108 protein-coding genes and 1 tRNA gene (1 of these 109 running past the window's edge) are annotated in these 113,669 nt (G+C 61.8%); 65 read left to right on the top strand and 44 right to left on the bottom strand.

Annotated elements, in window-relative coordinates; translation table 11 throughout:
- A protein-coding gene (locus F506_RS16205; RefSeq protein WP_053199098.1) for a putative bifunctional diguanylate cyclase/phosphodiesterase crosses the window boundary here: on the top strand, nt 1-1,749 show its 3' portion. It extends 294 nt beyond the left edge of the window; only the last 1,749 of its 2,043 coding nucleotides appear in the window; its start codon lies beyond the left edge, outside the window; it ends in the stop codon at nt 1,747-1,749.
- Nucleotides 1,750-1,783: 34 nt separating this feature from the next.
- On the opposite strand, the gene F506_RS16200 is transcribed toward F506_RS16205, so the two are convergent.
- Nucleotides 1,784-2,482, bottom strand: a complete 699-nt coding sequence (locus F506_RS16200) for a GntR family transcriptional regulator (RefSeq protein ID WP_053199097.1) — start codon at nt 2,480-2,482, stop codon at nt 1,784-1,786.
- A gap of 254 nt (nt 2,483-2,736) precedes the next feature.
- On the opposite strand from F506_RS16200, the gene F506_RS16190 reads away from it, so the two are divergent.
- Nucleotides 2,737-4,056, top strand: coding sequence for an MFS transporter (locus F506_RS16190; protein ID WP_053199093.1), 1,320 nt, complete (start codon nt 2,737-2,739; stop codon nt 4,054-4,056).
- A gap of 26 nt (nt 4,057-4,082) precedes the next feature.
- Nucleotides 4,083-5,357: a glucarate dehydratase family protein gene (locus F506_RS16185; RefSeq protein ID WP_053199091.1), complete on the top strand. Its 1,275-nt coding sequence runs from the start codon at nt 4,083-4,085 to the stop codon at nt 5,355-5,357.
- A 64-nt stretch (nt 5,358-5,421) separates the two neighbouring features.
- On the opposite strand, the gene F506_RS16180 is transcribed toward F506_RS16185, so the two are convergent.
- Nucleotides 5,422-6,426, bottom strand: a complete 1,005-nt coding sequence (locus F506_RS16180; protein WP_053199089.1) for a 5'-methylthioadenosine/S-adenosylhomocysteine nucleosidase — start codon at nt 6,424-6,426, stop codon at nt 5,422-5,424.
- On the opposite strand from F506_RS16180, the gene F506_RS23205 reads away from it, so the two are divergent.
- On the top strand, nt 6,425-6,604 hold the full coding sequence (locus F506_RS23205) for a hypothetical protein (protein ID WP_144424073.1): 180 nt from the start codon (nt 6,425-6,427) through the stop codon (nt 6,602-6,604). The two genes, F506_RS16180 and F506_RS23205, sit on opposite strands and share 2 nt — an antisense overlap.
- Nucleotides 6,605-6,628: 24 nt before the next feature.
- Nucleotides 6,629-6,832: a hypothetical protein gene (locus F506_RS16175; RefSeq protein ID WP_053199088.1), complete on the top strand. Its 204-nt coding sequence runs from the start codon at nt 6,629-6,631 to the stop codon at nt 6,830-6,832.
- A gap of 54 nt (nt 6,833-6,886) precedes the next feature.
- On the opposite strand, the gene F506_RS16170 is transcribed toward F506_RS16175, so the two are convergent.
- The 5 genes from F506_RS16170 to F506_RS16150 are packed head-to-tail and all read right to left on the bottom strand — an operon-like array spanning nt 6,887 to nt 15,262.
- Nucleotides 6,887-9,628 (bottom strand): nitrate reductase, encoded by a 2,742-nt coding sequence (locus F506_RS16170; protein ID WP_053199086.1) that lies wholly within the window; start codon nt 9,626-9,628, stop codon nt 6,887-6,889.
- Between the two features lie 13 nt (nt 9,629-9,641).
- Nucleotides 9,642-10,940 carry an NAD(P)/FAD-dependent oxidoreductase gene (locus F506_RS16165; protein ID WP_053199084.1) on the bottom strand — a complete coding sequence of 433 codons (1,299 nt, stop codon included), beginning with the start codon at nt 10,938-10,940 and terminating at the stop codon, nt 9,642-9,644.
- On the bottom strand, nt 10,937-11,302 hold the full coding sequence (nirD, locus tag F506_RS16160) for a nitrite reductase small subunit NirD (protein WP_053201719.1): 366 nt from the start codon (nt 11,300-11,302) through the stop codon (nt 10,937-10,939). The genes F506_RS16165 and nirD overlap by 4 nt, the downstream gene beginning before the upstream one ends.
- A 20-nt stretch (nt 11,303-11,322) precedes the next feature.
- Nucleotides 11,323-13,896: a nitrite reductase large subunit NirB gene (gene nirB / locus F506_RS16155; RefSeq protein ID WP_053199082.1), complete on the bottom strand. Its 2,574-nt coding sequence runs from the start codon at nt 13,894-13,896 to the stop codon at nt 11,323-11,325.
- A gap of 13 nt (nt 13,897-13,909) precedes the next feature.
- Entirely contained in the window at nt 13,910-15,262 is a 1,353-nt protein-coding gene (locus tag F506_RS16150; RefSeq protein ID WP_053199081.1) for an MFS transporter, read from the bottom strand.
- A gap of 477 nt (nt 15,263-15,739) precedes the next feature.
- Between F506_RS16150 and F506_RS16145 the strand changes: the two genes are divergently transcribed.
- Together F506_RS16145 and F506_RS16140 are read left to right on the top strand one after the other, a co-directional pair.
- Entirely contained in the window at nt 15,740-17,188 is a 1,449-nt protein-coding gene (locus F506_RS16145) for an aldehyde dehydrogenase family protein (protein WP_053199079.1), read from the top strand.
- On the top strand, nt 17,169-18,116 hold the full coding sequence (locus F506_RS16140) for an AraC family transcriptional regulator (RefSeq protein ID WP_053199077.1): 948 nt from the start codon (nt 17,169-17,171) through the stop codon (nt 18,114-18,116). The genes F506_RS16145 and F506_RS16140 overlap by 20 nt, the downstream gene beginning before the upstream one ends.
- 34 nt (nt 18,117-18,150) lie before the next feature.
- On the opposite strand, the gene F506_RS16135 is transcribed toward F506_RS16140, so the two are convergent.
- Nucleotides 18,151-18,792, bottom strand: a complete 642-nt coding sequence (locus tag F506_RS16135) for a DUF1109 domain-containing protein (RefSeq protein WP_053199075.1) — start codon at nt 18,790-18,792, stop codon at nt 18,151-18,153.
- Nucleotides 18,789-19,373, bottom strand: coding sequence for a sigma-70 family RNA polymerase sigma factor (locus F506_RS16130; protein WP_053199072.1), 585 nt, complete (start codon nt 19,371-19,373; stop codon nt 18,789-18,791). The genes F506_RS16135 and F506_RS16130 overlap by 4 nt, the downstream gene beginning before the upstream one ends.
- Nucleotides 19,374-19,522: 149 nt before the next feature.
- On the opposite strand from F506_RS16130, the gene F506_RS16125 reads away from it, so the two are divergent.
- Nucleotides 19,523-20,107 (top strand): TetR/AcrR family transcriptional regulator, encoded by a 585-nt coding sequence (locus F506_RS16125; RefSeq protein WP_053199070.1) that lies wholly within the window; start codon nt 19,523-19,525, stop codon nt 20,105-20,107.
- 29 nt (nt 20,108-20,136) lie between these two features.
- On the opposite strand, the gene F506_RS16120 is transcribed toward F506_RS16125, so the two are convergent.
- Nucleotides 20,137-20,781, bottom strand: coding sequence for a DUF1109 domain-containing protein (locus tag F506_RS16120; protein ID WP_053199068.1), 645 nt, complete (start codon nt 20,779-20,781; stop codon nt 20,137-20,139).
- Nucleotides 20,782-21,038: 257 nt separating this feature from the next.
- On the opposite strand from F506_RS16120, the gene F506_RS16115 reads away from it, so the two are divergent.
- Genes F506_RS16115 through F506_RS16095 form a run of 5 tightly spaced genes read left to right on the top strand, consistent with a single transcriptional unit; the run spans nt 21,039 to nt 25,150 of the window.
- Nucleotides 21,039-21,317: a BufA1 family periplasmic bufferin-type metallophore gene (locus F506_RS16115; protein ID WP_053199066.1), complete on the top strand. Its 279-nt coding sequence runs from the start codon at nt 21,039-21,041 to the stop codon at nt 21,315-21,317.
- A 19-nt stretch (nt 21,318-21,336) separates the two neighbouring features.
- Nucleotides 21,337-22,179, top strand: a complete 843-nt coding sequence (bufB, locus tag F506_RS16110) for an MNIO family bufferin maturase (protein WP_053199064.1) — start codon at nt 21,337-21,339, stop codon at nt 22,177-22,179.
- Nucleotides 22,176-22,964 (top strand): HvfC/BufC N-terminal domain-containing protein, encoded by a 789-nt coding sequence (locus F506_RS16105; RefSeq protein WP_053199062.1) that lies wholly within the window; start codon nt 22,176-22,178, stop codon nt 22,962-22,964. Before bufB ends, F506_RS16105 begins: the two co-directional genes overlap by 4 nt.
- 19 nt (nt 22,965-22,983) lie before the next feature.
- Nucleotides 22,984-23,460 (top strand): DoxX family protein, encoded by a 477-nt coding sequence (locus tag F506_RS16100; protein ID WP_053199059.1) that lies wholly within the window; start codon nt 22,984-22,986, stop codon nt 23,458-23,460.
- A 25-nt stretch (nt 23,461-23,485) separates the two neighbouring features.
- Nucleotides 23,486-25,150, top strand: coding sequence for a methyl-accepting chemotaxis protein (locus F506_RS16095; RefSeq protein WP_083457960.1), 1,665 nt, complete (start codon nt 23,486-23,488; stop codon nt 25,148-25,150).
- Between the two features lie 5 nt (nt 25,151-25,155).
- Here the strand turns inward: F506_RS16095 and F506_RS16090 are convergent, their stop codons facing one another.
- Complete coding sequence (locus F506_RS16090) at nt 25,156-26,208, bottom strand: winged helix-turn-helix domain-containing protein (RefSeq protein ID WP_235471181.1); 1,053 nt, start codon at nt 26,206-26,208, stop codon at nt 25,156-25,158.
- A gap of 280 nt (nt 26,209-26,488) precedes the next feature.
- Here F506_RS16090 and F506_RS16085 point away from each other — a divergent pair, with 280 nt between their 5' ends.
- Nucleotides 26,489-26,983: a DoxX family protein gene (locus tag F506_RS16085; RefSeq protein WP_083457958.1), complete on the top strand. Its 495-nt coding sequence runs from the start codon at nt 26,489-26,491 to the stop codon at nt 26,981-26,983.
- A 33-nt stretch (nt 26,984-27,016) separates the two neighbouring features.
- Nucleotides 27,017-27,307 carry a YciI family protein gene (locus tag F506_RS16080; protein ID WP_053199058.1) on the top strand — a complete coding sequence of 97 codons (291 nt, stop codon included), beginning with the start codon at nt 27,017-27,019 and terminating at the stop codon, nt 27,305-27,307.
- 75 nt (nt 27,308-27,382) lie between these two features.
- On the opposite strand, the gene F506_RS16075 is transcribed toward F506_RS16080, so the two are convergent.
- Nucleotides 27,383-27,952, bottom strand: coding sequence for a TetR/AcrR family transcriptional regulator (locus F506_RS16075; RefSeq protein ID WP_053199057.1), 570 nt, complete (start codon nt 27,950-27,952; stop codon nt 27,383-27,385).
- 175 nt (nt 27,953-28,127) lie between these two features.
- Here F506_RS16075 and F506_RS16070 point away from each other — a divergent pair, with 175 nt between their 5' ends.
- The 4 genes from F506_RS16070 to F506_RS16055 all read left to right on the top strand — a co-directional run bounded on the left by F506_RS16070 (nt 28,128) and on the right by F506_RS16055 (nt 31,631).
- Complete coding sequence (locus F506_RS16070) at nt 28,128-28,814, top strand: glutathione S-transferase family protein (RefSeq protein ID WP_053199055.1); 687 nt, start codon at nt 28,128-28,130, stop codon at nt 28,812-28,814.
- Nucleotides 28,815-29,122: 308 nt separating this feature from the next.
- Nucleotides 29,123-29,968: an alpha/beta fold hydrolase gene (locus F506_RS16065; protein WP_407638245.1), complete on the top strand. Its 846-nt coding sequence runs from the start codon at nt 29,123-29,125 to the stop codon at nt 29,966-29,968.
- A gap of 241 nt (nt 29,969-30,209) precedes the next feature.
- A complete protein-coding gene (locus tag F506_RS16060; RefSeq protein ID WP_235471179.1) occupies nt 30,210-31,196 on the top strand; it encodes an SDR family oxidoreductase in 987 nt (328 codons plus the stop codon).
- A gap of 42 nt (nt 31,197-31,238) precedes the next feature.
- Entirely contained in the window at nt 31,239-31,631 is a 393-nt protein-coding gene (locus F506_RS16055; protein ID WP_053199049.1) for a VOC family protein, read from the top strand.
- A 298-nt stretch (nt 31,632-31,929) separates the two neighbouring features.
- Here the strand turns inward: F506_RS16055 and F506_RS16050 are convergent, their stop codons facing one another.
- The 3 genes from F506_RS16050 to F506_RS16040 all read right to left on the bottom strand — a co-directional run bounded on the left by F506_RS16050 (nt 31,930) and on the right by F506_RS16040 (nt 34,209).
- On the bottom strand, nt 31,930-32,610 hold the full coding sequence (locus tag F506_RS16050) for a haloacid dehalogenase type II (RefSeq protein WP_144424188.1): 681 nt from the start codon (nt 32,608-32,610) through the stop codon (nt 31,930-31,932).
- A 75-nt stretch (nt 32,611-32,685) separates the two neighbouring features.
- Nucleotides 32,686-33,492 carry an SDR family NAD(P)-dependent oxidoreductase gene (locus tag F506_RS16045; RefSeq protein ID WP_053199045.1) on the bottom strand — a complete coding sequence of 269 codons (807 nt, stop codon included), beginning with the start codon at nt 33,490-33,492 and terminating at the stop codon, nt 32,686-32,688.
- A gap of 15 nt (nt 33,493-33,507) precedes the next feature.
- Nucleotides 33,508-34,209, bottom strand: coding sequence for a glutathione S-transferase family protein (locus tag F506_RS16040; RefSeq protein WP_053199043.1), 702 nt, complete (start codon nt 34,207-34,209; stop codon nt 33,508-33,510).
- 275 nt (nt 34,210-34,484) lie between these two features.
- On the opposite strand from F506_RS16040, the gene F506_RS16035 reads away from it, so the two are divergent.
- Nucleotides 34,485-35,111, top strand: coding sequence for a TetR/AcrR family transcriptional regulator (locus tag F506_RS16035; protein ID WP_053199041.1), 627 nt, complete (start codon nt 34,485-34,487; stop codon nt 35,109-35,111).
- A 129-nt stretch (nt 35,112-35,240) separates the two neighbouring features.
- Here the strand turns inward: F506_RS16035 and F506_RS16030 are convergent.
- Both F506_RS16030 and F506_RS16025 read right to left on the bottom strand, forming a co-directional pair.
- Nucleotides 35,241-35,330 (bottom strand) — tRNA-Ser (locus F506_RS16030).
- Between the two features lie 54 nt (nt 35,331-35,384).
- Nucleotides 35,385-36,188: an SDR family oxidoreductase gene (locus F506_RS16025; protein ID WP_053199039.1), complete on the bottom strand. Its 804-nt coding sequence runs from the start codon at nt 36,186-36,188 to the stop codon at nt 35,385-35,387.
- A 371-nt stretch (nt 36,189-36,559) separates the two neighbouring features.
- On the opposite strand from F506_RS16025, the gene F506_RS16020 reads away from it, so the two are divergent.
- Nucleotides 36,560-37,324 carry a sulfite exporter TauE/SafE family protein gene (locus F506_RS16020; protein ID WP_029363411.1) on the top strand — a complete coding sequence of 255 codons (765 nt, stop codon included), beginning with the start codon at nt 36,560-36,562 and terminating at the stop codon, nt 37,322-37,324.
- Between the two features lie 18 nt (nt 37,325-37,342).
- Here F506_RS16020 and F506_RS16015 read toward each other — a convergent pair whose 3' ends face one another.
- From F506_RS16015 to F506_RS16005, 3 genes are all read right to left on the bottom strand, one after another.
- Nucleotides 37,343-38,269 carry a LysR family transcriptional regulator gene (locus F506_RS16015; RefSeq protein ID WP_016834099.1) on the bottom strand — a complete coding sequence of 309 codons (927 nt, stop codon included), beginning with the start codon at nt 38,267-38,269 and terminating at the stop codon, nt 37,343-37,345.
- Between the two features lie 99 nt (nt 38,270-38,368).
- Nucleotides 38,369-39,835, bottom strand: coding sequence for a sensor domain-containing diguanylate cyclase (locus F506_RS16010; RefSeq protein WP_053199038.1), 1,467 nt, complete (start codon nt 39,833-39,835; stop codon nt 38,369-38,371).
- A 142-nt stretch (nt 39,836-39,977) separates the two neighbouring features.
- On the bottom strand, nt 39,978-41,216 hold the full coding sequence (locus tag F506_RS16005) for a glutamate carboxypeptidase (RefSeq protein ID WP_053199036.1): 1,239 nt from the start codon (nt 41,214-41,216) through the stop codon (nt 39,978-39,980).
- Nucleotides 41,217-41,518: 302 nt separating this feature from the next.
- Between F506_RS16005 and F506_RS16000 the strand changes: the two genes are divergently transcribed.
- The 7 genes from F506_RS16000 to F506_RS15970 all read left to right on the top strand — a co-directional run bounded on the left by F506_RS16000 (nt 41,519) and on the right by F506_RS15970 (nt 49,356).
- Nucleotides 41,519-42,379: an FAS1-like dehydratase domain-containing protein gene (locus F506_RS16000; protein ID WP_053199034.1), complete on the top strand. Its 861-nt coding sequence runs from the start codon at nt 41,519-41,521 to the stop codon at nt 42,377-42,379.
- 61 nt (nt 42,380-42,440) lie between these two features.
- The gene (locus tag F506_RS15995; RefSeq protein ID WP_053199031.1) at nt 42,441-43,601 is read left to right on the top strand and encodes an acyl-CoA dehydrogenase family protein; all 1,161 of its coding nucleotides are present in this window, start codon (nt 42,441-42,443) and stop codon (nt 43,599-43,601) included.
- 10 nt (nt 43,602-43,611) lie between these two features.
- Nucleotides 43,612-44,985 carry an MmgE/PrpD family protein gene (locus F506_RS15990; protein WP_053199029.1) on the top strand — a complete coding sequence of 458 codons (1,374 nt, stop codon included), beginning with the start codon at nt 43,612-43,614 and terminating at the stop codon, nt 44,983-44,985.
- A gap of 3 nt (nt 44,986-44,988) precedes the next feature.
- A complete protein-coding gene (locus F506_RS15985) occupies nt 44,989-46,179 on the top strand; it encodes a CaiB/BaiF CoA transferase family protein (protein WP_053199027.1) in 1,191 nt (396 codons plus the stop codon).
- Complete coding sequence (locus tag F506_RS15980) at nt 46,179-47,021, top strand: HpcH/HpaI aldolase/citrate lyase family protein (RefSeq protein ID WP_053199024.1); 843 nt, start codon at nt 46,179-46,181, stop codon at nt 47,019-47,021. The genes F506_RS15985 and F506_RS15980 overlap by 1 nt, the downstream gene beginning before the upstream one ends.
- Before the next feature lie 157 nt (nt 47,022-47,178).
- A complete protein-coding gene (locus F506_RS15975; RefSeq protein ID WP_053199023.1) occupies nt 47,179-48,303 on the top strand; it encodes a zinc-dependent alcohol dehydrogenase family protein in 1,125 nt (374 codons plus the stop codon).
- Nucleotides 48,304-48,339: 36 nt separating this feature from the next.
- Nucleotides 48,340-49,356, top strand: coding sequence for a TRAP transporter substrate-binding protein (locus F506_RS15970; RefSeq protein ID WP_083457956.1), 1,017 nt, complete (start codon nt 48,340-48,342; stop codon nt 49,354-49,356).
- A 72-nt stretch (nt 49,357-49,428) separates the two neighbouring features.
- On the opposite strand, the gene F506_RS15965 is transcribed toward F506_RS15970, so the two are convergent.
- On the bottom strand, nt 49,429-50,478 hold the full coding sequence (locus tag F506_RS15965) for an NADP(H)-dependent aldo-keto reductase (protein ID WP_053199021.1): 1,050 nt from the start codon (nt 50,476-50,478) through the stop codon (nt 49,429-49,431).
- A gap of 147 nt (nt 50,479-50,625) precedes the next feature.
- Here F506_RS15965 and F506_RS15960 point away from each other — a divergent pair, with 147 nt between their 5' ends.
- Nucleotides 50,626-51,867 carry an MFS transporter gene (locus tag F506_RS15960; protein ID WP_053199019.1) on the top strand — a complete coding sequence of 414 codons (1,242 nt, stop codon included), beginning with the start codon at nt 50,626-50,628 and terminating at the stop codon, nt 51,865-51,867.
- A gap of 1 nt (nt 51,868) precedes the next feature.
- On the opposite strand, the gene F506_RS15955 is transcribed toward F506_RS15960, so the two are convergent.
- The 3 genes from F506_RS15955 to F506_RS15945 form a co-directional block, all read right to left on the bottom strand.
- Entirely contained in the window at nt 51,869-52,429 is a 561-nt protein-coding gene (locus F506_RS15955; protein WP_053199017.1) for a DUF7482 domain-containing protein, read from the bottom strand.
- A gap of 147 nt (nt 52,430-52,576) precedes the next feature.
- Complete coding sequence (locus tag F506_RS15950) at nt 52,577-54,166, bottom strand: ABC transporter substrate-binding protein (protein WP_053201713.1); 1,590 nt, start codon at nt 54,164-54,166, stop codon at nt 52,577-52,579.
- A gap of 167 nt (nt 54,167-54,333) precedes the next feature.
- Complete coding sequence (locus tag F506_RS15945; RefSeq protein WP_053199015.1) at nt 54,334-57,489, bottom strand: EAL domain-containing protein; 3,156 nt, start codon at nt 57,487-57,489, stop codon at nt 54,334-54,336.
- 440 nt (nt 57,490-57,929) lie between these two features.
- Here F506_RS15945 and F506_RS15940 point away from each other — a divergent pair, with 440 nt between their 5' ends.
- The gene (locus F506_RS15940) at nt 57,930-59,036 is read left to right on the top strand and encodes an S-(hydroxymethyl)glutathione dehydrogenase/class III alcohol dehydrogenase (RefSeq protein WP_029363022.1); all 1,107 of its coding nucleotides are present in this window, start codon (nt 57,930-57,932) and stop codon (nt 59,034-59,036) included.
- Nucleotide 59,037: 1 nt separating this feature from the next.
- Nucleotides 59,038-59,886, top strand: coding sequence for an S-formylglutathione hydrolase (gene fghA / locus F506_RS15935; RefSeq protein WP_053199013.1), 849 nt, complete (start codon nt 59,038-59,040; stop codon nt 59,884-59,886).
- Nucleotides 59,887-59,898: 12 nt separating this feature from the next.
- Here the strand turns inward: fghA and xylB are convergent, their stop codons facing one another.
- The 10 genes from xylB to F506_RS15880 all read right to left on the bottom strand — a co-directional run bounded on the left by xylB (nt 59,899) and on the right by F506_RS15880 (nt 72,577).
- Nucleotides 59,899-61,359, bottom strand: coding sequence for a xylulokinase (gene xylB, locus F506_RS15930; protein ID WP_053199010.1), 1,461 nt, complete (start codon nt 61,357-61,359; stop codon nt 59,899-59,901).
- Nucleotides 61,360-61,372: 13 nt separating this feature from the next.
- Complete coding sequence (locus F506_RS15925; RefSeq protein WP_053199008.1) at nt 61,373-62,263, bottom strand: AraC family transcriptional regulator; 891 nt, start codon at nt 62,261-62,263, stop codon at nt 61,373-61,375.
- A 37-nt stretch (nt 62,264-62,300) separates the two neighbouring features.
- Nucleotides 62,301-63,392, bottom strand: coding sequence for an ABC transporter ATP-binding protein (locus F506_RS15920; protein ID WP_053199007.1), 1,092 nt, complete (start codon nt 63,390-63,392; stop codon nt 62,301-62,303).
- A 5-nt stretch (nt 63,393-63,397) separates the two neighbouring features.
- A complete protein-coding gene (locus tag F506_RS15915) occupies nt 63,398-64,432 on the bottom strand; it encodes an NAD(P)-dependent alcohol dehydrogenase (RefSeq protein WP_053199004.1) in 1,035 nt (344 codons plus the stop codon).
- Nucleotides 64,433-64,526: 94 nt separating this feature from the next.
- On the bottom strand, nt 64,527-65,294 hold the full coding sequence (locus tag F506_RS15910) for a carbohydrate ABC transporter permease (RefSeq protein WP_053199002.1): 768 nt from the start codon (nt 65,292-65,294) through the stop codon (nt 64,527-64,529).
- A 113-nt stretch (nt 65,295-65,407) separates the two neighbouring features.
- Nucleotides 65,408-66,286 carry a carbohydrate ABC transporter permease gene (locus tag F506_RS15905; protein WP_053199000.1) on the bottom strand — a complete coding sequence of 293 codons (879 nt, stop codon included), beginning with the start codon at nt 66,284-66,286 and terminating at the stop codon, nt 65,408-65,410.
- A 66-nt stretch (nt 66,287-66,352) separates the two neighbouring features.
- Complete coding sequence (locus tag F506_RS15900) at nt 66,353-67,627, bottom strand: ABC transporter substrate-binding protein (protein ID WP_053198998.1); 1,275 nt, start codon at nt 67,625-67,627, stop codon at nt 66,353-66,355.
- 555 nt (nt 67,628-68,182) lie between these two features.
- Nucleotides 68,183-69,748 carry a DHA2 family efflux MFS transporter permease subunit gene (locus F506_RS15890; RefSeq protein WP_053198995.1) on the bottom strand — a complete coding sequence of 522 codons (1,566 nt, stop codon included), beginning with the start codon at nt 69,746-69,748 and terminating at the stop codon, nt 68,183-68,185.
- Nucleotides 69,749-69,763: 15 nt separating this feature from the next.
- A complete protein-coding gene (locus F506_RS15885) occupies nt 69,764-70,990 on the bottom strand; it encodes an HlyD family secretion protein (protein WP_053198993.1) in 1,227 nt (408 codons plus the stop codon).
- Nucleotides 70,991-71,077: 87 nt separating this feature from the next.
- Nucleotides 71,078-72,577: an efflux transporter outer membrane subunit gene (locus F506_RS15880; protein WP_053198991.1), complete on the bottom strand. Its 1,500-nt coding sequence runs from the start codon at nt 72,575-72,577 to the stop codon at nt 71,078-71,080.
- Nucleotides 72,578-72,822: 245 nt separating this feature from the next.
- On the opposite strand from F506_RS15880, the gene F506_RS15875 reads away from it, so the two are divergent.
- From F506_RS15875 to F506_RS15840, 8 genes are all read left to right on the top strand, one after another.
- A complete protein-coding gene (locus F506_RS15875; protein ID WP_053198989.1) occupies nt 72,823-73,440 on the top strand; it encodes a TetR/AcrR family transcriptional regulator in 618 nt (205 codons plus the stop codon).
- 154 nt (nt 73,441-73,594) lie between these two features.
- The gene (locus F506_RS15870) at nt 73,595-74,203 is read left to right on the top strand and encodes a methylamine utilization protein (protein WP_053198987.1); all 609 of its coding nucleotides are present in this window, start codon (nt 73,595-73,597) and stop codon (nt 74,201-74,203) included.
- A gap of 37 nt (nt 74,204-74,240) precedes the next feature.
- Complete coding sequence (locus tag F506_RS15865) at nt 74,241-76,625, top strand: putative bifunctional diguanylate cyclase/phosphodiesterase (RefSeq protein WP_053198984.1); 2,385 nt, start codon at nt 74,241-74,243, stop codon at nt 76,623-76,625.
- A 120-nt stretch (nt 76,626-76,745) separates the two neighbouring features.
- Nucleotides 76,746-77,603 carry a DUF3034 family protein gene (locus F506_RS15860; protein WP_235471558.1) on the top strand — a complete coding sequence of 286 codons (858 nt, stop codon included), beginning with the start codon at nt 76,746-76,748 and terminating at the stop codon, nt 77,601-77,603.
- Nucleotides 77,603-78,073 (top strand): group I truncated hemoglobin, encoded by a 471-nt coding sequence (locus F506_RS15855; protein WP_053198981.1) that lies wholly within the window; start codon nt 77,603-77,605, stop codon nt 78,071-78,073. The genes F506_RS15860 and F506_RS15855 overlap by 1 nt, the downstream gene beginning before the upstream one ends.
- Nucleotides 78,074-78,191: 118 nt before the next feature.
- On the top strand, nt 78,192-78,560 hold the full coding sequence (locus F506_RS15850; protein WP_053198979.1) for a COG4315 family predicted lipoprotein: 369 nt from the start codon (nt 78,192-78,194) through the stop codon (nt 78,558-78,560).
- A 21-nt stretch (nt 78,561-78,581) separates the two neighbouring features.
- Nucleotides 78,582-79,082 (top strand): RNA polymerase sigma factor, encoded by a 501-nt coding sequence (locus tag F506_RS15845; RefSeq protein WP_053198976.1) that lies wholly within the window; start codon nt 78,582-78,584, stop codon nt 79,080-79,082.
- On the top strand, nt 79,079-79,885 hold the full coding sequence (locus F506_RS15840) for an anti-sigma factor family protein (RefSeq protein ID WP_053198974.1): 807 nt from the start codon (nt 79,079-79,081) through the stop codon (nt 79,883-79,885). Before F506_RS15845 ends, F506_RS15840 begins: the two co-directional genes overlap by 4 nt.
- Before the next feature lie 3 nt (nt 79,886-79,888).
- Here the strand turns inward: F506_RS15840 and F506_RS15835 are convergent, their stop codons facing one another.
- Complete coding sequence (locus tag F506_RS15835; protein WP_053201711.1) at nt 79,889-81,973, bottom strand: site-specific recombinase; 2,085 nt, start codon at nt 81,971-81,973, stop codon at nt 79,889-79,891.
- A gap of 142 nt (nt 81,974-82,115) precedes the next feature.
- On the opposite strand from F506_RS15835, the gene F506_RS15830 reads away from it, so the two are divergent.
- The 5 genes from F506_RS15830 (at nt 82,116) to F506_RS15810 (ending at nt 85,442) form a co-directional block, all read left to right on the top strand.
- Nucleotides 82,116-82,298 carry a hypothetical protein gene (locus tag F506_RS15830; protein WP_053198973.1) on the top strand — a complete coding sequence of 61 codons (183 nt, stop codon included), beginning with the start codon at nt 82,116-82,118 and terminating at the stop codon, nt 82,296-82,298.
- A gap of 222 nt (nt 82,299-82,520) precedes the next feature.
- Complete coding sequence (locus F506_RS15825; protein WP_053198971.1) at nt 82,521-82,706, top strand: YjfB family protein; 186 nt, start codon at nt 82,521-82,523, stop codon at nt 82,704-82,706.
- A 195-nt stretch (nt 82,707-82,901) separates the two neighbouring features.
- On the top strand, nt 82,902-83,198 hold the full coding sequence (locus F506_RS15820) for a helix-turn-helix transcriptional regulator (RefSeq protein WP_053197512.1): 297 nt from the start codon (nt 82,902-82,904) through the stop codon (nt 83,196-83,198).
- Nucleotides 83,195-84,520 (top strand): type II toxin-antitoxin system HipA family toxin, encoded by a 1,326-nt coding sequence (locus F506_RS15815; protein ID WP_053197514.1) that lies wholly within the window; start codon nt 83,195-83,197, stop codon nt 84,518-84,520. Before F506_RS15820 ends, F506_RS15815 begins: the two co-directional genes overlap by 4 nt.
- A 19-nt stretch (nt 84,521-84,539) precedes the next feature.
- Nucleotides 84,540-85,442 carry a pseudouridine synthase gene (locus F506_RS15810; protein WP_053198969.1) on the top strand — a complete coding sequence of 301 codons (903 nt, stop codon included), beginning with the start codon at nt 84,540-84,542 and terminating at the stop codon, nt 85,440-85,442.
- On the opposite strand, the gene argC is transcribed toward F506_RS15810, so the two are convergent.
- Nucleotides 85,429-86,361: an N-acetyl-gamma-glutamyl-phosphate reductase gene (gene argC / locus F506_RS15805; RefSeq protein ID WP_053198967.1), complete on the bottom strand. Its 933-nt coding sequence runs from the start codon at nt 86,359-86,361 to the stop codon at nt 85,429-85,431. The genes F506_RS15810 and argC overlap by 14 nt on opposite strands.
- A 132-nt stretch (nt 86,362-86,493) precedes the next feature.
- On the opposite strand from argC, the gene F506_RS15800 reads away from it, so the two are divergent.
- Nucleotides 86,494-87,378: a LysR family transcriptional regulator gene (locus F506_RS15800; RefSeq protein WP_053198965.1), complete on the top strand. Its 885-nt coding sequence runs from the start codon at nt 86,494-86,496 to the stop codon at nt 87,376-87,378.
- 17 nt (nt 87,379-87,395) lie between these two features.
- Here the strand turns inward: F506_RS15800 and F506_RS15795 are convergent, their stop codons facing one another.
- Entirely contained in the window at nt 87,396-88,100 is a 705-nt protein-coding gene (locus tag F506_RS15795; protein ID WP_053198964.1) for a GntR family transcriptional regulator, read from the bottom strand.
- A gap of 243 nt (nt 88,101-88,343) precedes the next feature.
- Between F506_RS15795 and dctP the strand changes: the two genes are divergently transcribed.
- The 13 genes from dctP to F506_RS15730 all read left to right on the top strand — a co-directional run bounded on the left by dctP (nt 88,344) and on the right by F506_RS15730 (nt 101,977).
- Entirely contained in the window at nt 88,344-89,372 is a 1,029-nt protein-coding gene (dctP, locus tag F506_RS15790) for a TRAP transporter substrate-binding protein DctP (RefSeq protein WP_053198962.1), read from the top strand.
- Nucleotides 89,369-89,941: a TRAP transporter small permease gene (locus F506_RS15785; protein WP_053198956.1), complete on the top strand. Its 573-nt coding sequence runs from the start codon at nt 89,369-89,371 to the stop codon at nt 89,939-89,941. The genes dctP and F506_RS15785 overlap by 4 nt, the downstream gene beginning before the upstream one ends.
- 2 nt (nt 89,942-89,943) lie before the next feature.
- Nucleotides 89,944-91,293: a TRAP transporter large permease gene (locus tag F506_RS15780; RefSeq protein WP_053201709.1), complete on the top strand. Its 1,350-nt coding sequence runs from the start codon at nt 89,944-89,946 to the stop codon at nt 91,291-91,293.
- Entirely contained in the window at nt 91,294-92,961 is a 1,668-nt protein-coding gene (gene mdcA / locus F506_RS15775) for a malonate decarboxylase subunit alpha (RefSeq protein WP_053198954.1), read from the top strand.
- A 1-nt stretch (nt 92,962) separates the two neighbouring features.
- On the top strand, nt 92,963-93,274 hold the full coding sequence (mdcC, locus tag F506_RS15770) for a malonate decarboxylase acyl carrier protein (protein ID WP_053198952.1): 312 nt from the start codon (nt 92,963-92,965) through the stop codon (nt 93,272-93,274).
- Nucleotides 93,271-94,173, top strand: coding sequence for a biotin-independent malonate decarboxylase subunit beta (locus F506_RS15765; RefSeq protein ID WP_053198950.1), 903 nt, complete (start codon nt 93,271-93,273; stop codon nt 94,171-94,173). Before mdcC ends, F506_RS15765 begins: the two co-directional genes overlap by 4 nt.
- Nucleotides 94,170-94,886: a biotin-independent malonate decarboxylase subunit gamma gene (gene mdcE, locus F506_RS15760; protein WP_053198948.1), complete on the top strand. Its 717-nt coding sequence runs from the start codon at nt 94,170-94,172 to the stop codon at nt 94,884-94,886. The genes F506_RS15765 and mdcE overlap by 4 nt, the downstream gene beginning before the upstream one ends.
- Nucleotides 94,870-95,562 carry a malonate decarboxylase holo-[acyl-carrier-protein] synthase gene (gene mdcG / locus F506_RS15755; protein WP_053198947.1) on the top strand — a complete coding sequence of 231 codons (693 nt, stop codon included), beginning with the start codon at nt 94,870-94,872 and terminating at the stop codon, nt 95,560-95,562. The genes mdcE and mdcG overlap by 17 nt, the downstream gene beginning before the upstream one ends.
- A 41-nt stretch (nt 95,563-95,603) precedes the next feature.
- Nucleotides 95,604-96,491 carry a triphosphoribosyl-dephospho-CoA synthase MdcB gene (gene mdcB / locus F506_RS15750; protein ID WP_235471557.1) on the top strand — a complete coding sequence of 296 codons (888 nt, stop codon included), beginning with the start codon at nt 95,604-95,606 and terminating at the stop codon, nt 96,489-96,491.
- Nucleotides 96,488-97,420, top strand: a complete 933-nt coding sequence (locus tag F506_RS15745; protein ID WP_053198946.1) for an ACP S-malonyltransferase — start codon at nt 96,488-96,490, stop codon at nt 97,418-97,420. The genes mdcB and F506_RS15745 overlap by 4 nt, the downstream gene beginning before the upstream one ends.
- A 324-nt stretch (nt 97,421-97,744) precedes the next feature.
- Nucleotides 97,745-99,094 carry an ATP-binding protein gene (locus F506_RS15740; protein WP_053198943.1) on the top strand — a complete coding sequence of 450 codons (1,350 nt, stop codon included), beginning with the start codon at nt 97,745-97,747 and terminating at the stop codon, nt 99,092-99,094.
- Nucleotides 99,095-99,216: 122 nt separating this feature from the next.
- A complete protein-coding gene (locus F506_RS15735; protein WP_053198941.1) occupies nt 99,217-101,319 on the top strand; it encodes a putative bifunctional diguanylate cyclase/phosphodiesterase in 2,103 nt (700 codons plus the stop codon).
- Between the two features lie 67 nt (nt 101,320-101,386).
- Nucleotides 101,387-101,977 (top strand): nucleotidyltransferase family protein, encoded by a 591-nt coding sequence (locus F506_RS15730; RefSeq protein WP_235471175.1) that lies wholly within the window; start codon nt 101,387-101,389, stop codon nt 101,975-101,977.
- A gap of 12 nt (nt 101,978-101,989) precedes the next feature.
- On the opposite strand, the gene F506_RS15725 is transcribed toward F506_RS15730, so the two are convergent.
- From F506_RS15725 to F506_RS15710, 4 genes are all read right to left on the bottom strand, one after another.
- On the bottom strand, nt 101,990-103,030 hold the full coding sequence (locus F506_RS15725; protein WP_053198937.1) for an XdhC family protein: 1,041 nt from the start codon (nt 103,028-103,030) through the stop codon (nt 101,990-101,992).
- Nucleotides 103,031-103,055: 25 nt separating this feature from the next.
- A complete protein-coding gene (locus F506_RS15720) occupies nt 103,056-105,347 on the bottom strand; it encodes a xanthine dehydrogenase family protein molybdopterin-binding subunit (RefSeq protein WP_053198935.1) in 2,292 nt (763 codons plus the stop codon).
- Entirely contained in the window at nt 105,344-105,811 is a 468-nt protein-coding gene (locus tag F506_RS15715) for a (2Fe-2S)-binding protein (RefSeq protein WP_053198934.1), read from the bottom strand. Before F506_RS15715 ends, F506_RS15720 begins: the two co-directional genes overlap by 4 nt.
- A 159-nt stretch (nt 105,812-105,970) precedes the next feature.
- Entirely contained in the window at nt 105,971-106,855 is an 885-nt protein-coding gene (locus F506_RS15710; protein WP_235471174.1) for a LysR family transcriptional regulator, read from the bottom strand.
- Here F506_RS15710 and F506_RS23470 point away from each other — a divergent pair.
- The 3 genes from F506_RS23470 (at nt 106,854) to F506_RS15700 (ending at nt 107,744) form a co-directional block, all read left to right on the top strand.
- Nucleotides 106,854-107,081 carry a hypothetical protein gene (locus F506_RS23470; protein WP_162490552.1) on the top strand — a complete coding sequence of 76 codons (228 nt, stop codon included), beginning with the start codon at nt 106,854-106,856 and terminating at the stop codon, nt 107,079-107,081. The two genes, F506_RS15710 and F506_RS23470, sit on opposite strands and share 2 nt — an antisense overlap.
- A 138-nt stretch (nt 107,082-107,219) precedes the next feature.
- Nucleotides 107,220-107,459, top strand: coding sequence for a DUF6139 family protein (locus F506_RS15705; protein WP_235471173.1), 240 nt, complete (start codon nt 107,220-107,222; stop codon nt 107,457-107,459).
- Between the two features lie 51 nt (nt 107,460-107,510).
- Complete coding sequence (locus F506_RS15700; protein ID WP_053198928.1) at nt 107,511-107,744, top strand: hypothetical protein; 234 nt, start codon at nt 107,511-107,513, stop codon at nt 107,742-107,744.
- Between the two features lie 65 nt (nt 107,745-107,809).
- Here F506_RS15700 and F506_RS15695 read toward each other — a convergent pair whose 3' ends face one another.
- Nucleotides 107,810-109,405, bottom strand: a complete 1,596-nt coding sequence (locus F506_RS15695) for a sensor domain-containing diguanylate cyclase (protein WP_053198927.1) — start codon at nt 109,403-109,405, stop codon at nt 107,810-107,812.
- Between the two features lie 221 nt (nt 109,406-109,626).
- The gene (locus F506_RS15690) at nt 109,627-109,986 is read right to left on the bottom strand and encodes a hypothetical protein (RefSeq protein ID WP_053198925.1); all 360 of its coding nucleotides are present in this window, start codon (nt 109,984-109,986) and stop codon (nt 109,627-109,629) included.
- A 155-nt stretch (nt 109,987-110,141) separates the two neighbouring features.
- Here F506_RS15690 and F506_RS15685 point away from each other — a divergent pair, with 155 nt between their 5' ends.
- From F506_RS15685 to F506_RS15670, 4 genes are all read left to right on the top strand, one after another.
- Entirely contained in the window at nt 110,142-111,059 is a 918-nt protein-coding gene (locus F506_RS15685; protein ID WP_053198923.1) for a 2-hydroxyacid dehydrogenase, read from the top strand.
- A gap of 203 nt (nt 111,060-111,262) precedes the next feature.
- Entirely contained in the window at nt 111,263-111,742 is a 480-nt protein-coding gene (locus tag F506_RS15680; protein ID WP_053198921.1) for an acyl-CoA thioesterase, read from the top strand.
- A gap of 30 nt (nt 111,743-111,772) precedes the next feature.
- On the top strand, nt 111,773-112,159 hold the full coding sequence (locus F506_RS15675) for a CidA/LrgA family protein (protein ID WP_053198919.1): 387 nt from the start codon (nt 111,773-111,775) through the stop codon (nt 112,157-112,159).
- On the top strand, nt 112,152-112,892 hold the full coding sequence (locus F506_RS15670) for an LrgB family protein (RefSeq protein WP_053198917.1): 741 nt from the start codon (nt 112,152-112,154) through the stop codon (nt 112,890-112,892). Before F506_RS15675 ends, F506_RS15670 begins: the two co-directional genes overlap by 8 nt.
- A gap of 1 nt (nt 112,893) precedes the next feature.
- On the opposite strand, the gene F506_RS15665 is transcribed toward F506_RS15670, so the two are convergent.
- On the bottom strand, nt 112,894-113,652 hold the full coding sequence (locus tag F506_RS15665; RefSeq protein WP_053198914.1) for a sulfite exporter TauE/SafE family protein: 759 nt from the start codon (nt 113,650-113,652) through the stop codon (nt 112,894-112,896).
- Nucleotides 113,653-113,669: the final 17 nt, after the last annotated feature.

Raw genomic sequence — 113,669 nt, 5'->3', positions numbered from 1 at the left:
GGCCGCCTGCTGCAAAATCGCGCCGACACCGAAAAGCGCAGCCGCGCCCTCGACCAGATCGAATCCAAGCTCGAGCAGCAGGCGCAGATCCTCAATCAGATGCACGAGTCGGTGATCACGATGGACCAGGCCGGTTTCATCACCAGCTGGAATCGCGGCGCCGAGCAATTATTCGGCTATACCGCGATCGAGGCGATCGGCCGCAACGTGTTGTTCCTGTATGAGAACGAAGACGAGGATGACACCTCGCTCAACGACGTGTTCCTGGCACAGGGCGGGCGCGAGATGGAAGTGCGCCGCCGCAAGAAGTCGGGCGAAGCCTTCTGGGCCAGCTTGTCGCTGTCGGTCATGCGCGACCAGCACGGCCAGCCGATCGGCATGATCGGCTACCTCAACGACATCACCGAACGCAAGAACGCAGAAAAGCTGATCCATCACCTGGCGTATTACGACTCGCTGACCGGCCTGCCCAACCGCACGCTGCTCACGCGCACGGTCGATCAGGCGCTGCTGGCCGCGCAGCAGGACAATATCTACGGCTGCATCATGTTCATCGACCTGAACCGCTTCAAGCCGATCAACGACACGCTCGGCCATGTCGCCGGCGACATGCTGCTGGTCGAAGTCGCCATCCGCCTGCGCAAGGCCTTGCGCGATGAAGATGTGGTGGCGCGCCTGGGCGCCGATGAATTCGCCATCGCGCTGTTCGACATCGACAAGGATTACCACGCCGGCTTCGTCGCACAAAAACTGATCGCGCTGTTCGACGAACCGTTCTTCATCGACGGCCATGAACTGCGCGTCGGCGCCAGCATCGGCATCAGCATGTATCCGCAAGACGCCGCCGACACCGAAACCCTGCTGCGCCTGGCCGACATCGCCATGTACCGCGCCAAGCAAGGTGGTGAAAACAATGAAGGCGGCTACGCGTACTACAGCGAAGAGATGAACCGCAACACGCTGGATTTGCTGCGCATCGAAACCGGCTTGCTGCACGCCTTCGAGTACAACGAATTGCTGCTGTACTACCAGCCCAAGATCGACTTCGCCCAAGGCCACATCACCGGCGCCGAAGCGCTGGTGCGCTGGCAGCATCCCGAGCGCGGCCTGCTGGCGCCGGGCGACTTCATCCCGATTGCGGAAGAGACCGGCCTTATCGTCCAGCTCAGCGACTGGGTGCTCGAAGCCGCGTGCGCGCAGGCACGCCAGTGGAAGGAAGCCGGCCTGGAGCCGATCCGCATCGCCATCAACGTGACGGCGCGCGAATTCACGCGGTCGTTGCCGGACCGCGTCAGGGCGGCGCTGAGCCGCCATCAGTTGACCGGCGAATGGCTGGAGCTGGAGATCACCGAAAGCATGCTGATGCACAGCACCGATCGCGTGATTTCAATCATGGAGAAAGTCTGCCTGCTCGGCGTGACGATTTCGCTCGACGATTTCGGCACCGGCTATTCGAGCCTGTCCTACCTCAAGCGTTTTCCGATCAACACGCTCAAGATCGACCGTTCATTCACCACCGGCATCCCCGGCGACACCAACGATTGCGCCATCGCCAGCGCCATCATCGGCATCGCCAAGCAGTTGCGCCACAAGGTCATCGCCGAAGGCGTGGAGAACATGGCGCAGTTCAATTTCCTCAAGGAGGCCGGCTGCAACGAATTGCAAGGCTACCTGTTCTCGCGTCCGGTCCCGGCTGCGGATTTCCATCTCATGCTGACGGAGGGCCGCAAGTTCTCCGCCGTCGTGTAACGCAGCTCATCTCCCGCAGTAAAACTCTTCGGTCTCAATCTTTCAGGTAATGCGGAAAGCGCTCCCGGATATCGTCCAGATGCGACAGGGTATTGGACAGATGCGCGCGCAAGGCCTCCTGCGCGGCAACCGGATCGCCTGCCGCGATAGCCTCGACGATCGCGGCGTGATCGCGCAGCACCGCGCGCGCCTTGCCGGGAATCGGCACGTGCAGCGCGCGCAGCCGGTCCAGGTGGCCGCTGTGCCGGCGTACCATGGTCCACAGATCGGGGATGTTCGCGGCTTCGTACATCTGGCGATGGAAGGCCTGATCGGCTTCGACGAATTCGCTGTAATCCTCGCTGTCGGCCAGCAGCGTTTGCTTCGCGATGCTGGCCCGCAGCCGGGCAATCAGGGCCGGGTTGGGCGCGGCCGCCAGGGTATGGACGATTTCCAGTTCAATCGAACGGCGCAGGAAATGCGCCTGCCGCGCCATCGCAATATCCACCGCGCGCACCACGGTCGCATGCTGCGGAAAAATATCCACCAGGCCTTCTTCACCCAGCTTCATCAGGGCGTCGCGTATCGGCGTCTGGCTCAGGCCGAACTGCAAGGCCAGCTCGGCGCGCGAGAGGACGGTGCCGGGCGTTAGCTGCATCGTGATGATGGCTTCGCGCAGGCGTTCGAATACCTGCGGCGCGGCATGGCGCGAGCGGTCGAGCTGATGTTGCGGCACTGGCGAAAGGCTATTCATGGCAATCGGAATCCGGTACGTCGAAAACAATAAGTGGAAAGAAATCGGAGCGCTACGCATGTCGATCAACGGGGAGATATCCGGACCGATGGCGACAAGCATGCAAAAGATAAGGCACGATAGCCGCGCAATCTCCTTTGTTATCGGCATGATAAAGCAATTGGATCGCATTGACACACTAATATATTAGTGTTTTAATGTTTTGATTGAAAGGGAAACGCTCTTTCTTCGATAAAAACCGCAGGAGACAAGCAGTGACTACAGCGCAGGCAGCAGGGCGGGCATTGTCGCCGCTCGACAGGGCGGTATCCAGGATCAAGCAGCGTGTGTTGCCGCTGTTCGTGATCATGTTCATCGTCAATTACATCGACCGCGTCAACATCGGCTTCGTGCGCACGCACCTGGCCGCCGACATCGGAATCGGCACCGCCGCGTACGGTCTGGGCGCGGGCTTGTTCTTCGTCGGCTACGCCATCTTTGAAGTGCCGTCCAACATGCTGCTGCAAAAGTACGGCGCCAAAGCCTGGCTCACGCGCATCATGCTGACCTGGGGTATCGCCGCCACCGCAATGGCCTTCGTGCAGGGCGAGACGTCGTTCTACGTGCTGCGCTTCCTGCTCGGCGTGGCGGAAGCCGGCTTCTTCCCCGGCGTGATCTATTACTTCACGCAATGGCTGCCCAACGGCGAGCGCGGCAAGGCGATGGCGATCTTCCTGAGCGGCTCCGCGCTGGCGTCGATCCTGTCGGGACCGATTTCCGGTGCGCTGCTGCAGATCGAAGGCGGCGGCCTGCACGGCTGGCAATGGATGTTCATCATTGAAGGCCTGGCGTCGGTGGCGCTGTGCGGCTTCGTCTGGTTCTGGCTCGACTCGCGACCGGCTGACGCCAAGTGGCTGACGCAGAGCGAACGCGATCTCATCGGCAACGCCATCGCCGCCGAACAGGCCGAGCGCGAGAAGACGAAGCCCGCTCACATCTCCGCCTGGACGCTGCTGCGCGACAGCCAGATCGTGATCTTCTGCTTCATCTATTTTTCGATCTCGCTGACCATCTACGGCGCGACCTTCTGGCTGCCCAGCATCATTCGCAAGATGGGCGCGTATTCGGACTTCCAGGTCGGCCTGTTCAACTCGATCCCGTGGATCATCTCGATCATCGCCATGTACCTGTTCGCCAGCCTGGCGGCGCGCTTCAAGTTCCAGCAAGCCTGGGCCGCGGCGGCGCTGATTATCGCGGCCATCGGCATGTATGTGTCGACCTTCGGCGGACCGGTGTTCGCGTTCGTCTCGATCTGTTTTGCGGCGGTGGGATTCAAGGCGGCTTCCTCGCTGTTCTGGCCGATCCCGCAGTCGTATCTCGACGCGCGCATCGCTGCCGCGGTGATCGCGCTGATCAACTCGCTCGGCAACCTCGGCGGCTTTGTCGCGCCGACGACCTTCGGCTTCCTCGAGCAGAAAACCGGCTCGATCCAGGGCGGCCTGTATGCCCTGGCGGCGACTTCCGTGGTGGCGGCGATTGTGGTGTTCTTTGCCCGCACCACGGCGCACTCCGCAGCGATCGCCGGCAACAAATAACTCATTGCTGATACCCGGAAAAAGACATGAAAATCACCCGCGTCACCGTCACACCGATTGCATTCAAGGATGCACCTCTGCTCAACGCCAGCGGCATCCACGAGCCCTACGCCTTGCGTTCCATCATCGAAGTGGAAACCGACAACGGTCACTTCGGCCTCGGCGAAAGCTACGGCGACGCCGCAGCGCTGGCCGTGCTGGACAAGGTAAAAACGCAACTGATCGGCCTCGATCCGTTCAACCTCAATCGCCTGCGTGCCATCGTCAAATCCACTGTTGCAGGCATGGCGCCGGCAGGAAATAGTGGCGCCGAACTGGCGCCCGGTTCGCATGCCAGTAAAGCCGTGAGTAATGCCTACTCAGCATTCGAAGTCGCCTTGCTCGATGCTCAGGCGCGTTACCTCAACGTGCCGCTGGTCGACTTGCTGGGCGGCGCGGTGCGCACCGAGATTCCGTTCAGCGCCTATCTGTTTTTCAAGTATGCGGAGCACATCGACAGCCCTTATGAGCCGGATAGCTGGGGCGAGGCGCTGAGCGAGGAGCAGATCGTCGCCCAGGCGCGCCGGATGATCGATGAAAACGGTTTCAAGAGCATCAAGCTCAAGGCCGGCGCACTCGATCCGGAACATGAAGTCGCCTGCATCAAGGCGCTGAAAAAAGCCTTCCCCGATGCGCCGCTGCGCATCGACCCCAACGGCAACTGGTCGCTGGAGACGGCGGTGCGCATGGCGGAGCTGCTCGGCGACGATTTGCAGTACTACGAAGATCCGACCCCAGGTCTGGAGGGCATGGCCGAATTGCACCGACGCACCGGCCTGCCGCTGGCAACCAACATGGTGGTGACCGACTTCGACGAATTCCGCCGCAGCGTCGCGCAGAACAGCGTGCAGATCGTGCTGGCCGATCACCATTACTGGGGCGGCTTGCGCGACACGCAGATGCTGGCGCTGATGTGCGACACCTTCGGGCTGGGCGTGTCGATGCATTCGAATTCCCACCTCGGCATCAGCCTGATGGCGATGTCGCATGTGGCCGCAGCGGTGCCGAATCTGTCCTACGCCTGCGACACCCACTATCCGTGGCAGGAGGCCGACGAAGAAGTCATCAAGGGCGGCAAGCTGTCGATCCGCAACGGCTGTGTCGGCATCACGCGCGCGCCCGGCCTCGGCGTGGAGCTCGATCGCGATCAGTTGGCCAAGTTGCACGACCTCTACCTGAGCTGCGGCATCCGGTCACGCGATGACGTGCGGCAGATGCGCAAGTACAAACCGGACTGGAAAACCGTCAAGCCGAGGTTCTGAGCGGAGAAATGTTTCAGTCGGACGGTGTGAGGGGATCACACCTCTGAAGCCGCGGCAAGCAGCCTCAGCGCCGCCGCTTCCACGCCTCCAGAAACACCAGCGTCACCTTCGCCTCGTTGGTCTCGGCCAGGCCGCTGCCGAAGAAGGCGCCGACATCTTTGAAGTCGTTGCCGCCGGCCAGATCGGAGACGCTGCGGAACGCGATGAACGGCACGCCGTTTGCATACGCCACCTGCGCAAAGGCGGCGGTTTCCATATCCACCAGCTGCGCCTGCAGTGTCTCATACAGATAAGTGCGATAGCCGGCATTGGCCAGGAAGGCCGTGCCGGAGATCCCGCGTCCGCCGACTTTCAATGCCGGCTGCGTGCTCACGCACAGCGCCGGATTTTTGGGGCCGCACGTCGCCAACGCGGGTTGGAGGGTGCGGGCCAGCGCGAGCATCTGCGCATCGGCCTGGAACTCGAAACGGAATTCGCCGCCTGGCGCAGTGGCTGCGCTCATCACGAAACTGTCGCGCATGAACATCCCGCTGCTGACTTTGCCGCCGGGCGTATCGAACCGGTAGTCCGGACGCGCCTGGCCATTGTCCGTCGCCAGCTTCAATCCCAGGCAAGCGACGTCGCCGGCGTTGCCGCATGCGGCCGGCAGGCTGCCGTCGCCATTCCAATACACCTCCATCGGCATTGCCCAGGTGGCAGGCGCCACCACGTCCCCAACATGATTTGCGGGATTCACGCCACCGGCAATGCCGCTCATGAGCAGACGCTCCACATGGAAATGATCGAGCATCAGCTGCGTGACCATCGTGGCGTTGACCATGCTCACGCCGCTGAGCACGATGACCACCGGATTGCCGCGCAATACGCCGGTCGTGAAGCGATTGCCGTTGATGCGCCAGTCGCGTTTCCCTTGGGTCTGCTCAAGCAGGATGTCGGCCTCGGCGCCGAATGCAGACACGATGCCGATGCGCGGCTTGCAGTCGCTGAGGCAGCGCTTCCGTTCGGCGTGGGCGGCGCCGGTAGTGAGCAAGGCGGCAAGCGCCAGCAGCGCACAGGCAAGTCTGTTCATGGATATTCCTTTTGCAGGGGGGAGTCTGGTGAGACAGGCAAGCCAGAGCATGCCGAAGAACCCGGAAATTAGCCAGGGTTGTCTGAATGTCAATGTGGGCGCGGCTTGCGGCGGTGCTTGTTCAACCGAAAAATTGCCTGTTGGCTATATTGGGTATATGATTGCCGCAAAGAAATAAGATAAATCCCCCTCGGAGACATTCATGCGGCCGTTCCTGCTTTTGATCCTGTGCACCCTCGCCATCAGCGGCTGCAGCCGCTCACCCGCCGAGCAACTGGCTTACCGCCATGCAGAGGAGCAGTACCAGATCAACATGGAACGCTCTGCGCGCTACCGCCAGTCGCTGGAACAGACCGAGGGCGAAAGCCCGGCGCCGATCGTCGTCACTTCGCGGCCGGCCGGCTGAGCGGCGGAATTTCTTTCTTCGGCGAGAGGACCGTAGCGCTTCTCCTCCCGCAACTCAGGCCGTCTCCTCCGCCCGCGTCTCCACCAGCAACTTCTTGATCTCCGGCACGCAAGAGCCGCAGTTGCCGCCTGCCTTGAGGCAGGCGGTGACTTCCGCAACCGTCTTCAATCCCTGTTCACGCACCGCACTGCAGATCGTGTTGCGGCCCACGCCGAAGCACGAGCACACGGTCGGGCCGGTGTCGGCGCCTTTCTCGATCGGCTGGCCGATCAGCAGGCCGACGCGGTCGGCTTCTTCCAGCTGCTCCTTGTCGAACAGACTCGCCAGCCAGGCGCGCGAGGGCAGGTCGGGGCGTTTGGACAGGAAGATGCACATGTCGATGCGCTCATTCTCGACATGCACCGCGCGATAGACGCCGGCGGTGCGGTCTTCGTATTCGAGCCAGTCGGCCTCGATGTCATGCACGCCGAGCAGCTTGCGCGCCCAGGCGCTGTGGTCGGCGATGGTGCTGCGGCCGGCCAGTTCGTAGCGCGCGAAGTCGCGGCCCTGGATGCGCGTCCAGTGCGTGATTTCATCGAGCGCCAGCGTCTTGCGGCTGAGGATGAAACCATGCCAGGACACGCCGAATTCTTCGATGCTGACCGGCGTGTGCTTGAACTCGGGTTCTCCCGATAGCGGATCGACCACCGGATTGACCAGGGCCCCCACCCGCGCGTCGGAGGCGGTCTGGTTGCTCCAGTGGATAGGCACGAACACGCTGCCGCGCGCGATGCCGCCGCTGTGCTGTACGCGCGCCACCATCGCGCCCCAGCGCGAGCTGATGCGCGCCAGGCTGCCTTCGCGCACGCCGTAACGCAACGCATCTTGCGGATGCATGTCGATGAAGGATTCCGGCACGTGGTCCGCCAGGCGCGCCGATTTGCCGGTGCGCGTCATGGTGTGCCACTGGTCGCGCACGCGGCCCGTGTTGAGCGTCAGCGGGAATTCTTCATCGGGCAGATGCGCCGGACCGCGCGGCGGCGTCGCCACGAAGCGCGCCTTGCCGTCGGCATGTGCATAGCGCTGATTGCCGAACAGGCGCGCAGTGCCGGTGACATCGCCGCTATGTTTGTCGCGCGTCACGGGCCACTGGATCGGCTGCAACTGGTCGAACTGCTGTTTGCTCATGCCGGTCAGGCCGTCGAGATTGAACACGCGCATGCTGTTGCCGGCGATCTGCGGCGGGCCGTTGCGGTAGCTGCTCAGGCGCGCGTGTTCGTCGAAGACGGCATGCACGCCGGCGAAGTCGAAGCCGCGATAGCCCATGCGGATGGCGACGTCGCAGATGATCTGCCAGTCCGGACGCGCTTCGCCCGGCGCCGTCAGGAAGGCGCGCTGGCGCGAGATGCGGCGCTCGGAGTTGGTGACGGTACCGTCTTTCTCGCCCCAGCCCAGCGCGGGCAGCAGCACGTGTGCGAAGGCGTTGGTGTCGGTGCCTTCAACGATGTCGGAGGCGACCACCAGTTCGCACTTCGACAGTGCGCGCTGGACCACGTTGGCGTCGGGCATGCTGACCATGGGATTGGTCGCCATGATCCAGACCGCCTTGATGCGGCCGGCTTCGATCGCGTTGAACAGGTCGACCGCTTTCAGGCCCGGCTTGTCCGCCATGTGCGGTGAGCCCCAGAAGGTCTGCACCGTGTCGCGATGCAGGGCATTGTCCAGATCCATGTGCGCCGCCAGCATGTTGGCCAGGCCGCCGACTTCGCGTCCGCCCATGGCGTTGGGCTGGCCGGTGATCGAGAACGGACCCATGCCGGGCTTGCCGATGCGGCCGCTGATCAGATGGCAGTTGATGATGCTGTTGACCTTGTCGGTGCCGGCGCTTGACTGGTTCACGCCCATCGAAAATCCGGTGATGACTTTCTCGGTATCGGCGAACAACTGGTAGAAGGCCAGCAGGTCGTTGACGTCGACCTTGCAGATGCGCGCGACTTCGTGCGGATCGGCGCAGTCCGCATCGGCAATCGCCAGCGCTTCGCCGAGGCCGCTGGTGTGGGCGTCGACGAAAGCGTTGTCGCGCGCGCCGCGATGCGCAAGGAAACTCATCAGTCCGTTGAACAGCCAGACGTCAGTGCCGGCCTTGACCGGCAAGTGCATGTCGGCCAGCTCGCAGGTGGCCGTGCGGCGCGGATCGATGACGATCAGCTTCATCTCCGGCCGGTTTTCCTTGGCTTTGGCGATGCGCTGGAACAGGATGGGGTGGCACCACGCCGTGTTGGAGCCGACCAGCACCACCATGTCGGCCAATTCCAGATCTTCGTAGCTGACGGGCACCAGGTCTTCGCCGAACGCGCGCTTGTGGCCGGCCACGGCTGACGACATGCACAGGCGCGAATTGGTGTCGATGTTGGCGCTGCCGACGTAGCCCTTCATGAGCTTGTTGGCGATGTAGTAGTCCTCGGTCAGCAGCTGGCCGGAGACATACAGCGCGACCGAATCCGGACCGTGGCGGTCGATGATATCGCGCAAACCGCCGGCGACCTTGTCGAGCGCAGCGTCCCAGCTTACGCGCTGCAATGCGCCGTCGGCGTCGCGCACTTTCGGATGCAGCAGGCGGCCGTCCAGGTCGACCGTTTCCCCCAGCGCCGAACCCTTGACGCACAGGCGGCCCTTGTTGGCCGGATGCAGTTCGTCGCCCGTGACGGCGATGACACCGTCGGCCTGCATGGCGGCGCGCACGCCGCAGCCGACGCCGCAATAGGGGCAGGTAGTCTTGGTGCCGACGGTCGAAAGCGGAGCTTGAGAGAGGTTCACGATAGTTTCCTGGTCAGGCTGCCTGGATGGTTTTCGTCTGACGTTGAGTATCACTCTGAGTCTGGCCGGAGATGGCCTGACCGAACAGCAGTTGATGACGGATGGCGGAAATGTCGCCGCCTTTCTGGATCAGGTCGAAGTACCACGGGCCATCCTTGACGTCACCGTACAGTACCGCACCGATCAGCCGGCTGCCTTGCAGCACCAGCCGCTTGTAAATGCCGCGGCGCGGATCGCGCAGCACCAGGTCTTCGGTGTCTTCGGCGCCGATGAAGTCGCCCGCCGAATACAGATCGACACCGGTGACCTTGAGCTTGGTGGCGGTCGCTTGCTGCACGTAGCGGCGATGTCCGGCGCCGGCCAGATGGGCGCCGCACACGCGCGCCTGGTCCCAGATCGGCGCCACCAGGCCAAAGGTGGCCTTGCGGTGCTGCACGCATTCGCCGACGGCGTAGATGCGCGGGTCGTAAGTCTGCAGCGTATCGTCGACCACGATGGCGCGATCGCAATGCAAGCCGGCATCCTTGGCCAGGCTGATGTTGGGGCGCACGCCGGCAGTCATCACGACCAGGTCCGCCGGAATCTCCGAGCCATCCTTGAAACGCACTGCCGTGACGCGATCTGGTCCGACGATTGCGTCGGTCTGCGCATTGAGCAGGAAGCGCAGGCCCTTCATCTCCAGCGCCTTTTTGAGCAGAGCAGCGGCAGGCTTGTCGAGTTGCTGGTTCATGAGGCTGTCGGTGACATGCACCACGGTCACATCCATGCCTTGGCGGAGCAGGCCGTTGGCCGCCTCCAGGCCGAGCAGGCCGCCGCCGATCACTACCGCATGGCGATGGTTGCGCGCCGCGTCGAGCATCGTCTGGACGTCCTGAATGTCGCGGAAGGCGATCACGCCCGGCAGTTCATGGCCCGGTACCGGGATGATGAACGGCTTGGAGCCGGTCGCCAGCAGCAGGCGGTCGTATTCGATCTCGATGCCGGCTTGCGAGCGCACGATGCGGCGGCGGCGATCGATCCGCTCGACCGGATCGCCGGCATGCAGCGTGATGTTGTTCTGCACGTACCAGTCGCGCGTGTTGAGCATGATGTCGTCGATGCTCTTGTCGCCCGCCAGCACCGGCGACAGCAGGATGCGGTTGTAATTGCCGTGCGGCTCGGCGCCGAAGACGGTGATGTCGTAGAGGTCCGGCGCCAGCTTCAACAGTTCTTCGACCGTGCGCATGCCGGCCATGCCGTTGCCGATCACGACCAGCGACGGCTTCTTTGCAGAAGCGATTGGAAGCTCGGCAGGTGCCGGAACGACCGTCATGCGCCCACCCAGACCTTGCCGTGTTCGACGCGCGCAGGGTAGGCGCTGACCGAATGTTCGGGTGCTTCAATGCACTCGCCTGTCTGCAGATCGAAGTGCTGCTTGTAGATCGGCGAAGCGACCACGATGCGTTCGCCGATGCTGCCGACCAGGCCGCGCGACAGCACCGAGGCTTCCGCATTCGGGTCGTAGTTGCCGATGGCGAACACCCGCGTCTCGTTGTGGGCGCCATCGATGACATGGAACACCGCCACCTGTTCGCTGCCGATCAGCGCGCAGACGCCGGTGTTGGGCACGATGTCGGCGATGTCGCAGACTTCGGTCCAGTGTTCGCAATGATTGAGTTGTCGGTCGCTGTGCATGCTCATGTTCTCCATCAAGGTCAGATTGCTTCCGCCACCACAGGGATATCGATCAGCTTGCGCTCGGCAACCGTGGCCGGGCGAATCTGGCCGCGCTCGTCGACGAACTTGACGTTCTGGTCGGCTTCCTTGCTGTTGACGAAGTGGCGGAAGCGCTTGCGTGTCTCCGGATCGGTGACGGCCTTCTTCCATTCGCATTCGTAAGTGTCGACCACGTGCTGCATGTCGGCTTCCAGTTCGGCGGCGATCGCCAGCTTGTCGTCGATGACCACGCTCTTCAGGTAATCGAGACCGCCTTCGAGGTTGTCGCGCCAGGTGCTGGTGCGTTGCAGGCGGTCGGCGGTGCGCACGTAGAACATCAGGAAGCGGTCGATGTAGCGGATCATGGTCGCCTTGTCGAGATCGGAGGCGATCAGTTCGGCGTGGCGCGGCTTCATGCCGCCGTTGCCGCAGACGTACAGGTTCCAGCCTTTCTCAGTGGCGATGATGCCGACGTCCTTGCCTTGCGCTTCGGCGCATTCGCGGGTGCAGCCGGACACGCCGAACTTGATCTTGTGCGGCGAACGCAGGCCCTTGTAGCGGTTTTCCAGTTCGATTGCCAGGCCGACGCTGTCGTCCACGCCGTAGCGGCACCAGGTCGAACCGACGCAGGATTTCACCGTGCGCAGCGACTTGCCGTAGGCGTGGCCGGTTTCAAAGCCGGCGGCGATCAGTTCTTCCCAGATATCAGGCAATTGCTCGACGCGGGCGCCGAACAGGTCGACGCGCTGGCCGCCCGTGATCTTGGTGTAGAGGCCGTATTTCTTGGCGACCTGTCCGACCGCGATCAGGCCGTCCGGCGTGACTTCGCCGCCGGCCATCCGTGGCACCACCGAGTACGTGCCATCCTTCTGGATGTTGCCGAGGAAGTAGTCGTTAGAATCCTGCAGGCTGGCGTGTTCCTTCTTGAGCACGAAATCATTCCAGCAGGAAGCCAGAATGTTCGCCGCGACCGGCTTGCAGACGTCGCAGCCGAGGCCCTTGCCATGCTGCGCCAGCAAGTCGCCGAAGCTCTTGATCTTGTTCACGCGCACCAGGTGATGCAGCTCCTGGCGCGAGTAAGGGAAGTGTTCGCAGACGTGGTTGTTGACGGCCAGGCCTTGTTTTTTCATCTCGGCCTTCATCACCTGCGTCACCAGCGGCACGCAGCCGCCGCAGGCGGTGCCGGCCTTGGTGCAGCTCTTGAGTTCGCCGATGGTGGTCACGCCCGAGGCCACCGCTGCGCATAGCTGTCCCTTGGAAACGTTGTTGCATGAACAGATCTGTGCGCTGTCGGGCAGGGCGTCGACGCCGAGGCCGACCTTGGCCTTGCCGTCGGCTTGCGGCAGGATCAGGAACTCGGGCGATTCCGGCAGTTCGATGCGGTTGAGCATCATCTGCAGCAGCGTGCCGTATTCGGCGGCGTCGCCGACCATCACCGCGCCGAGCAGGTGCTTGCCCGATTCGGAGACCACGATCTTCTTGTAGATCTGCTTGCGTTCGTCGGTGAACTGATAGGAGCGCGCGCCGGCTTCCTTGCCGTGCGGGTCGCCGATGCTGGCGACGTCCACGCCCATCAGTTTGAGCTTGGTGCTCATGTCGGCGCCGTTGAATTGCTGCACTTCGGCGGCGTCATTCAGGTGTGCCAGCATGTGCTTGGCAGCGGTGCGCGCCATGTCGTAGCCGGGCGCCACCAGGCCGAAGATCTTGCCGTTCCACAGTGCGCATTCGCCGATGGCGTAGACGTCGGGATCGGAGGTGATGCAGCTGTTGTCGATCACGATACCGCCGCGGTCGCCGACCTTCAGGCCTGACTCGCGCGCCAGTTCGTCGCGCGGACGGATGCCGGCCGAGAATACGATCATGTCGGTGTCGAGGTGGGTGCCGTCCTCGAAGTTCATGCGATGCGTGCCGGTCTTGCCGTCGACGATTTCCAGCGTGTTCTTTTGCGTGTGGGCGGTGACGCCGAGATCCTGGATCTTCTGGCGCAGGATGCGGCCGCCGCTCTCGTCGACCTGCACCGCCATGAGGCGCGGGGCGAATTCGACCACATGCGTTTCCAGGTTCATGTCGCGCAGCGCTTTGGCGCATTCCAGGCCGAGCAGGCCGCCGCCGATCACCACGCCGGTCTTGGAACGCTTGCCGCACTCAAGCATGGCTTCGAGGTCTTCGATGGTGCGGTAGACGAAACAATCCTTGCGCTGGTTGCCCGCGACGGTGGGGACAAAAGGATAGGATCCCGTGGCCATGACCAGCTTGTCATAGGCGAGTGTTTCCACGGCGCCGTTGATGTTGACCGTGACGGTCTTGCCGGTGATGTCGATGTTCTGCGCCTTGGCGTTGAGCTTCAGGTCGAAGTCGACGGTGCTCTTGCCGGCGTCGAAGAAGCCCGGTGCAACCAGTGACAAGTCGTCGGCGGATTTGCCGGCGAAGAATTCGGACAGGTGCACGCGGTCGTAGGCCGGACGCGGCTCTTCGCACAGTACGGTGACTTTGAGGTTGGCGGCGCCGCTTTCAGCCAGCGACTCCAGGAATTTGTGACCGACCATGCCGTGGCCAATGACGATGATGTTCATGATCAGGTTCTCCTCAGGCGGGAATATTGTTGGCGCCGACGGCCAGTGCCGGCTCGTCGTTCTTGTCGCTGGCGGTGAAGCGCACGGCGACCGCGCACAGCGCCGAGATCGTCACGAGCACGCCGAGCATGCTCAGGGTCTGCTGGGTGTCGCCCAGTCCCTTCATCAGGAAGCCGGCCAGCACCGCACCGACGTTGCCGCCCGCGCCGATGATGCCGGCCACGCCGCCCAGCGCCTTGCGATCGATGAACGGCACCAGCGCATAGGTCGCGCCGCATGCCATGTGGGTGAACAGGCCGAAGCACAGCATCGCGATCACTGCCAGCGTGACGCTGCCGGCATGGGCAAACCACAGCAGGCCGAGGCCTTCGCCGAGCATCATGACGAACAACAGCGTGGCGCGGCGGTTGAGGCCGCCGCTACCGCCGACCCGGGCAACCTTGTCCGAGATGATGCCGCCCAGCGCGCGTGCAAACAGCGCCAGCAAACCGAAGCTGGCGGCGGCGATGCCGGCGCTCTTCAACGACAGGCCGAAGTGATCGACGTAATAGATGGCGGCGATGTTGTGGATGAAGATTTCCACGCCGAAGCAGGCGCCGTAGGTGATGAACAGCATCCACACGCGGTAGTTGGCGCTGGCGGCGCGAAAACTCGCCCAGCCGCCTTTTTTGCCGCTTTCGATGACGATGCCGGCGGCGCGCAGTTCGTCGAAGTTGCCTTGCGGGCAATCCTGCGTGAAGTGCCAGTAGACTGCCGCCATCGCCAGCATCATAAGGCCCGGCACCAGCAGCGCGACGCGCCAGCCAAGGTTGTCGCCCACGCCCAGCATCAGCATCGCGGCCAGCAGCAGCGGCATCAGGCCTTGCGCCACACCGCCCCCGGCATTGCCCCAGCCGGCGGTCGCCGCATTGGCGGTACCCACCACGTTGGGCGCGAACATCACCGAGGTATGGTATTGGGTGATTACGAAACTGGCGCCGACCGCGCCGATGCACAGGCGGAAGAACAGGAAAGTTTCATAGGTCTGCGCGAAGCCGACACCGATCACCGGCAGCGCACCGATCAGCAGCAGGCCGGTGTAGGCCTTGCGCGGACCGTAGCGGTCGCAGAGCGGGCCGATCACCAGGCGCACCAGGATGGTGACGGCGACGGCGGCGATGTTGATGTTGGCGATCTGCTGCACGGTCAGGCCGAGCTGGCCCTTGATGACCGGCATCAGCGGCGCGCAGGCGAACCAGGCGAAGAAGCAGACGAAGAAGGCCATCCAGGTCAGGTGGAAGGCGCGCATCTGCGGCGAACTGAGGGAAAAGAGCTGAATCTTGCTCGCCTTGCTGGTGCTGTTTTGAGTGTCAGGAGTTGCGGCCATTTTTATCCCGTTAAAAACAAAAAGGCGCCCGCTCAACAAGGCATGAATGCCAAGCTAAGCGGACGCCGTTGTCCTGCAGATCCGTCTTTAGATCGGCATTAAAAATAGTGAAAACCGGTGGATCGTCGTTGATCCATGCGAGGACATATGCAAAGCCTGTGCCAGAAGGTCTGAATCGCCGGCTGGACAAGGATCGCGGGGTGATTCGCGGGCGTCTGCGGGGAGCCGGGACGGGGATACGTTGCAACCATATATGTCATGTTGTGATGTGTCGCGGTGCAGCCTGCCCGTAAATGGTGCGGTGCACCGGGCGTTTTTGGACCGCCCTCTTGGCGGGGGCGCAGACTTGCCGTATTGCAAATGGTCGCACCAAAAATCCTGTGCTTTGCAGGATCAGGCAATCGTGCGGCAGCATTGGTCTACCGTTGCGGATGGCGTGGCTCTTACCATGGCCTCACGTCATTCACAGGAGTCGACATGCAACATATCAACGAGATCTACATCAACGGCCGCTTTGTCCAGCCGCACGGAACCGAGGTGATGGAACTGATCAATCCGTCCGACAAGACCGTCATCGGCGCTGCGCGCCTGGCCGACGAAGAAGACGCGCGCCAGGCCATCGCTGCCGCCAAGGCCGCCTACAAGACCTGGTCGCGCAGCAGCAGGCAGGAGCGCGCCGCCTATCTGCAGGCCATGCACGACGCCGTCCAGCGCCGCGCACCGGAACTGGTCGACGTCATGATCCGCGAGTACGGCGGCACGCGCCGCATGTGCAGCGCCACGGTGGCGCGTTCGGCCAACAGCTTCCTGCTGGCGATCGAATTGCTGGAGACTTTCGACTTCGTGCGCCAGGCCGGTACCGCCCGCGTGACCATGGAGCCGCTCGGCGTGGTCGGCCTGATCACGCCATGGAACGCCAACTACGGCTTCATCTGCAGCAAGCTGGCGACCGCGCTGGTGGCGGGCAGCACCACCGTCATCAAGCCCAGCGAATTGAGCGCCATGCAGACGCGCCTGCTGACGCAATGCCTGCATGAAGCGGGCCTGCCGCCGGGCGTGTTCAATATCGTCACCGGCCGGGGCGACACCGTCGGCGCCGAAATCACGCACCATCCCGACATCGCCAAGATTTCCTTCACCGGTTCCACCGCGGTCGGCAAGCAGATCGCGCGCGGCGCGGTCGATACCATGAAGCGCGTCACGCTGGAACTGGGCGGCAAGTCGCCCAACATCCTGCTCGACGATGCCGATCTGGAGACGGCGATTCCGCAGGCGCTGACCGCTGCGTACTTCAACAACGGACAGGCCTGTCTGGCGGCGACGCGCCTGATCGTGCCGGAACGGCGCCTGGAAGAGGTGAAGATGCTGGTCAGGAAGGCCGTGGCGGCGATAAAGGTCGGCCATCCCGGCGACGAAGACACGATGCTCGGTCCGCTGGTCACGCAAAAGCAATACGAGCGCGTGCAAAGCTACATCCGTCTCGGCATCGAAGAGGGCGCCGAATTGCTGACCGGCGGCGAAGGGCATCCGGAAGGAATGGACCATGGCTATTTCGTCAAGCCAACGGTCTTCGTCAACGTCACCAACGACATGCGCATCGCCCGCGAAGAAATCTTCGGCCCGGTGCTGTCGATCCTGACTTACCGTACCGAAGAAGAAGCGATCGACATTGCCAATGACACGGTGTACGGTTTGCATGGCTATGTCAGCGGCGCCGATAGGGAACGCGCCAATCGCGTCGCCTCGCAGATCGTCGCCGGGCGCGTCTTCATCAACGGCCTGTATGACGAACCGCGTGCGCCGTTCGGCGGCTTCAAGCAATCCGGCATCGGCCGCGAATTCGGTCCTTATGGCCTGGAAGCTTATGTTGAACCGAAAGCCATCATTGGTTACGATGTCCCGGTCCATGAAAACACCCAACGCTGACATCCTCGCCGCGCCATCCACTTCTTCCGATCTGCTGTCGCAGCTGCGGGCGGAGGTGGCTGCGCATTTCGCGAACGTGCCGGTCACGCAGCGCGACGTTGCCACCACGATTCCCTATCTTTCCTTCATCCGCATTTGCCGGCCCACGGATCTGAGCCGCGGCATGCTGCAGCCGTCCATGTGCCTGGTGGTTCAGGGCCGCAAGAAGGTGCTGATCGGCAAGGACGTCAATGACTATGGCAGCGGCAGCTATGTGCTGTCGGCAATCGACTTGCCGGTCTCCGGGCAGATCGTGGAAGCGGATGACGCGGCACCGTACTACGGCGTGCGCATCGATCTCGATCCGAAGGAGATCGCCGCCTTCATCATTGAACTCAACATTCCCGCGCCGCCCAAACGCGGCGTCCGCGTGGGCGCCTACGTGGAGGCATCGGGTGCCGAGCTGCAGGAGGCTTTCTTGCGGCTGATCCGCCTGTTGAACAAGCCGCAGGACATTGCGGCGATGTCGCGCATCCTCAAGTTGGAAATCATGTATCGCCTGATCACGGCGCAGAACGGCGACGTGCTGTACCACACCGTGTTGTCGCACTATCAGGAGCGCGGCGTCAACGACGCCATCCAGTGGATCAAGCAGCACTATGCCGAGCCGATGTCGATCGAGAAGCTCGCCCGGCAGGTGCGCATGAGCGTGTCGGCGCTGCATCACCGCTTCAAGGCGACCACGGTGATGAGCCCGCTGCAGTACCAGAAGCAGACGCGCCTGCTGGAAGCACGCCGCATGCTCATGGCCGGCGGCGTCGAGGCCGCTACGGTGGCGTATCAGGTCGGTTACGAAAGTCCGTCGCAGTTCAGCCGCGAATACCGGCGCCTGTTCGGCGCATCGCCGTTGCAGGACGTCGAATACCTCAGGCAGCACGTGGTGGAATAGGCGGCAAGCAAAGCGGCCGCCAGGCGGACTCGGACTACCAGCGCAGCAACGCCGGTCCCAGCAGCCACCCCGTCACGGCGGGAATCAACATGCCGGCGAGATACCAGATCCCCCAGAACGGCACGCCCATTTCCGGACAGTGGAGGCAATAGGCGACGGTCGCCACCGCTCCCGCCAGCAGGCCAGCCATGGCGCCGGCCGCTCGCAGGCGGGTGGGCGCCAGCTGGCGCACCGCCCAGACGATGGTCGCGCCGCACGGTAATGACAGCAGCGCGATATTGAACGGGCAACGGCGCCAGGTGAAGCCCATGATCAGGTTCAGGCGTTCGCTGTCCGGCGCCGCGGCCAGCACCGCCAGCGCGGCGATCCAGATCACCAGCACCGGCGCAGCCGGCGCCAGCCAGCGCTTGCCCACGCCTGCGCCGGGGCGGCTCAGGCGCGCCAGCAGCCACAGCGAAGCGACCGCCACCGAAAAGGGAAAAGCCATCTTGAACCAGAACAGCGGCGTCACCAGCATCGTAGAGATATCCGGACGGATGCCGAAGCGCAGCACCATCAGGATGAACGCGCCCGTGCCGCCGACGATGATGGCCTGCGCAAAACGCCTGGCCTGCACGTGACGATCCACCGGCTTGACGCCGGTAGCGAGCATGGAAATGAAATCGTCCGTCTTCATGAAAACAATCTTATCTTTGCAGCCAGCGATTTGAGGCCGCGGTGTATGCCTATTTTAACGGCGGATTCGGACAAGCCGGTCAGTTGTGCGGTTTCCGTCACCGACATGCCTTGCAGCTTGACGTGCATGATCGGCAGGCGCTGCTTGTCAGGCAGTTGCTCCAGCAGCACGCCGATGTCGCGCTTGGCATCGTTGGCCGGTTCTTCGTCGGAGCTGGAGAAGATGTCGACATAGTCGTCCAGCGGCTCGTTGAAGGCGTCGTGGCGCGAGCGCATGCGCAGGAAATCCATCAGCTTGTAGCGCGCGATGGCATAGACCCATGCCGTCAGAGGTTCTTCCGCGCGATAGGTGTGGCGCGCGTTGTGCACGGCCAGCAAGGTTTCCTGGACGATATCCTCGACCTCGTCGTGCAGATGAAACAGGCGCTTCCTCACATAGGCGCGCAGGCGGCCGCTGAGTTCGCCGAGAAAGGCGTGATAGGCGGTTTCATCGCCGTCCAGTCCGGCCAGAAGCAGCGTCTTCAGACGCTCTTCGACGGACTTCCCCGGATCGGTTTCTGCTGTTGTCGTCAGTCGCTTCATCCGGCGGCCACTGTATGGGTATGGCGAGGGCAATGGTCGATCGCAGACGTGTTCCGTGCTGCGGCTTGTTTTAGATCAATTGTTTTAAAATGATATACTAGCCGCCTCAACTGAGCAATCACGGCAATCACAGGGCTTTCACACGCTGCATGGCACGACCACGCGAATTCGACGAAGCAGCGGCGCTTGACGCCGCCGTCCAGTGCTTCTGGACCCGCGGCTACGAAGCCACCTCGGTGCGCGAGCTGGCCGACAGCATGGGCATCACCGGCGCCAGTCTCTACAACGCCTTCGGCGACAAGCGCGCCCTGTACCGGCGCGCGCTGGACCGCTATGTCGAACAGAGCTTCCTCGACCGCGTTGGCCGGTTCGAGAACCACATGCCGCCGCGCGCCGCCATCGCCGCCTTCTTCGACGAGATCATCAGGCGTTCGCTGGCCGACAAGGATCGCAAGGGCTGCATGCTGGTCAATTCGGCGCTTGAAGTCGCGCCGCACGATCCCGAATTCCAGCGCGTGGTCGCCGACGTGCTGGTGCAGGTGGAATCCTTCTTTCGCCGTTGCGTCGCCGCTGGCCAGGGCGACGGCAGCATTTCCTCCGCGCAGTCGGCGCACGATATGGGACGCTTCCTGCTGAGCACCTTGCTCGGCATCCGCGTATTGGCGCGCACTCGTCCCGAGCGCGCCTTGCTCGAAGGACTGGTGCGACCGGTCGCCGCCTTGCTCGATCCCTGAGTTCTCCGTCTGCAGCACCTTCGCATCCTCTACCAGCGTAACAGGCGCGGGCCGAGCAGGGCGCCCGCCGCCGTCGGCGCCAGCATGCCGATCACATACCAGACGCCCCAGAACGGCATCGCCATTTCCGTGCAATACAAGGTGTAGACCACCACGCCCTGGGCGCCGGCCACCAGCCCGATGCTGGCCCCGGTCAGCATCAGCCGCGTCGGCGCCAGTCCGCGCATGGCCCAGAACATCGACAGGAAAGTCGGCAGCGACAGCAGCGCGATATTCAATGAGCACACTTGCCAGGTCGATCCCAGCACCAGCGCCAGCCGCAGCGATGGCGGCGCCAGCAGCAGGAAGCCGATGCTGGCCAGCCAGATCGCCAGTACCGGCAGGGCCAGCAGGATCAGTCGCTGCGCCCCGAGCAAGGCGCCCGGACGCGCCAGCCGGGCGGTGACGCCCTGTGCCGACACCAGCACCGCCAGCGGAAACGACACCTTGACCCAGAACCAGGGCGTCGTCAGCAATTCCGGCATGTCGCCGCGTATGCCGTAGGCGGCCACCAGCAGCGCGGAGGCGCCCAGCAGGCCGCTCAGCAGCGCCAGTCCCAGGCGCTTGCTCAATATGTCGGGATCGCTGCGCGTGGTTCCGGTTGCCAGCATGGACACCAGATCAGGTGTTTTCATCAGATTCTCCAGCTTGCGTCTTCTGCCCATGGACCGCCACCGGCCCGGCAAGACGCCTTGCCTATAGGTTCGTCGACGCGGCCGATCCGGTTACAGGGTCTGCAAAATAAATATTTCAAATTTATTTTCGAGCGGCTGTAACCGGATCGCCATTCCTTGCGAATTAACCTTCAGATCATCTGCACAACACGCCGTATCGCAGGTATCTGGATACCACCGACGTTCTACTTTCACTTTCCAATCTGAGGAGCACTTCCATGAACACCATCAAACTCGCTACCGCCGCTTTCACCCTGGCCGCCCTGACATCCGGCATCGCCATGGCGCAAAACGCACCGGCCGCCGCCAAGACCGCAGTTGAGAAATGCTATGGCGTCTCGCTGGCCGGCCAGAACGATTGCAAGGCAGGCGAAGGCACCACCTGCGCCGGCACCGCCAAGATGGACTACCAGGGCAACGCCTGGAAGAATGTCCCGGCCGGCACCTGCACCAGCATCAAGACGCCGAAGGGCATGGGTTCCCTGAACGCGGTCTGATTTAGTCCCGGAGCCTGAAATGAAAGCGACACTGGGTGCGGGCCTGGGCCTGAAGCCGCAGCATTTCGACGAAGCGCTGCAGTGCACGCAAGACGACATGTGGTTTGAAGTCCATCCCGAGAACTACCTGATGGCGGGCGGTCCGCGGCTGGCATGGCTGGAAGCGGTACGCAGCCGCCATCCGCTCTCGCTGCACGGGGTGTCGCTTTCATTTGCGGGCGAAGCGCCGCCCGACGAACGCCATCTCAGCCGCCTGGCTGCATTGATGCGTCGCGTCGAGCCGGCGCTGATTTCCGAACATCTGGCCTGGTCGACGCTGGACGGGCGCTATTATCCCGACCTGTTGCCGGTGCCGCGCACCAGCGCCGTGCTGGCGCGCACGGCCGCCAATATCCGGCGCGCGCAGGATCACTTGCAACATCGCATCGCCATCGAGAATCCGTCGCACTATCTGCGCATGGACAATCACGACTGGAGCGAAACCGATTTCCTCGACGAGCTGGTCCGCCGCAGCGGCTGCGGCTTGCTGGTCGACATCAATAACGTCTGCGTCAGCGCCCACAACATCGGTTACGACGCCCGCACCTATCTCGACAACCTGCCTGCCGAGGCGATCCTGGAGATCCATCTGGCCGGTCACGGCATCGACGCCGATGGCGGCGCCGGTGTTCCTCTGCTGATCGATTCGCACGATGCGCCGGTCGCCGAGGCGGTCTGGACGTTGTATCGGCATCTGATCGACCGCATCGGCGAGCGGCCGACGCTGATCGAGCGCGACGACAAGATTCCCGGTTTTGCCGAACTGCTTGCCGAACGCAATCAGGCGCAGGACATCCTGACGGCGCAAGGAGCGCTGAAATGAACGGCATCGGCGACTTCCAGCGTGACTTCATCCGGGCCATCTATGGTGTCGGCTCGGGCGACGCAGCGTCATCTCTGTCGGCATTGACTTCGCAGCCCGGCTTCAAGGTCTATCGCAACACCGTTCTCAAAGCCAGTGTCGATGCGCTCGCCGCGAACTATCCGACCATCGTGCGATTGGTCGGCGACGAATGGTTTCGCTCGGCCGCGCTCATCCACGCCTGCGCCGAGCCGCCTGAAAGCGTTTGCCTGATCGAATACGGCCAAGGCTTCGCCGGCTTCCTCGATGGATTTGGGCCGGCCGCGGACTTGCCGTATCTCGGAGACGTTGCGCGTCTCGACCGTTGCTGGACCGAATGCCACGTCGCCGCCGACGAAGCGGCACTGGATTCTTCCATGCTTGCCGCATTGAGCGAAGCCGATCTGCTGCGCAGCGCCTTGCACCCGCGCGCAAGCGTGCGCTGGCGCTGGGCGCCGTCACAGCCGGCGTTTTCCATCTGGCAAGCCAACCGCGCACAGCGTGCACTTGCCGGCCAGCTGGACTGGAGCGGCGAGGGCGCCTTGCTCAGCCGCATCGACGGCCAGGTCGCGTGGCAAGCCGCAAGCCGGGGCATGTGCGTCTTTCTCGATGCCTGCGCCGCCGGCGATGACTTGCAGAGCGCCACCGGCCAGGCGGTCGCCGCCGAACCGGAGCTCGACGTCGCGCATCTGCTCGGCACGCTGATCAGCGCGCAGGCGTTTGCTTCTCCCTTTTCAATTACCTCAACCACTTCAGCTACCGACTGATATCCGTACGGAGACCGCCATGTCCACTTCCACATCGACCATCGCCGCATCCAGGCCGAACACGCCGGTCGCTTACTACAACCGTGCCGTCGACCGCCTGGCGCCGCTGATCGGCGAGTCGCTACTGGCATTGGTGGCGCGCATCGCGATGGCCGCCGTGTTCTTCTTGTCGGGCCGCACCAAGGTCAGCGGATTCCTGACCATCAAGGACAGCACCTACACGCTGTTCGAGCAGGAATACAAGCTGCCGCTGCTGCCGCCGGAAATCGCCGCGCACCTGGCCGCCTATGCGGAACATTTCTTCCCGTTGCTGCTGGTGCTGGGCCTGTTCACGCGCTCGGCGGCACTGGGGCTGCTGGGCATGACCGCGGTGATCGAGATCTTCGTCTATCCCGATGCCTGGCCGACGCACCTGACCTGGGCCGGCTTGCTGCTGTTGCTGGTCGCGCGCGGCGGCGGCGCCTGGTCGCTGGATCGCCTGTTCGGCATCAAATAATCCACCCTCACGGAATGAGCCTGCCATGTTCGCCACACTGAAGATCCGCACCAGCCTGCTGTTCGTCCTCGGCATTTTTTCGTTGGCGTTATGGACGGCGGTGTTTATCGCCTGGACCGACGCCCGCCTGTCGGCGCGCGCCATGAATGAGCTGATCGAATTGTCCGATCGGCAGATCCAGCCGCTGCACGAAGTCGAGCGGCTGTTTCAGTCGACCCTGATCAACATGGACAACGCCTACATCAACCTGGTGCGCGGCGATCAGGTCAAGGCCAACGACTACACCCGCAAGGCCTCGACCGCATTGCAGGAAGCCAAGAAAACCTTCGATGCCTATCGCAAGGGCGACAAGTCCGAAGCCGGGCTGGCGGAGCGTTCGCGACAGGTCGGCGGCGCCTACGACGCCTACACCAAGGTGCTGGAAGCGCGCGAGGTAGCCCTGTACGATGTCTCGCTTGACGCCTATGCCGCCGCGACCACCAGCGCCGAAGACGCCGACCGCATGTTCGCCGCCACGCTGCGCAAGGTCATCACCCATGCCGAATCGGTGCGCGACCGGCTGAGCGCCGATTCCGAACGCCGCTATGCCATCGCCGCCTATCTGGCCGGCGGCCTGTTCGTCTTTTCACTGTTGCTGGTCGGCTTGTACTGGATGCTGTTCGCGCGCGTGCTGTTGCGTCCGCTGGCGACCACCGGCAGGCATTTCGACCGGATCGCTGGCGGCGACCTGAGCGCGCCCGTGGAAGGCGCATCCAGCAATGAAATAGGCGTGCTGCTCGGTGCCCTGCAACGGATGCAGCAAGGTCTGGTGGAAACCGTCTCATCGATCCGCAGCGGCACCGAGGACGTCAATCGCAGTGCGGGTGACATCGCCCACGGCAACATCGATCTGGCCGCACGTACCGAACAGCAGGCTTCCTCGCTGGAGGAAACCGCGGCGACGCTCGAACAACTGTCCGCCGCCGTCAAGCAGAACGCCGAGAACACGCTCCACACCAACCGGCTGGCCGCCACTGCCGCCGGCGACGCCGTCAAGGGTGGGGAACTGATGATGCGCATCGTCGGCACCATGGATCAAGTCTCCAGCAGCGCCAGCAAGATTTCGGAGATCGTCAGCGTGATCGATGGCATCGCCTTCCAGACCAATATCCTCGCGCTCAACGCCGCCGTCGAGGCGGCCCGTGCCGGCACTCAGGGGCGCGGATTCGCGGTGGTCGCCACGGAAGTGCGCTCGCTGGCGTTGCGCAGCGCCGAGGCAGCCAAGGAGGTGAAAGTGCTGATCGGGGAATCGGCCGCCTGCATCGATCTGGCCTCGGCGCAGGTGATGGAAACCGGCCGCGCGATGGAACAGATCGTCACCTCCGTCAACACGGTGATGAACACCATGAACGACATCTCCGTCGCCACCCAAGAACAGGCGGAAGGCCTGGAGCAGGTCAGCCGGGTTGTGGTCGAAATGGACAAATCCACGCAAGAAAATGCCGCGCTGGTCGACCATACGGCCGCGGCGGCGAATGCCTTGACGCGCCAGGCTGGCAGTCTGTTGGAATCGGTATCGGTGTTCAGTATCGACACCGCCGAACCGTTGCCGCCGGAGACGCCTTTGCTTGCGCCAGGGCTGTCGCAGCCGGATCGCGAACCAGCAGCGGCGTCAATGCGCGCGTTGGGCTATGACCGCGCTCGCGCCTGAGATGTTCAGGATCGCATCGATTGTTTCTGAAATTGCTCGAATCGGTGCAGTTCTTTCTCGATCGCCGCTGTCAGTGATCTGGATTTTTTCTCGATCCAGGTCCACTTCTGCACCAGCAGTTTGCCGCTCTTGCGATCCATCTTGAGATCGAGCGCCGCGACGATGCGGTCGCCCGCCAGCACCGGCAGCGCGAAGTAGCCGAGCACGCGTTTGTCGGCTGGCACATAGGCTTCGAAGCGGTGTTCGTAATCGAAGAACAGTTCCAGCCGCTTGCGCTGGATCACCAGCGGATCGAAGGGCGAGAGGATGTGCACGCGTTCGCCGGATGCCGGCTCGATGGCGGCATCGAGCAGCGCCGGCTCGATCCAGTGCTGCTGCCTGGGCGCACCTTCGATATGCACCGCGACCAATTTCTTGCGCTTGACGGCAGCGGCGATCAGTTCCTTCACCAGCGGCTTGGCCTGCACGCTGCCGTAGCAAATCGAATCCAGGCTGACCATGCCCTGTGCCTTGAGTGCGCGCCGCAGCAGATATTGCGCGAACTGTTTTTCCTTCACCGGAGCAGGGCGTCGAGACCAGTCGAAATGACGGCCGGCGAGATCGTAGGTCTTGAGCATGCCGGTACGCTTGCTGATCACCAGGTCGCCGATGAAGAAGCCCCATCGCAGCGCGCGCTTCGATGGTTTGCGGCTGCCCCAGGGATGGGTCTTTTCTTCCAGCACGTCGTCGTCGATGTCGCGGATCGACAAGCCGCCTTCCTTGCGGATGCGCCTGAGCAGCGCGGCGTAATCGGCTTCGTCCACGCCGGCGAAAGAGGCGTGCGGGTTGAGGCGCCGCCGTTCCATCTCCGGCAGGAAATGCCGGAACTCCGCGGTCGGCACATAGGCCAGCGCATGCGTCCAGTACTCGAACACCGACTTGTCCACCGACTGCGCCTGCTCCAGATCGCGCAGCCGGTATTCCGGAATGCGCGTGTACAGGATGTGATGGTGGCTGCGTTCGATGACGTTGATGGTGTCGATCTGGACATAACCGAGATGCTCGGTCGCCAACTGCACCGCGGCTGCGCCGCAGCCGTGTCGAGGCGCTGGGCGCGCAGCCAGATGGCGCGCGCCTGGGCGGGAGACAGGGAAAACGAAATTGGACTCATCGGTATGTGTGGGGGTATGCGTACGGTCGTCGGAGATGGATGAGATTGTAGAGAATTTGCTTTCCATGCGCCCGGCGTCTGCATTATTCATACGTCCCGAATAGTCAATTCACTTCCCGGCCATTTATCTGTAACGTCGCAGCCGCGATGATGGCGTCTTGCTTCCATCAGCCGGATACAGGTGCTTCATGCAAAAAAATTCTCCGATTACAACGGCGCCGGCTGCCGGCCGCTTCGTCTTTCCTGCGCTGGCGCGCTGGTATGCGCGGGGCGAAGGCGGCGCCTATGCGCTGCTGCGGTTCGGCTACGGCGCCATCATTTTTACCCACGGTTTGCCCAAGGCATTGGGTGTGTCGCACGGCTCCATGGCCAATCCGATGGCAGGATCGATACGCCTGATCGGCGAAGTCATGGGCCTGCCGTTCGCGCCGCAGCTGGCCTTCCTGGTAATGCTGCTGGAGACCGTGGGCGCGGCGATGCTGGCGCTGGGGTTGCTGACGCGGCCGCTGGCCTTGCTGATGCTCATTGAAATGATCGCCATCAGCTACGCCATGGGCCCGACCTGGCCGTGGATCGACCGCGGCATCGAATACCCGGTGTTGCTGGCGTTGACGGCGCTGTACATGGCAGTGCGCGGCGGCGGCGCCTGGTCGCTCGACAGCCGCTTGAGGCGCGAAATATGAATCCGAATCCTCCTTGATCAAGAAAGAAACACCATGAAATTCGTCAACTATCTCGCCTACACCGATAACCGGAAATTGCTGGCTGAACACGCACCTGCCCACAAACGCTATGTCCAGAGCCTGCTCGATGCAGGCAAGCTGGCCTTCGGCGGGCCGTTTCCCGACGGCAGCGGCGGTCTGCTCGTCTATGAAGTCGCGTCGAAGGAAGAAGCCGAATCCCTGCGCGACCAGGATCCGTTTGCCGTGGCGGGCGTGTTCGTGCGGTCGGAGATCAAGCCCTGGCTGTTGCTGGCGGTGAATTCGGAATTGACAAAGCCGCAGTAAGACCAATCTATCGGATCGGACCCTCATCGGGTCGTCTTTTTTCCTCAGCCGAAGTAATTCCCCCTGAAATTCGGATCAGGGAGTAAAACCGGCATGGCGATAGCTGTCGATGATCTCGTCGTAGACGGTTACGTCGCCATGCCCGCGCGCCATCAGCTGTGCGCCGCCGATCGCTGCGAAGATGCTCATCGCCTGGCGTCGCACGGCCTTCTTCGGCTTGGCTTCAGCGGCGCCCTGCGTGAGCACTTCGGTCAGCCAGTCGACGTTGACGTCATTGAAGCGATTGACTTCGGCACGCACTTCCGGGGGCAGGTCGTGGTGTTCCGCAGACATGATGCCGCACAGGCACATGCGATTGTCGTCCACCAGAGCCGCTCGGAAGATCTCCGTATATTTTTTCACGCGGGTGCGAGCATCCTTGTGCGTCTCCATCAGATTGCTCAGATAGGCGATGCCGTCTTCCGTATAGCGGCGGGCGAGCGCGGCGCCGAGGTCGCCTTTGGTCGGGAAGTGGTAATGCACGCTCGCGCTCTTGATCCCGACTTCCGCCGCCAGGTCGCGAAAACTCAACGCGTTATAGCCGTGCGCCTGCACGGTCTTGCGGGCGGCTGCCATGATTTTCTCGCGGGTATCGATTGCGCTCATGAAGAAATAAACCTCTCTATCGGTAGATAGTTGTTGACAGGAGGGATTGTACTCCCTTATTGTCTATCTACCGATAGATAGATAAATTGATTGGTAAGTAACTTCAACGATATCTCGTGAAGCAACCTGAACGCAGATTGATACAACGACAAACAGTCAGAAAAGGAAAGCAGCAATGAAGATTTACGACCGCCCCGGTTTCCCCAATCCCGCACGCATCCGCATCGTGCTGGCGCAGAAGAATCTCGATTCGAAAGTAACGTTCGAATCAATCGACCTGATCGGCGCCGAGCACAAGCAGGCGGCCTTTCTGGCGAAGAATCCCTCCGGCGTGCTGCCGCTGCTGGAACTCGACGATGACACGCTGATCTCGGAAAGCACCGCCATCACCGAGTACCTGGACAACCTCGACGGCAATCCGGTGCTAACCGGCCGCACGCCGAAGGAAAAGGCAATCATCCACATGATGCAGCGCCGCGCCGAGAGCGGTCTGATTGACGCCGTCGGCATCTATTTCCATCACGCGACACCGGGATTGGGCGACGACCTGCAAAAGTACAAGAGTCCGGAATGGGCGCATCGCAAGGAATGGGGCGAACGCGAACGCGCCAAGGCGCTGCAGGGCATGGCGTATTTCGACGGCATCCTGCGCGACAGCAGTTACGTCGCGGGAGAACAATTCTCGATGGCCGACATCACGGTGTTCGCCGGCCTGGCGTTTGCGGATGCGGCAGGCATTCCCATTGCCGCCGATCTGAGCGCATTGCAGGCCTGGCGCGCAAAGGTGGCGGAGCTGCCGGCAGTGAAAAATCGCAGCGGGCAGATGTTTGTTGAGGAAGATTTGCGCCGCATGGGATTCTGAGCCGTCAACCGGCAGCAGGCAATATCGACTGCAGCAGCGGGAAGCGTCGCCCTTCGTGAGAGGGGCGGCGCTTTTTCATGCGTGCTTCGGAAACGGCGATTGCTTCTCCGATCCTGTCATGAAAAGTTGAGACTTGCATTATGAAATTAAGTGACGTATAAAGCAATCTGGTTTCAATTTAAAACCATTTAATTTCGTTCTGGATTTTCATCATCAATTTTCAGGAGAACAGCTTGATTCCCGCACACGCAGATTTTGACAAGACCTTTCCATTCGCACCGCATTTCGAGACGGTCAATGGATTTCAAATGCACTATGTGGACGAAGGAGATCGTGCACGAGAGGTCGTGTTGTGTCTGCACGGAGAGCCGACCTGGGGCTATCTGTACCGGTCGTTGATCACGGCGCTGTGCGGCGACTATCGCGTGGTGGTCCCCGATCACATGGGCTTCGGCAAGAGCGAGACGCCGCAAGACCGCAGTTATTGGCTGCAGGATCATATCGACAACCTCGAAAAATTCGTCCTTCAGCTGGACCTGAACGACGTCACCCTGGTCATGCACGATTTCGGCGGTCCGGTCGGCATGGGGGTGACCGCACGCCATCCCGGGCGCATCAAACGCATCATTTCAACCAACGGCCCGACGCCGTTCGGACAACCCGACGGACTGGAGCGCCTGCTGAAAAATGCCGGCATCGCGCCCTGGTTCCAGTGGATCGTGAAGGCCAATGAAGACGGCAGTCTGGAACAGGTATTGGGGCAGCTCGGTTTCAACATCCTCAGCGCCATGAAAATCAACGGCTTCGAAAATCACGCCGTGATCAGCGACACGTGGATTGCCGCGTACGGGGGGCACTTCAGCACGCCGCGCGATTGCCTGGGAGCGATAGGTTGGGCGAAGGGCTTCGCGACCGGTGTGCATCGGTTCGAAGAACCTGACGCGGCGGCGATAGCGATGATCCGGAGCAAGCCGGCGTTGGCGATCTGGGGCGACGCCGACAAGACGCTGCACGCCGATATTTTCCTGCCGCTGTTCACGGTGCTATTCCCCGGCGCGGACGTGCATCGGATACCGGGGGCCGGGCACTATTGCTTCGAAGACGCGCCCGATCAGATCGCGGACATCGTCAAGAGATTCCTGCAAAACAGCTAGGAAATCGAGTTGGAAATACTTCAGGCGCGAAGTTGCCCGGACGGTCCGAAGGAGGGAGCGATGCTTGAAGATTGATGGGAATTGTCGCGCATGAGCGCCGCGCGACAGCTTTTTGCGGCGGTGTTGACCGCCGTTCGGATTTTCGGCTAAACTCGGCTCCGCAGTTGATTCACCAACTGCCGTAGGCGTTACCGTCATCCAACGCGTCCCCTTCGAGAGGAGCCCAGCAGGGCAGTTCCCGATGATTCAGGACGCCGTTACGATGACCGCATATTCTGCCCTCCCGGGCATACGCCTATCTGAAATTTTCAGATTACAGATTTGCCAGTTTTCGATATCCGCCGCTTGCGCAAAGGATATCGGCTGGACCGTGTTCGCCTTGTCGATTCTTCTCAAGGCGATCCGGAGGGAGAAGCAGGACCTTGCAGGTCTGGTTGGCGGCTTTATCGCAACCGAACCAAAAGGTAATTCAATGAAACTCACCGGCAATACCATTCTCCTGACCGGCGGCACCAGCGGCATCGGCCGCGCGCTCGCCGAGGCCCTGCATGACCGCGGCAATCGTGTCATCGTCACGGGGCGGCGCCAGGCGCTGCTTGACGAGATGGCGAACACTCGCCCCGGTCTGGTCGGGCTGAAAGTCGACGTGGATGATGCGGCGTCATTGGCGCAGCTGTCCGCTCAGATGCGTGAACGCTTTCCCCAACTCAATGTGCTGATTGCGAATGCGGGAATATCGCGCACTGAGGATATGGTGTTGGATGACTGGACTGCGACCGATGCAGAAGCCATCGTCCAGACCAACATCCTCGGCGTACTGCGCGTTGCAGCGGCGATACTGCCGCTGCTCAAAGGCAAGCCCAACGCCGCATTCCTGGCGACCAGCTCCGCACTGGCCTTCGTGCCGCGCGCGGATTTCCCGACGTACTGCGCCAGCAAGGCATTCCTGCATTCCTGGTTGCAGTCGCTGCGGCATCAGATGCGCGCTTTCCCGATCGAGGTGCTGGAGCTTTCACCTCCCTACGTGCAGACCGGCCTGACCGGCGCGCACCAGCTCGACGACCCGCGTGCAATGCCGCTGCCCGACTATCTGGCGGAGGTGCTGCGCCTGCTGGAAAACGGTGAAACGCCGCGCGGAGAAGTACTGCTCGAGCGTGACCTCCCGCGGCGCTGGGCGGAGCGTGATGGCGGCTATGACGCCATGTTTGCGGTCATGAACCCCGCCTGAAGAACAAGCATCCTCATTCCTGAATTTACGAAAGAATTTTATATGACGACTCAATGCACCGGGCCGCTGAATCATCTCAGCCTGCCCACAAAGAACCCCATCGCTACGGCTGCATTTTTTGAGCAGCATTTCGGCTGCCAGATTGTCGCCGTCGGCAAACATATCCTCTTGAAAAGGGACGGTTTCGACATCGTGCTTGACCACACCAGCGATGACGTCAGCTGGCCTGCGAATTTCCATTTCGGATTCGAGATGGCTACGCTGGCAGAGGTGAAGCAACTTTACCGGACCTTCAAGACGGAGGGCGTGCAGATGGAGACGGAGGTATTCAACAATTCACGCGGTTCCCGTTTCTTTTGCCGCATGCCGGAGGGGATCATGATTGAAGTGAATACGCGGGAGGACCGGGAGGAGGGCTGGAAGAAGCTGTTTTGACCTTCACTCGTCCAAAACAGAAAATACCCGTAAAGGGTAATGCCGCTCAGTGACGTTTTTCAGCACGCGTGCGTCATATTTTCCTGGTCTTTCCTTAACGGCCCGGTCGGATTTTCGATCGGGCCGTTGTTCATTGAAATACAAAAACAGATTAATTCGCGTGCAAATCAACAAGGGGCAGGATGCAGGCCTGCAGATACTCTGCTGATCTGCCATTCGGGCTCTCATCGGAAGGATGTTTTTATTGCTCGACGTATCGGCGAATACTGGCCCGGCTTGCATCGCCGCATGCGGCTATTCAGGCTCCGTTGAGCAGCAGGCCGGGCACCTCGTCCAGTCCCCCGACGACAACGGCAGGACTGATGCCGAGTTCGTCGAAAGTATTGCCGCTACGGTTGATCCAGCAGACCGTGAAGCCGTAATGCGCCGCGCCCGCGGCATCCCACGCATTGGACGAGACAAACAGCATTTCCTCCGGAGCCAGAGAAAACGCCTTGCCTGCCAGGGCGTATACGCGGGAATCAGGCTTGAAGACGCCGACGGCGTCCACACTCAGCAGATGCGAGAAAAATGACTGCAGTCCGCTTCCGCCGACCACCTTGCTGATCGAAAAATCGGAGCCATTAGACAATATCGCCATCGGCAGCTTCATCTCCTGCAGCTTGCGCAAGGCATCCGGCACTTCAGGATAGGGCGACAAATTCAGGTAAGCGTCGCAAAGCGTTTCCATCGCTGCAGTATCCAATTCCAGCTTGAAGTGCGCCGACACGAACGCCAGCGCATCCCTGGTCGCCTGTTCAAACGAGATGGTTTGACCCATCAGGCTGCGCAGCCATGAATATTCCAGCTGCTTCTGGCGCCAGAGCACGCTGACTTCCATGCCGCGTCCCGGTGCAGCCTCATCGCATCGCTGAGCGACGGAATGCACGTTGTACAACGTGCCATACAAATCGAATACCACCGCCTTGATGCCTGCCAGCTTGTTCATGTCTCCTCCGTGATTCTTCGTATCAATCATGTATCTGTCTTGTATCGCGATGCCGTATCCGGCGGGCTATAGCGCCGAGTGGTCTTTCACGGCTTCGGAAAGTTTCGGCTTGAGCGTCAGGAAACGCTCGTCCAGCGAAGCAGGATCGGCGCGATTCTGAGCAATCATGTTGGCGCGGACTTCGCCACCCCTGATCACTTGAAACACGCCGTCTTCGATCCCTTGCACCGCCGCTTGCGCGACCGCCTGCGCTGACTCCCGCACAAAGCCCAGATCGGGCCCTGCTTTGGATGAGGCCATCATCGGCGTTTCCGTGGCGCCCGGATAGACGGTCAACACATGCACGCCTTCGCCCTTCAGCTCCCTGCGCAGTGCTTCGCCGAAATGCGAAATGCCGGCCTTGGCCGCAGCGTAGGTGGCGTAAAAAGGAACGCCGACGAGAGCGATCCCGGATGCGACGTTGACCACCATGCCGTCGCCCGACGCACGCAGGTCCGGCATGACGTCGCGCGTCAGCAAGATCGGTGCGATCAGGTTGACTTCTATCATTTTGACGATGTCGGCGTCCGGAGTCTCCTCAAGCCGTCCGGCACGTACTCCGCCGGCATTGTTGATGAGAATATCGATACCGCCCAGCCACGCGCGCGCCAGGCTGATCATGCGTTCCCGTCCCTGGGCCGTCACGACGTCGGCGTCGATGCCCTCGGCCTGTCCACCTTCGCTTTGCAGCAGGCCGATCGCTTCGCGCACCAGTTGCGCGCGCCGCCCGACGATGAATACGCGCGCACCCTTGCGCACCAGTTCCTGCGCCATCGCCAAACCGATGCCGCTAGAGCCGCCCGTCACCAATACACGTTTTCCTTTTACATTCATGGCGCTCTCTCCGGATCAGACGGCAGGATAGTTAGAAGGAAACAAGGCCCGTTGTGCTTCTTCGTCATTGGTCTTCTTGAAATCGATATCGGCGCCGACCTTCCGGGCTCGCGCAGTCGCCGGCCGGGCGTCCATGGCCTGGAACCAGCGCTTGACATTGGGGTAGTCGCCCAGCGGATCTTCCGGTTTCTTGAAAACGTGTCCGGCCCGGTCCACCCATCCCCACGCCGAAATATCGGCGACGGTGCATTCGTCACCGACGATATAGGTGCGCCCCTCCAGCCGCTGGTTGAGCACCTGATAATGCCGGTCGATTTCACGCCGGTAGCGGTTGACTGCATAATCCAGGCCGGCAGGCGCCGCATGCTGGAAATGGACGGCTTGTCCCGAGAAAGGTCCCAGGCCGGTGGCGATGAACATCAGCCAGGACAAGACTTCGCCGCGGTCCTTAGGCTGGCCGAAAAAGCGGCCGGTCTTTTCCGCCAGATACAGCAGAATGGCGGTGGAATCGAAGACTGTTGCCGGCACGCCTCCCGGTCCGTCCGTATCGACGATGGCCGGCACCTTGCCGTTGGGATTGATCTTGCGGAATTCGGGATCGTGCTGCTGTCCCTTGCGCGTATCGACGGGAATAATCTCGTAGTCGAGGCCGGTCTCTTCAAGAAACAGCGAGACTTTTGCCGGGTTCGGAGTGGGATGGAAATAAAAGCGGATCATTAGCGGATGCTCCTTGTTGGAAGTGGACGTTGACGTTCAGGCGCCGGCACGAAGCTAACGGTGCTGTGAGCCGGTGGCCTGGCCGCCACGGAAACACCGGTGGCGATGACCGCGATGGCCATCATGCCGACAGCGCCAAAAACAGTTCACAGAACGTTTGCACAGAAGTCTCCTTGCTGTCGATTATTTTTATACCAATTGGTCTAATATGATCAGGATCATGCCGGATAACCTGATATCCTGCAAACGGAAAATCACGTCGGAGAAAATATTTCATGGGACGCCCAAGAGAATTTGATGAAGCGCAGGTATTGGATGCGGCGGTGCAATGCTTCTGGAAGCATGGTTACGAAGCCACCTCGATGCATGACCTCGTCGCAAGGACGGGCCTGACCAAAGCCAGCCTCTACAATGCCTTCGACGATAAACGCGGCCTGTACGGCCGGGCGCTGGAGCACTACATCGCCGCCAGCTTCGCCGACCGTGTGCAACGTTTTGAAGGGCAACTGCCGCCGCTTGAAGCGATCAGGGCGTTCTTCGCCGAAATCATTCAGCATTCCGTCAATGACCGCCAGCGGCGCGGCTGCATGCTGATCAACTCGGCCCTGGAAACAGCGCCGCATGATCCGGAGTTTCGTGACATCGTCAACGACGTGCTGAGCCAGATCGAAGGATTCTTTTTCCGCAACGTCCAGGCCGGGCAACGCGACGGTTCGATACAGTCAGCGATCCCGGCCGCCGACCTGGGCCGAATGCTGCTGGGCCTGCATATCGGCGTACGGGTTCTCGCTCGCACCAAGCCCGAAAAGGCGCTGCTGGAAGGAATGATCAGGCCGGCGCTGACGCTGCTTGAACCACCAGCTGCGGCGCCGGCGCGAAGAAAATCTGTGCCGTTAAAATGAGCTGACTGAATATCCGGGCCCACACCAAGACCCCGAGAATATTGCACGCGCGAGTGAATTCGCTTTTTGTGGGTAAATTTGTGGGTAGAAATGAAGAACGGGCCTGTAAGGCCCGTTCTGTATGGTGTCTGGCGGAAGGTGTGAGATTCGAACTCACGAAGGGCTCTCACCCTCGCCAGTTTTCAAGACTGGTGCATTCAACCGCTCTGCCAACCTTCCTGCGCAAGCCGGGCATTATACATGACTCTCCCGGCCGTCGTCCTTTTCAGATTTTTAGAAAATACCCGGGTAAGCGCCGCCGTCCATCAGCACGTTCTGGCCATTGATGTAGCCGGCGTGCTTGCTGCACAGGAACGCGCAGGTGGCGCCGAACTCGTCCGGGTCGCCGAAGCGGCCGGCCGGGGTTTCGGCCATGCGTTGCAGGCGGACTTCGTCGGGCGTTTCGCCGGTGAGCTTGGCGGAGCCGACGAAGCTGCTGCGCAGGCGATCGGTTTCGAAACTGCCGGGCAGCAAGTTGTTGATCGTCACGCCGCTCTTGGCAATGTGGCGCGAGACGCCGGCGACGAAACCGGTCAGGCCGGAACGGGCGCCGTTGGACAGGCCGAGGTCGTAACGCGGGGCCTTGACCGAGCTGCTGGTGATGTTGATGACGCGACCCCAGCCGCGCTTGATCATCTGGTCGACGGTGGCCTTGATCAGCTCGACCGGCGTGAGCATGTTGGCGTCGATGGCCTTGAGCCAGATCTCGCGATCCCAGTCGCGGAAATCGCCCAGCGGCGGACCGCCGGCGTTGTTGACGAGGATGTCGGGACCGTGGCCCGGCTCGCCGGCGATTTCATCGACGGCGGCAAGTGCTTTTGCGCGGCCTTCGGGCGTGGCGATGTCGGTGGCGACGGCGATGACCTTGATGTTGCCGAGCGCGCGCAGCTTTTCGGCGGCCTGGTCGAGCGTGTCCTGGCTGCGGGCGACGATGACGACGTGGGCGCCTTCGCGCGCCAGGTGTTCGGCGCAGGCGTAGCCGAGGCCTTTGCTGGCGCCGCAGACGAGGGCGATTTTTCCTTGAAGTCCTAGATCCATGATTCCTGATTCCTTAATGTTGGGGTGTCACATTCTTGCGTGGTCGATACATTGCTGCGCCGGATTAAAAAATTTCATCGGGCGTTTCTGAGCAGATCGCGCGCTTCGCTTGTGACGGCGAAGGCTGGCTGATAAACTGGCGGACAGCTTGAGGAGGGATGGGCTGCGGTGTTGCGGACGATGATGCGTTTATTTTTTCCGGATCAGGTAAATCGCCAGCGCAATGATGATCACCACGCCCGCTTCAAGTACAACTACCAGAACGCCGCTGCTTCCGTTACTCACGCCTATCTCCTTTTGGGTCGCCAGTTCGGCAAGTCCTCTGTGTTTTTACGACGGGACTTGTCCGGCCAAGTGCGTACTTTACACCTATGATGCATTCTTTGTATTTCACCGTCGTGGTCAACTTCTTCCTCGGCGGCGTGCTCGGCGCCATCGGCGGGCTGTTCGGCATCGGCGGCGGGCTGATCGCGATTCCGGTGCTCGGATTCCTGTACGGCATGGACCAGCAACTGGCGCAGGGGACCGCGCTGGTGATGATCGTGCCCAATGTGGTGATCGGTTTCTGGCGCTACAAGCAGCGCAACAAGATCGAGCTCGGTTCGGCGCTGCAGATGGCGGTGCCGGCGGTGTTCACGACTTACTTCGCGGCGCGCTTTGCAACCTCGATCGAGGCGCGCTCGCTGCATCTGGCGTTCGCCTTGTTCATGGTGGTGCTGGCCTTGTACTACCTGTGGACCTTGCTGCGCAGGCAAAAGGAAATGATCCCGCGCGCGCGCCTGCCGCAGAAATACATCTTCCTTATGGGATTGGCGGCGGGTGCATCGGCGGGATTCTTCAGCGTCGGCGGCGCCATCGTGGCGGTGCCGGGATTGGTCGGCCTGTTCGGCATGACGCAGACTGCGGCGCAGGGCCTGGGCCTGGCGATGGTTACGCCGGGGACGCTGGTGGCGCTATGGACTTACGCCAGCGCTGGCCATGTCGACTGGAGTGTCGGTATTCCGCTGGCGCTGGGCGGTGTGCTCAGCATTTCCTGGGGCGTGGCGCTGGCGCACCATTTGCCGGAGCGGCGGTTGCGCATGCTGTTCTGCGGAGCGCTGATTGCGATTGCCGCCTGGATGATGACGCACGGCTGAGCCTTCTTCAAACAACAATCAGGCGGCTTCCTTCTCCACCGGCACCGGCGGCACCTGCGCCGTTTGCTGGCGGATGAATTCCACCAAATCGCGTGCATACAGGGGCAGGGCGTCGAGGCTTTGCACCACCATGCTGCGCTCGCGCACGCTCCACGGATCACTCAGTTCGACCAGGCTCAGCTGCATGGTCTGCTTGTGGCGCAGCGCAGCCGATTGCGGCACGATGCCGATGCCGACGTTGGTCTCCACCATGCGGCACATCGCTTCGAAACTGCGCACCTGGATCCGCAGCTTGAGGCGCTGGCCGCTTTCCGACACGATGCGGTTGAGGAAGTGATGCAGCGTGCTGCCTTCATGCAGGCCGACGTGTTCGTATTCGAGCGTCTCGGCGAAAGTGACCTTGCCGACGCCGGCCAGCGGATGTTCCAGCGCGGTGGCGAGGATCAGCTTGTCGGTTGAAAAATTCAGGATCTCCAGTCCTTCTCCCTGCACCGGTCCGGCGACGATGCCGATGTCGGCCGTGCCTTCCTGGATGCCGCGCATGATGTCGTGGTTCAGCCGTTCTTCCAGCGCCACGTTGACCTGCGGATGCAGCGTGAGGAATTTGCCGAGGATTTCCGGCATGAACTCCGTCACTGCCGTGGTGTTGGCGAAGATGCGGATATATCCCTTGATGCCGTTGTTGTACTGCTGCATGTCGCCCTTGAGACGCTCGACCTGCTGCATGAATTGCTGCGCGTGTGAGAGAAAGGTCTGTCCCGCCGGCGTCAATTGCACACCTTTGCTTTCACGGTAGAGCAGGCGCATGCCGAAGCGTGCTTCGAGTTCCTTGATGCGGTTGCTGGTCGCCGCCAGCGACAGGTTCATGCGCTCTGCGCTGCGCGTGAGGCTGTTGAGTTCGGCGATCAGGATGAACAGTCGCAGGTCGGTGAGGTCGAATAGCATGATGTCTCTCTGAAGTGAGCGCCAGCATGAGGGGCGCCGGTCTTTTTGTCCGCACTTATATTACGCCTAAAACCTGCATGGTTGTGGCAGGTATCCCGATCACCCGGCCAGCACCACCTGATTGCGTCCTTGCTGCTTGGCCTGGTACAGCGCCGCATCCGCCATCTGCAGCAGGCCTTGCGGCGTATCCGACTTGCCCGGAATGATCACGGCGACGCCGATGCTGGCGGTGACGACATGGAAGGGCGAGGCGGCGTGCGGCAAGTTCAGTTGTTCCAGCGCGCGACGGATGGTTTCGGCAATGCCGAGCGCGCTGTGGCTGTCCGTCATGGGTGCGATGAAGGCAAATTCTTCGCCGCCGTAGCGTGCTGCAAGATCGCCCACGCGGCGCACGTTCTTGCCGAGCAGGTTGGCGATGGCGCGTAGGCAATCGTCGCCGCACTGGTGTCCGTAGGTGTCGTTGTAGGCCTTGAAATAATCCACGTCCAGCATGGCCAGCGCCAGCGATTGGCCGCTGCGTCCGGCCCGGCTCCATTCTGCGGCAAACACTTCATCGAAGCGGCGCCGGTTGGCAATGCCGGTCAGGCCGTCGGTCTGGCTCAGGGTTGCGAGCTTGCTGTTGGAATCTTCCAGTTCGTGGGTGCGTTGCCGTACACGCGCTTCCAGCCCGCGTTCGCGCACGCGCAATTCATCCATCAGGATCGAGAAGCCGATGCCGACGATGCACAGCGTCAGGATGAACTCCTGTGCGTGGATGATTTCCAGATGCACCGAGATATCGCCGAAAGGCCGGTTGCCGCTGGTCAACATGATCGATACGGCGAGCGAAACCAGCGCCACCGTCAAGGCCGTCCAGCGCGTCCCGAAGCGCACGGCGATGTACAGCACCATCGGCAACAGCAGCGTCGGCGTCATCGAGACGCCGTTGATGGCGCCGCCGTAAGTCGAAAAGATCACGCCTGCCAGCACGACGATCACCAGCACCGCCAGGGCATCCGTCTTGTGCAGCCTTACGGGCTCATGGTCGGTCTGTGTCAAAGCCAATAGCAGCGGCGCATATATCATCATGCCGAGTGCATCGCCAAACCACCACAGGCGCGTCAGCGTGAGGTACGGCGTGCCGGTCGCCATCTGCGTCTTGAGCACGGCGGCGGCCATCAGGCTCGCCAGCAGGGTGCCGATCAGCGGACCGGCGATGGTGAATTTGCGCAGGTCTTCCACGCGTTTCAGGTCGGACGATGCGCCGGCGCGGCGCATGAGCAAATAGGTGACGGCGACTTCGATCAGGTTGATGACGCTCAGCTGCACTGCGACGGCCGGCGTGAATACGGCCATGTTGGCGAAGGTGTCGGAGCAGAAGGTCAGTATCGCCATCAGCCATCCGCGCTGTCCGCGAAAGCGCATCAGCGCCGCCAGCAGCACCGCGTTGGGCAGCCAGACGACGACTTCGTTCTCGGGAGTGACGGCACAGAAAAAGGTGAGCTTGACGCTGGCGAAGTGGACCAGCGGCAACAGGATATAAAACCACCATCGTGGGCTTTCCCATGCCCGATTCGTATTGTTCATTGCTTCGTTGTAATTGCGCGTACCGGAACGGCACGCGGCAATTGTAACGTCAGAAAACACAACGGACCATGACGGTCCGATGTGTTTGTGTTGCTATTTTCAGGAAGGTTTCCTGATGGCATTTTCCTGCGTTTCGGGAAGCTTACTTGCCCTTGCCCATCGCTTCCATCATGCGCACCGTCAGGTACAGGCGTGGCACCACGCTGTCGAGGTCGGCCCATTCGTCGGAGGAGTGGATGCGGTCGCCGACGATGCCCATGCCGTCCAGCACGATCGGCTTGCCGGTCTTGGGATTGTAGGCGAAGCCGGCATCGGTGCCGTAGCGCATGGAGACCGGCGTGATCGACTTGCCCAGTTCCTTGTAGATGCTGTCGGCGGTGGCGGCCAGGCGATCGCTGTCGGCGTTCTTGCTGAACGGCGGACGGCGGTTTTCCACCTTGACCTTGACCTCGGTTTCGGGGATCAGCTTTTTCTGGATGATCTTGTCGGCATCGGCCTGCACACGCTGGATTTCACCGACGTCGGACATGCGCATGTCGGCGGTGGCGCTGGCTTTTTCAGGAATGATATTGACGCGATCGCCGGCCTGGATCACGGTCCAGTTGACGGTAGTGCCCTTGGCCTGGCTGCCCAGGTCCTTCAGCTGGATGATCTGGTTGGACAATTCCACTGCGGCGTTGCGGCCTGCTTCCGGCGCCGAACCGGCGTGCGAGGCGCGACCCTTGACGTCGAGGTGGACGTAGGCGATGCCGTTGGTGGCGACGGTCACGACGTCGGCTTCAGGCGGTTCGAACACCAGCACGTAATCCTGGTCGGCCGACAGTTTGGTGATCATGTCGCGCGAACCGAGCGAGCTTTTTTCTTCATCGGGATTGAACAGCACGGTCAGCGTCTTGTAATCCTTGAAGCCCCGTTCGCGCGCGATATCCAGCGCGTACACGATCAGCAGCGCGCCGCCCTTGGCATCCGCCACGCCCGGACCGAAGGCCTTGTTGCCCGTGATCTTGAAGGGGCGCTTGCCCGCTTCGCCGATGCCGAACACGGTGTCGTAGTGGATCATCAGCATGATGTTCTTGCTGCCGTTGCCCTGCAGCTTGCCGATCACCATCTTGCCGGCGGCTGGTGGCGCCGCGACGATTTCCACGCTGGCGCCGACTTCCTTCAGGCGCTGCGCCAGTATCGCTTCAACCTGCGCCAGTCCCTTGGCGTCGTCGGTGCCGGAATCGATATTGACCAGCGTGCCTAGATCCTTGACCAGCACGTCCTTGCGTTTTTGCGCGGCTTGCAACAGCGCGTTGTCGGCATTGACCTGAGCGAAGGAGGCGGCCGAAGCGGTACAGGCGAGGGCAGCGATGAGCGACATCAAATGGTTTTTCTTCATGGATCTCTCGTGGAATGTTGATCGAATAATAAACTTTGGCCGCATGGATGGCGGCGTGTCGCCACTATAGCAGCGGAACGGTGCGGCGCAAATGCTGCGTATTGAGGCCAGCGGCGGCGCTGCATTGGAGGAAATCCGGCGGGGAAAATGATGCGCCCGCACATCGATGACTTCACGCCAGACGATGCCCCCCTTCGGAAAATACAGATTGTTTTGACAACTTGCGGCCTTCAGACTCTGCTCCATTCGTGACCCGGCGCTCATCCGCCGCTCACTTCACTGCGATCCTCTGCGAGTATTTCATGAGCCAGCATGACATCGACCTGACGCTGTTGCGTCAATGGGTCGGCAAGACCGAAAGCCGTAGCGACTTCATCCACCCGGGCTTCGCCGCCGCGCTTGCCGCCACGCTCGACCATCCGCAAGTACCGGCCGCAGGCGACGCCTTGCCGCCGCTGTGGCACTGGATCTATTTCTGGACCGCGTGCCGTCAGTCGGAAGTGGGCGAAGACGGCCATCCGCGCCGCGGCGGTTTCTTGCCGCCGGTGCCGCTGCCGCGCCGCATGTGGGCCGGAGGGCGCCTGCGTTTCACGGCGCCGCTGCCGATCGGCGCCACCGCGGCCAAGACTTCGCGCATCGCCAGCGTCGACGTCAAGAAGGGCAAGACCGGCGAGCTGGCCTTCGTCACCGTGGCGCACGAGATCGCGCACAACGGCAAGGTCGCGATCCATGAAGAACACGACATCGTCTATCGCGGCATGCCGCAGCCCGGGGCGGCTCCCGTGGCGCCCCGGCAGGCACCGAAGGAAGCCGACTGGCGTCGTCACATCGAGCCCGATCCGGTGCTGCTGTTCCGCTACTCGGCGCTGACCTTCAATGGCCATCGCATTCACTACGACCGCAGCTACGTCACCGGCATCGAAGGCTATCCCGGCTTGATCGTGCACGGTCCGTTGATCGCCACGCTGCTGGTCGACCTGCTCGGGCGCAACCTGCCGCTGGCGCGCCTGGTGGAATTCAACTTCCGCGCGGTCGGCAGCCTGTTCGACATCGACGCCTTCGAGATCTGCGGCACATTGTCGGACGACGGCAAGCGCGCCGAACTGTGGGCGCAGAACCTGCGCGGCGAACTGGCGATGCAGGCCGAGGCTGTACTGGCCTGAACATGAAATTACGTCACACATTTCACTCAGTTCCACTCATTCATCAGCAGGAGAACCGTTAATGCTTCCTCAGTCGGACGCCTATCAGGACTTGCGCGACGCCGTGCGCGATCTTTGCAACACCTTTCCGCCGGAGTACTGGCGCAAGGTCGATGAAGCGCGCGGTTATCCGGAAGAGTTCGTCGACGCGCTGACCAAGGCCGGCTGGCTGGCGGCGCTGATTCCGGCAGAATACGGCGGTTCCGGTCTCGGGCTGACCGAGGCCTCCGTGATCATGGAAGAGATCAATCGCACCGGCGGCAACTCCGGCGCCTGCCACGGCCAGATGTACAACATGGGCACCTTGCTGCGCCACGGCTCCGAGCAGCAGAAGCAGCTGTACCTGCCCAAGATTGCCAGCGGCGAACTGCGCCTGCAGTCGATGGGCGTGACCGAGCCGACCACCGGCACCGATACCACCAAGATCAAGACCACCGCGGTCAAGAAGGGCGACCGTTACGTCGTCAACGGCCAGAAGGTCTGGATCTCGCGTATTCAGCATTCCGACCTGATGATTCTGCTGGCGCGCACCACGCCGCTGGATCAGGTCAAGAAGAAGTCGGAAGGCATGTCGATCTTCCTGGTCGACCTCAAGCAGGCGATCGGCAACGGCATGTCGGTGCGTCCGATCCTGAACATGGTCAATCACGAGACCAACGAACTGTTCTTCGACAACCTGGAAATCCCCGTCGAGAATCTGATCGGGGAAGAGGGCAAGGGCTTCAAGTACATCCTCGACGGCCTCAATGCCGAACGCACCCTGATCGCCGCCGAATGCATCGGCGACGGGTACTGGTTCATCGAGAAGGCGGCGCAATACGCCAAGGAGCGTGTGGTGTTCGACCGTCCGATCGGCATGAACCAGGGCGTGCAGTTCCCGATCGCCGACAGCTACATCGAGCTGGAAGCCGCCAACCTGATGCGCTTCAAGGCCTGTGAACTGTTCGACGCCCATCAGCCCTGCGGCGCGCAAGCCAACATGGCCAAATTCCTCGCCGCCAAGGCGTCGTGGGAAGCGGCCAACGTCTGCCTGCAAACGCACGGCGGCTTCGGCTTCGCCTGCGAATACGACGTCGAGCGCAAGTTCCGCGAGACGCGTCTCTACCAGGTCGCGCCGATTTCCACCAACCTGATCTATTCGTATGTGGCCGAGCACATCCTCGGTCTGCCGCGGTCTTTCTGAGGAATCGGACATGAGTTCACATCCTTCACGCGTCCTGAGCGAGTTCCTCGCCGGCCTGCGCTATGACGACATCCCGGCGTCCGTGATTGCGCGTACCGAAGACCTTTACCTCGACTGGTTCGCTTCGGCCCTGGCGGGCAAGGGCGCACGCCAGATCGACATCATGGAACGCTACGTCGAGAAGATGGGACCGTCCAGCGGACCGAGCACCATCCTCGTCAATCGCAAGAATAGTTCGCCGTATTTCGCCGCGCTCGTCAACGGCGCCTCGTCGCATCTGGTGGAGCAGGACGACGTCCACAATGGTTCGGTGTTCCATCCGGCGGCCGTGGTGTTCCCGGCGGCGCTGGCGGCGGCGCAGGATCTCGGCAAGTCGGGCGCAGATCTGCTGGTGGCAGCCGTAGCCGGCTATGAAGCGGGCATCCGTATCGGTGAATTCCTCGGTCGTTCGCATTACCGCATCTTCCACACCACCGGCACGGCCGGCACCTTGGCCGCAGCGGTGGCAGTCGGCAAGCTGATGGGGTTCAACGCCGATCAATTCCTGCATGCGCTCGGTTCGGCCGGTACGCAGGCAGCCGGCCTGTGGGAATTTTTGCGCGACGCTGCCGATTCCAAGCAACTGCATACCGGCAAGGCCGCCGCCGACGGCTTGCTGGCGGCCTACATCACGCGCGACGGTTTCACCGGCGCGCAACGCATCCTCGAAGGTGCGCAAGGGATGGCGGCGGGGATGTCGACCGATGCCGATCCGGCCCGGCTGACCGACCGCCTCGGCGCGCGCTGGGCTACCGCCGAGACCTCTTTCAAATTTCATGCTTCCTGCCGCCATACGCATCCGGCTGCTGACGCGCTGCAGTTGCTGATGCAGCGCGAGGGCTTGCAGCACGATCAGATCGTTGCCGTGAATACGCGCGTGCACCAAGGCGCCATCGACGTGCTCGGTCCGGTGGTCAATCCGCAGACGGTGCATCAGGCCAAGTTCTCGATGGGAACGGTGCTGGGACTGATCGCGGTGCATCAGAGTGCCGGACTGGGCGAGTTCGAACAGCATGCGCTGCAAGACGGCAAGGTCGGCGCATTCCGCGACAAGGTCCGGATGACGCTGGACGAGGAGGTCAACACCGCCTATCCGGCACGCTGGCTCGGACGCGTGGAGGTCGACACCGTTGACGGCCGTCATCTGAGCGCCGCCGTCGACGTGCCGAAGGGCGACCCGGACAATACCTTGTCGCGCGACGAGCTGGAAGACAAGGCGCAGCGCCTGATCCGCTTTTCCCGCGCCGCCACGCCGCAGGAAACCGACCGCATCATTGCTCACGCCTGGCAGCTGCATGCGGCGCCTGCAGTGAACGATGCATTGAACAACTTATTCGCGAGATAAATCATGATGCCGTCCACCCGTCCTCTCGAAGGCATTACCGTCGTCAGTCTGGAACACGCCATCGCCGCGCCGTTCTGCACGCGCCAGCTGGCCGACATGGGCGCCCGCGTGATCAAGGTCGAACGTCCCGGCGTGGGTGACTTCGCGCGCGGCTACGACGAGCGCGTCAACGGATTGTCGTCGCATTTCGTCTGGACCAACCGCTCCAAGGAGAGCCTCACGCTCAACCTCAAGGACGCGGAGGGCAAGGCCATCATCGGCAAGCTGCTGGACCAGGCCGACGTGCTGGTGCAGAACCTCGCGCCCGGCGCGGCGGCCGGACTCGGTCTGTCGGCGGCGGTGCTGCACAAGAAGAATCCGCGCCTGATCGTCTGCGACATCTCCGGCTATGGCGAGAACGGCCCTTACCGCGACAAGAAAGCCTACGACCTGCTGATTCAGAGCGAAGCCGGTTTCCTGTCGGTGACCGGCACCGCCGGCGAACAGGCCAAGGCCGGTTGTTCGATCGCCGACATCGCCGCCGGGATGTACGCCTATTCGCACATCCTGGCGGCGTTGATCAAGCGTGGCCGCGACGGCAGCGGCAGCCACATCGATTTGTCGATGCTGGAGTCGCTGACGGAGTGGATGAGTTTCCCGATGTATTACGCGTATCAAGGTGCATCGGCGCCGGTGCGTTCGGGCGCCGAGCACGCAACGATTTATCCCTACGGTCCTTTCACCGCCGGCGACGGCAAGGTCGTCATGCTGGGCCTGCAGAATGAGCGCGAATGGAAAGTCTTCTGCGAATCCGTCCTGCAGGATCCGGCACTGGCGCACGATGCGCGCTTCTCGACCAACTCGCGCCGTCACGAGAACCGCGCCGAACTGCGCAAGCTGATCCTCGACATGTTCGCGCCGCTGACGGCGCAAGAGGTGGTGGCGCGGCTGGACCAGGCACAGATCGCCAACGCCAGCGTCAACACCATGCAAGACCTGTGGGAGCATCCGCAATTGGCGGCGCGCGAGCGCTGGACCGAAGTCGGTTCGCCGGCCGGAAGCTTGCCTGCCTTGTTGCCGCCGGGCGTGAACAACACCTTCGATTTTCGAATGGATGCCATTCCGGCACTGGGCCAGCACACCGACGCCATTCTCGCCAAACTGGGCTACGCGCAGGGCGAGATCGATACCTTGCGCGCACGCGGAGCCGTCTGATGTCTGCGTTTCCGCTCGCGCGCTCCTACCTGTTCGTTCCCGCCAACCGCCCCGACCGTTACGGCAAGGCGTTGGCAAGCGGTGCGGATGCAGTCATCGTGGATCTGGAAGATGCCGTGGCGCCGGCCGCCAAGGTGCAGGCGCGCGACACGCTGGCCGACTGGCTGGCGCAGCAAGCGGCGCCGCAAGAAAAGCTCTGGGTGCGCATCAACGCCGCCGACACCGGCTGGTACGCCGACGATGTGCGCTGTTTCGCCAATGCGCCAATCGCCGGCATCGTATTGCCGAAGGCCGATGACTGCGACGCGATCCGCAACATTGCCCAACATTTCGTCGGCCCGCGCAGCCGTTCGCGCCTGTTGCCATTGATCGAAACCGCTGTCGGTATTGCGCAGATGCGCGATATCGCCCGGGCGCGGCATGTCGAGCGACTGGTGTTCGGCTCGATCGACCTGCAGGTCGATCTCGGCATCCAGTGCGAACCGCAGGAGAGCGAGTTGACGCATCTGCGGGTCGAGATGGTCATCGCTTCACGACTGGCGAACATCGCGCAACCGGTCGACGGCGTCACGACCACGTTCGACGACGCGCCTTTCCTTGAACACGCGGTCAGCCGGGCGCGCCGCATCGGCTTCGGCGCCAAACTGTGCATTCATCCGCGCCAGGTCGGGATCGTCAATCAGGGATTCCTGCCCAGCGCCGAGGAAGTCGTCTGGGCTTGCGCCGTCATGGCGGCGGTGGAGAGGAGCGATGGCGGCGCGATATCGTTGAACGGAAAAATGATCGATAAGCCGGTCATCATGCAAGCCGAAAAATTCCTGCGGCAGATCCGCGAGGAATAGATGATGAGAAATAAATGATTTGATGCAGCAGCGATCCGATACCGCCAACGTAGCCGTGTTCCTCGCCACCGATGCATCGCATTTCCTGACCGGAATGGAAGTGCCGGTCGACGGTGGCCGTATCATCTGAGGATTCATTCGAACCGGAGAAGACAGCATGAAGATCCAGGCAGCAGTATTGAGAGAAACAACCACCGTCGAACCTTTCGCCACCAGTCGCCCTTTGCGCATCGAAGAGCTCGATCTCGACGCGCCCGGACCAGGCGAAGTGCTGGTCCGCATGCGCGCCGCCGGCCTGTGCCATTCCGACTTGTCGGTGATCACCGGTGTGCGGCCGCGGCCGGTGCCGATGGCGCTGGGCCATGAAGCCTCGGGCGAAGTGGTCGAGGTCGGCGCCGGCGTCACCGACCTGCGGCGCGGCGACCTCGTGGTGCTAGTTTTCGTGCCGAGTTGCGGCCATTGCCTGCCGTGCATGGAAGGCCGTCCGGCGCTGTGCGAGCCGGGCGCCGAAACCAACACCAAGGGACAGCTGCTGTCGGGCGCGTTGCGTCTGCGCGCGCAGAACAAGCCGGTCAATCATCACATGGGCGTCTCGGCCTTTGCCGACCATGCCGTGGTGTCGCGCCGTTCCTGCGTCAAGGTCGACGCCGACATCGATCCGGTCGAAGCCGCCTTGTTCGGCTGCGCGGTGCTGACCGGCGTCGGTGCTGCGGTCAATACCGCCGAGGTCAAGGCCGGCACCACGGCCGCCGTGCTCGGGCTGGGCGGCGTCGGCTTGTGCGCCATGCTGGGCGCGCTGGCTTCGGGCGCGCGCGAAGTGATTGCAGTCGACCTGCACGACAGCAAGCTGGCGCTGGCCAAGTCGCTGGGCGCCACGGCGACGGTCAATGCGCGCGATCCGGACGCAGTGGAAAAGGTCAGGGCGCTGACCAGGGGTGGCGTCGACTACGCCTTCGAAATGGCCGGCTCGGTGCAGGCGATGGAAGCCGCTTACCGGATGACGCGCCGCGGCGGCATGACGGTCACCGCGGGCCTGCCTGCACCCGACCAGAAATGGGCCCTGCAGCAAGTCAGCCTGGTGGCCGAGGAGCGCACGGTCAAGGGCAGCTACATCGGATCCTGCGTACCGCTGCGCGACATTCCCCGTTACATCGGCCTGTACCAAAGCGGCCGCTTGCCGATCGACAAACTGATGGGGCAGCGGCTGGCGCTGTCGGATATCAACAGCGGCTTCGACCGTCTGGCTTCAGGGGAGGGATTGCGCGATCTGATCGTTTTTTGACGGATTTTTCCAATAGCATCATCCAGGAGACAAAGCATGACCAAAAAACTATTCGCTGCGGCAACGACCGCAGTATTGCTGGCCTTCGCACTACCGGCGGCACCGGCGCTGGCGCAGCAGACCATCGTCATCAAGTTCAGCCACGTGGTGGCCAACAATACGCCCAAGGGAAAAGGCGCCGAGCGCTTCAAGCAACTGGCCGAAGAGCGCACCAAGGGCCGCGTGAAGGTCGAGGTGTATCCCAACAGCCAGCTCTACAAGGACAAGGAAGAACTAGAAGCCTTGCAGCTCGGGGCGGTGCAGATGCTGGCGCCTTCGCTGGCGAAGTTCGGCCCGCTGGGCGTGAAGGAATATGAAGTCTTCGATCTGCCGTATATCTTTCCCAATCGCGCAGTGTTGGCGCGCGTCACCGAAGGACCGATCGGCCAGGGCCTGTTCAGGAAACTGGAAACCAAGGGCATCAAAGGCCTGGCCTACTGGGACAACGGCATGAAGGTGATGACGGCCAACAAGCCGCTGCACAAGGTTGACGATTTCCGCGGCATGAAGATGCGCATCCAGTCGTCCAAGGTGCTGGACGAACAGTTCCGGGCGCTCAAGGCCAATCCGCAGGTGCTGGCGTTCTCCGAGGTGTACCAGGCGATGCAGACCGGCGTGGTCGACGGCAGCGAAAACACGCCGTCGAACATCTACTCCCAGAAAGTGCATGAAGTGCAATCGCAGCTGACGGTGTCCGACCATGGCTACATCGGCTACGCAGTGATCGTGAACAAGAAATTCTGGGAAAGTCTGCCGCCGGATGTGCGCGGCCAGTTGGAGTCCGCGATGAAGGATGCAACACGCTACGCCAACGCCATTGCACAGCAGGAGAACGAAGATGCGCTGGCGGCGATCAAGGCTTCCGGCAAGACCAAGGTGTATTACCTGACCGACGCCGAAAAGGCGGAGTGGCGCAAGGCCTTGCTGCCGGTGCACAAGTCGATGGAGTCGCGCGTCGGCAAGGAGCTTATCCAGGAAATCTATAAGGAGACGGCAAATCTCGGCGCAAAGTAAATTTTCGCAGCATTAAAGAAGCCCGCCGGCGCAAACCGGCGGGCTTTTTGTTTTGCAGCGCTGAATTGAAACTCAGGGCGCCGGATTCGGCTGCGTCTTGTGGATCGCGTCGATCTGCTCGATGATTTCCGGCGACAGCTGCAACGACAGGCTGTCGATGTTGCTGCGCAGCTGTTCCAGCGTGGTGGCGCCGATGATGTTCGATGTAACGAACGGGCGGCTGTTGACGTAGGCCAGCGCCAGTTGCGCCGGATCGAGGCCGTGCTTGCGTGCCAGCGCGACGTAGGCGGTGGTGGCGGTTTGCGCCTGCGGGTTGGAATAGCGGGTGAAGCGCTCGAATATGGTCAGGCGGCCTGCGGCGGGGCGGGCGCCGTTCTCATATTTGCCGGACAACATGCCCATGGCCAGCGGCGAATAGGCCAGCAAGCCGACCTGTTCGCGATGGGCGAATTCGGCGAGGTTGATTTCGAAGCTGCGATTCAGCAGGTTGTAAGGATTCTGGATCGAGACCACGCGCTCCAGATCGAATTTTTCGGCCGCGCGCAGGAATTGCCCAACACCCCAGGCGGTCTCGTTGGACAGGCCGATGTGGCGGATCTTGCCGGCCTTGACGAACTCGGACAGGACGCGCAGCGTCTCATCGATGGCCACGGTTTCTTCGTCGGCGACGTGCGCATAGTTGAGCTGGCCGAAGCTGTTGACGCTGCGATCCGGCCAGTGCAACTGGTACAGGTCGACGTGATCGAGCTGCAGGCGTTCCAAGCTGCCATTGAGCGCATCGGTCAGTCCCTTGCGGTCGAGATTGTTGATGCCGCCGCGCACATGGCGCGGGTTGTGCGGCTTGCGTGCGGGGCCGGTGGCCTTGGTGGCGATCAGCAACTGGTCGCGCTTGCCGGATTTCTTCAGCCAGGTGCCGAGGTAGCGTTCGCTCAGGCCCTGGGTTTCCGCCTTGGGCGGCACCGGATACATTTCGGCGACGTCGATCAGGTTGATGCCGCGCTCGACGGCGTAGTCGAGCTGGGAGTGCGCTTCGGCTTCGGTATTCTGTTCGCCCCAGGTCATGGTGCCGAGCGTAATCAGGCTGACGTTGATGTTGGTGCGGCCAAGAGGGCGGTATTGCATGAATGATCCTTTGAGAAAGCGCAGGAGCGCAACAGACGAGACAAGCGCGAAAGACGGCGTGCGGTAAATGAAGTAGTATATCCGCGCGCTGCAATCCTCGCAGCACCCGCTTCCACGCACGATCCCGCACAAGAAGAATCCTCGCCAATGACCTCTGCCATCGCGCCAGAACAGCTGTTGCATCACCGTTCCTTCCGATTGTTCTGGCTCGCCAGCGTAGCCTCCACGATTGCGCTGCAGATGCAGATCGTGGCCGTCGGCTGGCAGGTCTACCAGCTCACGCGCAGCCCCTTCGACCTCGGCATCGTGGGGCTGGTGCAGTTCATTCCTTCTCTGTTTCTCGTCTTCGTGGTCGGCCATGTGGCGGACCGGCATGACCGTCGCCAGGTCGCGCGCTTCAGTATTCTGGTGGAAGCGATTGCCGCCGGTTTGCTGGCGGCGGGCAGTTTGGGCGGCTGGCTGACCAAGGAAGCAATTTTCGCCATCGTATTTGTCATCGGTGCCGGTCGCGCCTTCAGCAAGCCGACCATGTCGGCCATGCTGCCGACGCTGATGCAACCGTCGCTGTTGCCGCGTGCGGTGGCCGGTTCGGCATCGGCGACGCAGGTGGCAATCATCATCGGACCGGCCATCGGCGGCTTCCTGTATGTGGCCGGGCCGTCGACGGTGTACATCACCAGTTGCATCCTGTTCGTGCTGTGCAGCGTGCTGGTGTCGATGATCAAGGTGGAAACGCCGCCGGTCAAGCGCGAGAACGCCACGCTCAAATCGGTGTTCGCCGGCATCGCCTACATCCGCAGCAAGCCGGCAATCTTCGGCGCGATCTCGCTCGATCTGTTTGCGGTGCTGCTGGGCGGCGCGACGGCGCTGTTGCCGGTGTACGCGCACGACATCCTGCACACCAATTCGGTCGGACTCGGACTGTTGCGCTCGGCGCCGGCGGTGGGGGCCTTGTCGGTGGCGATTTTCCTGGCGCGCAATCCGCTCAGGGGCCGCATCGGCCGCACCATGTTCATCGCGGTAGGAATTTTCGGACTGGCGACGATCGTATTCGGGTTGTCGCAGTCTTTCGCCGTGTCCTTGCTGGCGCTGGTGGTGCTGGGGGCCTCGGACATGATCAGCGTGGTGGTGCGTTCGACCTTCGTACAGCTGGAGACGCCGGACGAAATGCGCGGCCGCGTGAGCGCGGTGAATTCGGTCTTCATCGGCACCTCGAACCAGCTTGGCGAATTCGAGTCCGGCCTGACTGCTGCGTGGTTCGGTGCCGTGCCGGCGGTGCTGATCGGCGGCATCGGCACGCTGCTGGTGGTGGCGCTGTGGATCAGGCTGTTCCCGCAGCTGTTCCAGGTCGATCGCCTGGTCGACAACACCAGTAAAAAATCATCCTGAATCAGGGCTCGGGATCCTGGTTGGCGAGATGGATCTTCACGTGCGGCAGCGGCCCGTCCGCCTCTGAAAACACCACCGGGCAATTGACCACCAGGCTGGTCTTTTCTATGCTCACCTGGCCGGCTTCTTCCGCGCTCAGGACTTCTTCTTCCGACTTCAATATGCGCGGCTGCTTTCCTGCCAGCCAGGTGACCTTGTGCACCTGCCATAGCGGCGAATAGTTGAGGTTGGCGTTGGCCGCGCCGATGGGTGAGGGCAGCGACGGCAGCACGCCGCCTTGCTTGAAATTCACGAATGAATAGATGCGCTCGACCGCACCCGGTTGGCCGGGCTGGAGTTGCCTGAGGGCGTTGGCCAGGCGCGGCACGTAGTTGGCGCCCATCTCTGCCGCGGCCTTCTTGTCGGAGACGTCGGTGGTTACGTAGCGCACCACCTTGCCGTCGTACCAGCCGGAGACCAGCGGCAGTTCGACGATGTCGCCGGTGGCTTGGGCGTGCGCCGGCGAGAGGCCGCAACAGGCGGCAACGAAAGCGGGAAGCAGATGCAGGAAATGTCTGGTCATGTTTTACCGATCATGGAAGAAGGCGGAACGCCGCAGGTGAGTCGCGGCGGGCTGGCGAAATATTACAACGACATCCGTCCGTCCCAGGAAAAAAGGCCTGCGGGATAACCGGCAGGCCTTTTGTCATCACTGCTGGCTTGCTTGCGCTTACTGCGGATGGAACTGATGCGCGAAGGTGAATTCGTCGATGCGCGGGGTGTACTTCAGGCCCTTGCGCACGGCCCACGTTGCATACTGGTGATGCAGCGGGATCACGGCGTAGTCGTTCAGCGCCACGGTGGCGGCTTGCTGTGCGAAATCCTGGCGCTGCTTTTCATCGACAGAACTGAGCGAGGACTGCACCAGCTTGTCCACTTGCGGATTGCTGTACTTGCCCCAATTCCACGAGCCCCAGCCGGTGGCGGCGTCGGTGGTGCCGACCAGCGTGCGCAGGCCGAAGTCGCCGGCCAGCGTGCCCCAGCCCAGCAGGGCAACGCTGAAGTCGCCATTACGCGCCTTGCCGAAATAGACCGACAGCGGGAAAGTCTCCACCTTGGTCTGGATGCCGACGCGGCTGAGGAACTGCGCCACGGTCTGCACCACGCGCTCGTCATTGATGTAGCGGTTGTTCGGACCATGCAGCGTCAGCGCGAAACCGTTCGGATAGCCGGCTTCGGCCAGCAGTTTCTTGGCGCCTTCAGGATCGTATTTCTCGACCTTGAGCTTGTCGGCATAACCGAGGATGCCCGGCGCGACGATATTGGAAGCCGGCGTGCCGAGGCCTTCCAGCGTGCGTTCGGTCAGGGCCTGACGATTGATGGCCTTGGAGATCGCCTGGCGGACACGGATGTCCTTCAGCGGATTCTTGTCCAGCGGCTTGCCGGACTTGTCGGTGATGTCAGGCGTCTTGTCGCGCGACTGGTCCAGCGTCCAGAAAATCGTGCGCCACGAGGTGCGCTGCACCAGGCTGAATTTCGGATTGGTCTTCAGCTTCGGCACGTCGGCCGGCGGCACGCTGTCGATGGCGTCGACTTCACCGGCCAGCAATGCCGCCAGGCGGGCGCCGTCCGAAGTCAGGATGCGGAAAGTGACCTTGTCCCAGTCGGCCTTGCCGCCCCAGTAGCTGTCATTGCGGACCAGCTCGATGCTGTCGCCGCGCTCGAAGTTGCCGAACTTGAACGGACCGGTGCCGATCAGCGCCTTGCCGCTGTTGAAGTCTTCGGTGGTGGCGTTTTGCGCGGCCTTTTTGGAGACGATGAAGATGGTGCTGACGTCCAGCGCGAGCGGACCATAAGGCGTCGCGGTCTTCAGGCGCACGGTATAGGGATCGACGATTTCCTTGCCGACGATCTGCTTGGTGTAGCTGGTGAACGGGCCCGGGCTGTTGGTCAGCGTGGCAGGGCGGTCGAGCGAGAACACCACGTCTTCGGCGGTGAAATCGGAACCGTCATGGAACTTGACGCCGCGGCGCAGCTTGAATTCCCAAGTGGTCGGATCGATGGCTTTCCACGATACCGCCAGGCCCGGGATCAGTTTGCCGGTTGCATCGACGTTGACCAGCGCGTCGAACAGGTGCGACGACAGCGAGATGTTCGGGGCGATGTTGTTGAAATGCGGGTCCAGCGTGGACACGTCGGCGAACAGGCCGAGCTTGAGTTCGGCGGCCAGCGATGATTGTGCTGTCAGCGGCAGCACGGCTGCGGCGGCGAGGCCGGTGAACGCCAGGCTGAGCAATTTTTTCTTGAAGGACAATGCCATCACGACTCCCATGAATGATTTGAAACAGGCTTATTTTATGAGGACTTGTTGATGCAGGTGCAACAAAGTTCCTATTTGCTTATGCAGAAAATGCGTGCAAGCGGTGTGACAGCGTCAATGTACATGCATTGGGAATTTCCTGCCGCCGGAACATGCGCGGCAGGGATTCAGCCGGGATGGTGCCGCTGCAGCATCTCCACGAATTTCTCATGCGGGATGGGGCGGCTGAAGAAGTAGCCCTGGTATTCGTCGGAGCCGAATACTTGCAAGGCTTGCAACTGCACTTCGGTTTCCACCCCCTCGGTGACGACTTTGAGTTTGAGCGCGTGCGCCATCGCGATGATGGCCTGGACGATGGCGCTGCCGTTGGCGTCGTGCGGGATGTCGGTGATGAAGGAGCGGTCGATCTTGACGTTGTCGACCGGGAAGCGCTTGAGGTAAGCCAGCGACGAATAACCGGTGCCGAAGTCGTCGATCGAGATCGTGAAGCCGAGCGCGCGGATGCCGTCCATGATGGCGATGGCCTGTTCCCGGTTGTGCATCACCATGCTCTCGGTGATCTCGAATTCCAGGCTGGCGGAGGACACGCCGCGCGCCTGCACGACGCGCTGGATGTCGGCCAGCAGGTTGTCGTCGTTGAACTGGCTGCCGGCCAGGTTGATGGCGATGCGTCCGAACGGCAGGCCGAGCCGGTTGAGTTTGGCGATGTCGGCGCAGGCGCTGTCGAGCACCAGCAAGCCGATCTGGTCGATCAGCCCGGCTTCTTCCGCCAGCCCGATGAATTCGGCCGGAGGCAGCAGGCCGCGCACCGGATGCTGCCAGCGCACCAGTGCTTCGGCGCCGACGATGCGCGAGCTGGTGAGCTCGACCTTGGGCTGGTAATGCACCACGAATTCGCGGCGTTCGATCGCGCGGCGCAGCTCGGTTTCGAGCGCGATGCGTTCGACGGTATGGGTGTTGACTTCGTCCGAGTAGAAGCGGTAGTCGTCCTTGCCGTTGTGCTTGGCGCGGTACATGGCGATGTCGGCGTTCTTGATCAGCGTCTGGGCGTTGGCGCCGTCGGTCGGATAGGTGGCGATGCCGATGCTGGTGCTGAGCTGGCATTCGTGACCGCTGATGTCGAAAGGCTTGCGCGCGACCGACAGCAGTTTCTGGGCGATCTCGCCGAGCTGCAGCGGATCGTCGTAGTCGTCGACGAGGACGATGAACTCATCGCCGCCGACGCGCGCCAGGATGTCCAGCTCGCGCAGGCAGTGTCGGAAGCGCAGCGCGATTTCGCTGAGCAGCGCCTCGCCGGTTTCATGGCCGAAGGTGTCGTTGATGTTCTTGAAGCGATCCAGATCCATCAGGAACACGGCCACCTGGCCGCCACGGTGTTCGGCGTGGGCGATGGCGTTGCTGATGTGCTGCGTGCACAGGAAGCGGTTCGGCAGGCCGGTAAGTTCGTCGTAGTGAGCGAGATGGCGGATGCGTTCTTCGGCCTTGCGGCTTTCGATGGCGACGCTGGCCAGATCGGCCGCAACGCCGGTGAGGTGCAGGTATTCGCTGCTGGGGATGCCGTGCTCCTTGAGCATGGCGGAGAACACGCCGAGGACCTGGCCTTCCCGGCCCATGATCGGCCAGGAGCCGCAGGAAGGGAATTCTTCCAGATTGATGTACTGGCGCGCGTTGTTCATCACCGGGTCGCTCTGGATGTCGCTGACGACGTAGGGCATGCGCGTGATCACGGCTTCGCTGCTGGCGCCGTTGCCGTGCGCGATCGGCATGGTCATGTAGCCGTGCCGCGCGCGGTCGGACAGGCGCGCGGAGATGATCGCCGAGAAGTGCGTGTTGTCATCGTTGAGCATCAGGATGGAACAGATGCTTTGCGGGATCTGTGAATCGGCGAAGAGCACGATTTCCTTCAGGATATCTTCCAGGTCGGCATCCGTCATGACCAGATGCAGGATGCGGTTCTGGGTCGCCTGCAGCAGCTCCGCGCGCTTGCGGGCGCTGATGTCGCGCAGGATCGCGAAAATCGCAAAGCCCTTGTCCAGCTCGGTGCGGTTGATGGTGACGTCGGTGTAGATGATCTTGTGGCGGCGGATGGTGACCCATTCGAACTGCTGCGGCTCGCCGTCGATGGCCTTTTCGATCAGCTTGGCGATGTCCGGCTGTTGCAGCTGCAGGGCGCTCTGGCGCGAGAACAGGCCGACCTTCTTGCCGATGATGCGCTGCTTGTCGGCGACGCCGAAGAACTTCACGGCGGCCGCATTGCAGTCGATGTACAGCATGTCGGGACTGAGCAGGACGATGGGATCGCTACCTTCTTCGTACAGCTTGCGATAGCGGTGTTCGCTCTCGGTCAGTACGTCGTCACGTTTTTGCTTGTAGTTGTAGTAGATCAGGAAGGCGATCAGGGCCAGCACGATGAAGCCGCTGATGCCGATCGACAGCAGGATACGGTTGAGGGTGCGGCTCTTCCATGGCGACAGCACGTCGTCCATGCGGCGGGCGTAGACCGCTACCATGCCCGAACCGGGAATCCTCTTGTAGGTAAACAGCAGGTACTCGCCGGTCAGCGCCGAATATTCCTCGAAGGCGCCTTCGGCCGGACCGTTGCGGATGTGGATCATGCTCTTGGCGTCGCGCAGGCTTCTGTCCAGCCAGGCCTGCTCGAACGGCGAACGGATCATCAGCGAGCCGTCATCCTTGCGCAGCGACACGATGGCCTGGTAATTGGTGATGCGTTTATAGAAGTCGAAGAAATAGGACACCCGCAGTTCGGCCACGATCATGCCGACGTGTTGTCCGCGCATGTAAAGATTGCGGGCGATGGGCAGGACCAGTTCCTGGTTGGAGCGGCTCTTGGCCAGCGTGCCGATGAAATAGTGCGGCAACGCCGGATTGGCGTCGACCTCGCGCAGTTGCAGATCGTTGAGTTCGATCTCGGTCGCACCTACGCGCATCGAACTGGCGCGGCTGACGCCGGTCATGTCGACGAAACGCAGCGATTGCACCGGAGCCAGCGCCTGCTTTTCATTGGAGAGCAGTTGATAGAGGCCGACGTCGTCGTCAAGAATGTGCTGGTCCGCAGTCTGGATGGCGACTGACGCCGACGTCAGCATGTGGTCGATATCGGCCAGTATCCGTTCCGCGTGTTCTTCGACACTGCGTACGGCCACCATGGAGCTGCTTTTTTCGGAAGCGATCGTCAACTGCCGGTCCTGCTCGACTTCCCACCATGTCTGAGCACTGATGACGGCGATGACGAACACCACAAAAAAAAGCAAGGTCCGTAATGTACTGGTTGCCCTTCCTAGCGACTTTATCCCTTTTCCCATTTGGCCAGTATTGAGTGATGTTGCTGTAATCAAAACAAAACCGGTGTCCCCCGGTAGTTGTTCTTGTCCGCGAGGAATGTTGCTTGTCAAGATCGATTCCTGTTCTGTTTCTTCTGTGAATCGTCTTTTTATGGATTAACCATACCGCAAGCAGAATGCTTTGTCATCCGTCGATCAAACGCAGACAGGTCGTTTACGGACAAAGTTCGGCTTCCTTGAGCGAAGGACGATTATTTCCTTGCAAACCAATTCCCTCTGGCAATGCGATAATACGAGGCTTCGGCGGAAGGCGTTTTAATTGCCTATTTTTTGTGCAGGCGCCGGCCCGGAATGCGATCCGTTCGCAATGCACCGGGAAGGCGTCTCCGATACGCCATGTGCACGCGGACGGATTCTACAAGTACGCCGACATTTTCCATCAACAGATCAAAGGGACATTCATGAAGACCAAAGCAGCAGTCGCCTGGCAGGCCGGCAAACCATTGACCATTGAGGAAGTCGAACTGGGTGGCCCCAAGGCCGGTGAAGTGCTGGTCGAGATCAAGGCCACCGGCATCTGCCATACCGATTACTACACGCTCTCGGGCGCCGATCCGGAAGGTATCTTCCCGGCCATCCTCGGCCATGAAGGCGCGGGCGTGGTGGTCGATGTCGGTCCCGGCGTCAAGAGCCTGAAGAAGGATGACCACGTCATCCCGCTGTACACGCCGGAATGCCGCGAGTGCAAATTCTGCCTCTCGCAAAAGACCAACCTGTGCCAGGCGATTCGCTCGACCCAGGGTCGAGGTCTGATGCCGGACGCGACCAGCCGCTTCTCGCTCGACGGCAAGCCCTTGTTCCACTACATGGGCACATCGACGTTTTCCAACTACATCGTGGTGCCGGAAATCGCCCTGGCAAAGATTCGTGAAGATGCGCCGTTCGACAAGGTCTGCTACATCGGCTGCGGCGTGACCACCGGTGTCGGCGCAGTGCTGTTCACCGCCAAGGTGGAGGCGGGCGCCAACGTGGTCGTCTTCGGCCTCGGCGGTATCGGCCTGAACGTGATCCAGGCGGCCAGAATGGTCGGCGCCAACAAGATCATCGGTGTCGACCTGAACCCTGGTCGTGAAGCCATGGCGCGCAAGTTCGGCATGACCGACTTCATCAATCCCAAGGACGTTTCCAACGTCGTCGACGCCATCATCGGCCTGACCGACGGCGGCGCCGACTACAGTTTCGAGTGCATCGGCAACACCACCACCATGCGCCAGTCGCTGGAGTGCTGTCACAAGGGCTGGGGCCAGTCGATCATCATTGGCGTGGCCGCAGCCGGCCAGGAAATCAGCACCCGTCCGTTCCAATTGGTCACCGGCCGGGTCTGGAAGGGCTCGGCGTTCGGCGGCGCACGCGGTCGCACCGACGTGCCGAAGATCGTCGACTGGTACATGGAGGGCAAGCTCAATATCGACGACCTGATCACCCACAAGCTGCCATTGGAACGCATCAACGAAGGCTTCGACCTGATGAAGAGCGGCGAATCCATCCGCTCCGTCGTCGAGTTCTGACGTGGCGCCGGAACTGTTGAGTGGGCACGCCTGTTTCGGCGGCGTGCAGGGTTTTTACAAGCACGACTCGCAGGAGATCGGCCTGCCGATGCGTTTCTCGGTGTTCACGCCGCCGCAGGCGAAGCAAGGCCCGGTGCCGGTGCTGTTTTACCTGGCCGGGCTGACTTGTACCGAAGAGACCTTCATGATCAAGGGCGGCGCCCAGCGTGTCGCCGCCGAACTCGGCATCATGCTGGTGACGCCGGACACCAGTCCGCGCGGCGCGAATATCCCCGGCGAAAGCGACTCCTGGGACTTCGGCGCGGGCGCCGGCTTTTACCTCGATGCGACGCAAGCGCCGTGGAGCAAGCACTACCGCATGGAGTCGTACGTGGTGCAGGAGCTGCGCGCATTGATCGTGAAAGAGTTCGCTGCGGATGCGGCCCGGATCGGCGTATTCGGCCATTCGATGGGCGGTCATGGCGCGTTGACGCTGGCGCTGCGCCATCCGGCCGTCTACCGTTCGGTGTCGGCGTTCGCGCCGATCGCTGCGCCGTCGCAATGCCCCTGGGGCGAAAAGGCGTTCGGCAACTATCTCGGCGGTGATCGTGCGGGCTGGCTGGAGCATGACGCCAGCGCGCTCATGCGCAAGACCGCGACGCCATTCCCGCAAGGCATCCTGATCGACCAGGGGCTAGCTGACAAATTCCTCGCGGAGCAATTGTTGCCGCAGGAATTTGAAGCCGCCTGCGCCGAAGCGAAACAGCCGCTGGAATTGCGCCGGCATGACGACTACGACCACGGCTACTACTTCATCTCGACGTTCATGGAAGATCACTTGCGATTTCACCATCGCATCCTGTCGGCCTGAATGGCCGATGATTCAGAACAATGCCTTCTCGTTAATCGTTCGATACAAGCGCTGATAACGCTCGTGACGCGGCTTGAGCCTTGCGGCCAGCATGGCTGATGGCTTGATCAGGTCTTCGTCGGGCACGCGGCTGCATACCGCTTCGGCAGCTTCGCCGGTGGCAGCCATTCGTGCCAGCCGGGCTGCGCCAAAGGCGCCGCCGAGGTCGCCGCCCCTCGGTCGCTGTAAAGTAAAGCCGCAAGCAGATGCCACCAGCGTCCCCCAAAAACGGCTGCGGGCGCCGCCGCCGACGAATACTGCCTGCTCGATGCGGGTGCCTGCCGCCGTCAATGCTGCGTAGCCGTCGGCCAGCGAGAACGCCACCCCCTCCATCACGCTATAGGCAATCGCCGCAGCATCGGTATTTGAGGTGAGTCCGACGAACATGCCTGTGGCTTGCGCATTGTTATGCGGTGTGCGCTCGCCGTTCAGGTAGGGCAGGAATACTGGCGCTGTTTCCATTACGACGTCTTCGGCCAGTTTAGCAAACGCTGCTTCGCTGCCATGTCCGGTGAGGCGGGTGGCCCAAGACAGACTGGTGGCTGCCGCCAACGTCACGCTCATCTGACACCATCGATCCGGCAGTGCGTGGCAGAAGGCATGCACTGCCTGCGCCGGATTCGGTGAAAAATGATCAGTGGACACGAATATCACCCCGGAACTGCCAAGCGACACCAGCGCGCTGTTGGGACTGACCGCTCCGACGCCCACTGCCGAGGCCGCGTTGTCGCCTGCGCCGCCGGCCACCACGACCGTCCCGCTGAGACCCCATTGGCGGACAAGATCTTCTTTCAGGTTGCCTGCGACCTCGCAACCTTCAATCAGGGCGGGCATCTGTTCGCGCGTCAGGCCGGTAGCTGTCAACATGCGTTCAGACCAGTCACGGCGGGCGACATCCAGCCACAACGTACCTGCCGCATCCGACATGTCAGACACCAGTTCGCCAGTGAGGCGGTAGACAAGGTAATCCTTTGGCAACAGTACTTTTGAAATGCTGCGAAATACGGTTGGTTCGTGCTTTTGCAGCCACAGCAGCTTGGGTGCAGTGAAGCCGGGCATTGCCAGATTGCCGGTAATCTCGCGCGATTCCGGCACCAAGGCTTCCAGTTCGATGCATTCGGCGAAAGAACGAGTATCGTTCCAGAGTATGGCTGGTCGCAGTACGCGATGGCGTCCGTCGAGCAGCACGGCGCCGTGCATCTGACCTGAAATGCCGATTGCACGCACCTCTGCAAACGCGGCCGGTGCAGATCTGCGCAATTGCTCCAATGCTTCGCAGGTCGCTTGCCACCAGTTTTCCGGGCTCTGTTCCGACCACAGCGGATAGGGTCTGCTGATGATCTGTTGGACGGCACTGCTGACGATCGGCTTATTGTCGCCGTCGACCAACATCGCTTTAATCTCGGAAGTGCCGAGGTCGATACCTAAATACATGAATGAATCCTTTTTACTGCATCGCGGGCTGGCTTAGAGCGCTGTTGCTTTGGGTCAGATGACAGGCTCGAAACTTGGAGGGCGACATCTGTTTCTTTTGCAGGAACTGGTGATTGAAATGCGAGACGTTGTTGAAGCCTACCCGGTAGCAGATGTCGGTCACCGGTAGCTCGCTGTGCATCAATAGTTCGCAGGCGCGATTCAGACGCAGATGATTGACGTACTGGACGAAGGTCAGGCCAGTATGCTTGCGGAAGAAGCGCGAGAAGGTTGCGCAGCTCATCCGCGTCAGCTCGGCCAGATCGGCTTCTCGCAGATCGGACGTGTAGTTTTCCAGGATGTAGGAGAGCACCTGATTGATGACGGCGTTGCGACGCTGGTCGACACCCGGATCGTAGCTGGGGCTGGCCAGCATTACGCGCGGCGCACGCGACAAGTAGTCCAGCAGATCGAGGAACAGGATCACGCGTCGCGCATCGCTGGCGGTGAGCATGGCAGACAGGGCTTCATCTGCGCGTACTTCTGCGTCTTCTCCGAACTGCGCGCCGAGACGCGCATCATCGAGCAGGTTTTGCATCTGGCCAAATTCAGGGAACAGGGCCATGCAATCCTGTATGAAGTCGGCGCCGAATTGCAGGACCAGGTCGCGTTCCACGATGCTCACGCGGGGCGCCAGTTCGCTTACCCAGTTGTGCGGAATATTCGGGCCGACCAGCACCAGGTTGCCTGGTCCGAAGTCACCGATGTAGTCGCCGACAAACATCTTGCCGTGCGTCTGCCGCAAATAATGCAGTTCATATTCGGGGTGATAGTGCCAGCGCGCTACTTGGTGCGGGTAGCCGTGAGACCAGACGCGGAATGACTGATACTGCACTTTCTGGATAAGCTCAAGGTCGGGGCGCACGATGTTATCTCCTTTGACTACCTGGCAACAAGGGATATCAATGGCGCAACACAAGGCTGCGACCTGACTCCGCATCGAACACATGTAGGTTGTTGATCGAGACATTAAAGCATACTTGCGTTCCTGTCTGCGGGCAGCGATTGGCCGGCACCAGCGCACTGATTTCATGGCTGGCATGCAGCAGACTGACCAAGGATTCCGCCCCGAGCAGCTCGACCAGATCGACACGACCTTGCACTTCGATGGACTCGTCGTCGACACCCATGATGGACATGTGGTTGGGGCGTATTCCCAGTACTACTGGCTGGCCATGAGCGATTGCAAACAAGGATTGCGGCAAACGCCATTTGGCTGCACCGCTGTCGAGTACCGTCATCCCGTTTTCTTGGCTGGCGACGCAGTCGATGAAGTTCATGGCGGGGGTGCCGATAAAACCCGCGGCGAATTTGGATACCGGATGGTTGTATATCTGCGCCGGCGTGCCGATTTGTTCGATGCGTCCGGCTTTTAACAGAACGATGCGATCAGCCAGTGTCATGGCCTCCAGCTGGTCGTGCGTGACGTAGACCGAGGTAGTCGCCAACTGGCGATGCAGACGCTTGATATCACCGCGCAGCTGAGCGCGCAGCTTGGCGTCCAGGTTTGACAGCGGCTCGTCGAACAGGAACACCGAAGGCGTTTTGATCATGGCGCGACCGATCGCCACGCGTTGCTGCTGGCCTCCCGATATTTGCTTCGGCTTACGCTGCAGCAGCGGTTCCAGGCTAAGCATCTGCGCCACTTGTTCAACTCTGATTTTGATTTCGCTCTCAGGCGTCTTCAGACGGCGCAGACCGAAGGCCATGTTGTCATACACCGTCATGTGCGGATACAGGGCGTAGTTCTGGAATACCATGGCGATATCGCGCTCGCGCGGCGGCAGATCGTTCACCTGCCGCGCTCCGATGTGCAACGCGCCGTCGCTGATATCTTCCAGTCCGGCCATCATGCGCAAAATGGTTGACTTGCCGCAGCCGGAGGGGCCGAGCAAGACGATGAATTCAGCATCGGCAATCTCCATGCTGAAATCATGGACAACCGGATTGCCTTCGTAATTTTTTGCTAGCTTGTCACAAACAATGCTGGCCATGTCGCTCACTCCAATTCGATCTGAATTTTGACGTCGTGCGGGTCAGCACCGGCAGCAGCCTCGAAGGCGGCGACGCCGTCGGCGAATTTAAACGAACGTGAAATGAAAGGTTTGACGTTGATCTTGCCGGAAGCGATCAGAGCCAACGCGCGCGAGAAGATATTGGCGTAGCGGAATACCGATTCGATGCGGATTTCCTTGGTCTGGATCGCCACAATATCGATTGCCACTTTGGTGTTCGGCATGCCCACCAGCACCAGGCAGCCGCCCGGGCATAGCAGATCGAAGATGCCATCGTAAGCTTTGTCGCTGCCGCTGGCCTCATACACAATATCGGCTCCCCAGCCGCTGCTGATCCCGGCGACCATTTCCGGCAGCGATTGTCGGCGCAGGTTGACGGTGGTGATGCCGGGGTAGGGATCGATCACGTCCAGCTTTTCCTGAACCAGGTCACAGATCACCACCCCGCTGCAACCGCCGGCCAGCGCCGCCAGCGCGGTCATCATGCCGATCGTGCCGGCGCCGATCACTACCGCCAGGTCGCCCGGTTTGATGCGTGCTTTCGTGGCGGCCTGCAAGCCGATGGCCAGTGGTTCCACGATTGCGCCTTCGGCGAAGCTGACATTGTCCGGCAACTTGTAAGTAAATGCCGCCGGGTGCGAGACAAATGGTGTCAGGCAGCCGTGGACAGGCGGTGTCGCCCAGAAGCGTACCTTCGGATCGAGGTTGTAGAGTCCCAGTCGGGTCGCGGTCGATTCGAAGTCGGGCACGCCCGGCTCCATGCAGACGCGGTCGCCGACTTTGAGGTTGCGGACCTCTGCACCCACTTCAGCCACTACGCCGGCGGCCTCATGTCCCAGCACCATAGGCTCGTTCACCACGAAAGATCCGATATTGCCGTGTTGATAGTAGTGCACGTCGCTGCCGCAGACGCCTACCGTGTGTATCTTGATCTTGACATCGCGCGGGCCGATAGCCAGCGGCAGATCGATCTCCCGCAGCTGGATATCGTGCTGCTTTTCGAGGACAAGGGCTTTCATCATTTACTCCATCATCTTGTTAATGCAGCGGTCGGCGCTACCCCGTTTTTTGGAATCCGTTTCTTTGTGAAACGAGTTCTTAATCTTGAGTGAATTAACGATGCTTCAGCATCGAATTCAATAACTGACTCAGCAAGCCCAGAAATACCAGTGGCGGCAAGGCCAGCAATACCGTCGATGCGTTGAGCACGCCCCATGGAACTTCCTGTCCCATCGAGGTGAACGTCGCGGCAATCACCGGCAAGGTAGCGGCTTGCTGAGAAGACAGTGTCAATGCCATCATCAGTTCGTTCCAGACCAGCACGAAACTGAACACGACTCCGCCCAGCAAGGTTTTTGAAGCAAGCGGTAAGGCAATACGCCAGAACACAGCATACGGACCGTAGCCGTCGATGAGTGCCGCTTCCTCGATTTCGCGTGGGACACGCTGGAAGGCCGGAATGGAAAGCCAGATAACGGTCGACAGCGTGGTCAACAGATACGTCACAATCAGTGAAAATTTTGTGTCATAGATGCCGAGGTCGATCCAGATCGCCATCAAGGGAATCGCTACCGCAACGGGCGGGAGGAAACGCAACGACAACACGAAGAACTGAATGTCGTCGCGCAGGCGCATGGGATAGCGCGCAATTGCATAGGCGGCAGGAATGCCCAGCAGGGCACCGAGTCCCACTGAAGATCCGACTATCAGAACACTGTTATAGAGACCGGACAAGACTGCCGGTGTTTGCAGCACCTGGCGATAATTTTCCAGCGTCGGCTGAAACACAAAGCGCGGCGTCGGCGACACGATATCCATTAGTTCCTTCAGTGAATTCAGCACCGCCCACAGCACCGGGAACAAGGCTACGCTCAGCAGCATCGCCAGCCCCAGCCAGTTGAGAAGTTTGAGTATGCGGCGTATCGGTTTGCTCCCGGTGGCAGTTTTTTTCAGTACACGAGGCGGCGTTTCGGCATGCGTTTGCAGGTCTGCGATTACTCTTGCCATTTTTTTGCTCGCTTCCAAATGATTGTGAACAGCGCAGTCGTCAATATCATCATCAGGACCGCCATTGCTGATGCGTAGGAGATATCGCCGGACAGGCCGATACCCTGCGAATAGGCATACATATCCAGGGTCTCGGTGGCGATACCGGGGCCACCTTTGGTCATGACATAGATCAGGTCAAAAGAGCGCAACGATTCGATCATCTTGATCAGCGTCAGGCTGACCAGTGGCGCACGCAGCATCGGCAACGCCACCAGCGCATATAGTTCCCAGCTGCGGGCATAATCGATACGAGCCGCTTCCAGCGGTTCCGGCGGCAGGGTTTCCAGCAACTTGAGAACGATCACGGCGAAAAACAGTCCCCATTGCCAGATGTCGACAAAGGCCGCCGCCAACAATGCCAGGCCGGGATCGGACAGGAAGGCGATGTTGCCAAGACCGACAAAACCCAGCAGCCAACTGACGATGCCAAGCAAGGGCGAAAACATGAATTTCCAAAGGAAAGCGGCAGACACGCGCGGCAATAGCACCGGAATGATCAGTAGTACTGAGAGCAGGTTGCGGGTGCGCGGCGTGGTTTTCTCAAACAGCCAGATCGCCAGCAGTACGCCGACCAGCAGGGTGCCAGTTACCGTGACCGCCTCCCATTGGGCCGAAACCTTGATTGCATTGAGAAAGCGACGGTCTTCCATCAGCCGTGAAAAATTTTCGAACCAGATGAAACGACTGTCGGCGTATTGCAGCATACGATCGCGCAGCGCGAGGTATATCGCACCCATGGTCGGCACCAGCGCCAGGACGGCCAGGATCAGCAACGGGGGCAGCAGGAACACATAGGATAGGGAAGTGCGATGACGTTTGTTCATTGTTTTTTCTCGAAAAGCCACGCCTGGCGGTACCGGTGAGGCACCGCCGTGCAATCAGAAAATGTCCTAGCGGCGGTTGGCGCGAGCGCTGACGGCGTCGGTATATTTGGCAGCATCGTCCAGTGCGGCTTTGACATTGGTACGAGTACCGGTGAACAGTTCCTCCAGCACCACACCAAGGTTATCGCCCACCTGCGGCCATACAGGTGACGACCAGATGTTGAGTTTGGTGGTGTCGCTGATTGCATTCAGACCGGTGACGATGCCAGGTTTCACGTGCTGCTTGAAGAAAGGGCTGGCAATTGTGCTGGTGCGGTTATAGTCGCTGAACACGCCATCCTTGAGGCGCGCCTGTTCTTGCTCTTTGCTGCTGGCCCAGGCGATGAATTTGCCGGCGGCCTGGCGGGTGCACTCGTCCTTGCTGCCGTAAGCAGCAATGGCAAAACCGTGGCCGAAGCCAGCAGAAGACAGCGGCGCAGGTGGCCGGGCGTAGCCGACAGTGCTTGCCACCGAGGATTTGCTGGCGTCTTCCATCCAGTCGGCGAATGGCGTGGACTCGATCATGAACGCAACCTTGCCAGCGCGGAAGGCTTCGATCGCATTGCTCCAGTCATAGGTGGCGCTGCCGGGAGGTGCGTATTTCAGCAGATCCATGTAGGTTTGCGTGGCTTTTACGCCGGCAGCGGAATTGAAGCTGGCTTTGCCATCCTTGCCAACCCATTCGCCGCCCATGGCAGTGAAAAAGGGAGACCAGCGCCAGACGTTCATACCTGAGCCGCGTTGACCGCGCGCCACCCAGCCATAAACGTTCGGGGGATTATTCAGCTTCTTGATGGCAGTCTGCAGTTCGCTCAGCGTTTGCGGCACGGCAATGTGGGCCTTTTCCAGCAAATCCTTGCGGTAATAAAGGAAGTCGCCGCCGCCGTACAACGGCGCAAAGTAAGCGACATCCTTGTAGCTCGCCACGGAACGGCGACCCGGCAGGAAATCGTTGTAGTCGTATTCCTTCGGGTAGTACTTCAACAACGGCAAAATCCAACCGGCTGCCGCGAATTCGGCCACATTGGCTTCGTCGACGTAATACACTTGGTAGGCACCAGCTTTGGTGGAGGCATCCAGGCGAGACTTGCCACGGCGGTCGTTTTCGCCGAAATACACGAGGTCGACTTTGGTGCCGCTGGTCTTGCTGTATTCCGCCAAGGATTTTTCCATGGTTGTCAGACCCAATGTTTTTTGTGCGAGAACCTTCAATTGCGGTACGTTGCAGGAGTCTGCCGCGAAAGCCGTGGAGGTCAGTAATGCGAAGCCGGCGAGCGCGCCGGTACAGAAATGTTTATTCATCGTTGTTGTCTCCGTTATTTTTTTGGCAACGCAGTAAAAAATTCAACTGCCGACGCTTACGTTTGACCGACTGTGCCGGCCACGTTTTTTCGCGACAAGAAGGACTATAGGGCTGCGATCGCGATAGTCGCCACCACAAAATGCGTGGCCGATCTGTACTATTTTCACAAATGGAAAGGTCTGTCGATGATCGACAAGTCGCACAGCCAGCACTATTTGTCGTGCTGTAAATTCCGCCAGATTCAGGAATGAGAAAATACGGGGTGATATGAGTTCCGTATTTTCTTTAGTTGTTAAGGTGAATTTCGGTTTGATTCACTGAGATATGATGAGTACTCGCAATTGTGCTTTGACACACCGGAAAAATGTTTGGAGGTGTTTGCGTGGTTCGCGAGTCGAAAGTTCGCTAGCTTTGCGTATAGGTATGCGGATCGGGTGAGGTGCTCACCGCCATGCCGGATGCGGTTGTTACTGCATCGGTAACGTCGTGAACAAAAAAAGCGCTCGTCCCGTGCGGGAGCGAGCGCTTTTCTTTGCGCAAGAGCAGGGTGCGGATCAGTGCGCCGCGGCCGCCGCTTCCGCGCCTGCGTTGCCCTTGGCGGGCTTGATGATCCAGATCACCGGAATGATCACCAGGAAAATCACGCCCGACAGCCAGAAGATGTCGTTGATGCCGATCATCGCCGCCTGCGCGTTCAGGTTGCGTTCGATCAGGCCGGTGGCCTGCTCGGTGCTCATGCCGAAATTGCCGGTGAGATTGCTGAACATCTGCTGCAACGCCGTGCTGTAAGGTGTGGCATGTTCGATCAGCTGGGCGTGATGAACGATGGTGCGGTTGTTCCACGCGGTGGTCGCCACCGAGGTGCCGATCGCGCCGCAGAACACGCGCACGAAGCTCGACAGGCCGGCAGCGGCGGGGATGCGTTCCGGCGGCAGGCCGGACAGCAGCAGCACCGTCAGCGGCACGAAGAACATCGCCGTTGGAATACCCTGCAACAGCGTCGGCAAAATGACCGTCCACTGATCGACTTCCAGGTTGTAGCGCGAGCGCATGAAGAACACGCAGGCAAAGCCGACGAAGGACGCCGTCGCCACCTTGCGTGCATCCATGCGCGGCAGGAACCTGCCGATCAGCGGCATCAGGATCACCGCAAAAATACCGATCGGCGCCGTCGACAGGCCGGAGTCGATGGACCGGTAGCCGAGATACTGCTGCAGCCATTGCGGCAGCAGCACCAGGTTGCCGAAGAACACGCCGTAGCCGATGGAGATCGCCACCGTGCCGCCGAAGAAGTTGCGCCTGCCGAACAGGCGCAAGTCCACCACGGGATGGTCGTTGTTCAATTCCCAGATCACGAAGTAGGCGAAGGCCACCGCCGCAATGATGCCGAGCGTCACGATGGTCGGCGACGCAAACCAGTCCAGGTCCTTGCCCTTGTCGAGCATGATCTGGAATGCCGCCACCCAGGTGATCAGCAACAGCAGGCCGATGGTGTCGATCGGCAGTTTATGCGTGGGACTTTCGCGATCCTTGTAGATCGCCATCGTCATGCCGGCGGCCAGCAAGCCGACCGGGATGTTGATGTAGAAGATCCACGGCCATTTATAGGCATCGGTAATCCAGCCGCCCAGCGCCGGTCCGGCCACCGGCGCGACCACGGCGGTCATGCCCCATAGCGCCAGCGCAAACGAGGCTTTGGATTTGGGGTAGGCCCCCAGCAGCAGCGATTGCGACAGTGGCACCATCGGGCCGGCCACCAGGCCTTGCAGGACGCGCGCGCCCAGCAGGATCGGCAGTGTCGGCGCCAGGCCGCACAGCCACGACGCCAGCACGAACAGCAGCACCGAGGAGACGAACAGGCGCACTGCGCCGATACGCTGCGTCAGCCAGCCGGTCAGCGGAATCGAGATCGCATTGGCCGCTGCAAAAGAGGTAATGACCCAGGTGCCTTCATCGATGGAGACGCCGAGGTTGCCCGAGATGGTCGGGATCGCCACGTTCGCAATCGACGAATCGAGCACGTTCATGAACACCGCCAGCGACACGCACAAGGTGCCCAGCACCAGCTTGCCGCCGGTCAGCGGCGGCGGTGGTGTATAGGTTTGAGGACTGCTCGCCATGGAGGATGCGTCCGATCAGGTGTGAGGAATGACGATGGCGGCCTTCTTCTTCGACGCCGTCTGGTTCTGAGCCTGCAGGCCGCTGGCGTTGTCGCTGATGATGCGGTCGACGATCTCATCGGCTTGCTTGCCGAGGTCGCTGTAGACGTTGGTCTGGAAGTTGGTCGGTGCTGCTTCCAGCGTCTTGCCGTCGCCGTGGATGTCCACAGTGGCGGTGGTCGACAGGCCGACGCGCAGCGGATGCGCCTGGACTTCCTGCGGATCGAGCGCGATGCGCACCGGCACGCGCTGGACCACCTTGATCCAGTTGCCGGTGGCGTTCTGCGCAGGCAACAGCGAGAAGGCGCCACCCGTGCCGGCCGAGAAGCCGACCACGGTGCCCTTGTACTTGACGTCGGAACCGTAGACGTCGGCAATCACCTCAACCGGCTGGCCGATGCGGATGTGCTTCAACTGGCCTTCCTTGAAGTTGGCGTCAATCCAGATCTGTTCCAGCGGCACGATGGCCATCAGCGGGTTGCCGGGAGCAATGCGCTGGCCCAGTTGCACCGAACGCTTGGACACGAAGCCCGAGACCGGCGCCACGATATTGACGCGGGCGTAGTTCAGGTAGGCGTTGCGCACCTGGGTGGCCGCCTGCAGCACATTCGGATGTTCGGTCACGCTGGTGTGATCGGTCAGGGCGCGATTGGCGGCAAGACTGGCGCGGGCCTGGTCGAGTGCGGCGGCGGCATTCTTGACGGCGTCCTGGGCATGCGCCAGGTCTTCCTGCGAGACGGCGCCGGAAGCGATGCCGGCCTGACGGCGTTGCAGGTCGTCGCGGGAGCGTGCGAGATTGGTTTCAGCCGCAGCGACGTTGGCCGCCAGCGTGTCGTTGTTCAGGAAGGTCTGGCGGGTCTGGCGCACGGCCTGGGCCAATGCCGCTTCGGCTTGCGCCAGGGCGAGTTTGGTGTCGGCGGCGTCGAGCGACACCAGTTGCTGGCCGGCCTTGACGACTTGCGTGTCGTCGGCCTTGATCGCGGTGACGGTGCCGCCGACCTGCGCCGAAATCTGCACGACGTTGCCGCCGACGTAAGCGTCGTCGGTTTCTTCGAAAAAGCGGGCATGCAGGAACCAGTACAGGAAAAGGCCGATGGCAATGGCCAGCAGGACGATCGTCAGCAGCAGCAACTGGCGCTTGCGTTTGCCGTTGCCATTACCGTTGCTGGCGGCGCTGCCGTTTTGTGGAAGGGCTTCACTCATGAATTACTCCGTGTATCTCTTTGTTTTTTCTGGGAGGCGCAACCGCTCATGGGCAGTTGCGTCACGCTTGGATCCGTCTGATAAAAATTATTGCGCCTTGGTTGCCGCAGGGGCTGCCGGCGTTGCAATCGCCAGCCCCGCCTGCTGCGCATCGAAGCCGCCGCCCAGCGCCTTGAACAGGCCGATCTGCTGGTTGCGCTTGCTGGCTTCCAGGTTGATCAGCGCCTGTTGCTGGGCGAGCAGGGCGGTTTCGGCGTTGAGCACCACCAGTTGCGAGGTCAGGCCGATGCGATAGCGTTCGCGCGCCAGATCGTAGGCGCGCTGCGTCGACGCCAGTGCTTCGCGGCGAATCGGCAGCTGGCGATCAATGGAACGAATGCCGGTGATCTGCCGGGCGACGTCGCCGTAGGCTTCATTGAGCGTCTGGTTATACGACGCCACCGCCATGTCGTACGATGCATATGATCCCTTCAGGTTGGCGCGCAGCGCGCCGCCTTCGAAGACCGGCAGGCTGATCGCCGGGCCGAACGCAATGCTCTTGCTAGCGGCCGTGAACGGATTCGAGTTGAGCAGCGAGTCGAAGCCGATCATCGCCGACAGGTTGATGTCGGGATAGAAGCGCGCCTTGGCGACATCGATGTCCTTGGTCGCGGCTTCTACCTGCCAGCGTGCCGCGACGATGTCGGGACGGCGGCCAAGCAGGTTCAGCGGCAACTGCGCCGGCAGTTCCGGCGTGGTCAGCGTGGCCATGCGCGGCGCGGCGATTTGCAGGCCGCGGTCCGGACCCTTGCCGATCAGTACGCCGAGCTGCTGGCGCGTCAGCGTGATCTGGCCTTCGCTTTGCACCAGCTGGGCGCGTGCTTCGGCGCTGCTGCCTTGCGACTGGCTGCGTTCGATCTGCGTGTCGAGACCGGTCTTGACGCGGTCGGAGGTGATCCTTTGCAGCGACTCGCGCTGGTTGACGGTGCGCTGCGCAATATCATGCAGCGCATATTCGGTCGCCAGCTGGTTGTAGGTCGAGGCAATCGAACTGGCCAGCACCAGGCGGGTTTCCTGGGCGCCGGCTTCGGCGGCCTTCTGCTGCGACACGGCTTGCGCCAGTGCGGCATGGTTCTTGCCCCAGAGATCCAGCTCATAGCCGAGGTTCAGGAACGCTTTTTTCTCGTTGTACCAGCTGCCGCCGTAGGGTGGCGGATAAATGGTGGTTTCCGGAAACAGGTTGCGCGTGACGGACGCATCGGCGGTCACGGTCGGCAGCAGCGGTGCGCCCTTGCTTTCGGCCAGTGCGCTGGCCGAGGCGATACGCGCCTGGGCTTGCTGAAGGCTGGGGCTGTTTTCCATGGCTTCGGCAATCAGCGCGCTGAGCTGCGCGTCGCCGAACTGGTCAACCCAATTGGCGGCCGGCCATTGGCCCTGGCCCTGAGCGGCCAGGCTGCGCTCGGCGGCGTAATCGCCGGGTTGCGCCATGTGTTTATCGCTGCCGATGCCGCTGAAGCTGGCACAGCCGGACAGGCCGAAGGTGCCGATGGTGAGCGCGCAAAGGGCGACCACCCGCAAACGCAGTGCGGGCGATGAGGCGGATGTCATGACATTCTCCAAAGTGGATTCTTATTGCTGTATCTGGATGTGGATCAATATAGCTAATGCGTCGCCGATGAGTCCGGCAACCGACCTGATGCTGAATTTTTCGACGAGGTTGCTGCCACCGTTTGAACTTCCTGGCCGGTGGCTACTTGCTGAAGCTGTTTGCACGCTAGCGAGTAAAAACTCATCTTTTTGTATTATACTCGCATATACGAACATTAGCTCATGTTAGAAAGTTGGATTGAAAAATGAAACTGCAGCCACGTAAAGAACCTCGCCAGGCGCGCTCGAAAGCCATGGTCGACACTATCCTGGACGCCATGGCGAGAGTGCTGGTGGAACGCGGTTACGCCAAGACCAACACCAATCTCGTGGCGGAAGCGGCGGGCATCAGCGTCGGTTCGCTGTATCAGTATTTTCCCAACAAAGACGCGCTGATTTTTGCGCTGCGCGAACGCCACGTCGCGCGCATGCTGCATCTGTTTGAAGAAGTCGTCGCGAAGATGGACGCCTCGGGCAGCCTCGAGCGCGACTTCGAAGCGCTGATCGAGGCGCTGGTGGCGGCGCATCTGGTCGAACCGGAACTCAATCGCATCCTGGAAGAAGAATTCCCCTCATTTCACCTGCCGGTGTCGAACCATGTCCGCCAGCGCTTCTTTGAAGCCATCCGCGGCGTCCTGATCAAGCATCGCAAGAGCATCAGCGCGCCGGACGTGGATGTGGCGGCCTTCGTGGTCCAGCGCATGCTCAAGGCGCTGGTCAATGCGGTGGTGCTGATCGCGCCGCCGGGACTCAATGCGGCCAGCGTGCGATCAGAAATTGTTCCGGCAGTTGTTGGTTATTTAACAGCGCAAAGATCGAATTAATTGCATAATGAGTCTCGCTCGCCAAAAACGCCCCAGATAACAATTCCGAGGTGAGCAGGCTGGCAGGTTGTGCTGCCGATTTTTCGATCCGTTTTTCAAATTCAAATTTGCGGCGATGATGCGTCTATCGTTTGTTCACCGGCATGCCCGTCGCATGCTGGCAGGGGGTCTTGCGTTGCTGGCGGCCGGCGCCGCCGTGAGCGCTGCGGCCGCGACCGTGACCGTGCAGGTGCTCGACGTCACCGGCGCGCCCGTGCCCAATGCGGTGGTGTACGCCGAGCCGGCCGGCGGCCAGGTGGTGCCGAAATCGCTCAAGCAGGCCGAAGTGGAGCAAAAGGACGTCAAATTCTTCCCGCTGGTAAGCGTGGTGCAAGTCGGCACGCCTATTCTCTTTCCCAATCACGACAAGGTGCGGCATCACGTCTATTCGTTTTCGCCGGCCAAGACTTTCGAGCTGAAGCTGTATTCCGGCGTGCCGACCAGCCCGATCGTGTTCGACAAGGTCGGCACCGTGGTGCTGGGCTGTAATATTCACGACCAGATGGTCGCGTACGTGCAAGTCGTCAATACGCCGTTCTTCGGCAAGACCGACATGGCCGGGCGCGTCAAGCTGGACGGCCTGGTCAACGGCAAATACGCGCTGAAGGCCTGGTATTTCAAGATGGCGCCCAATGAGGCGGCGATGGAGCAGCCGATCACGTATCAGGGCGCCGATATGAACGCCTCGGTCAAGCTGGCCGTCAAGGCCGTTCCGGTGGAATAAGCGTCATCGCAAGCTAAGGGAAACGGGGAGCTCACAAGTGCGTTGGCATCGGCTGGAAAACCGCATCGTTGCACTATTCATCATCCTGATCCTGCTGGTCCAGCTGGCGGGTTTCATCGCCATTCGCAAGGCGATCGATGAAAACGCGCGCGCGTCGATCCGCGACGAGCTGATCATCGGCGAGCGCGTGTTCCTGCGCCTGCTGGAGCAGAATGCCGACAAGCTGACCCAGGGCGCCCGGTTGCTGGCGTCGGATTTCGGCTTCCGCCAGGCGCTCGGCACCGACGATCGCGAAACCATCACCTCCGTACTCGAAAACCACGGCGCGCGCATCGGCTCGACGCTGTCGATGCTGATCGGCACCGATCAGCGCGTCAAGGCGTCCACCCAGGCCTATCCCAGCACCGACCTGCAGCGCAGCGCGCTGGAGCTGGTCGGCAAGGCTGTCGCCACCAACGGCGCCTCCGACACCGTGATCGTTGACGACAACCTGTTTCAGATCGTCGCCGTGCCGGTGCGGGCTCCGGTCATCATCGGCTGGGTCGTGATGGGTTTCCCGGTCGACAAAAAACTGATTTCCGACATGCGCGCCTTGTCGTCGCTGCAGGTCAGCGTGCTGGTGAGCACACGCGCAGGCCAGTGGCAGCAGGACATCTCGACGCTGGCCAAGCCGGAGTCAACCATGCTGATGTCGCAATTGCCGCAGTCACCGGCCGGCAACAGTTTCATTCCCCAGCTGAGCATCGCCGACAACGATTACAGCGCGCGCTTGCTGGTGCTGGCCAAAGGCCGAAACAACCAAAGCGCGGTGGCGGTGCTGCAGCGCTCGATCAGCGAAGCGGTGGCGCCGTATCGCCGCCTGCAACTGATCCTGTTGTCCATCAGCATCATCGGCGTGATCATGGCGATCTTCGCCAGCGCCTTCGTGGCGCGCCGCATCACCCGTCCGTTGCGCGCATTGGCCGATATCGCCAAGCGGCTCGGCACCGGCGACTACCGCGCCCGCATCGACATCAAGGGCGGCGACGAGATCGGCAAGCTGGCCGATGCGTTCGAAAGCATGCGTTCCGGCATCGCCAATCGCGAACTGGAAATCCGCCGGCTGGCATATTGGGATCCGTTGACCGATCTGCCCAATCGCGTGCAGTTCGCCACGCTGCTCAACACCGCCATCGAGCGCGCCAAAACCACCGGCGGCCAATGCCATATTCTGATGATGGATCTGGACCGCTTCCAGCATGTCAATGACGTGCTCGGCCACAGCTTCGGCGACAGCCTGCTGCGCCAGGTGGGCCGTCGCCTGGAGCAACAGCTGGAACGCGAAAACGACAAGGTCGCCCGTCTCGGCGGCGACGAATACGCGATCCTGCTGCCGGCCACCGACCAGGTCGAAGCGGTGCGCCAGGCCAAGCGCATCCTGAGTTCGCTGGAAGTGCCGCTGTCGATTGATGAACAGACCGTGGATCTCGGCGCCGGCATCGGCATCGCCGGTTATCCGGAAAACGGCGAAAACAGCGACACCCTGCTGAGCAACGCCGAAGTGGCGATGTATGTCGCCAAGCGACGCGGCAGCGGCTTCACGGTCTATGAACCGTCGATCGACAAGAGCAGCCAGGAAAGCCTGAGTCTCTTGAGCGAACTGCGCCGCGCGCTCGACCGCAACGAATTCCTGCTGTATGCCCAGCCCAAGGTCGACCTGGCCTCGGGGCGCGTGGTCGGCGCCGAGGCGCTGGTGCGCTGGATGCATCCGGAAAAAGGCTTCATCGGTCCGGACAATTTCATCCCGTTTGCCGAGACCACCGGCTTCATCCGCATGCTGACGTCGTGGATGCTTGGCAAAACGGCGATCCTCTGCAGCGAACTGCAAAGACGCGGGATTTCGCTCAAGTTTTCGGTCAATTTGTCGACGCGTGATCTGCTGGACCAGGATTTGCCGCAGCACTTCGCCGATATCCTGGCGCGCAACAACCTGGCGCCATCGTCCATGTGCCTGGAGATCACCGAGAGCGCCATCATGGACGATCCGGTGCGCGCGCAACTGACGCTGGAACGCCTGAACGCCATGGGCGTGGAGTTGGCGATTGACGATTTCGGCACCGGGTATTCGTCGCTGGCTTACCTCAAGCGCCTGCCGGTGGACGAACTGAAGATCGATAAATCGTTCGTGATGAACATGGAGCATGACGCCGACGACGCCAAGATCGTCAAGTCGACCATCGACCTGGGCCACAACCTGGGGCTGCGGGTGGTGGCGGAAGGGCTGGAAACACTGGCGGTCTGGAATCTGTTGCGGCAGATGGGCTGCGACCAGGCGCAAGGTTATTTCATGAGCAAGCCGATGCCCGGCGACCGCTTCATCGAATGGCTGGAGCAATGGACGCCGCCGGAGATGCCCAGCCAATCCGAGAACATGGCGATCTGAGTTGCTGCGCCTGGACTCGATGCAGATTCGGGGCAGTGTTTGGGGGAAAAGGGGAGATACATGACCAATACGGCTGGAAAAGCGCTGCGGCAGGCATCCATGCTCGCATTGAGCGCCTTCATGGCATTGACGTCCGCCACGGCATCCGCGCAGAGCGCAATGACGCCGGACATGGGCAAGCTGATGGCCACGGCCGGGGTGGTCCAGGTCGAAGGCGCCGGCGGCGGCGGCCTGGTGCCGTGGGCCACCATCACCGGTTACGGCAGCCGCGACAGTTACGGCGCCAATGTGCATTACACCTATGTCGGCACCCAGGACTACAAGCTGGCCTCGTACGGCGTGGCCGTCGGCATCGCCGACCGCGTCGAGCTGTCGGTGGCCAGGCAGCGCTTCACCGGCAGCCTGGCGCCGCTCAATAATCTGCGCATCGACCAGGACATCTATGGCGTGAAGGTCAAGCTGGCCGGCGACATCGTCTACGACCAGGACACCTGGATGCCGCAGCTGGCGGCCGGCGTGATGGTCAAGCGCAACAACGGCATCGGCGGCCTGGGTGCTGCCCTCACCAACGTCAAGGACCTCGGCGCCAAGAGTGATTCCGGCATCGATTACTACCTCGCGGCGACCAAGCTGTTCCTCGACCAGAGCTTGCTGCTCAACGCCACCGTGCGCGCCACCAAGGCCAACCAGATGGGCATCCTCGGTTTCGGCGGCGACAAGAACGACCGCTATCAGGCCATGCTGGAAAGCTCGGTGGCCTATCTGCTCAACCGCCAGTGGGTGGTCGGCGCGGAATACCGCATGAAGCCGCGCAACCTCGCCGTCGACAACGAGAAGGACTATTACGATGCCTTCGTCGCCTGGTTCCCGAGCAAGAACCTGTCGCTGACGCTGGCCTACGTCTCGCTCGGCGACATCACCATCTACAATCCCAAGCGCCAGGACGGCGTCTATCTTTCCGTGCAGGCGGGCTTCTGATGAAAAATCCGACGACAATTTCGGGCCGGCTGGCTGCGATCCCGTTTGTGTTGGCTGTGTTGGCTGTCCTGATGGTGCTGACGACAGCCTTGCCGGCCCTCGCGCAAAAAGCCGACGACAGCCTGTACCGCGATCTGGGCGGGCTGGAAGTGCTGACCAAAGTGGTCGACGACACCCTGGCCCTGGCGCTGGCCGATGCCCGCATCAAGGACACTTTCAAGGACACCGACATGAAGCGGCTGGCCAAGCTCATCACCGAGCAGTTCTGTGAACTGAGCGGCGGTCCGTGCAAGTACAGCGGCGATCCGATGAAGGAAGTGCACCAGGGCCTGGGACTCAGCAATACGCAGTTCAACGCGCTGGTGGAAGACCTGCAGGCGGCGATGGACAAGTCGGGGATCTCCTCGCGTACGCAGAACAAGCTGCTGGCCTTGCTGGCGCCGATGCAACGCACTGTTGTCACAAAATAAAGATCCGGGCCGGGAAGAATATATTTTCGTGGGAGTGGAATAAAACCCGCGCTGCAGACGTCTACCGTGTCATGGGTAAGGCAAAACCGCGCAACCCTGCTACGAAAGGAATACCGCCATGAAACTGCTCCCACTGTCCCTGCTGACATTGACCCTGCTGTCCTCCGCCGTGCCTGCGGCCTTTGCTGAAGAGATGGCTGTCAAGAAAGCCGACGACGTCCTCGTCACCACCAAGGGCATGACCGTCTACACCTTCGACAACGATCCGGTCGGCAAGAGCGTCTGCAACGGTCCTTGCGCCACGGCCTGGCCGCCGGTGGCGCCGGTCGGCACTCCAAGCGCACCGTTCTCGGTGATCAAGCGGGATGACGGCAGCCCGCAACTGGCTCTCAATGGCAAGCCGCTGTATCTGTTTGCATCCGACAAGAATCCGGGCGACCGCGGCGGCGACAATTTCAAGAACATCTGGCACGTCGTCAAGAACTGATCCGTTTCTTCAGCTGAGCCCATGTCCGACGAAAGTCATCTGCTCGCCTGCCTGCCGCGCCTGCGCCGTTACGCGCGGGCGCTGGTCGGCGATCGCGCCGGCGCCGACGACCTGGTGCAAGACACCATGGAGCGCGCCTGGCAAAAGCTGGCGAGCTGGCGCAGGGGCAGCGACATGCGGCCCTGGCTGTTCAGCATCATGCACAACCTGCACGTCGACCAGCGCCGCAAGCCGGTGATTCCGACGGTCGCGCTGGATGACGAGGATGCGCTGGCGACGCCGGCTTACGCGCCGGACCGGCTGGTCGGATATGACCTTGAGTCGGCGTTGCGGCTGCTGGCCGCCGAACAACGCGAGATTTTGTTGCTGGTCGTCCTCGAAGAGATGACCTATGAAGAAGTGGCCGCGACGCTGGGCATTCCGCTCGGAACCGTCATGTCGCGCCTGTCGCGCGCCCGCGAGCGCTTGCGCACGCTGGTCGAAGGACGGCCCCAGCATTCGACGTTGAAGGTGGTCAAATGAACCCGTTACCGGTTACCGAAGCCGATTTGCAGGGCTATGTCGACGGCTTGCTGCCGCAGGAGCGGCTTGCCGATGTCGCCGCCTATCTGGAGCGCAATCCGGAGGAAGCCGAGCGCCTGCGCACCTACCGCCACCAGAACCAGGCCTTGCACCTGCTGTTCGATCCGGTGCTGGACGAACCGCTGCCGGCGCGTTTGTCGGCGCGACCCAGCAGCAACTGGGAATTGCTGCGGCGTTACGCGGCGGTGTTCATCGTCGCGATTTTTGCCGGCGCCGGCGGCTGGTATCTGCACGGCGCGGCGCAATCGTCGCCTGTTGGCTGGATCGCCGCAGCGGCGGGAAGCGCCACGCGCGTAGATGCGCCGCTGATGATGGCGCGTCGCGCAGCCGTGGCGCACGCTGTCTACACGCCTGATGCGCGTCGCCCGGTGGAAGTCGGCGCCGACCAGGAAGAAGCGCTGGTGCGCTGGTTGTCCAAGCGCATCGGCGCCGATGTCCACGCGCCCAAGCTTGCTCCCTTGGGCTACGAACTGATCGGCGGACGTTTGCTGCCGGGCCAGAGCGCGCCGGTGGCACAATTCATGTATCACGACGGCGCGGGCCGGCGGCTGACCTTGTACGTTTCCACCGACCAGGTACAGAACAAGGACACCGGCTTTCGTTTTGCGCAGGAAGGCACGGTCAACGTGTTCTACTGGATCGACGGCAAGTTCGGCTATGCCTTGTCAGGCAGCATCGACCGCACGGAACTGGCGCGCATCGCCAATAGCGTCTATGAGCAGCTGGACAAGCCGGTCCGATAACGGCTAGGCGGATTCCGAGCTGTCCTGCGCTGGTGTTGATGCTGGTGCTGCCGCGGTTGCGGCAGCGCGGGGCGGGATGAAAAAATCCGCCGGTTTCTTCAGGAAGCGCGCGCACAGCGACTTCAGCAGCGGCCAGCCGTGGCGGAATTTCACCTGGCGCGAACGCAGCGCCACGAACAGCGCCAGCGAAAAACTGACCCACAGGTTCATGGTCCCGATCGCCAGCACGCCGAAGGTCGAGACGGCGATCACGCTCCAGCTCACGGCATGGTCGAGGCCGACCAGCGCAATGGCGAAATTGGTCGCCGAGAACGTGATGTGGCGGATATCGATCGGCAGCCCGAGCAAAAAGCCGACGGTGCCGATGGTGCCGAGCAGGATGCCGAAATAGAAATTCCCCATCAGGCCGCCCAGGCTGATTTCCAGATAGTCCCCCAGGCGCTCCGTGCGTGCCTTGCCGAGCAATCGGCTGAGCCAGCGCGCGCGGGCCACGCGTTGCGACATGCGCGTGTAAAGCGCCTTGTTGTCGTAGTAGCCCGAGATCAAACCCGCCAGGAACAGGCAGACGCCCGCAATCGCCGCGTGGAACAGCGCCAGGCTGGAGAACGGATCGATGTCGTGCAGCAGGTGCTGCGCCTTGTCCGGCGCCACGAAGTGATGGCCGGCCAGCAGGAAGTAGCCGCTCGCCAGCAGGTATGCCACCGGGAATGCGATCGTCAGGTTGCCCAGGACCGCCACGAACTGCGTGCGGATCACCTTGACGATCAGTTCGGTCAGGCTGTCGAGATCGAGATTGCGGCCGTCGCTGCTGTGCAGTCCGGCGGCGATGCGCGAGGCGGTCATGGCCGGTTGCTTGGTGGCCACCGTGAAATGCAGCACGTGGATCAGCATGAAGCCGAGCGAATAATTCATGCTGAACAGGAAGGCTTCCACCAGCGGCGCCGCTCGCAAGTAGGAGAACAGGATCTTGATCATCGACATGAAGCCGATGATGAAGCCTGCTCCCGCCGCCGACTTGTACATGGCGGCATATTCTCGCCGGTCCTCGGCGATGTAATGCTCGCCGGTGCGGCTGGCGTTTTCGGTGATGTTGCGCGCCAGCAGGTTGATGTTGGCGGCGAACAGGTCGCGCACGGTGTACTTGCGGTTGTGCGCCTCGATCAGTTCCAGTCCCAGTTCGAGGCCGATGCCGCGCTTTTGCATCGCCGTCACGGCGGCGTTTTCAGGCTTGCCGACATCAACCAGCGACAACAGTTTGCGCAGGCGGTCGAGATGCTGGTCCAGGCGCACCAGCCGGTAAGTGACGGCGATGCTGGTGCCCAGGCGCAGCGTGCTTTTGCGGATGCGGGTGACGACTTCCTGGCATTGATCCAGCATCACCAGCACGTGGCTGGCGTCTTCCAGCGGCGCCGGTGATATCGCGTCGGCATTCAGATGATGCATGTAGCCGTCGAGGTAGCGGTGCAGTTCGACGTTCTGCATCAGGAAGGGCGATTCGAAGGCCTTGACGTCGCTGTAGATGCGGATCAGCTCCGGCTCGATGCCGATCGCGCTGATGCGGTAGGACAGCACCTGGATGGCCAGCAGGATTTCGGTCAGGGTCTTTTGCTCGTCGAGCTTGTCGAACTTGTCGGCTTCGGGCGGCAGTTCAGCGTCGGCGTTTTGCAATACCTCGAACAGCGCGGCCCAGTCGTCGACCGGCACTGCGCGCATCCACAGGTAATCGGTGTTGAAGGGGAACAGTTTTTCCAGGCAATCGGACAGGTAGCGATCGTCCAGCGCGGGCGGCAGCACGCGGTAGGCCAGGCGGCGATGCAGTTCGGAGAAGAAGCCGTCATTCGACAGGATGCCGATGTCGGTGTACAGGCTGGTCTGGCGGCGTGCCGACAGCAGATGCAACAGATGATGGCGCAGCGTGGCGGCGTGGTGCGGATGCTGCTGCAGCAAGTGCGTCAGCGTGCGGACGTTGGTGATTGCCAGCGCGGGCGCTTCGCGTTTTTTTGGGCGCAGCAGCTTGACCAGTGCAATGGCGTTGTCGAGTTCGCTGCCGGCCGGGGAGTCGCTGATTTTTTCTAATAAGTGGAGCATGAAATTCAAAGTAGGGATGCAGATGCCGGGGGCCTCATCTTAACCTGTGTAAAACCAGGATAAGGACATGTGATTTTCGTTAAGAGTTGTCAGATTGTGTCGCTAACGGGGAGTTGCATATGCCTTGTTGGAAGGAGTTTTCATGGAGATCGCATCTCTGGCAACTGGTGTCGCAACCGCCTGGCTGGCGAAAAAAGCTGTGGAAGGGATAGGTTTGGACCTGACCAAGGTCGCCAATCACGTTGTCGACGACGTGGTTGGCCTGGTCAGTCCGGCCCTGCCAGCCAACCCGAATATAGGCCGTCTCATCAATACCAAGGCCTGAGGGGGAAACCGGATCGTGCGGGTTTCCATTCAATCGCATCCCGCGAGGGGTGCGATTTTTTTTGCTTCAGGCTACCACGGATGATAATGGCAATTTGCTAAGTCTTTGTTTTATTGGCAATAATCGGCTAAAAAACTTCATTTATTTTTATAAATTTCCTTGATTGTCGTAAAGAAATACGAAAAGATGACGTTATAGGGTGACATCATCAAAGGAGTGATCATGGACGTTGGTAACATTCCCGCCGTCGCTTCGGCGCTTGCCGCCAAAGAGACCAGCGATTCGGTCAATATCGCGATGTTGAAAAAAGCGCTTGATACCCAGGCCACAGCAGCGGTGGGCATCCTGCAAGCTTTGCCACTGCCCGCCAATCCGAACATCGGCCGCAACGTCAACACGGTTGCCTGATTTCTGATTGCCGGCCTTGTGCTTTGAAATCGCCCTCCCGGGCGATTTTTTGTTTGCGGAGCAGATTCCGTACACTGCAAACGATTTGCATAATAAATTAGTCATTTTGTATTTTTGACTAATTTGTTATGCAATTTCTTGCTTTTCCACAAATGCATAATAAAATGGACATTAAGCCCATCAACACACTTTATTATGCAATCACTTCTCGCTCTCGGCAGTCAGATCCGCAGCGCCCGTAAAGCCCGGCAACTGAGTTCGACCAGTCTGGCCGAGCGCAGCGGCATTCATCGCAACACCCTGCAGGCGCTGGAAACCGGCAAGGGCAATATCGAACTCAGCAAATTGCTGTCGATCTGTGCCGAGCTGGGGCTGGAGCTGTTGCTGGTGCCGCAGGAAGTCTCGGCGCAGCGCGCCGCCGAACAGGGCGGCGAGGGCGCGCGCACCGAATTGTCCGAGCGTCTGCATACCTTGATGAGGAACGGCGCATGAGCATGTTGCGATCCCTGCGCATCCGGCTCGGCGTCACCGAGGTCGGTTCGCTGTTTGCGCTCGACGACGGGCGCGTGTATTTCCGTTTCGACGACGCCTACGCCGTTGACCCGGACCGGCCGGTGCTGTCACAGCTGTATCGCGGCTCGACCGAGGAGCGCACCGTCGCCCAATTGCTCAATCCCGCGCTGGAAGCCAATCGCGGCGACGGCAAGGGTGGTTTGCCGGCATTTTTCCAGAACCTGCTGCCGGAAGGCCAGTTGCGCAAGCATCTGATCGAGCGCGCCGGTCTTGCTCCCGACGACGAGTTCGGCCTGCTGGCCTATTGCGGCAAGGATTTGCCCGGCGACGTATCGGCCTTGTCGGAAACACTCGATGACAGGCATCTCGGTCGCCTGATCGGCCAGGGCCGCGACAGCTACGAAATGAGCGCCGGCCAGTTGCCCACGCCTGACGGCGAATCGATCTCCGGCGTGCAGCCCAAGATCGGCCTGGTGCGCGCAGCGGGCGGGCGTTACGTGATGCGTTCCAAGGATGCGCGCGGCGCGCATTTCATCGGCAAGCTGCCGGCGTCGGATTATCCTCAGATGCCGGAAGTGGAATTCTCGTCGCTGGCGCTGGCGCGCGCTGCCGGTGTGCAGGTGTGCGAGCACGAACTGGTGCCGCTGACGGCGATTGCCGACCGGTTGCCGTTCGGTTTGCGCAGCGACGCCGAGAATTTCCTGCTGATCCATCGCTTCGACCGCGATGCCGGCACGGCGACCGGACGGCTGCACATGGAAGACTTCGCCCAGATCACCGGCACTCCGGCCGCCGCCAAATACGCAGGCACCTACGCAGCGCTCGGCGTGGTGCTGCTGGAGCGCAGCGTCAAGGGCGAGGAAGATCTGTTCGAGCTGCTGCGCCGGATCAAGGTGAACGAGCTGCTCGGCAATTTCGACGCCCACCTCAAGAACTTCAGCATGCTGTATCGCACGCCGCAAGCGGCCGAGCTGTCGCCGGCCTATGACATTGTCGCGTATTCGGCTTACCTCGCCGGCCATGGCCACGCATTGGCGTTTGCGCCCGGAGAAAAGGCGCGGCAACTGCTGACGCCGGCGGTGCTGCGCGAACTCGCCAATATCTGGCGCATTCCCGAACCCAAGCTGCAAATGGTGCTGGTCGATACCGTCGAGCGCGCGATGCAGAGTTGGCCGGAGTTATTGCAAAGCCTGCCGCTCAGCGACACCCAGCGCAGCCGCATCAGGGCGCATCTGGACAACAACCCCAGCGTGATTGCCTGGCAGCGTCGCGCCGCCCGCAAGATCAGCGGCAAGGCGTGACGAGGGAGAAGGAGCGGACATGAAACCGACAGCGCCTTTGCCGCTCAAGGATGGCGTCGCGCCGAGTTACCTGTGGCTGCAGGAGGCCGCGGACTTGTGGAGCAACATGCTGGACTTCCTGACGGCGCGCTTTCCCGGCGTGACGGAAGAGGCCTGGCGTCAGCGCATGGCGCGCGGCGAAGTGGTCAATCAGGATGGCGTCGCGCTGACGCCGGCATCGCCTTATCGGCGCGGCGATTGCATCTTTTACTACCGCGACCTGGAAGGCAGCGAAACGCCGATTCCTTTCACCGAACAGATCCTGCATCAGGACGAGCATCTGCTGGTGGTCGACAAGCCGCATTTCGTGCCGGTGATTCCGACCGGCCGTTTCCTGCACGAAAGCCTGCTGGTGCGCCTGAAAAAGAAAACCGGCCTGGCCGACCTGACGCCGATCCACCGGCTTGACCGCGAGACGGCCGGGGTCCTCATCTTTTCGCACAATCCCGCCAGCCGCGGCGCGTACCAGGCGATGTTCCAGCAACGCACGATGGACAAGACCTATGAGGCGCTGGCCGGCATGCTGGAAGGGCGCAGTTTTCCCTTCGTGCATCGAAGCCGCATGGTTGACGCCGACAAGTTCTTCCTGATGCGCGAAGAAGAGGGCGAGCCTAACTCGGAGACGCACATCGATCTTATTGAGCGGCGCGGCGCACTGGGTTTGTACCGCCTCAATCCGGTCACGGGGCGCAAACACCAGCTGCGCGTACACATGGCGGCGCTCGGCATTCCCATCGTCAACGACAATTTCTATCCGCACGTCGTGCCGGCGGGCACGGCCGACAACTACGACGCGCCGCTGAAACTGCTGGCGCGCTCGATTGCCTTCACCGATCCGCTCAGCGGCGACGTGCGCTATTTCGAAAGTCTCAGGACGCTGTAGCCAGCATCAGGTCGAGGTTCTGTACCGCCGCACCCGAGGCGCCCTTGCCGAGGTTGTCGAATACCGCCGACAGCAATACGTGTCCGTGCTCTTCATTGATGAACACGCCCAGATCCATGTCGTTGGTGCCGTTGAGCGCCTGCGGATTCAGGTGCGTCAGCGTCTTGGTTTCTTCCAGGGGAATCACGCGGACATGCGTAGCGCCGGCATAGTGGCGTGCCAGTGCGGCGTGCAATTGCTTGCCGTCGACACCGGACGCCAGCAGGCGCAATTCCAGCGGGATGGTCAGCACGATGCCCTGGCGGAACGCGCCATAGGCCGGCACGAAGATCGGCCGATGATCGAGGCCGGTGTAACGCTGCATTTCAGGCGGATGCTTGTGCGCCAGCGCGGTGCCGTACACCTGGAAGGCCGGGGCTTGCGCGCCTTGCGGACCTTCATACTGCTCCACGGAAGGACGGCCGCCGCCCGAATAGCCCGACACTGCATGCACGCTGACCGGATAGTCGCGCGGCACCAGGCCGGCTTCGATCAGCGGGCGCAACAGGCTGATCGCGCCGGTCGGATAACAGCCCGGATTGGTCACGCGCGAGGCCGTGGCGATGCGCTGCGCCTGGCCGGCGTCCATCTCGGGGAAACCGTAGACCCAGCCCGCGGTGGTCCGATGCGCCGAGCTGGCATCGATCACGCGCACGGCCGGATTCTCGATGGCGGCCACCGCGTCGCGCGCCGCAGCGTCAGGCAGGCACAGGATGGCGATGTCGCAGGCGTTGATGGCTTCGGCGCGGCGACGCGCGTCCTTGCGCTCGGCCGCCGGCAGCGTCGCCAGTTGCAGGTCGCTGCGGTCACGCAGCCGGTCGTGGATCAGCAGACCGGTGGTGCCTTGGTCGCCGTCGATGAAAACAAGAGGTTTGGCCATGATCGCGTTCCTTCGCTGAACAATTCAATTAACAAGGGAGAGATGAGGCGTTCATCTTCCGTCTCTTGCTAAAATAAGAAAAGTTGAATTTAATAACGACAACATTCAGTTTTGCTGACTTATAGGCCAGTCATGAGAGAAATCAACCTGGATCGCCTGCGCACGCTGGTCGCCATCGCCGACCACGGCTCCTTCGCCGAGGCGGCGCGCGTGCTGCATCTGGCGCCGCCGACCATCAGCCTGCACATCGCTGACCTGGAGGAGCGCATCGGCGCCGCGTTGCTGTCGCGCAAGCGCGGCCAGATCTGGCCGACCACCATCGGCGAAACCCTGATCGAGCGTGCGCGCCGCCTGCTGGCCGATGCCGAACAGGCGCTGGAAGACGTGCAGCGCCAGGTGCAGGGACTGGCCGGGCGCGTGCGGCTGGGCGCTTCGACCGGCGCCATCGCGCATCTGCTGCCGCAGGCATTGGAGGTGCTGGGCCAGGATCATCCCGGCATTGACGTGCAGGTGGAGGTGCTGACCTCGCAGGACACGCTGGCCCGGCTCAGCGAAGGTACGCTCGATGTCGGGCTGGTGGCCTTGCCGCAGACGCCGGTCGCGCGGCTGGTGGTGCAGCCCTGGCGGCGCGATCCGGTGATGGCTTTCCTGCCGTCCGGCTGGCGCAGCCCGGCGCAGGTCACGCCTGAATGGCTGGCGGCGCAACCGCTGATCCTCAACGATGCCGGCACGCGCTTGTCGCACCTGACGCAGGAGTGGTTTGCCGGCGGCGGGCAACGGCCGGCGCCGCGCATCCAGCTCAATTACAACGATGCGATCAAGAGCCTGGTGGCGGCAGGTTACGGCGCGACGCTATTGCCGCATGAGCAGGGCGCGCCGCTGCCCGATCCGCGCGTGCAGATGTTGCCGCTGCGGCCGGCCCTGTGGAGACAATTGGGGATTGCGCATCGCGCGGAGAACATTGAACGTCCGACGCAGCATGTGCTGGACGTGCTGTGGCGTTTCAGTCTCGATTGATGCTGATCTGATGCCGATCAGGCCAGGGCGTCACTGAACGCGGATCTCTCTCCGTTCGGTGCGATCTTGAGCTGATGCAGCGAGGCCACCAGGTCGGCAAAGCGCTGGCCCTGGATCATCACGTGCTGGCGCAGCAGTTCCACGGTGCGTTCGCTGTCGCCGGCGATGATGGCGTTGACCACGCCTTCATGCTCGTCGTAAGACCGTTTCAGGCGGTCGCGCACACGCAGCTGCAGGCGGCGGTAAGGGCGCAGGCGGCGTTGCAGCACGCGCGCCTGTTCTTCCAGGAAGGCATTGTGGCTGCCGGCGTAGATCTGGCCGTGGAAGTCTTCGTTCTTGTAGAAATAGGTATCCGGATCGACCGCATCGCGCGCGTCCTTGCAGGCCTGGTGCGCCGCCATCAGCGAGGCATGCTCGGCAGCCGACATGCGACGCGCCGCCAGACGGCCGCACATCGCCTCCAGCTCGGCCATCACCTCAAACATCTCGATCAATTGCTGCGGCCCGATCTCGGCCACGATGGCGCCGCGCCGCGGCCGCATCACGATGATGCCCATCGATGCCAGCTGGATCAACGCTTCCCGGATCGGCGTACGCGAGACGCCGAACTGTTCGGCCAGGACGGTTTCGTCCAGATGCTGGCCGGGTGCGAGCTTGCCGACGGCGATCAATTCCTCGATCGATTCGCGCAAGGTCTCGGAACGTTTCTTGGGGGTATCCATGGAGTGATATCAAGTATGCAATGAAACCATTCTAAATCATCTTTGGTGCTTGACAATGTATTTGTTTTGTAAGAACGTGTATACAAGAAATCAGCATAAAAAAGCACGACAACAACAAATTCAACGGCGCGCGGGAACCCGGATGAGACATCCCGGCACCTCAAGTTGACATGAGTTCTGAATACGTCGCACCAAATAAAAGTACAAAAAGCAGTATTTCTCTCACCTTAAGGAGGATCAACAATGACTTCGCAAAAACGTAGAAGCATCATCGGTGCGCTCGCGACCGCGCCACTGTGGACGGCAGGTTCGTCGGCGTGGGCGCAGGGTGCGCCCACCTCGCTGAAGATTTCCCATCAATTCCCCGGCGGCACCATCAACGAAGGCGACTTCCGCGATCGCCTCACGCGCATGTTCGCCGAAGGAGTCACCAAACGCACCAACGGCAGCCTCAAGTTCGAGATCTATCCGGGCTCCTCGCTGATGAAGGTCAACGCGCAGTTCTCGGCCATGCGCAAAGGCGCGCTCGACCTGTCGCTGGTGCCGCTCAATTACGCCGGCGGCGAAGTCCCGGAAACCAACATCGGCCTGATGCCGGGCCTGGTGACGTCGTACGCGCAAGGCTCGGCCTGGAAGAACGCCGAAGTCGGCAAGGAACTGGCGCGCATCCTGGCGGAGAAGGGCATCCTGATCGTCAGCTGGATCTGGCAGGCCGGCGGCGTCGCATCACGCACCAAGCCCATCATCAACCCGGAAGACGCGAAGGGCATGAAAGTGCGCGGCGGCTCGCGTGAGATGGACCTGATCCTCAAGGAAGCCGGCGCTGCGGTCGTGACCTTGCCATCCAATGAAATCTACGCCGCGATGCAAACCGGTGCGATGGATGCGGCGATGACCTCGTCGACCTCGTTCATTTCCTTCCGCTTGGAAGAAGTCGCCAAGGCCTTGACCACCGGCCGCGACAAGGCTTACTGGTACATGTTCGAGCCACTGATGATTTCCAAGGCCGTGTTCGAACGCCTGACCAAGGACCAGCAGGCAGCCATTATGGCCGTCGGTGCGGAGATGGAACAGTTCGCGCTGAAGGCTGCGCAGACCGATGACGTCGCCGTCGCCGCCGTGTACCAGAAGGCCGGCGCCAAGGTGGTCGATCTCAACGCCGCCACCGTCAAGAAATGGCAGGATATCGCCCGCGCCACCGCCTGGAAAGACTTCGGCGCCCGCAACGCCAATTGCGCCAACCTGCTCAAACTGGCGGAGAAACTCCTATGAGTCACGGCTTCGAGATGCAGCCGCAGGCCAAGCCTGCCGGGGGTGACATATCAGCCAACGCCGTCGTCGCCGGGCTGCACCATGCGCTGCAGAAGTTCAACAAGCTCGCGGTGTTCCTCGCCATGATTGCGCTGATGCTGACGTCGATCATCCTCACCTATTCGGTAGTGGTGCGCTACTTTTTCCACCAGCCGACCGACTGGCAGGATGAGGCGTCGGTGTTCATGCTGGTGGGCGTGATCTTCCTGTGCTCGGCGTACGTGCAATCGCTGCGCGGCCACATCGGCATCGAAGCGCTGGCCGGCTTCCTGTCGCCGCGGGCCAACCAGGTGCGCATGTTCATCGTCGATCTGATTTCCTTCGTGTTCTGCGCGTTCTTCGCCTGGAAGTCGTGGACGCTGTTCCACGAAGCCTGGGTCGACGGCCAGACTACCTCGTCGACGTTCGCGCCGCCGCTGTGGATTCCCTATTCGATGATGGCGCTCGGCATGACCGTGCTGACGCTGCAATTACTGGTGCAGGTATTGACCCGCATCACCGGTACCGTCCCCGCCAAGGAGCAAGCATGACGCTGACGCCTTTAGTCCTCGGTTCCCTGTACGGGATCGTCACCATCCTCGTGATGTGCTCGGGCATGCCGATCGCATTTGCGCTGGGTGTGGTGGCGACCTCGTTCATGTATTTCTTCATGCCGGCATCCTCGCTCGATACCGTCACGCAAAACGTCTACGAAGAAATCGCTTCCATCACCTTGCTGTCGATTCCGCTGTTCATCCTGAAGGGAGCGGCCATCGGCAAATCACCTGCCGGCAAGGACTTGTACTCGGCCATCCACGCCTGGTTGAATCGCGTGCCGGGCGGCCTCGGCATCGCCAACGTGTTTGCCTGCGCCTTGTTCGCGGCGATGGCGGGCTCGTCGCCGGCAACCTGCTCGGCCATCGGTTCGGCCGGGATTCCGGAAATGCGCCGTCGCGGCTACTCGCCCGGGTTTGCCGCAGGCATCATCGCCGCCGGCGGCACGCTGGGCATTTTGTTGCCGCCCTCGATCACCATGATCCTGTACGCCGTGGCAGCCGAGCAGTCGCTGGGACGCCTGTTCCTCGCCGGCATCGGGCCGGGCGTGTTGCTGGTGATCCTGTTCGCCGGCTATGCCATGTACCGCGCCCGCAAGGAATACCGCCTTGCCCACGCCATCTATACCGGCGGCGGCGCGAAGTCGGCCTATCTCGACGACGAGCATTTCACGCTGGCGCAAAAGGTGGAAATGCTGCCGCGCGTGCTGCCTTTCCTGATCCTGCTGATCGGCGTGATGGTGGCGCTGTACGGCGGCTTTGCAACGCCTTCCGAGACTGCCGGCCTGGGAGCCTTGCTGGCCATCGTGCTGATTGCGGTGGTGTATCGCATCTACAAGCCGCGCGAACTGGTGCCTTTCCTCAGCTCGACCATCAAGGAATCGGGCATGCTGCTGCTGATCATCGGCATGTCGCTGCTGTATTCCTACGTGATGAGCTACCTGCACATCAGCCAGTCGGCGGCGCAGTGGGTGGTGGACATGCACTTGTCGAAATGGCTGCTGCTGGCGGTGATCCTGCTGATGGTGATCGTGCTCGGCTTCTTCCTGCCGCCGGTGTCGATCATCCTGATGACCGCGCCGATCATCCTGCCGCCGTTGCGCGAAGCCGGGTTTGACCTGATCTGGTTCGGCATCGTCATGACCGTGGTCATGGAAATGGGACTGATCCATCCGCCGGTAGGGCTGAACCTGTTCGTGATCAAGAACATCGCGCCCGACATCCCGTTGTCGGAAGTGATCAAAGGCACGATCCCGTTCCTGGCGCTGATGTTTCTGGCCGTGATCCTGCTGTGCATTTTCCCGGGCATCGCCACCGGCTTGCCCGACATCATCATGGGAGTGAAGTAAATGTCCGCCACCGACCACGTCTGGAATCGTCGGCAAACCAATCGCAATGAACGCCTGGCGCGCGCAAGCAGCGCGTTAGGCAACGCGCTCGAAGGAAAGCTGTTGCCGGCGGCGCGCATTGCCGATCTGTTGTACGCGGTCATCGAATCGGGCGACCGCGTCTGCCTCGAAGGCAATAACCAGAAGCAGGCCGACTTCCTGTCGAAGGCGCTGGCCGGGCTGGACCCCGCGCGTGTGCACGACTTGCACATGCTGTTTTCGGTGCTGGCCTTGCCGGAGCATCTGGACGTGTTCGAAAAAGGCATCGCCTCGAAACTGGACTTTTCCTTCTCCGGTCCCCAGGCCGGCCGGTTGGCCAAGCTGGCGTCCGCCGGCAAACTCAACATCGGTGCGATCCATACCTATCTGGAATTGTTCGGCCGCTATTTCGTCGACCTGACGCCGCGCGTCGCCCTAGTGGCGGCGCAGGCGGCGGATCGCCATGGCAATCTGTATACCGGTCCCAACACCGAGGACACGCCCGCCATCGTCGAGGCGACCACCTTCAGCAGCGGCATCGTCATCGCCCAGGTCAATGAAATCGTGGACGTGCTGCCGCGCATCGACATCCCGGCCGACTGGGTCAGCTTCGTGACCAAGGCGCCGACGCCACATTACATCGAGCCTCTGTTTACGCGCGACCCGGCGCAAATCTCCGAGATTCAGGTGCTCATGGCGATGATGGCCATCAAGGGCATCTACGCCGAATACGAAGTCCAGCGCCTGAACCACGGCATCGGCTTCGATACCGCAGCCATCGAGCTGATCCTGCCGACCTATGGCGAATCCCTCGGCCTGCGCGGCAAGATCTGCAAGCACTGGGCGCTCAATCCGCATCCGGCGCTGATCCCCGCGATTGAAGCGGGCTTTGTCGAATCGGTGCATTCCTTTGGCTCCGAACTGGGCATGGAAGACTACATCCGTGCGCGTCCCGACATCTTCTTCATCGGACCGGACGGCTCCATGCGCAGCAACCGCGCGTTCTCGCAAACGGCCGGTCACTACGCCTGCGACATGTTCATCGGCTCGACGCTGCAGATCGACTTGCAGGGCAATTCATCGACCGCGACACTGGGCCGCATCGCTGGCTTCGGCGGTGCTCCCAACATGGGCGCCGATGCACGCGGCCGCCGTCATGCCAGTTCGGCTTGGCTCAAGGCGGGTCAACAGGCGCGGGCGGGCAAGAACACCATCCCGCGCGGCCAGAAGCTGGTGGTGCAGACCGTGGAAACCTTCCGCGAACACATGCAGCCGGCCTTCGTCGACCGCCTCGACGCCTGGCAACTGGCCGAGCAGGCCAACATGCCGATCCCGCCGGTGATGATCTACGGCGACGACGTCACGCACATCCTCACCGAAGAAGGCATCGCAAATCTGCTGCTCTGCCGTACCGAAGAAGAGCGCGAGCAGGCCATCCGCGGCGTCGCCGGTTACACGCCCGTCGGCCTGGCGCGCGACAAGCGCATGGTCGAGAATTTGCGTGACCGGGGCATCATCCGCCGCGCCGAAGACCTGGGCATCGACAAGCGTCTCGCCACGCGCGACCTGCTCGCCGCCAAGAACATGAAAGATCTGGTGCGCACTTCCGGCGGCCTGTACAACCCGCCCAAACGTTTCAGGAACTGGTGATATGGAAACCTTGAACTATCGTTTTGAAAACGGCACCCGCAAGCTCTCCGCCAAGGCCGAGCTGGTCGGCGTAGTCAGTTCCGGCAACCTCGAGGTGCTGATCGAATCGGCCGACCTGCAGGGCGGTTGCGCCATCGAGATCAAAACCGCGGCGCGCGGTTTCGGCGCCATCTGGGAAGCCGTCATCGGCGACTTCAACAAGCGCTGGCAACTGGCCGACACGCGTATCTCGATCAACGACATGGGCGCCACGCCGGCAGTGGTCAGCTTGCGTCTGGATCAGGCGGTGGAATCTGTTGTGGAGGCAAAATGACATCCAGCTATTTGGAAGCCAACGCGCGCGAACGCATCGCGCAGGTGCTTGACGCCGGCAGCTTCGAAGAATTCCTGCCGCCGTCGAAACGCATCGTCAGTCCGCACCTGGGCCAGCTCGATGCGCCGGTGTCGTTCGACGACGGCGTCGTGGTGGGGCGCGGTGCGCTCAACGGCGCCAAGGTATTCGCCGTCGCGCAGGAGGGCGGTTTCATGGGCGGCGCGGTCGGCGAAGTGCACGGCGCCAAGCTGGTCGGCCTGCTCAAGCGCGCGGTGCAGGAACGCGCCGAGGGCATCCTCCTGTTGCTGGAAACCGGCGGTGTGCGTCTGCACGAAGCCAACGCCGGCCTGATCGCGGTTTCCGAAGTGATGCGCGCCGTGCTGGACACGCGCGCAGCGGGCATTCCCGTGATCGTGCTGGTGGGCGGGTCCAACGGCTGCTTCGGCGGCATGGGCATCGTCGCGCGCTGCGCCAACGCCATCATCATGTCCGAAGAAGGACGCCTGGCGATGTCCGGACCGGAAGTCATCGAGACCGCCAACGGCGTCGAAGAATTCGACTCGCGCGATCGCGCGCTGGTCTGGCGCACTACCGGCGGCAAGCACCGCTACCTGCTCGGCGATTGCCACGGCATCGTCGCCGACGATACCGCAGCCTTCCGGACCGCCGCTACGCAGGCGCTGAAGGCGTTCAAGAACAATCCGACGGCGCTGAGCCTGCAGGCATTGGAAGCCGAGCAAGCCATGCTGGAGCAGCGCATTGCGCGCTTCGGCGACGCCGCCGATCCGCTGGAAATCTGGCAGCGCCTCGGCATCGGCAAGCCGCAAGACATCGCCATGCTGGAGGCCGCCGCGTTCACGGCACTGGCGGAACCGCATCGCGTGAAGGGGCAAGCATGAGCTGGCAAACACTGGCGGACGATCTATTCCCGCAAGGCCACAGCATTACCGAGAAAGCCGACTTCCTGTCCGGCACGGCCCAGGTCGACGGCGAGGTTGTCGCCATCGTCGGCACCACCGGCCACACGCCGATCGGCATCGAGATCGCCTTGTCGCAGGCGCAGGCCATCCTGAATACCGTACGCGAACACCCCGGCCGCGCCATCGTCATCCTGGTCGACACGCAAGGCCAGCGGCTGCGCCACCGCGACGAGATGCTCGGGATCAACAGCTACATGGCGCATCTCGGCAAATGTATCGACCTCGCGCGCCGCGAGGGCCACAAGATCATCGGCCTGGTCTATGACCAGGCGTTGTCAGGCGGCTTCATCACCAGCGGCCTGATGGCGGATGCCTGCTATGCGCTGCCGAACGCGACGATTCGCGTGATGGGCTTGCCGGCGATGGCGCGCATCACCAAGGTGCCGGAAGAGCGCCTGGTCGAATTGGCCAGGAGCAACCCGGTATTCGCTCCCGGTCCTGAAAATTATCATCGCATGGGTGGCGTCGCCGAGATCTGGAATGGCGATCTGGCAGTTCAATTGGCGCAAGCGCTGGCTACGGCGGAAGATACCGACCGGCGCGCAGCGGTCGGCTTGCAGCGCGGCGGCCGCAACTGGTCGCAGCGCGTGGTTGACGCCATCGTCAGCGGCAGCGATGTCAAGCCGCTCTGAATTGTCCGCCCGCCACGGACTGGCCTGGCTCAACGAGGCCGGTTGGCTCGATGCGCTCGCGCGCGTGGCCGATGAACATCGCTTCGCCGTGCAGCGCTGGCGGCAGCACGATTGGCCGGCGGTGATCCGTCGCCGTGATGCCGATTGCGCATCCGGCGAGATCTGTCTCGGCATTGCCTTGCCGCCTGATCGGGACGGCGTCAAATTGCGCGTGGCCTTGCGCGTCGCCCTGCAGGGCGTGCGGGAGATGCGTGCGCCGCTGGAGATTGCCGATGTTATCGAACATGCCGGATCGCAATGGCGGGATGATCTGCGCGTCATGCATGACCAGATCGCGGCGCAAGGACTGACGATTCGCGTGTACGGTTCGCTGGCTTTGCAGGCGCTCACCGGACTTTCCTATTTGCGCCCGGCGTCGGATATCGACGTGCTGTTTTCACCGCAGGACAGGTTGCAACTGGAGCATGGCGTGTCCTTGCTGCAGCGGCACGCCCTGCGCTTGCCGCTGGATGGCGAGATTGCCTTCCCCTCCGGCCATGCGGTGGCATGGAAAGAATGGGCGCAAGCCTGCGGCAGGTCCGACAACCGCGTGCTGGTCAAGCACGGCAGCGGCGTTGCCTTGCAGCGGGTGGATGAATTGCTGGCCGCACTGGAGGAGCACGCGTGCGCGGCGTAGATCACCTCGTTACCTTGCCCGCCATGCGCTTGCCGGTGGCGATGCATTACACCGAACGGCGCCGCCGCCAGCGCCGGCAGCAAGCTTTCTGCCGTGAGCTCGCGCGCATGGCGTTGCGCAGCCTGCATCAGGAACTGACGCTGTATCCCAAACCGGGCCTGGTCTCGCCGGTCGACAAGGGCAGCCACGATGACATGGATGCCTCGACTTTCATGCGCAGCCTGTTTTCGCTGCGCCGTTATTTTTCCGATATCGCCACCGCCGGCATGGCGGGCGCGTCCTTCACCGAACTCAAGCGCCTTGGCATCGAAGCCGAGCAGCGCATGCTCAGGGCGACCGGCGGCATCAATACGCATCGCGGCGCGATCTTTTGCCTGGGCATGCTGAGCGCGTCGATTGCCTGCTGTCGCGGCCAGGAAATGATGTTGTCGCCGCAAGCGATTCGCGCGACCCTGCTGATCCGTTGGGGCGATGCGTTGACGGGACACACCAATTCAAAGGGCGGTCGTGAAGAACCCGCCAGCCACGGCTTGCGTGTCGCCGCGCGTCACGCCGTTGGCGGTGCGCGGGAAGAAGGGGCGCTCGGTTTTCCTTCCGTATTCGAGATCGCCTTGCCGCAATTGCAGGCCACGCTTGCGGCCGGGCGCGACTGGCATTGCGCCAAGACCGACGCCTTGTTTGCCCTGATGGCGCATGTCAGCGATACCAACGTCTATCACCGCGGCGGCGCTGCCGGTGCGGCCCTGGTGCAGCAACGCAGTCGCGATTTCCTGGCGCAAGGGGGCACTTCTGATGGGGCATGGCAGGCGCGAGCGGAGGCGATTCATCATGAATTTGTCGAGCACCGCCTGTCGCCCGGCGGCGCCGCCGATCTGCTGGCGGCGGCTTGCCTGATCCACGCGGCGTGCGGTGGCGAGCTCGCGGCATGAGCCAAGGATTCGCCGTTCTTTGTCCGGGACAGGGCGGTCAGCATCCCGCGATGTTCGATCTGCTGCGCGCCGATACACGAGGCCAGGACATCCTGCGCGAGCAAGTTCTCGCTACCCGGTTCGACCGTCCCCTCGACGAGATTCTGCACGATCCGCAATTGCTGTTCGCCAACCGCTACGCACAGCCGCTGATTGTGGCGACCGGCCTGGCGGCCTGGCGTGTTTTGCGCGACGAGCTGCCGCCGCCTGCACTGGTTGCCGGTTACAGCATCGGCGAGCTGACTGCCTACGGCGTCGCCGGCGCGCTTACGGATAACGAGGCTATCGATCTCGCTGCGGCGCGTGCCGCGTACATGGATGCCAGTCTGGCACAAGCGCCGCATCAGGGCCTGATGTCGGTCGGTGGTGTCGAGGCCGGCGAAGTGGAGGAGCTGTTGCGGCGTCATGGCGCATTCGTGGCGATCGTCACCGGTTTCGATACGCTCATCGCCGGCGGTCGCAGCGACGACTTGCTGGCTGCGGCAAATGAACTGGAAGGTCTTGGCGCCAGGACGGGAATTTTGCCGGTCGGCATCGCGTCGCACACGCCGCTGATGGAATCTGCGCTGTCGCCGTTCACGGCAGCGCTGGACGCATTGGATTTTCGCGAACCTGCCTGCGCAGTGCTGGCGGGAGTGTCGGGATTGGAAATTCATGACATTCCGTCGGCACGCCGCACGCTTGCGCAGCAGCTGACGCACACGATACGCTGGTCGTCCTGCATGGACGCCTGCGCTGAACGCGGCGTCGGCGTCGCGCTCGAACTGGGGCCCGGTTCGGCCCTCTCGCGCATGCTGCGTGAACGCCATCCCCACATCGAATGCCGCTCGGTTTCCGACTTCCGCAGTCTTGCGGGGGTAGTGAACTGGTTACGTAGCCGGCTCGACTGAATCACGCCGCGACGCACAAGATCGTCACCCGCAAGCGCCCATCCCAGGCAGCTTTCCAACCTACTACGCAGACCTTGGTTGACTAAAAGACAAGGTTTGCACATTGCTCATCAAAACGCGAACGTACGCTTGAAATGTAACTATCAATTAGGTACATTGGACTCGTCCATTACCTTAATAACAATCATAAAAATAACATTGCCATATTGGTAATGGCGATTGTCCCGGATGGCGCTTCGCTTCCCAAAACTGACAAACTTGCAAGACCGCAGCGGGGGCGAAAAGACGTGACTCATTGACGCATCTTTCGTACGGATAAAAACGATGAACTCACAGGTCTCCGAGAAGGAGATTACGGATTTCCAACTGTTGTTCGAATCGGTGCCGGGGCTGTTCCTGGTCTTGCTGCCCGACTTCACCATCATCGCCGTGAGCGATGCGTACTCGCAGGCGACACTGACCAGGCGAGAACAAATCGTCGGTCGCCATCTGTTCGATGTGTTTCCCGACAATCCCGACGATCCGGCTGCCGACGGCGTGGCCAATCTGCGCAGTTCGCTCGAGCGGGTGCTGGCGACCAAGGCGCCTCATGCGATGGCGATGCAGAAATACGATGTGCCCTATCCCGACGGCAAGGGGTTCGAAACCCGTTACTGGAGCCCGTCCAATTTCCCCGTGTTCGGCAAGGATGGCGCTGTCCGCTACATCATGCATCGCGCCGAAGACATTACCTCCTACGTGCAGCTCAAGAAAGAGCGGCATGAACTGGGCCGGCTGAGCGACCAGCTGCGGGAGCAAGGCAACGCCCAGGAACATGAAGTGCCGGCGCCGAGCGGTGACGTGATCGCCGGTTTCCGGCACTTGCATGCACTGAACCGCGCGCTGAAACTTGAGATCCTTGCGCGCAACCAGCTTGAAGATGCGAACCGTGAACTGACGCGCCAATTGCAGCGCAACATCGAGAAGCTCGAGGCCAGCAACAAGGAGCTGGAAAGCTTCAGCTATTCGGTCTCGCATGACCTGCGCGCCCCGCTGCGCGCGGTGGACGGCTTTGCGCGCATGCTGGAGGAAGATGCCGCCGATCAGCTCGATGAAGAGGGCTTGCGCAAGCTGCAGGTGATCCGCAACAACACGCGCAACATGGGACGGCTGATCGATGAATTGCTGGAGTTTTCACGCCTCGGCCGCAAGGAACTCAACTACGGCCATCTGGACATGGCCGCGATGGCGCAGGCCTGTTTCGACGACGCCGCCAGCGCGGCAACGTCGCCGGCCACCTTGCGGCTGGGCGACCTGCCGGCAGTCGAAGGCGACATCACGCTGATCAGGCAGGTGTGGATCAATCTGCTGGCGAACGCGCTCAAATTCAGCGCCAGGCGCGAGCAGATACTGATCGACGTCAGCGCCGAGCTGGCCGACGGCATGCTGATCTACACCGTGCGCGACAACGGCGCCGGATTCGACATGCGCTACTACAACAAGCTGTTCGGCGTGTTCCAGCGCCTGCACCGCGCAAGCGAATTCGAAGGCACCGGCGTCGGCCTGGCGATCGTGCACCGCATCGTCACGCGCCACGGCGGTCGCGTCTGGGCCGAGGGTGTGGTCGGCGAAGGCGCGGCATTCCATTTCACCTTGCCTGCAGCAACGGGGGAGCAGACGCATGGACCGCTTTGAAAAGATCGACATCCTGCTGGTGGAAGACAATCCCTGCGACGCCGAATTATTGCTGCGCGCGTTGCAAAGGAGGAAGTTCATCAACAAAGTGCCGGTACCTTAAAAAAGAATCGGGGACGGGGATGAGAAGAAACACGCTGAAGATACTCATGGTGGAAGACGATCCCGGGGACGTTGAACTGGCGCGCTACGAGCTGACGCGTGCCGGTATCGCATGCGATGTCCAGCAAGTGGATACGGAAGACGCTTTCGTCGATGCCTTGAGCCGCTACCGGCCCGATATCGTGCTCGGCGATTTTTCCCTGCCCGATTTCGACGGCATGTCGGCGCTGCAAATCGTGCAGCAAACCGCGCCCGACACGCCGTTCCTGTTCGTCTCCGGCACCATGGGCGAAGAGCGCGCGATCAAGGCGCTCAAGCAGGGCGCCTACGACTACGTGCTCAAGTCCAATCTGGCGCGCCTGCCTTCGGCGGTTGAACGCGCGCTGCAGGAGGCGCACCAGCACCAGATCCGCAACAAGATGGAACAAGCGCTGCAGGCCGAACGCAATTTGCTGTCCGCCATTTTCGACACGACAGGTGCGTTGGGACTGGTGCTGGACAAGGAGGGCCGCATCGTGCGCTTCAACCAGGCGGCCGAGCGCACTACCGGCTACACACTGTCGCAAGTGCAGGGCAAGTATTTCTGGGATGTTTTCTTTCCGGCCGAAGAACGCGAACCGGTGCGCAATCAATTCATCAATTGGCATGTGCAGACGCAGCCGCTGCAATACCAGAGTCGCTGGCTTACCGCAGGCGGCGAGCGGCGCGAGATACTGTGGCTCACCACCTTTCTGCAGGAAGACCACGGCTCCGCGCTCAACTATGTCTGCAGCGGCATCGACATCACGCAGTGGCGTCAGGCGGAAGACCGCGTCCACCGGCTCAGCAACTACGATGTCCTGACCGGCCTGCCCAATCGCAGCCTGCTGCGCGACCGGCTTGAGCAAGGCATCGCGCGCGTTGAGCGCGAGCGCCGGCCCGGACTGCTGGCGGTGATCCTGATCGGCGTGCGCGGCGCGATCGCCGTGCGCGAGGGACTCGGTCTGCAGCTGAGTGAGGACGCGCTGGTGGAGGCCAGCCGCAGGCTCGCCGGATTAATGCAGCGTGATGCCACCCTGGCGCGTTTCGGCGACACCAGTTTCGCCATGGTGTTGCACGTGCCGGAGCAGGATCAGATCGCCATGGCGGTGCAGGAAATAATCGACGTGCTCGACTTGCCGTATCTCGTCGACGGCCACGAAGGCGTCTATCTCGAATCGAACATCGGCGTGACCATTTATCCGAACGATGGCGACAGCGGCGACGCCTTGCTGCAAGCCGCCGAGGTCGCGATGCACCGCGCCATGGAAAATGTGCTGGAGCGCTTCCAGTTCTATACCCCGGCGCTCAACGGCCAGGTCAGCCATCGCCTGCAGATGGCGTCACACCTGCGCCACGCGGTGCGGAAGAAGGAAATGTTGCTGCACTATCAGCCGCAGGTGTCGCTGCAAAGCGGCAAGATCGTCGGCGTCGAGGCGTTGCTGCGCTGGCAGCATCCGGAAAAAGGCATGATCTCGCCGATGGAGTTTATCCCGCTGGCGGAAGAAACCGGACTGATCGTGCCAATCGGCGAATGGGTATTGCGTACCGCCTGCGAACAGGCGCAGCGCTGGCATGATCTGGGCGTGCACGGGCTGACCATGGCGGTCAACCTGTCGGCCAAACAGTTCGCCCAGAAGAACCTGGCGGCGATGGTGCGCCAGGCGCTGGACGACAGCGGTTTCAGTTCGCATTGCCTGGAGCTGGAGTTGACCGAAAGCGCCTCCATGGAGTCGCCCGAAAAAAGCATCGAGGTCATGAAGCTGCTCAAGGCGATGGGTGTGCGGCTATCGATCGATGATTTCGGCACCGGCTATTCCAATCTCAATTACCTCAAACGGTTTCCGGTCGACCAGCTCAAGATCGACCGTTCCTTCGTGCGCGATGTCGGCACCGACGCCGACGATCTTGCCATCGCCCGCGCCGTGATTGCACTGGCGCGCAGCCTGCATCTGGAAGTGCTGGCCGAGGGCGTCGAAGACCTGGTGCAGTACGAAATCATGAAGGAAAACGGCTGCGACAAGGTGCAGGGCTATTACTTCAGCACGCCGCTGGCCGTGGATGAATGCACCCGGCTATTGCTGGCGCGTTCGACATTTTCGTGAGAACCGCACCGGCTGCGGTTTTGATGGATAATCGGAACCCATGAACTCGGAACCAATGAACTCCGTCATGCACTCCACTTCGAAGTCTTTCCGCGGCCTGTTGCTGGCCGCAGGAAAAGGCACTCGTTTCGATCCCGCCGGTACCGGTAACAAGCTGCTGGCCCCGTTGCCCGGCAGCGATGACGTGGTTGCGGTCGCTGCGGCGCGCGCCATGTTGCAGGTGTTGCCGGTACTGGCCGTGGTCAGTGATGTCGATAGCGAACTGGGGCGGCGGCTGGCTGATGCGGGTTGCGAGCTGGTCGGCTGCGACGACGCGGATACGGGCATGAGCGCGTCGCTGATGTGCGGGATACGGCAAGCGCAGGATGCCGCAGGCTGGATCATCGCGCTGGCCGACATGCCGTATGTGCAGGCGGCAACGCATCGCGGTTTGCTGGCGGCGCTGAAAGACGGCGTGCAGATCGCCGTACCGGCCTATCTGGGCCAGCGCGGCAATCCGGTCGCCTTCGGCCGCAGCCACCTGGACGGCTTGCTGGCATTGAGCGGCGACCGCGGTGCGCGGGCTTTGCTGCAGCAGTTTCCAGTCAATGAAATTCCGGTCAACGATCCCGGCATCCACCGCGATATCGACACGCGCGCCGACCTCGAAGCGCGCTGAACTTCCTGAAATCTATTTGCTGAATTCGCCGACGGCGCAACTGCCGCCGGAGGCGCCGTTTCCGCTCGCTTCGGGCAAGGGATCGGTGCGCGCCGCATGCGTCTGCGAGATGGTCACGCCGTTGCGGATGGCGGTCATTTCGGCGAGGATGGCGATGGCGATCTCGGGTGGCGTGCGCGCCCCCAGGAACAGGCCGACCGGACCGTGCAGCTTGTCGATCTCGGCCGAGCTGATGTCGAACAGCGCCAGCCGCTCGCGCCGCTTGATGTTGTTGGTGCGCGAACCGATCGCGCCGATATAGAAGGCCGGCGACTTGAGCGCTTCAATCAGGGCCATGTCATCCAGCTTGGGATCGTGGGTCAGCGTGACCACCGCGCTGTTGGCGTCGAGCTGCAAACGCATCAGCAGGTCGTCGGGCATTTCTCCGGACAGTTCCACGCCGGGGATGTCCCATTCCTGCAGGTACTCTTCGCGCGGATCGCAGACGATGACCTGGTAGTCAAGCGCCAGCGCAAACTGCGCGACGTAGCGCGACATCTGCGCGGCGCCGATGATGATCAGGCGAAAGCGTGGGCCGTAGGGCGCAATCAGCTTGCGACCCTGCAGCACGGTCTGGCGCGCCTCGCTGTCGGTGGCGATGGTGGCGGCGCCGGTGTCGAGGTCGAGCGTGCGCGTGACGCGCAGGCCCTGGCGCACGGCGGTCAGCAATTCGCCGATGCGCGACTGGGCGGATACCGGCTCCATCATGATTTCCAGCGTGCCGCCGCAGGGCAGGCCGAAGCGGTGCGCTTCATCTGCGGTGAGGCCATAGGTCAGCCCGAACGGCAGCGTCCGGTCCAGTTCGCCGTCCTGGATGCGGCGGATCAGATCATCCTCGACGCAGCCGCCCGAGACCGAACCGCGCACATGGCCGTCGCCGCGAATCGCCATCATCGACCCCACCGGACGTGGCGCCGACCCCCAGGTGTGGGTAACGGTGCCGAGCAGGACGCGATGGCCTTGCTCGTGCCAGGTGAGGGCGGTGTTGAGGACGTCGAAGTCGATGGATTCCATGTGCGGGTTTTCCTTCCTTCTTGCTTTATGCCTTCTTGAGCTGCTCGCGAATCGGCAACTGGCGGATGCGCTTGCCGGTGGCGGCGAAGATCGCATTGCACAGCGCCGGCGCAATCGTCGGCGTGGCCGGCTCGCCGACGCCGCCCAGCGGTACGTCGAGCGCGTGCGGCACGATGTGCACGTCGATCTTCGCGGGCGCCGCAAACGCGCGCAATACTTCGTAGTCGTGGAAATTGCTTTGCTCCACGGCACCGTTCTTGAACGAGATCTCTCCGGTCATCGCCAGGCTGATGCCCATAATGCAGGCGCCTTCGACTTGCGAACGGATGCGGTCCGGATTGATCGAGGGACCGCAATCGACCGCGATGTCGACGCGCGGTATCTTCACTTCGCCCTCATCGTTCACCTCGACTTCGACCACGGCGGCGATGTAGGTCACGAAGCTGTAGCACACCGCCAGTCCGAGGCCGCGGCCCTTGGGCAATTTGCGGCCCCAGCCGGCTTTGGATGTTGCCAGTTCGATCACGCCGCGCAGGCGGCCGGTGTCGAGCGGATAACGTTCGGGCGACTCGCCGTAGTTCCAGCCGTCGGCCATCTCGGACGGATTGATCTTGCGCGCCGGACCGATCAGTTCGAGCAGATAGTCGCGATGATCGCGCTTGGCCGCCGCCGCCAGTTCGGCGCTGAAGGATTGGACAGCGAACGCATGCGGAATGTTCGATACCGAGCGAAACCAGCCGATGCGGGTGTGCGCGTCGACTTCCGGTGCTTCCACGCGCATGTTGGGAATCGCATAAGGAATGTTCACCGCCGACATCGCCAGCTCGAACGGCGCTTCGCCCTTGGCGCCGGCGGCGAAGATCGAGGCGATGGTCGGAGCGGTAGTGCGGTGCAGCCAGGCGCTGACCTTGCCGTTGGCATCGAGACCGGCTTCCAGGCGCTCCACCGACACGGTGTGGAAGTAATCGTGATGGATGTCGTCTTCACGCGTCCAGGTGACCTTGACCGGGGCGCCGTTCATGGCCTTGGACAGCAGGGCCGCTTCGGCAGCGAAGTCGGGCTTGGACTTGCGGCCGAAACCGCCGCCCAGCAAGGTGACATTGACGGTGACGTCTTCCTGTTTCAGGCCGAGATGGCCGGCCACGGTTTCACGCGTGGCCTGCGGCGCCTGCACGCAAGCCCAGACTTCGCATTTGCCGCCGGTGATGCGCGCCACGGCCGCAGGCGGTTCCATCGTGGCGTGGGCGATATGCGGCAGGTAATACTCGGCTTCGATGCGGCGCGGCGCTTTTGCCAGCACGGCCATGGCGTCGCCGGTATTGCGCACGGCCTTGGCCGGTTGGCGCGCGGCGGCTTCCATGGTCTTGCGGAATTCGGCCGAATCGTAGGAGGCGTTGGGGCCGTTGTCCCAGGTCAGCTTGAGCGCTTCACGGCCCTTGATGGCGGCCCAGGTATTGCGCGCAATCACGGCCACGCCGCCGAGCGGGTTGAACAGCGCCGGCGGCGGACTGCCCTTGAGTTCGACCACGCGGATCACGCCGGGGACCTTGAGCGCCTCGCTGCTGTCTACGGTGGCCAGCTTGCCGCCGTAGACCGGCGGACGTGCGATGACGGCGTAGACCATGCCGTCGAGGCGCGTGTCGATGCCATATTGGGTGTTGCCGGTGACGATATCGTGCAGATCGATGCCGCGCGTGCTGTCCTTGCCGATGTAGCGGAATTGCTGCGGCGTCTTGAGCCTGACGCTTTCACGCGCAGGCAGCGGCAGTTTGGCCGCGTCGGCGGCGACATCGCCGTAGCCCAGCTTGCGGCCGCTGGGCTTGTGGATCAGTTCATGATTCTTCGCTTCGACTTCGGCGGCCGGCACCTTCCAGCGCGCGGCCGCGGCGGTCTCCAGCATCAGGCGCGCGGTGGCGCCGACCTGGCGCATCGGACCGAAGGAGTGGCGCATGCTGCGCGAACCGTCGGTGTTCTGGTTGCCGTATTTTTCCTGGTCGCCTTGCGCCTGCACCACGCGCACGCGGCCCCAGTCGGCATCCAGTTCATCGGCGACCACCATGGGCAGGCTGGTGCGCACGCCCTGGCCCATTTCGGAGCGATGGGCGACGATGGTGACGACACCGTCGGCGCCGATCGAAACAAACAGCAGGGCATTGTCCTTGAGGCCGCCCGGCATGCCGTCGCCACCGAACTTGGGCGCATCAGCGGCCATCACCACACCATCCACGCCGACCGTCAACGCCAGGCCGGCGAGGGCGCCGATGCCTTTTAGCAAGCTGCGGCGGCTGAGCTGGATATCGTTGAATACGGCGCTCATTTGGCGCCTCCGTTCTGTGCCGCGGCCTGCTTGATTGCGGCCTTGATGCGGGTGTAAGTGCCGCAGCGGCAAATGTTGCCGCTCATGGCGTCGTCAATGTCCTTGTCGCTCGGATTGGGTGTCGCGCGCAGCAGCGCGGTGGCGGACATGATCTGGCCGGCCTGGCAGTAACCGCACTGCGGCACGCCCAGGGCCATCCAGGCTTCCTGCACGGACTTGCCGATCTTGTCTTCGGCGATCGCTTCAATGGTGGTGATCTTCTTGCCGGCGGCAGCCGAGATCGGCGTGATGCAGGAGCGGATCGGCTCGCCGTCGAGGTGCACCGTACAGGCGCCGCACAAGGCCATGCCGCACCCGAATTTGGTGCCGGTCATGCCGAGTTGGTCGCGCAGGGTCCAGAGGATGGGAGTATCGTCGGGCAAATCGACGTTGTGCTGTTTGCCGTTGATGGTGAGCGTTGGCATTATTGTTTTTACCTTTCCGACTTGGGTGGATACCTAATGAGGGAATCTGGCGCTGCTGCAGGCAATGTAGCAGCAAATTCCGGGGGATGCCGGAGTATCGCAATGATTGTCCGGCAGCGAAATGGATGCATTTGGAATTCTCGATTCCAATTTCAGGAATTATGTCGGCGGCGCCAGTGGGAAGTCATCTGACGCCGAGAGTGTTTCCACCAGCGCATCGAACACCAGCCGTACGCGCGCCGGCACCGGTCCGCGCTGCGGCCTGTAGACGTACAGATCCCAAGGGGCCGGCGCCAGATCCTGCAGCACCGTCACCAGCGAGCCGTCGCGCAGGTGCGGCATAGCCATGAAAGCGCCCAGTTGGCCGAAAGCGATGCCGTCGAGGACGGCACGGCGTTCGACCTGCGGATCGTCGGTGACGAAGGCGGGCAGGCGCGGCCCCAGCTGCTGTCCCTGGGCGAAATACCAGGGCCACAACCGGCCGGTGTTGCGATCCACCATCGCGCTCATGGGGCGCTGCACCAGTTCGTCCAGCGTGGTCGGCGCACCGTGGCGCGCGATCAGTTCGGGACTGGCGCAGACGAAGAAGGCCACCTTGGCTACCGAGCGTGCAACGTAGCGGCTGTCGCGCAGGAAACCGATGCGGATGCCGATGTCGATCTTGTCGTCAACCGCGTCGGTGATGATTTCGGACAAGCGCAGGTCCAGCGTGATATCGGGATGCCGCAGAGCGATCTGGTTGAGCACGGGCACCAGATAGGTGTGGGCCAGCGTGCTCGGCGCGGTGATGCGCACGGTGCCGCTGAGGGCGTCGTCGTTGCGATGGTTGTTGTCGAGAAACAAATCATCGAGCGCGTTGATCGACAATCGCGCGCGATGCATGAGCCGTTCGCCGAAGGCGGTGATGCGCACCTGGCGCGTGTTGCGGTGGAACAGCAATTCGCCGAAGGCCGCCTCCAGCTCCTTGACGGCGCGCGTAACGACCTGCGGAGAGATGCCCATGCGCACCGCCGCCTCGCGGAAATTGGCGCTTTCCGCAGCCATGCAAAAAATCCTCAGTTGCTCGATGCGGTTCAGTTTATTCTCCCTTGTTGCCGGCTGGAGCGCACTCGATTGCATGCTGCAAGCGGGGCGTCTGGCGATGCCGGCATTATTCCACAATCAGGAATCTGCGGCGCGGGCAGATAAATCGGCGCAAATGTTCTATGGTGAAAGAAGGGGGGGGCAGCGCGCAGGACTTACCGAAAAACTCACCGAAAAGAGGGGGTGAAACACGGGGAAAATGGGGTTGAACTAATGATTTTTACCCCAGTCCCACAGGAAGAATACGGCAAAATGCCCGTGTTTTATGTGGGATTCATCCGATAATGCTTGGCAAACCGGCAAGGGAGAAACAATGAAAGTGGATGTGTACAAAAGGACCGAAGAAAACGATCTCTGTTCGTACCTCGTGGTGCCGCATGAACAGCCCCTGCCTCAGGAAGTGGCCAGCACCGAGTGGCTGGTGCATGAGCTGGACGTCGATTTCGAGCGTACCGGCAAGACGCATTTCACCCTCGAACCCGATGACGCCTTCCAGCAAATCGGTGAAAAGGGTTACGCCATCAGCCACCTGAACGACCGCACCAAGGATGGCAACGTCCACTAATCTAAAACACGCTCGTCGGAACAAAGCAACGGCCACGCAAAGGAGACCATCATGCCGATCGAACAGCTGGGCGACTATGAAGTCGAGTATTCAGGCGTCAAACTGCCAGCCGACAATGGCGACTGGGCAGCCAATGTGGCTATCTTCGGGCCGTCAACCAATCCCATGCATCGCAACCCCGTGTTCCCGTCGCAGCGCGTGCTGATCGACACCGTGTTCCCCGATGAGAAATCGGCGGAACAGGAGGCGCGCAAAGCGGCGGTAGCGATGCTTGAGCATCGCTGAGTACCCATTCAGGAATCAATTCTGGAGTTAGCATCACGGCGCAGCAATGGCGACATCATCCCGGTTCAAAGGCAGGCGGCCGGGATGTCGTCGTCGGCGCTGCAAACCTGGTTGCGACCGCGCGCCTTGGCTGTGTAGAGCGCCTTGTCCGCGGCACTGACCAGATCCAGCAGGTTGCAGGTCTTGGTCGGCACCGTCGCCTGTGCGCCAACGCTGACTGTGACGATGCCGGTGGGATTTTTGCCGTGCGGGATGTTGAGTGCGCGCACATCGGCGCAGATTTTTTCGGCCACGCTGATGGCCCCCTTGAGATCGGTGTTGGGCAGCAGGATGGCGAACTCCTCGCCGCCGTAGCGCGCTGACAGATCCCCCGGGCGATTCATCTTGATCAGCTTGCCGATCTTTTGCAGGCAGACGTCACCGGCCGGATGGCCGTAGGTGTCGTTGTACTTCTTGAAATGATCGACATCGATCATCAACAGTCCCAGCGACTGGCGTTCGCGCTTGGCGCGGTTGAATTCATTGGCCAGCGTGACGTCGAACTGGCGCCGGTTGGCGACGCCGGTGAGGCCGTCTTCCAGCGCCATCTTTTGCAGGGTCTTGTTCATCTCCACCAGCTTTTCACGCGCGGACAGCAGCTTTTGCTGGGCCTGCGCGCGCAGTTTGATTTGATTGACAAGGCGCTTTCCCATCCACGCCAGCATGGCGACCAGGATCAGCACGCCGACCGATTGCATCAGCGTCTCGGTGCGCCAGCTTGCCAGTACTTCGTCATAGGACAGGGCGGCGGTGACGAATAGCGGATACCTGTCCAGGCGCTTGTAGCTGTGCAGACGCTTGACGCCGTCGGCCGCAGTAATGATGGCGATGCCATTCTTGTTGCGCGAGGCGTGCTCGCTGACGATGTTGCTGTTGCTGATGTTCTGGCCGAAGATTTCGCCGGAGCTCGGCCATTTTGCGAGCAGGATGCCGGGCTGTGTCGCCAGCAGGATCTCGCCGTGCTTGCCGATATCGAAACTGCGATAGAACTTGAGGAAGTATTCCACTTCCACCGTGGCCAGCACCACGCCGGCGAAGCTGCCGTCGGGATGATTGATGCGTCGCGACAGCGGAATGATCCAATCGCCGCTGGAACGGCTCTTCACCGGTTCGCCGACGTGCGGTGCGCGATCTTCATGGGTCATGTGGTAGATGAAGTATTCGCGGTCGGCGTTATTGAGCATCCACGGCGAATCGTCCATGGAATTGACCATCCACTTGCCGCTCTCGTCATAGACGAACAAGCCCTGAATCTGCGGCAGTTCCTTGACGTAAGACGCCAGCAGCGGATACAGGCGCGCAAGCGAATCGCGGTCCATGCCTTCGACTTCCAGGCGCTGCACCATGCCGAACAGCACGGAGTCGGCCGAGATCAGCGTCGCCTGGGCGTGTTCGGCCAGCGCGCGCGACAGGTTGGCGGTGGAGATCTGGGCGTCGTCGAGGTCCTTGATGCGGACGTTCCAGGCGAAGGAAATGTGCAGGATCAGGATGGAAAGACAGACCAGGCCGACGAAGACCGATGCAAAAATACGCACGTTGACGCGCCTTGAGCGCGCCACGGCAGGCGTCTCTCCAAGCTCCGGCACGTCGGGAGGGATGTCGGGCACTTCTTCGGTAGTCATTTATTTCGATTCCATTGTCGTTCCGGGAACGGCTATCGCTGAAATATAACTACGGGGTGGCTGGCGTGGTGGAATGTAATTGTTATTCTCGTCGCGATTTTTTACACGATAGCAGCAATGTCAGACCATGTGCGCGCGGAGAAGATGAGTTTCTTCCGCTCATTTTTGCGTTTCATCAATGATCGCGCTTCGCCGCGAATGCGGTTTTCGAACGGTCGTTTTTATCCCTCTTGCCGATCTCCCGCCGGCACGCTTTGCCAGCGTACGCTGCGCACGCTTTTCTCCAGGCCGAGACGGCTGACCAGGCGCACCAGGGAAGCGCGTTCCGGCGTCGAGCAGGCCAGCGATACGGTGAAATCGATCAGCGGCTGATGCGCGCGTGTTTTGATTTCCAGTTCGTAGCCCTGGTCGAAGCCTTCCTGCAACTGCAACAGGATCAGTTCTCCGATCAGCGGCGCTTCGTCGCAGCGGCATGACGTGACCACCTGATACGGCAGGCGCTCCGGCATGGCATTGCCGTTCATGAAATAGTTGCCGTTGAAGAAGCTGTCGAGCTTGGTTTCCGGCTTGACGATACGCATGGTCTGTCCTTTTTCCAGAGGAGCATCGCGGCGGCGTACCTCCCCGATTGGAATTGTTGTTCTCGCCGATGTCGGGGGCTTGCGCGCATCTTCGCGTTTCACAATAGAATTGCGCCAATACAGATTACCTCTCCCGACGCCACTTTAATCCGACAATGAAACCTCAACTTCTGGTCCTTATCCATCTTTCCGAAGCAAGCAAGGCCGCCATCGGCAGCGCCTTCGAGATCATCTACGCACCCACTGCGGACACGCGCGCAGCCGCCATCGCCGATGCTGCGAAGGACGCGCGGGTAGTGCTGACCAATGGTTCGACCGGCCTCACGGCGGCCGAGATGGATACGCTGGGCAAGCTGGAGCTGGCCTGCGCGCTGGGCGCGGGCTATGAAAATATCGACACCGCGCATGCTGCTGCGCGAGGCATCAAGATCGCCACCGGCGCCGGAACCAATGACGATTGCGTCGCCGACCACGCCATGGGCCTGGTGCTGGCGATCATGCGCAATATCCGCCAGCTCGATCTCGCCTGCCGCGAAGGCATTTGGCGCGACGCGCTGGTGCTGCCGCCGCAGCTGGCCGGCAAGCGCCTCGGCGTGGCCGGCCTGGGCACCATCGGCAAGAAGATCGCGCGCCGCGCCGCCGCCTTCGACATGGAAATCGGTTATTTCAATCGCTCGCCTCGCGACGATGTGGACTACGCCTATTTCGGCAGCACCGAGCAATTGGCGGCCTGGTGCGATGTGCTGGTGATCGCCACGCCCGGCGGCGCCGCCACGCGCCATCTGGTCGGCGCCCGCGAGCTGCAGGCGCTGGGACCGCAGGGCTTCCTGGTCAATATCTCGCGCGGCAGCGTGGTCGACACGGCGGCGCTGGCCGCGGCGTTGGGCAAGGGCGAACTGGGCGGCGCCGGACTGGATGTCTACGAAAGCGAACCGCAACCGCCGCGCGAATTGCTGGAATTCAAGAATGTGGTGCTGACGCCGCACATGGCGGGCTGGTCGCCGGAAGCCATTACGGCGTCCGTGTCGAAGTTCCTGCGCAACGCCGAGGCGCATTTCGCCGCTGCCGCTTAAAAACAAACTCAGACAGAACGCGCTCCCACGCTGCGGGAAACTTGCCTGGCGAGACTATTCACGATAGTCTTGCCGGCTTGTCGCGCCCGTGCACCGGTTCTTGTCCAAGCAGGCTGTTCAGTTATTTGTTCAAGTAAGCCGCGCCGGCGACGTTAAACCCAGCATAGAATCCGACTCAGTCAAACCAGAGAAAGCCGCTCACCATGGACATGCCATCTCACCAACTCACCATGACCGTCCTGATGACGCCCGACATGGCCAATTTCTCCGGCAACGTGCACGGCGGCACCATCCTCAAGTTCCTCGACCAGGTCGCCTACGCGTGCGCCAGCCGCTACGCAGGCCAGTACGTGGTGACGCTGAGCGTGGACCAGGTGATGTTCCGCCAGCCGATCCACGTCGGCGAACTGGTGAGCTTCCTGGCCAGCGTGAACCACACCGGCACCTCCTCGATGGAAGTCGGCATCAAGGTGGTCGCCGAAAACATCCGCACCCAGGAAGTGCGTCACGTCAACAGCTGCTTCTTCACCATGGTGGCGGTCGACGGCGAGCGCAAGCCGGTTGCGGTGCCGTCGTTGCGGCCGTTCACGGGCGAAGAAAAGCGGCGCTTCGAAGCGGCCAAGCTGCGCAAGAAGCTGCGCGCCGAGTTGTCGCAACGTTTCGAAGAAGCCAAGCTGTCCTGATCCATCCCACCCAACCGCGGAGGAAGTGAAATGCTTGCCAGTTTCGCGACTCTGCTGGTGTTCCAGTGCCTGGGCGAAGGCATCACCTTCGCCTTGAAACTCCCCATTCCCGGCCCCGTCGTGGGCATGCTGCTGCTGTTTTTCACGCTGGTCGCCTATCCGCCCTTGCTGGACCGGATCGAAGCCACCGGCAGCGAATTGCTGCGCCATCTGTCGCTGTTGTTCGTGCCGGCGGGCGTCGGCATTGTCGCCACGGCGGGACAGGTGCGCGGCCATTGGCTGACGGTGATTCTGGCGGTCGTGGTGAGTACTTTGCTGACGCTGGCGGTCACCGCTGCCGTCACGCGTGCGGTGATGAACTGGCAGAACCGGCACACCGACGGCAACAACAAGGACGGCGAGGGCGGTCATGCGTGAGTTGCCGCAATTCGGCCTGATCTGGGTCTATCTTGCGGCGTCGCCGCTGCTGGGGTTGACGCTGACCTTGTGCGCCTATGTCGTGGCGTACTGGATCTACAGCCGCTGCAAATTTTCGCCGCTGGCCAATCCGGTGGCGATCGCGATTGCACTGGTCAGCACCGTGCTGCTGCTGAGCGGCATGCCCTACAGCGAATATTTCGCCGGCGCGCAATTCGTCCACTTCCTGCTCGGGCCTGCGACGGTGGCGCTGGCGATTCCATTGGCGCGCCAGTTGCCGCGGCTGCGCAAATCCTTCCTGCCGCTGGCCTGTGGTCTGCTGGCGGGTTCCGCCACGGCGATCGTGTCAGCCGTGGTGCTGACAATCTTGCTGGGCGGCTCGCCACAGCTGGCGTTCTCGATCGGACCCAAATCCGCCACCACGCCGATCGCCATGGGCGTGGCCGAAAAGCTCGGCGGCCTGCCGGCGTTGACGGCAGTGCTGGTGATCAGTACGGGGATTTTCGGCGCCGTGGCGGCACGCTTCCTGTTCAATCGCATGCGTATCGATTCGCCGGAGGTGCGCGGTTTTGCGCTTGGCGTGACTTCGCACGGCATCGGCACGGCGCGGGCGTTTCAGGTGAATCAGGAAATGGGCGCCTTCGCCGGCCTCGGCATGGGCCTCAACGGCGTGCTGACGGCGTTCCTGGCGCCGTGGCTGATACCGGTGTTCGTCGGCTTGCTGGCGCGTTAGGTTAGCCGAGAAGTTTCGGCAGCGATGAAGCCAACAAGCCGATGCCCGACAGCGTCAGCAGGCTCAATACAATCTTGCGGAAAGCGGCATCGCTGATGCCGAGGTAGAGCCGCGTCCCCAGCAGCGTCGGAATCAGCATTGCCGGCGCCATGACCGCAAACATCGGCAAGGTCTTGCGCGTGATGATGCCGCTGCCGACATAGGTGGCGAAGGTCACCGCCTGCATGGCCAGGTTGAAATTCTGGATCACTGCGCGCTGCTCATCCTTGTCGAGCTGGCGTAAATTGCACCACAGTGTCGGGACCACGCCGCTGAAACCGCCAATCCCGCCCATGAAACCGCCGATGGCGCCGACGACGCCATCGGCCAGCCTGCCGCCGAGCCGTTCGCCCACCTGCAGCGCCGGCAACCGGGGTGTCAGCAGCATGACCGGACACCACACCGCCAGCAGTGCGCCGAGGAAGGCCTTGAACAGGTTCGCATCGAGCAGCGGCAGCACCAGAACCCCCAACGGAATCCCGAGCAGGCCGCCGACGACGAACGGCAGCAGGCGCTGCATTTTGAAGCCGCGTCGCACCGAAAGCATCGCCAGGATCTGTCCCAGCAGCGAGCCGGACACTGCCAACGCCGCTGCCAGCATGGGATCGACGGCCCATACCCAGAACGACATGGCCACCATGCTGAAGGCGAAGCCCGACAAGCCCTGCACGAAACCGGCAACCATCGCGCCGATGGCGATGATCAGGATTGTCGTATCCATGTGTTATTCCATTTCTT

This window comes from Herbaspirillum hiltneri N3 (assembly GCF_001267925.1).
Lineage (GTDB): Bacteria > Pseudomonadota > Gammaproteobacteria > Burkholderiales > Burkholderiaceae_D > Herbaspirillum > Herbaspirillum hiltneri.
The sequence above is the reverse complement of the archived record's forward strand: the minus strand, read 5'-3'. Positions and strand labels throughout refer to the sequence as shown.

Bases quoted from the DNA above. Each gene is read 5' to 3' on its own strand.
- F506_RS15695 (WP_053198927.1), bottom strand. From the start codon at position 109,405: ATGACTACCGAAGAAGTGCCCGACATCCCTCCCGACGTGCCGGAGCTT.
- F506_RS15815 (WP_053197514.1), top strand. From the start codon at position 83,195: ATGAGCATGTTGCGATCCCTGCGCATCCGGCTCGGCGTCACCGAGGTC.
- nirD (WP_053201719.1), bottom strand. From the start codon at position 11,302: ATGCACAGCGACCGACAACTCAATCATTGCGAACACTGGACCGAAGTC.
- F506_RS16010 (WP_053199038.1), bottom strand. From the start codon at position 39,835: ATGAACAATACGAATCGGGCATGGGAAAGCCCACGATGGTGGTTTTAT.
- F506_RS15825 (WP_053198971.1), top strand. From the start codon at position 82,521: ATGGACGTTGGTAACATTCCCGCCGTCGCTTCGGCGCTTGCCGCCAAA.
- F506_RS15880 (WP_053198991.1), bottom strand. From the start codon at position 72,577: ATGACATCCGCCTCATCGCCCGCACTGCGTTTGCGGGTGGTCGCCCTT.
- F506_RS15905 (WP_053199000.1), bottom strand. From the start codon at position 66,286: ATGAACAAACGTCATCGCACTTCCCTATCCTATGTGTTCCTGCTGCCC.
- F506_RS15675 (WP_053198919.1), top strand. From the start codon at position 111,773: ATGCTTGCCAGTTTCGCGACTCTGCTGGTGTTCCAGTGCCTGGGCGAA.
- F506_RS15910 (WP_053199002.1), bottom strand. From the start codon at position 65,294: ATGCTGCTGAGCGTAGCCTTGTTCCCGGTGCTGTGGGCGGTGCTGAAT.
- F506_RS16100 (WP_053199059.1), top strand. From the start codon at position 22,984: ATGTCCACTTCCACATCGACCATCGCCGCATCCAGGCCGAACACGCCG.
- F506_RS16095 (WP_083457960.1), top strand. From the start codon at position 23,486: ATGTTCGCCACACTGAAGATCCGCACCAGCCTGCTGTTCGTCCTCGGC.
- F506_RS16005 (WP_053199036.1), bottom strand. From the start codon at position 41,216: ATGAAGAAAAACCATTTGATGTCGCTCATCGCTGCCCTCGCCTGTACC.
- F506_RS15980 (WP_053199024.1), top strand. From the start codon at position 46,179: ATGTCTGCGTTTCCGCTCGCGCGCTCCTACCTGTTCGTTCCCGCCAAC.
- F506_RS16125 (WP_053199070.1), top strand. From the start codon at position 19,523: ATGGCACGACCACGCGAATTCGACGAAGCAGCGGCGCTTGACGCCGCC.
- xylB (WP_053199010.1), bottom strand. From the start codon at position 61,359: ATGTATTTAGGTATCGACCTCGGCACTTCCGAGATTAAAGCGATGTTG.
- F506_RS16060 (WP_235471179.1), top strand. From the start codon at position 30,210: ATGATTCAGGACGCCGTTACGATGACCGCATATTCTGCCCTCCCGGGC.
- F506_RS15765 (WP_053198950.1), top strand. From the start codon at position 93,271: ATGACATCCAGCTATTTGGAAGCCAACGCGCGCGAACGCATCGCGCAG.
- F506_RS15855 (WP_053198981.1), top strand. From the start codon at position 77,603: ATGAAAAATCCGACGACAATTTCGGGCCGGCTGGCTGCGATCCCGTTT.
- F506_RS15700 (WP_053198928.1), top strand. From the start codon at position 107,511: ATGCCGATCGAACAGCTGGGCGACTATGAAGTCGAGTATTCAGGCGTC.
- F506_RS16015 (WP_016834099.1), bottom strand. From the start codon at position 38,269: ATGCTATTCGACCTCACCGACCTGCGACTGTTCATCCTGATCGCCGAA.
- F506_RS15710 (WP_235471174.1), bottom strand. From the start codon at position 106,855: ATGGCTGCGGAAAGCGCCAATTTCCGCGAGGCGGCGGTGCGCATGGGC.
- F506_RS16115 (WP_053199066.1), top strand. From the start codon at position 21,039: ATGAACACCATCAAACTCGCTACCGCCGCTTTCACCCTGGCCGCCCTG.
- F506_RS15860 (WP_235471558.1), top strand. From the start codon at position 76,746: ATGGCATTGACGTCCGCCACGGCATCCGCGCAGAGCGCAATGACGCCG.
- F506_RS15885 (WP_053198993.1), bottom strand. From the start codon at position 70,990: ATGAGTGAAGCCCTTCCACAAAACGGCAGCGCCGCCAGCAACGGTAAT.
- F506_RS16000 (WP_053199034.1), top strand. From the start codon at position 41,519: ATGAGCCAGCATGACATCGACCTGACGCTGTTGCGTCAATGGGTCGGC.
- F506_RS15915 (WP_053199004.1), bottom strand. From the start codon at position 64,432: ATGAAAGCCCTTGTCCTCGAAAAGCAGCACGATATCCAGCTGCGGGAG.
- F506_RS15955 (WP_053199017.1), bottom strand. From the start codon at position 52,429: ATGACCAGACATTTCCTGCATCTGCTTCCCGCTTTCGTTGCCGCCTGT.
- F506_RS15740 (WP_053198943.1), top strand. From the start codon at position 97,745: ATGAACTCACAGGTCTCCGAGAAGGAGATTACGGATTTCCAACTGTTG.
- dctP (WP_053198962.1), top strand. From the start codon at position 88,344: ATGACTTCGCAAAAACGTAGAAGCATCATCGGTGCGCTCGCGACCGCG.
- F506_RS15835 (WP_053201711.1), bottom strand. From the start codon at position 81,973: ATGCTCCACTTATTAGAAAAAATCAGCGACTCCCCGGCCGGCAGCGAA.
- F506_RS16145 (WP_053199079.1), top strand. From the start codon at position 15,740: ATGCAACATATCAACGAGATCTACATCAACGGCCGCTTTGTCCAGCCG.
- F506_RS23205 (WP_144424073.1), top strand. From the start codon at position 6,425: ATGGATATTCCTTTTGCAGGGGGGAGTCTGGTGAGACAGGCAAGCCAG.
- F506_RS15920 (WP_053199007.1), bottom strand. From the start codon at position 63,392: ATGGCCAGCATTGTTTGTGACAAGCTAGCAAAAAATTACGAAGGCAAT.
- F506_RS16105 (WP_053199062.1), top strand. From the start codon at position 22,176: ATGAACGGCATCGGCGACTTCCAGCGTGACTTCATCCGGGCCATCTAT.
- F506_RS16065 (WP_407638245.1), top strand. From the start codon at position 29,123: ATGCACTATGTGGACGAAGGAGATCGTGCACGAGAGGTCGTGTTGTGT.
- F506_RS15970 (WP_083457956.1), top strand. From the start codon at position 48,340: ATGACCAAAAAACTATTCGCTGCGGCAACGACCGCAGTATTGCTGGCC.
- F506_RS15720 (WP_053198935.1), bottom strand. From the start codon at position 105,347: ATGAGCGCCGTATTCAACGATATCCAGCTCAGCCGCCGCAGCTTGCTA.
- F506_RS15745 (WP_053198946.1), top strand. From the start codon at position 96,488: ATGAGCCAAGGATTCGCCGTTCTTTGTCCGGGACAGGGCGGTCAGCAT.
- F506_RS15830 (WP_053198973.1), top strand. From the start codon at position 82,116: ATGGAGATCGCATCTCTGGCAACTGGTGTCGCAACCGCCTGGCTGGCG.
- F506_RS15810 (WP_053198969.1), top strand. From the start codon at position 84,540: ATGAAACCGACAGCGCCTTTGCCGCTCAAGGATGGCGTCGCGCCGAGT.
- F506_RS15735 (WP_053198941.1), top strand. From the start codon at position 99,217: ATGAGAAGAAACACGCTGAAGATACTCATGGTGGAAGACGATCCCGGG.
- F506_RS16135 (WP_053199075.1), bottom strand. From the start codon at position 18,792: ATGAAGACGGACGATTTCATTTCCATGCTCGCTACCGGCGTCAAGCCG.
- F506_RS15975 (WP_053199023.1), top strand. From the start codon at position 47,179: ATGAAGATCCAGGCAGCAGTATTGAGAGAAACAACCACCGTCGAACCT.
- F506_RS15845 (WP_053198976.1), top strand. From the start codon at position 78,582: ATGTCCGACGAAAGTCATCTGCTCGCCTGCCTGCCGCGCCTGCGCCGT.
- F506_RS16165 (WP_053199084.1), bottom strand. From the start codon at position 10,940: ATGACGGTCGTTCCGGCACCTGCCGAGCTTCCAATCGCTTCTGCAAAG.
- F506_RS15870 (WP_053198987.1), top strand. From the start codon at position 73,595: ATGCTGGCAGGGGGTCTTGCGTTGCTGGCGGCCGGCGCCGCCGTGAGC.
- nirB (WP_053199082.1), bottom strand. From the start codon at position 13,896: ATGAACATCATCGTCATTGGCCACGGCATGGTCGGTCACAAATTCCTG.
- F506_RS16040 (WP_053199043.1), bottom strand. From the start codon at position 34,209: ATGATCCGCTTTTATTTCCATCCCACTCCGAACCCGGCAAAAGTCTCG.
- F506_RS15995 (WP_053199031.1), top strand. From the start codon at position 42,441: ATGCTTCCTCAGTCGGACGCCTATCAGGACTTGCGCGACGCCGTGCGC.
- F506_RS16080 (WP_053199058.1), top strand. From the start codon at position 27,017: ATGAAATTCGTCAACTATCTCGCCTACACCGATAACCGGAAATTGCTG.
- F506_RS16130 (WP_053199072.1), bottom strand. From the start codon at position 19,373: ATGAAGCGACTGACGACAACAGCAGAAACCGATCCGGGGAAGTCCGTC.
- F506_RS15670 (WP_053198917.1), top strand. From the start codon at position 112,152: ATGCGTGAGTTGCCGCAATTCGGCCTGATCTGGGTCTATCTTGCGGCG.
- F506_RS16180 (WP_053199089.1), bottom strand. From the start codon at position 6,426: ATGAACAGACTTGCCTGTGCGCTGCTGGCGCTTGCCGCCTTGCTCACT.
- F506_RS16070 (WP_053199055.1), top strand. From the start codon at position 28,128: ATGAAGATTTACGACCGCCCCGGTTTCCCCAATCCCGCACGCATCCGC.
- F506_RS15690 (WP_053198925.1), bottom strand. From the start codon at position 109,986: ATGCGTATCGTCAAGCCGGAAACCAAGCTCGACAGCTTCTTCAACGGC.
- F506_RS16185 (WP_053199091.1), top strand. From the start codon at position 4,083: ATGAAAATCACCCGCGTCACCGTCACACCGATTGCATTCAAGGATGCA.
- F506_RS15730 (WP_235471175.1), top strand. From the start codon at position 101,387: ATGCACTCCACTTCGAAGTCTTTCCGCGGCCTGTTGCTGGCCGCAGGA.
- F506_RS16120 (WP_053199068.1), bottom strand. From the start codon at position 20,781: ATGAAAACACCTGATCTGGTGTCCATGCTGGCAACCGGAACCACGCGC.
- F506_RS23470 (WP_162490552.1), top strand. From the start codon at position 106,854: ATGCAAAAAATCCTCAGTTGCTCGATGCGGTTCAGTTTATTCTCCCTT.
- bufB (WP_053199064.1), top strand. From the start codon at position 21,337: ATGAAAGCGACACTGGGTGCGGGCCTGGGCCTGAAGCCGCAGCATTTC.
- F506_RS15985 (WP_053199027.1), top strand. From the start codon at position 44,989: ATGATGCCGTCCACCCGTCCTCTCGAAGGCATTACCGTCGTCAGTCTG.
- F506_RS15960 (WP_053199019.1), top strand. From the start codon at position 50,626: ATGACCTCTGCCATCGCGCCAGAACAGCTGTTGCATCACCGTTCCTTC.
- F506_RS15725 (WP_053198937.1), bottom strand. From the start codon at position 103,030: ATGGAATCCATCGACTTCGACGTCCTCAACACCGCCCTCACCTGGCAC.
- F506_RS15950 (WP_053201713.1), bottom strand. From the start codon at position 54,166: ATGGCATTGTCCTTCAAGAAAAAATTGCTCAGCCTGGCGTTCACCGGC.
- F506_RS15795 (WP_053198964.1), bottom strand. From the start codon at position 88,100: ATGGATACCCCCAAGAAACGTTCCGAGACCTTGCGCGAATCGATCGAG.
- mdcA (WP_053198954.1), top strand. From the start codon at position 91,294: ATGTCCGCCACCGACCACGTCTGGAATCGTCGGCAAACCAATCGCAAT.
- F506_RS15680 (WP_053198921.1), top strand. From the start codon at position 111,263: ATGGACATGCCATCTCACCAACTCACCATGACCGTCCTGATGACGCCC.
- F506_RS16200 (WP_053199097.1), bottom strand. From the start codon at position 2,482: ATGAATAGCCTTTCGCCAGTGCCGCAACATCAGCTCGACCGCTCGCGC.
- F506_RS16035 (WP_053199041.1), top strand. From the start codon at position 34,485: ATGGGACGCCCAAGAGAATTTGATGAAGCGCAGGTATTGGATGCGGCG.
- argC (WP_053198967.1), bottom strand. From the start codon at position 86,361: ATGGCCAAACCTCTTGTTTTCATCGACGGCGACCAAGGCACCACCGGT.
- mdcE (WP_053198948.1), top strand. From the start codon at position 94,170: ATGAGCTGGCAAACACTGGCGGACGATCTATTCCCGCAAGGCCACAGC.
- F506_RS15715 (WP_053198934.1), bottom strand. From the start codon at position 105,811: ATGCCAACGCTCACCATCAACGGCAAACAGCACAACGTCGATTTGCCC.
- F506_RS16175 (WP_053199088.1), top strand. From the start codon at position 6,629: ATGCGGCCGTTCCTGCTTTTGATCCTGTGCACCCTCGCCATCAGCGGC.
- F506_RS16020 (WP_029363411.1), top strand. From the start codon at position 36,560: ATGATGCATTCTTTGTATTTCACCGTCGTGGTCAACTTCTTCCTCGGC.
- F506_RS15965 (WP_053199021.1), bottom strand. From the start codon at position 50,478: ATGCAATACCGCCCTCTTGGCCGCACCAACATCAACGTCAGCCTGATT.
- F506_RS15940 (WP_029363022.1), top strand. From the start codon at position 57,930: ATGAAGACCAAAGCAGCAGTCGCCTGGCAGGCCGGCAAACCATTGACC.
- F506_RS16140 (WP_053199077.1), top strand. From the start codon at position 17,169: ATGAAAACACCCAACGCTGACATCCTCGCCGCGCCATCCACTTCTTCC.
- F506_RS15990 (WP_053199029.1), top strand. From the start codon at position 43,612: ATGAGTTCACATCCTTCACGCGTCCTGAGCGAGTTCCTCGCCGGCCTG.
- F506_RS16025 (WP_053199039.1), bottom strand. From the start codon at position 36,188: ATGGATCTAGGACTTCAAGGAAAAATCGCCCTCGTCTGCGGCGCCAGC.
- mdcG (WP_053198947.1), top strand. From the start codon at position 94,870: ATGTCAAGCCGCTCTGAATTGTCCGCCCGCCACGGACTGGCCTGGCTC.
- F506_RS16150 (WP_053199081.1), bottom strand. From the start codon at position 15,262: ATGGCCGCAACTCCTGACACTCAAAACAGCACCAGCAAGGCGAGCAAG.
- F506_RS15875 (WP_053198989.1), top strand. From the start codon at position 72,823: ATGAAACTGCAGCCACGTAAAGAACCTCGCCAGGCGCGCTCGAAAGCC.
- F506_RS15665 (WP_053198914.1), bottom strand. From the start codon at position 113,652: ATGGATACGACAATCCTGATCATCGCCATCGGCGCGATGGTTGCCGGT.
- F506_RS16045 (WP_053199045.1), bottom strand. From the start codon at position 33,492: ATGAATGTAAAAGGAAAACGTGTATTGGTGACGGGCGGCTCTAGCGGC.
- F506_RS15850 (WP_053198979.1), top strand. From the start codon at position 78,192: ATGAAACTGCTCCCACTGTCCCTGCTGACATTGACCCTGCTGTCCTCC.
- F506_RS16085 (WP_083457958.1), top strand. From the start codon at position 26,489: ATGCAAAAAAATTCTCCGATTACAACGGCGCCGGCTGCCGGCCGCTTC.
- mdcB (WP_235471557.1), top strand. From the start codon at position 95,604: ATGCATTACACCGAACGGCGCCGCCGCCAGCGCCGGCAGCAAGCTTTC.
- F506_RS15900 (WP_053198998.1), bottom strand. From the start codon at position 67,627: ATGAATAAACATTTCTGTACCGGCGCGCTCGCCGGCTTCGCATTACTG.
- F506_RS15840 (WP_053198974.1), top strand. From the start codon at position 79,079: ATGAACCCGTTACCGGTTACCGAAGCCGATTTGCAGGGCTATGTCGAC.
- mdcC (WP_053198952.1), top strand. From the start codon at position 92,963: ATGGAAACCTTGAACTATCGTTTTGAAAACGGCACCCGCAAGCTCTCC.
- F506_RS15785 (WP_053198956.1), top strand. From the start codon at position 89,369: ATGAGTCACGGCTTCGAGATGCAGCCGCAGGCCAAGCCTGCCGGGGGT.
- F506_RS15890 (WP_053198995.1), bottom strand. From the start codon at position 69,748: ATGGCGAGCAGTCCTCAAACCTATACACCACCGCCGCCGCTGACCGGC.
- F506_RS16055 (WP_053199049.1), top strand. From the start codon at position 31,239: ATGACGACTCAATGCACCGGGCCGCTGAATCATCTCAGCCTGCCCACA.
- F506_RS15685 (WP_053198923.1), top strand. From the start codon at position 110,142: ATGAAACCTCAACTTCTGGTCCTTATCCATCTTTCCGAAGCAAGCAAG.
- F506_RS16075 (WP_053199057.1), bottom strand. From the start codon at position 27,952: ATGAGCGCAATCGATACCCGCGAGAAAATCATGGCAGCCGCCCGCAAG.
- F506_RS15945 (WP_053199015.1), bottom strand. From the start codon at position 57,489: ATGGGAAAAGGGATAAAGTCGCTAGGAAGGGCAACCAGTACATTACGG.
- F506_RS15820 (WP_053197512.1), top strand. From the start codon at position 82,902: ATGCAATCACTTCTCGCTCTCGGCAGTCAGATCCGCAGCGCCCGTAAA.
- F506_RS15800 (WP_053198965.1), top strand. From the start codon at position 86,494: ATGAGAGAAATCAACCTGGATCGCCTGCGCACGCTGGTCGCCATCGCC.